Source organism: Mesorhizobium sp. 131-2-1, assembly GCF_016756535.1.
Taxonomy (GTDB): Bacteria; Pseudomonadota; Alphaproteobacteria; order Rhizobiales; family Rhizobiaceae; genus Mesorhizobium.
Window position 1 is genome coordinate 624,933 of record NZ_AP023247.1, and the last position, 110,074, is coordinate 735,006.

Sequence of the window (110,074 nt, forward strand, 5' to 3'; positions counted from 1 at the left end):
TTGACCGTCGCCCGCTGGCTGATCGCCCGCTACGAGCAGCTGAAGCGCAGCCGCGGCTTCCTCGACTTCAACGACCTGATCACCCGCACCGTCGCCCTTTTGTCGCGCCCCGATGCCGGTGCCTGGGTGCAGTTCAAGCTCGACCAGGGCATCGACCACATCCTGCTCGACGAGGCGCAGGACACCAGCCCCGACCAGTGGGAAGTGGTGAAGAAACTGACCGAGGAGTTCTTCGCCGGACTTGGCCAGCGCGAAACGGTGCGGCGCACGGTGTTCGCCGTCGGCGACGAGAAACAGTCGATCTATTCCTTTCAGGGTGCCGCGCCGGACTCCTTTGCCGAGAGCAGGCTTCTGTTTGCCGGGCGCGTGCGCGATGCCGAGGCCCCCTTCGCCGATCTCAAGCTGACCTGGTCGTTCCGTTCCAGCGACGACGTGCTTGCCGCTGTCGACCGCGTCTTTGCCGATCCGAGTATCAGGCGTGGCATCAGCCATGACCCCGACGCGCTCAGCCACAAGGCGATCCGCACCGACGCGCCGGGCTATGTCGAGGTGTGGCCGTCGATCGGCGCCGATGCCGTCGAGGAGCCCGACGACTGGACCTTGCCTGTCAACCACGCCAGCGCGCCGGCGGTGCGCGTCGCCGAGCATGTGGCTGCGACCATCCAGGCCTGGCTCCGCGATGGCGAGATCCTCGAAGGCAAGGGCCGCAAGCTGACGGCCGGCGACATCCTTGTGCTGGTGCGCAAGCGCGACCGTTTTGTCCATGCGCTGTCGCGTAGCCTCAAGAACCGGCAGATCCCGGTTGCCGGCGCCGACCGGCTAAGCCTGCCCGGCCATATCGCGGTGAAGGACCTGATCGCGCTCGGCCATTTCCTCATCCAGCCGGAGGACGACCTGTCGCTGGCAGCCGTGCTGCGCAGCCCTGTCTTCGACGTGTCCGAGGAACGGCTCTTTTCGCTGGCTAACGGACGGCCTTCCGGCCAGTCGCTGATCGGCTCGCTGCGGCAGCAGGCCGGAGAGGATCCGGCGCTGGCCCCGGTGGTGACGCGGCTCGATGCCTGGGCGGACGAGGCAGCCTTCAAGCCGGTGTTCGAATTCTATGCCGCCGCACTCGCCCGCGACGGACTGCGCAAGAAGATGATCGCCCGGCTCGGACCGGAAGCCGGCGATATCATCGACGAATTCCTGAGCTTCTGCCTGGCCGAGGAACGTACCGGCCTGCCGGGGCTGGAATCCTTCCTGGCGACGCTGGAAAGCAGCGGACCCGAAATCAAGCGCGAGATGGATCAGACCCGCAACGAAGTGCGCGTCATGACTGTGCACGCCGCCAAGGGCCTGGAGGCGCCGGTCGTCTTCCTGGTCGACGGCGGCTCGGCGCCGTTCAGCGACCAGCACCTGCCGAGGCTGATGCCGTTCCAGGGCTCGGGCCAGCATTTCGACGGCAAGGGTTATCTCTGGCGCTCGGCCAGCGATGTCGCCAACGGCTTTTCGAAGGCCGCCGCCGCGCATGCCCGCGAACTCGCCGACGACGAATACCGCCGGCTGCTCTATGTCGGCATGACGCGGGCCGAGGACCGGCTGGTCGTCTGCGGCTATCACGGCAAGCGAATGCCGAGCACCGGCACCTGGCATTCGATCGTCAGCCGGGCGCTGGCCGGCGCGCCGGAAAGCGCGGAGCGCCGGCATCCGGCGACGAACGACGTCGCGGTGCATCGCTTCCACATGACCAAGCTGCCGCCGGTGGCGTTGGCCGCGGCCGAGGCGCAAGACCCGATCGACCGTGTCGCTCCTCTGCCGGAAAGCCTGTTTAGCCCGTTGCCGCCCTATGAGGAGCTGCCACGGCCGCTGTCGCCCTCCGGCGCCTCGGTGCTGATCGACGAGGGGAAGGAGACGGTGACCGACACGCGCTCGCCGGTGCTGGATGCCGAGGCCGAGCCCGGCTTTGCCGTCCTGCGCGGGCTGGCGCTGCACAAATTGCTGCAAATGCTACCTGCGGTCGCCGAAGGCGAGCGTCAGGACGCCGCCTCGCGCTATCTGGCGCGCGCCGGCGCCGCATGGCCGCAAGCTGAGCGCGAGAAGGCACTGGCAGCCGTGACGGCGATCCTCGCCGATCCCCGCTTCGCCGCGCTGTTCTCGCCCGCATCCCGCGCCGAAGTCGCGGTCATGGGCAGCCTCGAGGTGAAGGGAAAGCTGCGCTCGATCTCCGGCAAGATCGACCGGCTGGCGGTGACGCCGCAGCGTGTCTCGATCGTCGATTACAAGACCAACCGGCCGGCGCCGGCGACCCTGGAGGAGGTGCCGCCCGCCTATCTCCTGCAACTTGCACTCTACCGCGCGCTGCTTCAGCCGCTCTATCCCGGCCGGGATGTCAAGGCCGCGCTGCTGTTCACCGAAGCGCCAAGGCTGATCGAGTTGCCGGCGAGCGCGATGGACGATGCCCTTGCCCGACTCACGGGAGCGTGACACAAGAACTGCTTGAATTAGGCCTTCGCCACCACCACATTTGGTGCAACCCGAGTTTTCGAAAGGATTTCCGCATGGCCACCGTGAAGGTCGACAAGAGCAATTTCCAGGCCGATGTGCTCAACGCCAAGGAGCCGGTCGTGGTGGATTTCTGGGCCGAGTGGTGCGGTCCCTGCAAGATGATCGCGCCGGCGCTGGAAGACATCGCCCAGGAGCTTGGCTCGAAGGTCAAGATCGCCAAGCTCAACATCGACGAGAATCCCGAGTTGGCCGCGCAGTTCGGCGTGCGCTCGATCCCGACGCTGATGATCTTCAAGGGTGGCGAAGTGGCCGACATGAAGGTGGGCGCCGCTCCGAAGACCGCGCTGTCGCACTGGATCAACGGCAGCCTCGCCTGAGCCAATCGAAAAGTTCGCAGGACAGGCCCGGCCATCGCGCCGGGCTTTTTCTTTGGCGCCATCCCTCAGCGCCCTCTGGCCCTCGCGCGCGTTGCCTCCATGTCTTCTGCTTGGGACGGACAGGAGAACATTATGACCGGAACAGCCAAGGCCACCGTCTTCATCGACAATGAGCGCGTCATCGTCACCGAGTACCGTTTCCAGCCGGGCGACAACACCGGCTGGCACCGTCATGGCCACGACTATGTCATCGTGCCGCTAATGGACGGCAAGGTGAAGCTTCTGACCAAGGACGGCGAAGCCTTCGCCGAGATGAAGAAGGGGGCGCCTTATTTCCGCAAGGAGGGCGTCGAGCACGACGTCATCAGCGCCAATGACGGCGAATACGCCTTCATCGAGATCGAGCTGAAATAGCCCATCGAAGGCGCACGGCGCTCACCAGTCGGCGATGCGGTCGCCGCCGGTGAATTGCGCGCTCTTTTCGGTGTATTCGAAGAGCTCGATCTTCACGCCGTTCGGGTCGCGGGTCCAGGCCTGGAAGGTGCCGTCGCAGGCGAGCTTCTTCGATGTCACCTCGACGCCTTTCGACTTGATATGGGCGATCGCCGCATCGATGTTTTCGACTTCCAGACAGAAGTGGTTGATCTGGTTCAGATCGCCGTAGATCGCTTCGCCCTTCTGGAACACCTCGACGTGGCTGCGGCCGCCGCAATCGAGGTAGAAACCGAAAACCTTGCCGTCGCGCAGGAAATTGAACCTGGTGTCCATCCCCAGGACATCCCGGTAGAAGCCGCGCGTCGCTTCCAGGTCATGCGCGAAGATGCAGACATGGGCGAGCTGCTTCACTTTGATCATGACGGGCTCCTTGCGGTGAACAGATTAGGGACGCCCCAGCCCCTTGCGCGAAATCCGGCCTCAGGTCGGCGGCGTGCCGTTTTCGGCCAGCACCGAGCCGGCCAGGTAGAGCGAACCGCCGATCAGGATGCGCGGCGGCGGGCCGTCCCATGTGTCGCGCAACAGCATCAGCGCGCTGGCGACTGAACTGACCGGCTCGGCCGACAGGCCGACCTCGGCGGCGCGCAGCGCCAACTCGTCATTGGGCACGCCGGCATCGCTGAGGCTCACCGGCACCGTGTAGACATGCCGGGCGAGCCCCTTGAAGGCGCGGAAATAGCCGCTCTGGTCTTTGGTGTTGATCATGCCGGAGATCAGGAACAGCGGCCGCGGGTGCTTCTCTTCCTGCTCGGCGAGCGCCTCGGCGATGACAATGCCGGCGCCGGGATTATGGCCGCCGTCCAACCAGATGTCGGCGCCCTTCGGCGCCAATTCGGCCAGCCTTCCTTGCGCCAGTTTCTGCATGCGGCCCGGCCAGGCGACGCTGCCCATCGCCTTTTCGGCGGCGCGGTGGCTGATCTCGAAGCCGGCGGCCTTGACCGCGGCGATCGCCGCGGCGGCGTTGGCGAACTGGTGGCGTCCCGGCAGGCGCGGCGGCGGCAGGTCCATCAACCCGTCCTCGTCCTGGTAGACCATGCGGCCGTTTTCCTCGAAGGCGAGGAAATCCTGGCCGTAGACGAAGGTCGGGCAGTCGAGCCGCTCGGCGGTGTCGATCAGCACCTGCAGCGCCGTCTCGCTTTCCTGCGCGCCGATGACAACCGGGCAACCGGGCTTGATGATGCCGGCCTTCTCGGCGGCGATCAGTTCGACCCGGTCGCCGAGATAGGCCTCGTGATCCATCGATACCGGCATGATCACCGACACCGCCGGCCTGGCGATGACATTGGTGGCGTCGAAGCGGCCGCCGAGGCCGACCTCGATGATGGCGGCTTCGGCCGGATGCTCCGCGAACAGCAGGAAGGTGACGGCCGTGAGGATTTCGAAGACGGTGATCTTCCGGCCTTCGTTGGCGGCCGCGACGCGGGCGATGGCGTCGGCGAAGACCTGATCGTCGACCAGCCTGCCGCCGCCCTCGGCCGCCAGACGATAGCGCTCGTGCCAGTTCACCAGATGCGGCGAGGTATGCACATGGACGAGATGGCCGGACGCTTCAAGCAACGCCCGCGAGAAGGCGGCGCAGGAGCCCTTGCCGTTGGTGCCGGCAATATGGATGGCCGGCGGGATCAGGTCCTGTGGATTGCCGAGCCGTTCGAGCAGCCGCGTGATGCGGTCGAGTGAAAGGTCGAAGCCCTTCGGGTGAAGCGCCATCAGGCTTTCGATTTCGCGGTCGGCGGCAAGCGTTGTCATGGACGAATCCTAGGCGCACCGGACGGTGCGCGCAATCGCGCCTCGCGGCGTTCAGTGTCGCCTCAGGCCTGCGAGCGGGCTTCCGGCTGGGCGAGCGCCGGCGGCAGGATTTCCGGCTCGAGCGGCTTCGCTTCCTGCGGCATCTTGAGCAGCATCTTCAGAAGCCGCGCGATGGTCTGGCGCATCTCCAGCCTGGACACGACCATGTCGACCATGCCGTGCTCCATCAGATATTCGGAGCGTTGGAAGCCGTCGGGCAGTTTTTCGCGGATGGTCTGCTCGATGACGCGCGGCCCGGCAAAGCCGATCAGCGCGCCGGGCTCGGCGATGTGGACGTCACCCAGCATGGCGTAGGAAGCCGTGACCCCGCCGGTGGTCGGATTGGTCAGTACGACGACATAGGGCAGGCCAGCCTCCTTCAGCCGGTCGACGCCGACCGTGGTGCGCGGCAATTGCATCAGCGAGAGGATGCCTTCCTGCATGCGGGCGCCGCCGGAGGCGGCGAACAGGATCAGCGGCCGCCTGCGCTGCAGGGCAACCTCGAAAGCATGGACGATGGCGTCACCAGCGGCCATGCCGAGCGAACCGCCCATGAAGGCGAAGTCCTGCACGGTCACCACCACCGGCAGGCCTTCGATGCTGCCCAGCGCATTGACGATGGCGTCCTCAAGCCCGGTCTTGGCCTTGGCGTCCTTCAGCCGGTCGGTGTAGCGCTTCTCATCGCGGAACTTCAGCGGGTCCTGCACGACCTTGGGGTTTTCCAGCGTCTCGTATTTGCCGTCGTCGAAGAAGTACTTCAGCCGCTCCTTAGCCGAGATCTTCATGTGATGGCCCGACGAGGGGATGACGTATTGGTTGGACTCCAGGTCCTTGTGGAAGACCATCTCGCCGGTCTCGGGATCCTTGATCCAGAGGTTCTCCGGCATGTCGGTACGGCGACCGAGCATCGAATTGATCTTCGGACGGACGTAATTGGTGATCCAGTTCATCGCTTCGGCTCCTGTCCTGACGAAGACGTAGGAAAACTATTCGGCGGCAGCAAGGCGGGCCGAGCGGACGCCCTGGGCAAGGCCGCTGACCAGGGTGGCCACCGCCTCGGCGGGATCGGCGGTCTTTTCACCCTTCGGTCCCAGCACATTGGCCACCGCATTGACGATCGCGGTGCCGACGACGACGCCGTCGGCCGAGGCGCCGATGGTGCGAGCCTGCTCGGCGGTCTTGACGCCGAAGCCGACGCAGACCGGCAGCTCGGTGTGACCCTTGATGCGCTTGACCGCCGCCGCCACCTTGGCTGTGTCGGCAAGCGCGGAGCCGGTGATGCCGGTCATCGACACGTAGTAGACGAAGCCGGAGGTGTTCTGCAGCACTTTGGGCAGGCGCTTGTCGTCGGTGGTCGGCGTCGCCAGGCGGATGAAGTTGATGCCGGCTTTCAGCGCCGGGATGCAGAGCTCCTCGTCCATTTCCGGCGGCAGGTCGACGACGATCAGCCCATCGATGCCGCTGGCCTTGGCGTCGGTCAGGAAGCGATCGACGCCGTAGATGTAGATGGGGTTGTAGTAGCCCATCAGCACGATCGGCGTCTCATTGTCGCTCGCGCGGAATTCCGAGGCCATCCTCAGGGTCTTGACCAGCGTCTGGCCGCCCTTCAGCGCCCGCAGGCCGGCCGCCTGGATGGCCGGGCCATCTGCCATCGGATCCGAAAAGGGCATGCCGAGCTCGATGACGTCGCTGCCGGCGCCGGGCAGCGCCTTCATGATGGCGAGCGAGGTGTCGTAGTCAGGGTCGCCGCCCATGAAATAGGTGACGAGCGCCGGACGTCCCTCGGCTTTCAGCTTGGCCATGCGGCGGTCGATGCGGGTCGTCATTCTCAGATCTCCATGCCCAGCATCGATGCCACCGTGTGCACGTCCTTGTCGCCGCGGCCCGACAGGTTGACGATGACGATCTGGTCCTTGTCCATGGCCGGCACGATCTTCATCGCATGCGCGATGGCGTGTGCCGATTCCAGCGCCGGGATAATGCCTTCGACGCGCGTCGTCAGCTGGAAGGCTTCCAGCGCCTCGTCGTCGAGGATCGGCACATATTCGACGCGGCCAGTATCGCGCAGCCAGGAATGCTCCGGCCCGACGCCCGGATAGTCGAGGCCGGCCGAGATCGAATGGCCGTCCATGATCTGGCCATCCGAATTTTGCAGAAGATAGGTGCGGTTGCCGTGCAGCACGCCGGGTGCGCCCGCGTTCATCGAGGCACAATGCTCGATACCATCGAGGCCGCGCCCGCCGGCTTCGATGCCGATGATGCGAACATCCTTGTCGTCGAGGAAAGGGTGGAACAGGCCGATGGCGTTCGAGCCGCCACCGACGGCGGCGATGATGGTGTCCGGCAGGCGGCCTTCCTGTTCGAGGATCTGCGCGCGGGCTTCCGAACCGATCACCGACTGGAAGTCGCGCACCAGTTCCGGGTAGGGATGCGGGCCGGCGGCGGTGCCGATCAGGTAATAGGTGTCCTCGACATTGGTCACCCAGTCACGCAGGGCCTCGTTCATGGCGTCCTTCAGCGTGCCGTGACCGGCGGTGACCGGCCGCACTTCGGCGCCGAGCAGCTTCATGCGGAAGACGTTGGGGCTCTGGCGGGCGACGTCGGTGGCGCCCATGTAGACGACGCACGGATAGCCGAAGCGGGCCGCAACCGTTGCGGAGGCAACGCCATGCTGGCCGGCACCGGTCTCGGCGATGATGCGCTTCTTGCCCATGCGCTTGGCCAGCAGGATCTGGCCGAGGCAATTGTTGATCTTGTGCGAGCCGGTGTGGTTCAGGTCCTCGCGCTTGAAATAGACCTTGGCGCCGCCGAGATGCTTCGTCAGGCCTTCGGCGAAATAGAGCTTCGACGGCCGCCCGGCATAGTGGGTCGAGAGGTTCTGCAGCTCCGCCTTGAAGTCCGGATCATTCTTGACCTCGTTCCAGTGCCGCTCGAGGTCGAGGATCAGCGGCATCAGCGTCTCGGCGACGAAGCGGCCGCCGAAGATGCCGAACATGCCCTGCTCGTCGGGTCCTGTGCGGAAGGAATTGGGCATAGCCGGCTTGTTCATCGCCGATCTCCTGGTTCAAGAATTGCTCAGGCGGCGCGGTCGCCGCGCGCGGCCCTGACGGCCCGGAAAAACTGCTCGATCAGCGCCGGATCCTTGACGCCCGGAGCACTTTCCACGCCCGACGAGATATCTATCCCGGGCGGATTGGCTGATCTCAGGGCATCGCCGATGTTGGCGGCGTTGAGCCCACCGGAAAGCATGTAATCGACGCCGGCGTCAAGGCCGGTCAGAATGCGCCAGTCGAAGGCGACGCCGTTGCCGCCTGGCAGTTGCGAGCCTTTCGGCGGCTTGGCGTCGAACAGGAAGCGGTCGGCGATGCCAAGGAACGGCTCGATCCGCCCGAGATCTGCGGCCTCGCTGATCGACAGCGCCTTCATGACCGGCAGGCCGTAGCGGGCCTTGACCTCGGCAACCCGCTCGGGCGTTTCCGAGCCGTGCAGCTGCAGCATGTCAGGCTGCATCCTGGCGACGATCTCATCAAGGAAAGCGTCGCTGGCGTCGACGGTGACAGCGACCGCCCTGGCCTTGCCGCGCGCCGCTTCGCGCAGACGCCCAGCTTCGGCTGGCTCTACGAAACGTGGGCTCTTGGCAAAGAAAATAAAACCGACATGGCTGGCGCCGCCGGCCAGCGCCGCGGCCATTGCCGCGTCAGTCTTCAACCCGCAGATCTTGATATCGAGCGCCATGGCGCGGGGATTGGCACGAAACGGCCAAAGAGTCGAGAAAAAGCATGCTGTTGCCGCTAGGGCGGAACGCGCTACCTTTCAAACAGGGACACAGTTTCTCTCAGGCAGGGCGGGAGCAGACAATCATGGCCGACCAGACAGTTGCCGAACTCAGGCAGAAGATCGCACAGGCGCGCGAGGTGATCACGCTTCTGATGGACAAGGCCGCCTTCAACGGCGCCGAAGCGCACCGGGCGCTGGACTATTTCGGCAGCGATGCCTTCGACCGGAATTTTTTGCCGTGGCCGCAGCATGGCGCCGAGGGGCTGCGACCGGAGGAGCTCAACGCGGCGAATGATGATTGAGCGTTAGTCGAACACGATCGCCTGCAGGGCGCCGCCGTTGCGCTTCAGCCAGTCCTTGCAGCGCTCGGTGTCGGGGCAGAGCTTTTCGCAGAGCTTCCAGAATTTCGGGCCGTGGTTCATCTCTTTCAGATGCGCCACCTCATGCGCGACGAGGTAGTTTATCACCGGCGTCGGCGCCATCATGATGCGCCAGGAGAAGGACAGGTTGCCTTCCGAGGTGCAGGAGCCCCAGCGGCTGGACGTGTCCTTGAAGCGGATCGCCTTGGCGCGCTTGCCGAGCGCCTCGGTGTGTTTGACCACCAGCTTCTCGATCTCGCGCTTGGCCTCGCGCTTCAGATAGTCGGCGATGCGGCGCGGCAGGTGCACGCGCTCGCCATGCACGATCAGCAGCGGGCCACGCTCGTCGCGCGAAATGGTGACGGTGCCGCGCTTGGAGGGGTCGTGGACGATGCGGTGAGCCACGCCGCGCACCGGGATCTTGATGCCTGGTCTTACTTGAGGACGAGTCGGGACCTTGGCCAGCCGCTGCTCCAGCCAGTCCTGGTGACGGTCGAGGAATTTTTCCACCTCACCGCGGCGCAGGCCTGGCGGCACGGTGATGCGCAGACCCTGGCCGCCGGAATCGATGCGCAGCGTCAGGCGTCGCGCCCTGTGGTTCTCGACGATCTTGAGCGGCAGCGTGCGGCCGGCGACGCTGTGCTCGCGCTCGACGACGGGGGCCGGCGGGGCCGACTTGGGCTTGGTCAGGTTGCGGAAGAAGCCGATGGTCATGGCTGGACGATACGCGATTCGAGGAAAACGGCCAGTGGAGCGAACTCAAAAAGAGAACAAAAAAGAAACGGCGCCGCTCGCGCGACGCCGTTTTGTCGTACCAAGACCTGTCGCGCGGCCTCAGTCGTCAAGCAGGTTCGAGCCCTTGCGCTTGGGGTTCGCCGGGGTTGCCGGCTTGCCGGTCGTCGTCGGGGCGGTCGACTTGTTGCGGTTGGCCATGAAACGATCGAACTCGTCCTGGTCCTTGGCGCGGCGCAGTTCGCGGGCGTAGTCGTCGAACTCGGTCAGCATCTCGTCGAGCTTGCGGCGTTCCTCGGCGAGGCGCTCGAGCTCCTTCTCGCGCCAGTCGTCGAAAGCGACGTTGCCGGTGCGGGCGGAGCCATGGCCCCAGCGCGCGGCCTTGTCGGAACCGCGGCGGCAGCCGGCGAAGATGCCGTCGGTGGCGCGGTTCACGTCACGCTTGAACCCGTCGAGCCGGTCGCCCCAGATGATGTAGGCGAGCATGGCGAAGCCGAGCGGCCAGAACACCATGAAGCCGATCACCATCAACGCGATGGTCGCCGGCGTCCAGGCCGGACGGATCAATGCAGTTGTGTTCATTTTCTCCCAGTCCTTCCGTTGGAGACAGCCAATTCCGGCTGCGTGGAATCGAAATGGGAAGGGCAAAACAGCGATTCAAGACGAGCGGGCCCAAAACCGGACAAGCGGCTGAAATGATTGTCTCATTTTGAGTTCTTCGAGGAAAAGAACGACCATGCCGGCGACCAGGCCCCAGAAGGCCGCGCCGACGCCGAACAGCGTCAGCCCCGATGCGGTGACGGCGAAGGTGACGATGGCGGCCATGCGGTGGCCTTCGTCCTTGAGCGCGATCGACAGCGCGTTGGTCAGCGGCGCCATCAGCGCGAGGCCCGCCACCAGCACGATCAGGCTTTGCGGCAGCACGGCGAAGATCGCTACCAGCGAGGCGCCGAAGATAGCGAAGACAAAATAGGCCAGTGCGTAGAAAGGTCCGGTCTTCCAACGCTCGGCCGGGTCGGGATGAACGTCCGGTCCGGTGCAGATCGCCGCCGAAATGGCCGCCAGGTTGGAGGTGGCGCCGCCGAATGGCGCCGACAGCAGTGAAAAGAAGCCGGTGACGCCGATCAGCGGGCCGGGCTCGGGATGATAGCCGGCAGCTCTCAGCACGGCGAGGCCGGAGAGGTTCTGCGAAGCCATGGTGACGAGGTAGAGCGGCAGCGCGAGCCCGATGATGGCGCTCGCCGTGAACTGCGGCGCGATCAGCGTCAGCGTCGACAGTTCCGGCACCGGCAGGCCGCCGACACGGCCGGTGAGGAAGGCGGCCAGCCCGCCGCCGATCAGCACCGCCAGCACCGACAGGGCCGGGTTGAACAGCCGGATGACGAAGAAGGCGGCGATCAGCGGCAGGATCAGCCAGGGGTCGCCGGGTATGGCCTTGAACGCATTGGTGGCGAAGCCGACGAGGATGCCGGCCAGCATGCCGGAAGCAACGGAGGGCGGAATCCTGGCGATCAGCTGGGTCAGCGGCTTGAACAGGCCGGTGGCGATCAAAAGGATGGCCGTGACGATGAAGGCGCCGACCGCCTCGCCCACGGAAAAGCCGCTCGATGCCGCGACCAGCGCCAGGCCGGGCGTCGACCAGGCGGTGATGATCGGCATCTTCGTGCGCCAGGACAGCCACAGGCACTCGATGGCCATCGCCAGGCAGATCGCGGTCACCCCGCTCGCGGTTTCGATCTGCGTGGCGCCAACCGCCTTGGCGGCGGCGATGACGACGGCCAGCGTGCCGCCGAAGCCGACAATCGCAGCGACGAAGGCGGATATCGGAATGGAGATGCGCATGCTCACAGGCCTCGCTGCACCATATCGCCTACCACCCGCACCAGCATGTCGAGATCCTGCGGCCGCGACAGGCGATGGTCGCCGTCGGGGATGAGCGAAAGCGTCACGTCGTCGGACGGCAGAAGCGCCGCGAGCTTCAGCGCATGGCTGGACGGCACATCCGGATCGGCGAGGCCCTGCAGGATGTGCACCGGGCAATGGGTGTCGATCGGCCCGCCCATCACCAGGTTCTGCCTGCCGTCCTCGATGAGAGCGCGGGTGTAGATATAGGGCTCGGCCGAATAGTCCGACGGTTCGGCGAAGAACCCTTTTTCGGACAGATCGCGTTTCTGCGCCTCGGTCAGCGCCGGCTCGATCAGCTCGGCGGTGAAATCCGGCGCCGGCGCCAGAAGCACCAGACCGGCGACGCTGGCGTCGCCCGCCTTGCGCAGCTCCCGCACCATGCGCAGCGCAATCCAGGCGCCCATCGAGGAGCCGACCAGAACCTGCTTGCCCTGCGTGAAGCGGCGGTAGACGGCGAGGCTCTGGGCCAGCCATGTCGAGATGGTGCCGTCGGCGAAGACGCCGCCGGATTCGCCATGGCCGGAATAGTCGTGGCGCAGGAAGGCCCGGCCCTCCTTTGCCGCCCATCCGGCCAGCGTCTCGGCCTTGGTGCCCAGCATGTCCGATTTGTAGCCGCCGAGCCAGACGATGCCGGGCGCAGCACCCTGCGCCTGCCTGACGGCGATGCTGGTTCCCTCGACATCCAGAAACACGGGAGCGTTGGCGGTCATGGCTGGCGGCTGGTCCTGTTCCTTACGCCGGTCTTTTGGCACGGCAGGGCGTTCGACGAAAAGTGCTCAGTAACTTTCTTTGCTTGGTGCAGGCGCGGGATCAGGTGATTTCTCGAGAAGCCTGTGCTATTGACTTGCGCCGCGCGCTCACCACATTGGCGCGTCCTGAATATCGAACTGAAAACCCTGAACGAAACGGCTCAAGGAGACCACGACCATTCGCAGACCTTTCAAAGCAGCGGCGCCCACCAAGGATGGGCCGCGCTCCAATCGCGACATCCGGGTGCCCCGGGTCCAGCTTATCGACGCCGAAGGCCAGAACCGTGGCGAAGTTTCCATCAACGACGCATTGCTGCTCGCCGAAGAGGCCGGGCTCGATCTCGTCGAGATATCGCCCAACGCACAGCCGCCCGTCGTAAAAATCCTCGATCTCGGCAAGCTGAAATACGCCAACCAGAAGAAGGCGGCCGAGGCGCGCAAGAACCAGAAGGTCATCGAGATCAAGGAGATCAAGATGCGCCCGAACATCGACAGCCATGACTACGAGACCAAGATGAAGGCGGTGCGCCGCTTCTTCGAGGAAGGCGACAAGGTCAAGCTGACGCTGCGCTTCCGCGGCCGCGAGATGGCGCATATGGAACTCGGCATGCAGCTTCTGAACAAGGTCCGCGAGGAAGTAGCGCCGATCGCCAAGGTCGAGGCGGAACCGAAGCTCGAAGGCCGCCAGATGATGATGGTGCTGGCGCCCCGCTGACCGGGGCGGGCACCTTCTGCCAGTCCGATCCGTGCCGCAAGACTGGCCAGGCCTTCGCTGCGATCACGGCTTCGAGAGACCAGAATTAACCAGCCTTCACCGCAGCGTGCTCTAAAATCCGCCTGAATTGCGGAGCAGGGCGTCCCGACGATCGGCGGGGCGCCAGTTTTCAATCCGATCGCCGGCAAATCTCGACGATCGGATGCATCATGGTCGATGACGTCAAATATCCTGACACCACCCATGCAAAATATGGGTTGGGCAACTACCAGCATATACGCAGAATGGTGATTGCGGTGCTGATCGCGGTGCTGTTCGCGGCGCTGCTGTTCGGCCAGTCGACCTTTCCGCCCGATACCTGGGTGCATGAGTCGATCGAGATGATCGGTGTGCTGCTGATCTTCCTCGGCGTCGTCGGCCGCCTGTGGTCGACGCTCTATATCGGCGGACGCAAATCCTCCGAAGTGGTCACCGGCGGTCCCTATTCGATCACCCGCAACCCGCTCTATGTGTTCTCGACGGTCGCCGCCGCCGGGGTCGGGGCGCAGATCGGCTCGTTCAGCGGGATTCTGCTCTTTGCGCTCCTGTGCGCAGGGGCTTTCCACATCGTCATCCTGCGCGAAGAGAAGTTCCTCAAGGAGGCGCTCGGCGCGCCCTACCAGGCCTATCTCGCGCGCGTTCCGCGCTTCTTTCCCAACCTCTCGCTCTACGATGAAGGCGATACCGGCAGCTTCAAGCCGCGCCTGCTGCTCACAACGCTGCTCGACGGGCTGGTGTTCCTGGTCGCCCTGCCGGCCTTCGAACTGATCGACGGCGCGCAGCAGTCGGGCGTGCTGCCGGTGCTTTTCCGCCTTCCCTGAAGGACAGAGCGTCGCACGGCCTGAGGTGTTGCGCCCGGGCCCGCTTTGATCTATAGGACCGCCGTTCCCAGAAAACCGCCCGGCAGGGCATGCCGTGGCGGTTTCATTTGCTTTTCGGGCTTTGGTCGGCCCGAAGCGAACAAGAAGCGCGATGGTGCGCCCACAATACGGAGTAGCAAAATGCCCAAGATGAAGACCAAATCGGCCGCCAAGAAGCGGTTCAAAATTACTGGTACGGGTAAAGTGCTGTCGGCTGCGGCCGGCAAGCGTCACGGCATGATCAAGCGGTCCAACAAGTTCATTCGCAATGCCCGCGGCACGATGGTTCTGGCTGAACCGGACGGCAAGAAGGTCATCAAGAATTTTCTGCCGAACGGCCTCTAAGGCATTCGGTCTGGACCCATTTGTTTTACGCAATTCCGAACGGAAAACCGCCAGGCACTTTTCCTGGAATTGCTTTTAAGGAGATCATGACATGGCACGCGTAAAGAGAGGCGTCACCGCTCACGCCAAGCACAAGAAGGTCCTAAAAGCCGCCAAGGGCTTTTACGGCCGCCGCAAGAACACCATTCGCATCGCCAAGCAGGCGGTGGAAAAGTCGCTGCAGTACGCCTATCGCGACCGCAAGAACCGCAAGCGCTCGTTCCGCGCGCTGTGGATCCAGCGCATCAACGCCGCAACCCACGAGCACGGCCTGACCTATGGCCGCTTCATCGACGGCCTCAACAAGGCCGGCATCGAGATCGACCGCAAGGTCCTGTCGGACATGGCTATCCACGAGCCGCAGGCTTTCGCCGCGCTTGTAGCCAAGGCCAAGGTCGCGCTCGAATACCTCAAGAACACCACGCCGAACGCTTTTGAAAGCGCTGTAGCCTAACCAGCGCCTTCCCAAGCTTATTCGACACTTGATTTGGGAAACCCGCGCTGGCAGGGCTGGCGCGGGTTTTTCTTTGGCTCAATCAGGTCTGGAACATGAGTGACATGGAAACTCTCGAAAATTCTCTGATGGCCGACATTGCGTCGGCCGCCGACGAGCAGGCGATCGAGGCGGTGCGTGTCTCGGCGCTGGGCAAGAAGGGCTCGGTCTCCGAAATGCTGAAGACGCTTGGCGCGATGAGCGCCGAGGAGCGGCAGGTGAAGGGCCCGGCGATCAACGGGCTGAAAAACCGCGTCACCGAGGCGCTGACGGCGCGCAAGGCGGAACTGAAGGACGTGGCGATCGCCGTCCGGCTCGCCGCCGAGACGGTCGACGTGACGCTGCCGGTGCGCCAGTCGCCGGCCGAGCGCGGCCGCATCCATCCGATCAGCCAGGTCATCGACGAGATCGCGGCGATCTTCGGCGATCTCGGCTTCGCCATCGCCGAAGGTCCCGACGTCGAGACCGACTATTACAATTTCACCGCGCTGAACTTCCCCGAAGGCCATCCGGCGCGCGAGATGCACGACACCTTCTTCTTCCAGCCGGACGAGAAGGGCGAGCGCAAGCTGTTGCGCACGCACACCTCGCCGGTGCAGATCCGCACCATGGAGCGGCAGAAGCCGCCGATCCGCATCGTCATTCCCGGCAAGACCTACCGGCAGGATTCGGACGCCACGCACTCGCCGATGTTCCATCAGGTCGAGGGACTGGTGATCGACAAGACCGCCAATGTCGCCAACATGAAGTGGGTGCTGGAGGAGTTCTGCAAGGCCTTCTTCGAGGTGCCGAGCGTGAAGATGCGTTTCCGGCCGTCCTTCTTCCCGTTCACCGAGCCGAGCCTCGAGGTCGACATCCAGTGCGACCGCTCGCGGCCGGGCGAGGTGCGCTTCGGCGAAGGCTCCGACTGGATGGAGATCCTCGGCTGCGGCATGGTGCATCCCAACGTGCTGCGCCATGGTGGGCTCGATCCGGACGAATACCAGGGCTTTGCCTGGGGCATGGGCATCGACCGCATCGCCATGCTGAAATACGGCATGCCGGACCTGCGCGCCTTCTTCGACGCGGATGTGCGCTGGCTGTCGCATTACGGCTTCCGGCCGCTCGACCTGCCGACGCTGTTCGGAGGCCTCTCCGCATGACGGCGCCGCACACCGGCAGTTGCCGCTGCGGCGCGGTGCGGTTCGAGGCGTCGGCCGAGCCGCACCACATCAGCTATTGCCATTGCGGCGATTGCCGGCGGGCGAGCGGCGCGCCGGTGTCGGCCTTCGTCGGTTTCATGACCGACCAGATCGCACTCGACGGCAAGGCGCTGAAGAAGTTCGAGAACGGCCCGGTGACGCGCTCCTTCTGCGGCATCTGCGGCTCGCCGATCGCCTATACCGACGGGCGGCTCACCGGCCACATCTACTTCACCCTCGGCTCGATGGACCTGCCGGCCTACTTCAAGCCGACGCACCACGGCCATGTGCGCGAACAGCTTCCCTTCCTGCATATGCCGGACGACTTGCCGCGCCATCTCAGGACCAGCGTGCCCAGACCAGACGGAACACAGTCATGAAATTCACCCTCTCCTGGCTCAAGGACCACCTCGAAACCGACGCCTCGCTCAGCGAGATCGTCGAGCGGCTGACCGCGATCGGCCTCGAGGTCGAGCATGTCGACGACAAGGCAGGCCTGAAGCCCTTCGTGATCGCAAAAGTGCTGACGGCGGTGCAGCATCCCGACGCCGACCGGCTGCGCGTGCTGACCGTCGACACCGGCGACGGCAAGCCGCCGGTGCAAGTGGTTTGCGGTGCGCCGAACGCCCGCGCCGGCCTGATCGGCGCCTTCGCCGCGCCCGGCACCTATGTTCCCGGCATCGACGTGACACTCTCGGTCGGCAAGATTCGCGGCGTCGAGAGCCACGGCATGATGTGCTCCGAGCGCGAGCTGGAGATTTCGGATGAGCACAACGGCATCATCGATTTGCCGCAGGATGCGCCGGTCGGCACCAGCTTCGCCGCCTATGCGCATCTCGACGACCCGGTGATCGAGATCAATCTGACGCCGAACCGGCCGGACGCGACCAGCGTCTACGGCATCGCCCGCGATCTCGCCGCGAGCGGACTCGGCCGCCTCGTCGGCGGCGCGATCATGCCGCATGCCGGCAACGGCATGTGCCCGGTCAAGGTCAAGATCGAGGCGCCGGAACTCTGCCCCGGCTTCGCGCTGACCCTGGTCAGAGGCGTGAAGAACGGCCCGTCGCCGAAATGGCTGCAGCAGAGGCTCCTCGCCATCGGGCTCAGGCCGATCAGCGCCCTGGTCGACATCACCAACTACGTCACTTTCGACCGTGGCCGGCCACTGCATGTGTTCGACGCCGCAAAGGTCGCCGGCAACCTCACCGTGCGCCGCGCCAAGGACGGCGAAAAGGTGCTGGCGCTCGACGGCCGCGAATACACGCTGACGCCGGAGATGTGCGTGATCGCCGACGAGGACGGCGTCGAATCCATCGCCGGCATCATGGGCGGCGAGCATTCCGGTTGCGACGAGAACACCACCGACGTGCTGATCGAGTCGGCGCTTTGGGACCCGATCACCACGGCGCGCACCGGCCGCACGCTCGGCATCATCACCGATGCGCGCTATCGCTTCGAGCGCGGCGTCGACCCCGAATTCATGGTGCCAGGCATCGAGCTGGCGACCAAGCTGGTGCTCGACTTCTGCGGCGGCACGCCGACGGAGATCGAGGTTGCCGGCTATGCCGGCCACAAGCCGAAGGTGGTTTCCTTCCCGCTGTCGGAGGTGAAGCGGCTGACCGGCATCGAGGTGCCAAGGGAGGAAGCGCTCGCTATCCTCACCCGCCTCGGCTTCGAGCCGCGCAGTTCGGGCGACGACGTCGAGGTGAAGGTGCCGTCCTGGCGACCGGATATCGACGGCAAGGCCGACCTGGTCGAGGAGGTGATGCGCATCCACGGCGTCGACAACATCGCGCCGCAGCCGCTGACCTCGCATGACGCGGTCAACGGCAGGATCCTGACGGTGCTGCAGATCCGCACCCGCGCGGCCAAGCGCGCGCTGGCCGTGCGCGGCATGATGGAGGCCGTGACCTGGTCGTTCATTCCGGCCAAGCACGCCGAACTGTTCGGCGGCGGGCAGACGGCGCTGAAGCTCGCCAACCCGATCGCCGCCGACATGTCGGACATGCGGCCCTCGCTGCTGCCGGGCCTGATCACGGCGGCGCAGCGCAATGCCGACCGGGGCATCGGCGATGTCGCGCTGTTCGAAGTTTCCGGCACCTATGAGGGCGACCTGCCAGACCAGCAGCGGCGCGTCGCCGCCGGCGTGCGGCGCGGCACGGCCAAGCTCGACGGCTCCGGCCGCAGCTGGGCCGGCAATGCCGGGCCGGTCGGCGTGTTCGACGCCAAGGCGGACGCGATCGCAGCACTTGAGGCCTGCGGTGCGCCGGTCGACCGGCTGCAGATCGAGCCCGGCGGCCCGGCCTGGTACCATCCCGGCCGCTCCGGCACGATCAAACTCGGGCCGAAGACGGTGCTCGGCACTTTCGGCGAGTTCCATCCGAGGACGCTGGAAGCGCTCGATGCCTCCGGGCCAATCTGCGGCTTCGAGGTCTATGTCGATGCCGTGCCGGAGCCGAAGGCCAAGCCGACGAAAACCAAGCCGAGGCTGGAGCTGTCCGCCTTCCAGGCGGTGAAGCGCGACTTCGCTTTCGTCGTCGACAGGACGGTCGAGGCCGGCACGCTGGTGCGCGCGGCCCTCGCCGCCGACAAGAAGCTGGTCACCGGCGTCTCGGTGTTCGACGTCTTCGAGGGCGCGTCGCTGGGCGCGGCCAAGAAGTCGATCGCCATCGAGGTGTCGATCCAGCCGGTCGAAAAGACGCTGACCGACGAGGATTTCGAAGCGCTGGCCAGGCGCATCGTCGAGAACGTCAACAAGCAGACGGGCGGCGTGCTGAGGACTTAGAGCGGCTCAACGCCGCTCTAAGTGTTTGTTTTTGCACAATTCCGAACGGAAGGCCGCTTACACGCTTTCCTGGAATCGCGTCTGAGGGATTGCCGGCAGGTGGCGAATCGCCGTCCAAAGGGCGATGGACCATCTGCGTTATTCCGGCCTCTCATTCGATCACCAGTGCGCGGCGTTTCTCGCCATCGTGTCGGCCGACCCGCTGCTTGGCGAAACGCTGGCGCGGGTGCGCGCGCTTGCGCTGCCTGACTGGCTGGTGGTTTCCGGCGCGCTCTACAACAGCGTCTGGAACCATCTGACCGGCAAGCCGCCCGGCTACGGCATCAAGGATGTCGACCTGTTCTATTTCGACGACGCCGACGTTTCCTACGACGCCGAGGATGCAGTGATCCGCAGGGCGGCGCGGCATTTCGAGGGGCTGGCGCTGCCGGTCGAAGTGCGCAACCAGGCGCGGGTGCATTTGTGGTACCCGGAGAAGTTCGGCCGGCCGTGCCCGCGCTACATGAGTTCGAGCGATTCCGTCAGCTATTTCGCCTCGAGGACGCACGCGGTCGGGGTGCGCTACGACACGGATGGTGAGCTTGATCTGGTGGCGCCGTTCGGGCTCGACGATATTTTCTCGTTCCGCATCACACCGAACCGGGCGCTGGACAATCAGCGGACGCATGAGGCGAAGGGGGCGCGGGCGAAGGCGTGCTGGCCGGAGATTACGGTGGTGCCTTGGTGAAAACTCGGCGGGACAGCGCCCCCCTCTGCCCTACCGGGCATCTCCCCCACAAGGGGGAGATTGGCTGTCGCGGCCGTTTTCGCCAATCACCACCGTTGCAGGAAAGAGCGAGGCGCCCAAACCGCTGATCTCCCCCCTTGTGGGGGAGATGTCCGGCAGGACAGAGGGGGGCGCCTCGCACCGGCACCTCAACAAAAGGGACGCCGAAGCGCCCCTTTCCACTCAACTTCTTTCATTGCTCACCCATTCACCAGCGCCAGCAATTCCTCGGTGTAGCGCTTGCCGACCACCTTGTCGGGCGACAGCGCATCGCCGATCGCGGCAACCTCAGCCGCGCTGAGCGAAATCCCGGCCGCCGCCGTGTTCTGCTCCAGATGGCGGATTTTTCGCGCGCCGGGGATCGGCACGATGAAATCGCCCTGGTGCAGCACCCAGGCCAACGCGAGCTGGGCCGATGTCACGCCCTTTTCCGCGGCCATCTTCTCCAGCGTGGCAACAACCTTGGCATTGGCGGCCATGGCGTCGGCCTGGAAACGCGGCAGGCCGCAGCGCCAATCGCCGTCGCTCAAAGCCTCGGGCTTGGCGATGGTGCCGGTGAGCAGGCCACGGCCGAGCGGGCTGTAGGGCACAAAGCCGATGCCGAGCTCGCGGCAGACGGCGAACACCTCATCCTCGGGATCACGGCTCCATAGCGAGTATTCGCTCTGCACCGCCGATATCGGGTGCACGGCATGCGCCCGGCGGATGGTCGCGGCACTCGCCTCCGAGAGGCCGAGCGCCCGCACCTTGCCCTCGCGCACCAGCTCAGCCATGGCGCCGACCGTGTCCTCGATCGGCACGTTGGGGTCGACACGGTGCTGGTAGTAGAGGTCGATCACATCGGTGTTCAAGCGCTTCAGCGAGGCTTCGGCCACTGCCTTGACATGTTCGGGGCGGCTGTCGACGCCGGCCATGCGATCGGTGCCCGTGCCCTCCTCCAGGATCTTGAAGCCGAATTTGGTGGCGATAGTCACCTTGTCACGCACCGGCTTCAGCGCCTTGCCGAGCAGGATCTCGTTCTCATAGGGGCCGTAGACTTCGGCGGTGTCGAAGAAAGTGACGCCGATCCCGACGGCGCGGCGCAGCGTGGCGATCGCTTCGGCTTCCGGCTGGCCGCCATAGCCGAAGCTCATGCCCATGCAGCCGAGGCCGACGGGGAAGACTTCGAGTTCAGTTCCAAGCTTGCGGGTTTGCATCACGCATCTCCTTGTTGTGATGGAGGAGGAATAGCGCCTTGCACGTCGTTCGATAATCATGTCTCTTTCGCACGGCTTGTTCCAAAAGATAGATCAATGAACCGAACGAACCTTTCCCAGCTCGCGGTGCTCGCCACGGTCGCCCAATGCGCCAGCTTCCGCGGCGCCGCGCGCGAGCTCGGCATCGCGCCGTCGGCGGTCAGCCACGCGGTGTCGAGTCTGGAGGCCCGACTCCGCGTGCGGCTCCTGGCCCGCAGCACGCGCAGCGTGGCGCCGACCGAGGAGGGCGCGCAGCTGCTCGAACGGCTGCGGCCGGCGCTCTCCGAGATCGACCTGGCGCTGGAAACGGCGGTCGAGGCGCGCGACCGGCCAGCCGGCAATCTCAGGCTGACCGTGCCGCGCACGGCGGCGCACCTGACGCTGACGCCGAGGCTCGGCGCCTTTGCCGCTGCCTATCCCGACATCGTGCTGGAGATCGTCATCGAGGACCGCTTCACCGATGTCGTCGAAGGCGGCTTCGACGCCGGCGTGCGGCTCGGCGAGAGCCTGCAGCGCGACATGATCGCGGTCCGCATCGGCGCGGATCTTCGCGGCGCCGTTGTCGGCGCGCCGTCCTATTTCGCGACGAGCCCCAGGCCGCGCCACCCGCGCGAGCTTGCCGACCACCGCTGCATCCGCTTCCGCTTCTCCAGCGGCATCCTCTACCGCTGGGAGTTCGAAAAGGGCGGCGAGGAGATCGAGATCACCGCGCAAGGGCCGCTGATCCTCGACGAGGACCATCTGATCGCCCAGGCGGCGATCGACGGCGCCGGTCTCGCCTTCGTCTTCGAGGACTATGTGCGGGCGCCGCTCGACGACGGCAGGTTGATCCGCGTGCTCGAGGACTGGTGCCCATCCTTCGACGGCTTCTTCGTCTATTATCCGAGCCGCCGGCAGATGCGGCCGGCACTGAGGGCTTTTGTGGATTTCTTCAGGGTTGCGAGTTAGCCACCCTCCCGCAAGGGGGAGAGTGGAAGAAAGCCGGAAGCGGGAGCGTTTGCGCACCATGCAGGCAGCAGTCACCAACTCCTCCACCCGCTATGGCTGGGCGATGATCATCCTCCACTGGCTGATCGGGGTGATCTTCATCGGCCAGTTCGTGCTCGGCTTCGTCATGGTGCGGATAGAGAGCCAGCGCACCGCCTTCGAGCTGATCCAGCTGCACAAGTCCTTCGGCTTCCTGCTGCTCGGCTTGATTATCCTGCGCATCGCCTGGCGGCTCGGCAACATCGTGCCGGCCTTGCCGCCATCGGTCGGGACCGTGGAGCGGCGCGCGGCGCCGCTCGCGCATTTCGCGCTTTATGCCTTCCAGATTGCGCTGCCCCTGTCCGGCTGGGCGCTGGTGTCGGTCTCGACTTTGGAAATCCCCAGCATGCCGTTCAACCTGTTTGTGATGCCCAACCTGCCGTTGACCGAATCCGACGCCGCGGAGAGTTTCTGGACGGCGGCGCACTGGTATCTCGCCTATGCCGGCATCGCGCTTGTCGCACTGCACATACTGGCGGCATTGCGCCATCATTTCCTGCTGCGCGACAACGTGCTTGCGCGCATGATCACGCCTTCGTCAGGTGAGGAATAGAACGGCATCGTCATTCGTTGGTGAGGCGAGAAGACAGCAATGCGCTGCCTCAGCAAAAGGACCATCTCCATGCATGCGCGCATCCTCGGATACGCGGCCGTTGCCGCTTGCCTTGCCATGCCTGTTTACGCGGCGGTTGCGCTCAGCGACGCCGCCGGCAGCTATACGATCAGCCCTGCCGCATCGAGCATCCGCTTCACCATTGGCAAGGCCGGCGGTGGCGGCTTCGACGGCGCCTTCGCCCGCTTCAAGGGCAGCATCCGCATCGACAACGCCAATGTCGAACGCTCGCAGGTCAACCTGACCATCTTTCCCGAGAGCGTCGGCACCGGCCAGAACCGCATCGATGCCTTCCTGCGCTCCGACGCGGTGTTCGACAGCGCCAACAGCCCGGAGATCCAGTTCCGCTCGACCAGCGTGAACCGCACCAGCGAGACAACCGCCATCGTCGCCGGCCGGCTGACGGCGCGCGGCAAGACATTTCCGGAAACGTTCACCGCCGAGCTCGGCAGCCTCAAGGCCGGCACGATCAAGTTCCATGTCACCGGCAAGGTGCTGCGGTCGCGCTACGGCATGGATGTCGGCACGCCGATCTATTCCAACGTCGTCAACTTCGACATGACACTGACGGGCAAGAGGGGCTAATTTCTAAGCCCCGCCTCCTCGGGTTCGTCATCCTAGGGCGAAGCAAGGAGCGAAGCGACGCGCGCAGACCCTAGGATCCATTCCGTGGCGCTAAGGCGTTGCAATGGTTACAGAATTTTGCACCGCTGCACTTTAAGTCATAGGTCACGGCATGGATCCTCGGGTCAAGCCCGAGGATGACGAAGGCGCTTTGTGACCCGCGTCTGCGATTGGCTTTTCCCCTGAATTGGGGCACACCTCCATGATGCAATTCGACATGGAGAAGCGTGATGTTCCGATGGGGTGTTTTGTCGACGGCCAAGATCGGCCGCGAGCAGCTTTTGCCGGCAATCGTCGAGGCGGACAACGGCATATTGTCGGCGATCGCCAGCCGCGATCTCGCAAAGGCCCGGGCGCTGGCCGACCGCTTCGGCGCGCCGCATGCCTTCGGCTCCTATGAGGAACTGCTCGCCTCCAGGGACATCGACGGCGTCTACATCCCGCTGCCGACCTCGCAGCATATCGAATGGACGGCGAAGGCGATCGAAGCGGGAAAACATGTGCTGGTCGAAAAACCTCTTGCGCTCGACGCCAAGGCCATCCCGCCGCTGATCAAGCTGCGCGACCAGAAGAAGGTGCTGGTGTGCGAGGCCTTCATGGTCATCTACCACCCGCAATGGATCAAGGTGCGCGACCTGATCGCCAGCGGCGCCATCGGCCGGCTGCGCCATGTGCAGGGCGCGTTCTCCTATTACAATGTCGACCCCAAGAATATGCGCAACCAGCTCGACCTCGGCGGCGGTGCGCTGCCCGATATCGGCGTCTACCCGACAGTGTCGACACGCTTTTCGACCGGCAAGGAGCCGCTCCGCGTGCAGGCCACGATCGAGCGCGACAAGACCTTCGGCACCGACATCTATTCCTCGATCCGCGCCGATTTCGGCGACTTCGAACTGTCCTTTTATCTCTCGACGCAGATGGCGGCGCGGCAGGTGATGGTGTTCCACGGCGAGAAGGGTTTCATCGAGGTGTTCTCGCCGTTCAATGCCGGGCTCTACGACCATCATCGCATCGAATTGCACAACCAGAACCACACCGAGGCGCAGGTGTTCCGCTTCCCCGGCACGCAGCAGTACCGGCTGGAGGTCGAGACTTTCGCGCGAGCAGCCCAGGGCGGCAAGGAACGCGTCTTCACGCTGGAGGAATCGGTGCTGAACCAAAAGGTCATCGACGCCATCTTCCGCGCCGGCGGCAAGGACGGCTGGGAGCCGGTCTGAGTCTTTGTATTGACGCAATTCCGGACGGAAAACCGCTTCACACTTTTCCTGGAATTGCTCTATCGGCCTGGGGGGAGCAACAATGGCTGACGACGCGGATGTGGTCATTGTCGGCGCGGGGCTGGCCGGCCTCGTTGCCGCGGCCGAACTGGCGGAGGCCGGCAAGAAGGTCATCATCGTCGACCAGGAACCGGAGCAGTCGCTGGGCGGCCAGGCCTTCTGGTCGTTCGGCGGGCTCTTCCTGGTCGATTCGCCGGAACAACGACGCATGCGCATTCGCGACTCCCACGACCTCGCGCTGGAAGACTGGATGGGCACCGCCGCCTTCGATCGGCCTGAGGATTTCTGGCCGCGCAAATGGGCCGAGGCTTATGTCGGCTTCGCCGCCGGCGAGAAACGCGCCTGGCTGGTGGAACGCGGCCTGAAGTTCTTCCCGGTCGTCGGCTGGGCCGAGCGCGGCGGCGGCAATGCAATCGGCCACGGCAATTCGGTGCCGCGCTTCCACGTCACCTGGGGCACCGGCCCCGGCGTGCTCGAACCCTTCGTCCTGCGCGTGCGCGAGGCGCAAAAGCGCGGGCTTATCCAGTTCAAATTCCGCCATCGGGTCAACGAGCTGACGCGAACGGGCACGACCGTCGATGGCGTGCGCGGCGACATCCTCGAGCCGAGCACCGTCGAGCGCGGCCGCAAGAGCTCGCGCGCTGTGGCCGGCGATTTCGAGCTTCATGCGCAAGCGGTGATCGTCGCTTCCGGCGGCATCGGCGCCAATCACGAGCTGGTGCGCAAGAACTGGCCGCAACGGCTGGGCAGCGCGCCCGCGCGGATGATCACCGGCGTGCCCGACCATGTCGACGGCCGCATGCTGGCGATCACCGAGGCTGCCGGCGGCAGGGTCATCAACCGCGACCGCATGTGGCACTATGTCGAGGGCATCAAGAACTGGGCGCCGATCTGGACCGACCACGCGATCCGCATCTTGCCCGGCCCGTCGTCGCTGTGGCTCGACGCGCGCGGCAAGCGCCTGCCGGTGCCGCTCTATCCGGGCTTCGATACGCTCGGCACGCTCAGCCACATCATGAGCACCGGCTTCGACTATTCCTGGTTCATCCTGACGAAAAAGATCATTCAGAAGGAGTTCGCGCTGTCGGGCTCCGAGCAGAATCCTGACCTAACCGGCAAGAGCTGGCGCCAGGTGCTGGGACGCGCGACGTCGGGCATTCCCGGCCCGGTGAAGGCTTTCATGGAGAAGGGCGAGGATTTCATCTTCGAGGCTGAGCTGCCGAAGCTGGTGGCGCGCATGAATGCGCTGGCCGGCGGCGAGCCGCTGCTCGAGGTTGCCAAGGTCGAGCGCGAGATCCGCGCCCGCGACCGGCAGCTCGACAATCCATTCTCGAAGGACATGCAGGTGACGGCGCTGCGCGGCGCCCGCGCCTATCTCGGCGACAAGCTGATCCGCACCGCCAGGCCGCACAAAATGCTCGATCCGGCCAACGGCCCGCTGATCGCGGTACGGCTGAACATCCTCACCCGCAAGACGCTGGGCGGCCTGCAGACCGATCTCGACAGCCGCGTGCTCGATGCCGGCGGCCAGCCGGTGCCGGGGCTCTACGCGGTCGGCGAAGCCGCCGGCTTCGGCGGCGGCGGCGTGCATGGCTACGCGGCGCTGGAAGGCACCTTCCTGGGGGGCTGTATTTTTTCCGGGCGAGGCGCGGGACGGGCGGCTGCGAACGCGGTTGTCTGAACGATCGGGCGGCGTTGCCGCAAACTCGTGAAGTCGGGACCACCCATCTGCGGCACAATTTCCAGCGACAGATATTTCGAAGTCGATACCCCAAAAAACATCACGATGCGCTGAGACTCACAACGAGTCGCGTCCGGCAAGTTTTGGATGATTTCCTAAGCAAGACCGTCTCGTGCGGCGGGTATCCACGCGCATTAACAGATGCTAATATTATCTGTTACTCGGAAACGTCGCAATGTTCAGGATTTGCTTGTTGTGCACCTGCCTGCTTTTTCTGGCCGGCTTGTCGATAGCGGCATCCTCCGAGGCTGAAATCGGCCAGCGCAGCCACAGATATGCACTTGTCATCGGCAACTCCGCCTACCGCTATGCGCCATCGCTCCCCAACGGGGTTAATGACGCGAATGCGATCGCTCGAATTTTGGAAGAGACGGGGTTTAAGGTCACCCTTGGCCTGGATGCTGACGCCTCAACGTTCAGGGAACTCATCGGAAAATTCAGGCGAAACTTGCAGCCGGGTGATGTCTCCCTTTTTTACTACGCCGGACACGGGCTCCAAGCGAACGGAGAAAACTACCTATTGCCTGTTGATGCCGTCCTTCAACGTCCGGCCGACTTGGCTCTGGAGGCTGAGCGCTTGCAAGACATTATCGCCGCCATGACGGCCGAGGAAAATACCGCCATCGTCCTCCTCGATGCCTGTCGGGACAATCCTTTCGTCAAGCAACTAAGTGGACAGAGTCAGAGTCGCGGCTTTGCGATAGAAAAGGGGCTGGGAGCCCTGGATGCCGGCAGAGGGGTCTTCATCGGCTTTGCAACACAGCCCGGCAACGTCGCTCTCGATGGAGCCGTCAATCATAGCCCGTTTGCTGACTCTCTTGTGAGGCGCATAAAGACTCCTTCGATCGACATTGAAATTCTCATGCGTCGCGTTCGCTTGGACGTCATGAACGCGACGTCTGGGAGGCAGGTTCCCTGGAGCAACTCGTCCTTGGTGGAGCCGGGGTTCTCTTTTAACCCAGATGCCGCGTCTGGTCAGTCTCCGTCAGAACTCCGTCAGCCAGACATCAATACGGCGACGGAACTCGAATTTTGGAAATCGATCAAAGATACATCCGATGCCTCGATGTATCGTGCTTACCTCGCGGCATTTCCGAATGGAGCATTCGTCGAAATTGCGAAGAGCCGAATTGCCAAGTTCGAAGCACCTGCACCACCACGCAAAAAAATCTTGCCCAAGAAAATCAGCCGTAAGCCGCAGGCCTCATTGCCTGTCGACAAGCCTTCCGCCAATCGCTCGGCGGAAACGACCGAACCTGCTAAACCGGAATCCGTTGGACGGTGCAGGGATGGCAACAAAGAGAAATGTCGCCAGAGATGCCGTGAAGGCGTAAGGCGTGCCTGTCGAAAGCTGCAACAGCTTGGGGGTTAAGCGACCCGCGGATTATCGCCTTGCGTAGCAAATTCGGGTGCGTCGCGGCGGGCGTGTTCGCTTGATCCCACAATCCAACATTGCGACGTGAGGCATGCCTCCAGATTACCGGCTGGCCAGCACCATGCGGTTGCCTTCGCTATCGCGGAATTCGGCGACAGTGCGGCCCGGCTGCCATGGCGCTTCCTGCGGCTCGGTGACGATCTCGACGCCCTTCGCCTTCAGCGATGCGACCGTGCCCTCGACGTTGTCGTCGACCAGCACGAGCACCGGGTCGGCGCTCGGGACCGCGTCGGCGCGCCTGATGAAATGCAGGTTGGTGACCGAGAAGGGAAACGCCAGCTCGATCCAGCGCCAGCCGCCCTCGCCCATCGGCTGGTCGGCTATCACCTGGCAGGCAAGGTGATCGGCATAGAACGCCTTGGCGCGGTCCTGGTCGAAAACCGGAAGTTCGGCAAACTGGATATGCATGATGTCTCTCCTCATCGCGGAGGCCGCGACGCGGCCTCGACGGATGAAAGACGACGCAGACGCGCAAAAAGATTCGGAACCCTGAGAATCTTTTCGATGCTGCGGAACGTCTTCCTCCTGTAAACCCAGAAAAGGAGATGACAATGGGCTACAATCTGATCCGCTACGGCGTGAAGGATGAAAGCCTCGCCGAAAACCGTACGCTGGTTGCACAGGTGTTCGAGGCGCTCGACGAAACGAAGCCGCAATCCGTTCGCTACCTCGTTCTGGAGCTGGAGAATGGCGAGTTCGTCCATCTTGTCAGCCAGGACGGCGACGGCCTTACCGGGCTCGCCGCCTTCAAGGCCTTCAGCGCCGACCACGCCGGGCGTCGCTCCGGACCGCTCGCCAGATCGGCGGCAAAAATCGTCGGCAACTATCGTATGCTGGACAATGCCAGTGAGGCCATGCCGGCCTGACCACAGGTGTCGGCACGGCCTTGGCGCCATGCAGCAGCCGTCTCGGGAATGAATGCAATGAGCTCATCGAAACTCGACCGGGCGGCGCTGGAGGCAATGCTGGCCGGCCTGCGTCCGAAGCTGCATCGCTACGCAGCCCGCATGGCCGGCTCGGTGATCGACGGCGAGGATATCGTGCAGGAGACGGTGCTGAAGGCGCTGCAGGCGCTCGACGGCGGCGCTGCGGTCGAACGTGCGGAGCAATGGCTGTTTCGCATCGCCCACAACGCGGCGCAGGATCATCTGCGCCGGCGCCAGCGGGAGCGGTTGCGCATGACCGAGGCCGACATGACCCAGATCGAAGACCCGTCCGGCAGCGCCGATGCCCGGCTCGCTGCCGCCACAAGCCTGCGCAGCTTCATGCGGCTTTCCGTGGCGCAGCGCAGCGCCGTCATCCTCGTCGACGTGCTCGGCCTCAGCCTCTCCGAGACCTGCGAGGCGACGGGCGCGACGCTGGCTGCGACCAAGGCGGCGCTGCATCGCGGCCGGGCCGAACTCAAGTTGCTTGCTTCGGCGCCGGATGAGGCGGCTCTGCCGAAATTCGATACCGAGGAAGAGCGTCGGCTGCGCCGCTACGTCGACCTGTTCAACGCCCGTGACTTCGATGCCGTCAGGGCACTGATCGCCGAGGATATCCAGCTCGAGGTCGTCAACCGCACGCGTCTCAGCGGCAAGAAGGAAGCCTCGACCTATTTCGGCAACTACGACCGCGCCGGCGACTGGGCATTGTCGCTTGGCTTTGTTGACGGCCAGCCGGCCATCTTGATCCGCAACCCGCAGGCTGACGATGCGGTGCGCGGCTTCGTGCTTGTCGAATGGCGCGGGGATGACGTCGTCCGCATCCGCGACTTCCGCTACGCACCTTACTGCCTGGCGGATGCGGATATCCGTCCGACCGACTGAGCGGAAGCGAGGCGCCATCACTGCCCGAGCAGATCGCGCCGCGTCGAGAGGGCAATAGCCCGGCAGCGCCGGTGCCGCCCGGCTATCCTTCCGCTGAAAACCGCCGCGCCAGGTTCTGCTCGCGGAACGCCGCAGTCACATGGTCGACGAAAGCGCGGGTCTTGGCGGGCAGCAATTTCTGGCTGGCGAAGTAAAGCGAAATCGCGCCGAGGTCTGCATGCCAATCCGGCAGCAAGCGTTGCAGCGCACCGCTTTCCAGGTGCCGCTCCACATAGGGCACGGCGATCATCGCCACGCCCAGGCCCATCAAGGCGGCACGGCATATCGCCTCGGGATCGTTGGCCACCATGCGCGCCTTATGTTCCAGCGTCGTTTCGGCGCCTTCGCGGTTGCGCATTCTCCAGACGCGGACGCGACCCGTATGGGCCGAACGCATGGAGATTCCGTCCAGCGTGGCCAGTTCGTGTGGTTGCCGCGGCGGCTGGCGATCCTGCAAATAGCCCGGCGAAGCCACCGCAATGACATGCAGCGGCGCCAATCGCCGGGCTATCACACCGGTCGCCAGTTCCATGCCGCCGCCGATGGCGGCATCGAAGCCTTCGCTGATCAGGTCGACCTGACGGTTCTCGAAGCTCCAGTCCAACTGAACATCGGGGTAGCGCGCCATGAAGGCCGGCAGCAACGGCAGCACATGGTCCAGCCCGAAGGTCAAGGCCATGCTCACCTTGAGCACGCCGGCGGGCTTGCCTGCGTGCGTGGTCACGCCGGCAATGGCCGACTGGATGGATTCGACGCCATCGGTGACCGATCCCAGAAAGCGCTCGCCATCCTCGGTCAGGGCGAGGCTTCGGCTGCTGCGCTGAAACAGGCGAATGCCCAGGTTGCGTTCCAGCATCGCGACGTTGCGGCTGATCGCGGCAGGCGTCACACCCAGCCGCCGCGCCGCCGCGGAAAAGCTGCCGCATTCGGCGCTTCGGATGAAAGATTCCAGGTTGGCCAGCGTTTCCATGCAGCGATCTTAAACGAACAATTGAAGCTGGTTCTAGCCATCAATGACTAATCGAAGCAGATCGCGCAATTATTTATTGGCCTCAAGATGCCCCCATACGAGGTCGTGGCAATGTCCATCCCGGCGGAAGCTTCCATCGATTACGAACGCCTCATGCAGGCGAACCTGGAGCGAGTGTTCGGCGAGCGTGACGCCGGGCGGCGCCTGGCGGCGATCCGCGAGATTTATGGCGCAGACGCCGTGCTCTACGAGCCGCATGCCTCGGCCGCTGGCCACGCCGCCATAAACGGGGCGGTGACGGCGCTCCTGTCGAGCCTGCCGCCAAGCTTCGCCTTCACCGCGATCGGCCCTGCCGTCGGCCACCACGGCGTCGGCCGGCTGCGCTGGCAGTCCGGGCCGTCGAACGGTCCCGCAGCGGTCACGGGAACCGATGTCGCGCATTTCCAGCGTGGCCTCATCCAGACCCTGCACGTCTTTCTCGATCCACCCGCCGCCTGAGCAACCCTCAGCTTTTTCCAAGGAGTTTTCCATGCCCAAGACCGGTCTCGGCGCCCTGCTTCGCCCTGAAGACAGCATCCTCGTGCTGATCGACCATCAGCCCTACCAGTTCACCAACCTCAACAGCCACGAGCCGACGATGATCGTCAACAACGTCATCGGCCTGGCCAAGACGGCGAAGGTGTTCAATGTGCCGACGATCCTCACCACGGTGATCGAGGAGCGTGGCGGCTACCTGATCAAGGGGCTTCAGGATGTCTTTCCGGAGCAGAAGCCGATCAACCGCACCTTTATCAACACCTGGGAAGACCCGAACGTCACCGACATCGTCAAGAAGAGCGGCCGCAAGCAGCTGGTGCTGGCCGCGCTGTGGACCGAGATATGCCTCGCCATGCCGGCCATCCAGGCGCTCGGCGAGGGCTACGATGTCTTTGTCGTCACCGATGCCTCCGGCGGCGTTTCGGCGGAATCCCATGACATGGCCGTACGACGCATGGCCGCCGCCGGCGCGGTGCCGATCACCTGGCTGGCCGTCATGGCTGAATGGCAGCGTGACTGGGCGCGGGAAAAGACCGCGACCGCGCTCGCCGGCGTGCTCGCCGAGCATGGCGGCGCCAGCGGCGTCGCCTTCGCCTGGGAAATGCAGCTTCTCGGCGGGCATGCCGGATCGGGCCACTAGGCCGCACCGGGAAGGCAACGCAGGCGGGGCGGCCCCTGGGCCGTCCCGTCGAACTGGCTGGCTCCGGCGCGGCGGCATCCACCTCGCGCCAGCATGCCGTCGGTCACTGATCGACGACAAGCCGCAACGCCCGGGATGCCGGCTGCAGCTGGACCTGCCTACCCCAATCGAAGGCAATGAAATCCTGCTCGATGCCGTCGGCGAAGATCACGCCGCCCTCGTTCATCCGCGACGTGACGAGAAGCGGGTTCCCGGTGATCTTGCCGGCGCGCAAAGTGGTGGCCGTGGCCACGCTCGGAAACGGCTCGCGCACCCAGAAGCCCACCGCATGCTCTTCACGGTCGAGGGAAAGCTCGAGATGCGTCGCTTCCATGATCGAGCGGGCCCAGCCCGTCGCGCCGGTGCCGGAGGCGACGATGAGGCCGCTCGAGGAATGGTTTTCCGCCTCGCCCCCGGCCTCGATCCGGTAACGCGCCGACTGGTGGCTGCGATGGCCGACAAAGATCTCGTTGAGCGCGAGCAGCGTTTCACCGCCGTCGAGCTCGGCCTCAACCATGGTTCGTGATTCCACCTTCGCCTCGCCGGCGGCGCTGGCGGCTAGCAGCTTGCCCAGCCGGCCGACGCCGATGCGAACCAGGACACCGTCATAGAGGTCCGGCGCCGGATTGACGCCGAGCACTGGCTGGCCGTTGAGGTACTTGGCGACATTGGCGACCAGCCCGTCCTGCCCGAGCGGCACGACAACGTCGTCCGCCGCGAACAGGAAGCGGTCGAGGTCGGCGCGCTTGACCAGGGTCTGCCGCCAATCCGCCGGCACCGAGGCCCGCGCGGTACCCAGCACGGCATGGAAATTGGCGTGTCGGGCCTCGATATTTTCTAGCCGCTGGTCCCGCGTCTGCAGGAAGAAGCGTGCCTGGTCGCGCGTCGCGTGGCGCGCGACCAGAAGCTCGTAGTCGGTCTCACGCGTCACGAAGACCGCGCGGGGTCGGTTCGCCGCCATGGTTCGCCCCCCTCAGCGGGCCTCGATCACCGCCGGGCTCTTGCGGAATTCGCCGAGCACGGTGGCGAGCAGGTCCGGCGTCACGTTGACATGCTCGATCTTCTCCAGCTTGCCGGCCAGCTGCTGGGCGGCGAGGCCGAGCAGGATCGCGGGCGGCAGGTCGCGGTAGATGGCGATGCGCTGCCGTTCGGCCTCGGCCCTGGCGCCCTCGACCGAGCGGATGCGCTCAGCCTCGGCCGCCGCCTCGACCTGCTGCGCCTCCGCCGCGCCGGTGGCGCGGTTGCGGGCGTTCTCGGCCTCCTCGGCAATCAATAGCTTCTCGCGCCGGGCCAGCTCCGTCCTGGTCGCCATTTCATTTTCGGCGATGGCGCGCTCCTTTTCGACGGCGAGTGCCCGGCGTTCGAAGGTCGCCTCGTCAGCCTTCTGCTGCAGCGCCTCGAAGGTCGGTGTCTGCAGTGCCCGCTCGAGCTCGCTCGTCGGGGTGAGGTTGGTGAGCCGCACGGTGACGGCGGCGACGCCGATGTCGATCAGCGCGGGGTCGGCGGCAACCACCGCCTGCAGCCGCTCGCGCAAGGGCGCGGGGCCGGCGTCGAGGAGCGCGCGCACCGGGCCTTGCCCCAGATATTGCTGCACCGCCTGATTGGCGATGCCGGCGATGCGCGCCTGTATCTTCTCGATCGGCTCGCCCTGCGGCTTGCCTGTCCTCAGATTGATGCTGAAGTCGACGCGCTCCGCCAGCCGCTCGGGATCGACGACATGCCAGCCGATCGTGCCCTGCACGGCCACGGTCTGGAAATCCTGGCTGCGGCCCTTGACGAACAGCGTCATCTCGCGGTCGTCCATCGGCACTTCGGCGATGCTGGCGGTTTCCGGCGCGAACCAGAACACCAGGCCGCGGCCGCTCTGCTTCACGCGACCATCGCGATAGCGGATGACGTGGCTGCTTGCCTCGCTGCGGAGCTGGGCGATGAACCCAAAGTTGCGGATGGTGGCCATGGTGGTGTCTCCCTCAATCGGTCACGGACGCTGGAAACGATACAGTTCTGCCGGTCGGTAGGCGGTGCCCGCCTCGTAGGCGCCGGTCGCCGCCAACCAGCCCTTGTCGAGCAGTCGCCGGCGAAAGGCCGGCTTGTTGAGCGATGCACCGAGAATTGCCTCGTGCACGTCCTGGAGCTGCCGCAGCGTGAACAGCTTGGGCAGCAGCGCGAAGGCAACGTCGGAATAGTCGAGCTTGCCGCGCAGCCTGAGCATCGCCATTGCCAGGATGTCGGCATGGTCGAAGGCGAGCGCGAGCTTTTCGTTGTCCGGCGACAGCACGCTGACCGGACCGCCAGCCTCACCGGCCCAGGGCACGTGGATGGCGGCGGGCATCAGAGTTGGCATCGCCCGCGCGGCCGCGTCGAAAGCTTTCTCGGTCAGCAGAGCGAGATAGGCGACGCTGATGATGCGCATGCGCGGATCGCGATCCACCGCACCGAATGTGTAGAGCTGTTCGAGGTGGGCTTCGGCCATTCCGGCCTTCTCGCGCAGCACGCGCGCGGCCGCGGCGTCGAGGGACTCGTCGATACCGACAAAGCCGCCCGGCAGCGCCCAGCGGCCTGCATGGGGATGCTGGTCGCGCCTGAGCAGCAGGACTGCCGGGCGGCCTTCGCGCAGCCCCAGCAAGACGAGGTCGACCGCCACCGACGGCCGCTGGAATGCGCTGGGATCGTAATCCTTGAGGAAATCGGTCTCGGTCATCGACGTGTCTCGCCTCTAATATACAAGATATATATATCTATTCTGCATATATGTCAACAGGCGACTGGTCCGTATCCGATTCCAACCTTCCGCTCGGCGGCACCTCTTGGAACGCCAGGCAAATCCGTGCGTTTGCACAGACGGAGCGCGCACAATGGCATCTATCCGATACATCGTGACGAGCGTAGACAGATCGGTCGAATTCTACCGCGACAAGCTCGAGTTCTCGGTGAACATGCACAATCCCGGCAAGTTCGCAGCGCTTGTTCGTGATGACCTGACGCTCTACTTGAGCGCGCCCGGAGCAGGCAGTGGAGGAACAGCCGGCGGCAACCCCGAACCCGGTGGATGGAACCGGTTCATGATTGTTACAAAGGACTTAGATGGTCTCATCAGCCGGTTGGATGCCGGTGGGGCCGAATTTAGAGGGGCAGTCAGCGAAGCGGGGGCCGGCCGAGCCAGGCTTTTGAAAGACCCATCCGGTAACCTGATAGAACTGTTTGAATTCAAATAGGGTGGCAATGTCGCCCGCGGCGGCATTAGGTCGTTAACAATTCATGTAATATGGCGCAGATATTGTCGGCGCGCAGCAGCCCAGGAAAGTGAGCCGTTACAGTGCGCCATACAGCCGCCAAGCCCTTGCAACTTGTCATTCACAATGATGACCAGACTCCGTGGCCGTTTGTCGTCGATCTCATCCGCTCGGTCTTTGGTCGATCGGAGGCGGAAGCAGAAGCGTTGACCGCGACAGTATCGCAGCAAGGAAGGGCCGCGTGCGGCAGCTATCCATCCGCGGTCGCGAAGGCCATGCTGGACACGGCGCAGCAGCGCATCAAGGCGGCCGGTCACCCGCTTCGCATCACGGCCGCTCCGTATAAGACAGAGGAATTGGCCGGCGCCGGCGATCCGCCACAGGCTTCGCGGGACAGGAAGTTCAAATATGCCTACGAGGCCATCGGCTGGCATTTCAGCGGACTGGCACATGACGAGATCATCGCAACGTCGCGCCAGTTTCCCGGCCATATGCGCGCCGACGTGCAGGTGGCGCTCGATAAACTGTTCTCGGCCTCGCCTCTCCGCTTCTTCGGCCTTTATGAACAGCATCGCTACGAGACGCTGACCTATGCAGCGCTGACAAAGGACGGGCAGTACGCAGTCACCATATCGGCGGCGCAGTACCAGGATGTCGATATCGGCGAAAGAGAGCCGATAAAATGCCTCAACAACGGTTTGTGGCTCAATCGCGATGGCGACCTGCATTACGCGGTGGTGTTGTCATTTCACCGCGAATACGGCCGCGAGGCCGGGACCTGCGTCGAGATCGCCGTGCCCGCGGGCGAGGCCGGCGTGGCCCTGGTGGACCGCTGCTTCTCAGAGCTAGAGGCCGCCATCAATGCCGCGCGCTCCTACCGCGGCAAGGTTCTCTCGCTCGAAACGGAAGGTGACTATAGCGGCCGTACGAAAGGCGTGATGGTCCATCGCTTGCCGCAGGTGCGGCGTGACGAGATCATCCTGCCGGAACGGACCTTGAAACTTCTCGACCGCAACGTGATCCGGTTCATCGAGAGCCGGGAGGCACTGAGGCGGCTCGGGCAATCGACGCGAAAGGGCATCTTGCTCTACGGCCCGCCGGGCACCGGCAAGACGCATACCATTCGCCATCTGGCCGCCAATCTTCCTGGCCATACGACACTCATCATAACGGCCGGCCAGATGGGCCTGTTGTCGCAATATATGACCCTGGCGCGCCTGCTGCAGCCGGCTACGGTGGTGATTGAGGACGTGGACCTCATTGCCCGCGACCGCGAGAACATGAGCGGTCCGTGCGAAGAGTCTCTGCTCAACACCCTGCTCAACGAGATGGACGGATTGAAGGACAATGCCGACATCCTGTTCGTGCTCACCACCAACCGCCCCGAACAGCTTGAAGGCGCGCTGACAGGACGGCCGGGACGCATCGACCAGGCCATCGAGGTGCCGCTGCCGGACGACGACTGCCGGCAGAAGCTGGTGCGCCTCTATGGCGGCGGACTGAAACTGTCGGACAAGATCGTGGCAGAGGCCGTGGCCCGCACCAAGGGCGTCAGCGCAGCGTTCATCAAGGAGCTTATGCGCCGTATCGCGCAAACGAGCATCATGCGGGGCGACGGAGAGGTTGTGACCCCCACGGACCTGGCCGAAGCCCTGGACGACATGCTGTTCACGGGCGGCCGGCTCAACATCAAGCTGCTTGGCGGAGCAGCAACCGAGGGGCCATAGAGTTGCTGAGCTCGTGTCCGAATACGGGCAGGTGACGGCGACCTGTTCGTTGCCGTGGCGCAACGACGGAGTTCAACTCATCGATGATGGAATGGCGCGCCCGAAGAGATTCGAACTCCTGACCCCCAGATTCGTAGTCTGGTGCTCTATCCAGCTGAGCTACGGGCGCGCAACAGGCCATGCTTTGCATAGCCCCGCGATCCGATCGTGACGACCGGCCGCGACGAGACGTGTTCCCTAACGACTGAATTTCCGAAAAGCAAGCCGATCCGGCAAAAGTTTTGTCGCAGGCGCTTTTGCCCGGTTTCGCCTAGGCCGGTCGGCGCAAACTTCCGCGCGCTTGGTCCAGCCGGACCGGCTGGTCGGGGATGGTGACGGCGAAGGTGGTGCGCCCGCCGATCGATTCGACCAGCTCGACGGTGCCGCCATGGGCGCGGATCAGCTCGTAGGCGATGGCCAGGCCGAGCCCAGTGCCGCCGCTGCGCGCCGAGCCGCGGAAGGCGGCGAACAGGTTCTCGCGCGCTTTCGGCGGCAGGCCGGGGCCGGTGTCGGTGACGACGATGCGACTGACGCTGCCCAGCCGCTCGGCCGAGACCGCCAGGCGGCGTACGACCGCGTCCTCGGTATCGGCGGCCATCGCCTGCACTGCGTTGCGGCAGAGATTGGTCAGCACCCGGAACAGCTGATCGGAATCGGCATCGACCTCGAAGGCGTGCTCGACCGCATTGACGAACTCTATGCCCTCCTCGATGTCGAGCAGGCCGTGCACGTCCTCGACCAGTTGGCGCAGCCGGACGCGGCGGCGCGAGGGCGGCGGCTCCTGCGTGCGGCCATAGGCGAGCACGCCTTCCGAATAGGAGACGGCGCGGTCTAGCGCGCGCAGCAGCTTCGGCGCAAAGGACTGCACGGTCGGGTCCTTCACTTGGCGCAAGCGATCCGACATCAGCTGCGCGGAGGCCAGGATGTTGCGCATGTCGTGGTTGATCTTCGACACAGCGAGTCCCAGATCGGCGAGGTGCTTCTGCTCGGAAAGCATCTTCTGCAGCCGTTCCTGCATCTGCGACAGCTCACGCTCGGCAACGCCGATCTCGTCGGCGCGGGCAGCGGGACGGATGATGCGGCCGGGATCGTCGGGCGCCTCGGAGAAGGTCAGCATCGAGCGCGTCATGGCGCGGATCGGGCCGATCATGATCAGGTCGATCGCGGCATAGACCAGCATCGCGGTGAACAGCGAGATCAGCAGCGAGACGAAGGCGACGTTGCGCGAATAGACCAGCATGGCGCTGCGCAAGGCGTAATCGGGCATGATCAGCTCGAATTCCTTGTCGCTCTCGCCGACCGGACCGAACACGCGCAGCATGCGCTTGCCGCCGAAGACCAGCGTGTCGAGCGCGCCGGTCATGCCCTCGATCATGCCGACTTTGGAAATGTCGATATGCTCGTCGACCTGCGGCGGCATTTCGGACACCACCAGCAGCCGCGAGACGCCGCCGTCGCGCACCGCGATCGCCTTGGCGCCGATCGCCATCAGCACGTCGTTCTGGGCCGTGCGCGAGAGCGAATTGGGCTCGCCTTGCACCAGCACGATCGACACCGCTGCCGCCGTGCCCAGCCGCTCCTTCAGCCAGCTCACCCGGTAGCTGGCGATCCAGGGCAGGAAAATCAGGATTTCGGCCAAAAGCACGAAGACGATGGTGAGCAGCAGAAGCTTGGTCGACAGGCCACGCGACAGGGGCACCGTGCGGGCGGCGGTGCTCGCCGCGCCTGCCCTTTCGTCCGTGGCTTGGGCTTCACTCATGCTTCAGGTCTTCACAAACACTTGATAGCGAAGATTAGGCGATTGCGGCTTTTTTGCCAATTTCATCGTTGGCCGGATAAAAAACATCCGCCGAGCAATCGCGACAAAGGGCCGGCAGGCGCCGGATTGACTTCCAAAACCCTTCTTTCTATAAGCCCGCTCACGCTCGGGCCATTCGTCCCGGCGCGGTTTCGATCGCGCCTAAACCGGCCCGGCAAAGCTCCTGTTACAGAGTGACAGAATCAAGAAGGGCCGCACCCCGCGGTATTAAAACAAATGAAGCGTACCTACCAACCGTCCAAACTCGTCCGCAAGCGCCGGCACGGTTTCCGTGCCCGCATGGCCACCAAGGGTGGTCGCGGCGTCGTCGCAGCCCGCCGCAACCGCGGCCGCAAGCGGCTCAGCGCCTGAACGGAAGACGAGATCGTTGCCCGCAACCGGCAAGCCAGTGGGACAAACTCCCAAGCGGCTTCTGAAGCGCGCGGATTTCCTGGCTGTCCGCAGCGGCGAAAAGCGCCGCGGGCGGCTTTTTCTCGTCGAGGTTCTCGACCGTGGCGACGGTCTGGCGCCGCGCGTCGGCTACACCGTCACCAAGAAGGTCGGCAATGCCGTCGTTCGCAACCGCGTCCGGCGGCGGCTGAGAGAAGCCGTGCGCACGCATGCGGCCGATGACATGGCGCCCGGCAATGACTATGTCATCGTCGGGCGCGAAGACGTGCTCGCCATCCCGTTCGGCCAGCTGAAGGCCGAGCTCTCCCGCCGACTGCGCGGAACACGATAGGCCAAGGGCTTCGATGGAAAACAACCGCAATTTCTTCATCACCATCGCGCTGTCGGTGCTGATCCTGACGCTGTGGCAGGTGTTCTACATGAACCCGCGCGTCGAGCAGCAGCGCGAGGCGGCCCGCATCGAGGAGCAGCGGCAGGCCGAGCAGAAGAAGGCGGCCGAAGCCGCCAATCCCGGTGCCGCCAGCACGCCGGCGCCGGCGCCGGCGCCGGGCACCATTCCCAACGCCCCCGGCGGCGAAGCCGTGACGGCGGCCGGCCGCGCGCAGGCGCTGGCCGCGACCAGCCGCGTCAAGATCGACACGCCGAGCCTCGAAGGCTCGATCAACCTGACCGGCGCGCGCCTCGACGACCTCAAGCTCAAGCACTACACCGAGACCGTCGACAAGAACTCGCCCGAGATCGAGCTGCTCAATCCGTCGGCGCTGCCCAACGGCTATTTCGCCGAGATCGGCTTCGTCGGCAACGACAAGACCGGCGCGGTGCCGGGCGCCGATACGGTGTGGACAGTCGACGGCAATGCGACGCTGACGCCGTCGACGCCGGTGACGCTGACCTATTCCAACGACAAAGGCCTGACCTTCAAGCGCACCGTCTCGGTCGACAACGACTATATGTTCACGGTTTCCGATACGGTGCAGAATTCGGGAACGGCGGCTATCTCGCTGTTCAACTATGGCCGCGTCACCCGCTTCGACAAGCCGGCTGTCGCCAGCACCTATGTGCTGCATGAGGGCCTGATCGGCTATACCGGGACGGAAGGCCTGCAGGAGCACAAATACGCGTCCATCGAGAAGGACAAGCAGGCCCAGCCCGGCAAGTCCACCGACGGCTGGCTCGGCATCACCGACAAATACTGGGCGGTGACGCTGGTGCCGACCGAAAAGCAGCCGTTCCAGCCGCGCTACGCCTTTTTCGAGGATGGCCGCCACCGCTACCAGTCCGACTTCCTGACCGACGCGATCAATGTCGATGCCGGCCAGTCGACGACGGTCGAGACCGAGGTGTTCGCCGGCGCCAAGGAAGTCGCCAAGATCAACGCCTATGCCGAGGACCGTCACATCAAGCGGTTCGACCTCCTGATCGACTGGGGCTGGTTCCACTTCATCACCAAGCCGATGTTCTGGCTGATCGACACGCTCTACAAATTCTTCGGCAATTTCGGCCTGGCGATCCTCGCCACCACCGTCATCGTCAAGGCGATCTTCTTCCCGCTCGCCAACAAGTCCTACGCGTCGATGGCGAACATGAAGAAGGTGCAGCCGAAGATGCTCGAGATCCGCGAGAAATACGCGGACGACAAGATGAAGCAGCAGCAGGCGATGATGGAGCTCTACAAGACCGAGAAGATCAATCCGCTCGCCGGCTGCTGGCCGGTGGCGCTGCAGATCCCGGTGTTCTTCTCGCTCTACAAGGTGCTCTACATCACCATCGAGATGCGCCACGCGCCGTTCTTCGGCTGGATCCAGGACCTGGCCGCGCCCGACCCGACCTCGATCTTCAACCTGTTCGGCCTGATCCCTCTGACGCTGCCGCATATGCTGATGATCGGCGTCTGGCCGCTGCTGATGGGCATCACCATGTTCCTGCAGATGCGCATGAACCCGGCGCCGCCGGACCCGACGCAGGCCGCGATCTTCACCTGGATGCCGATCATCTTCACCTTCATGATGGCGGGCTTCCCCGCTGGCCTCGTCATCTACTGGGCCTGGAACAATCTGCTGTCGATCCTGCAGCAGGGCGTGATCATGAAGCGCCAGGGCGCCAAGATCGAATTGTGGGACAATCTGGCGGCACTGTTCCGCAAGAAACCCTCGCCGGCGGAATAGCCGGCGTCCAACCCCTGGCAAGTTTACAAAGACCCCCGGCTCGTCCGGGGTTTTTTTGTTTCCGATCACATTTTGTGACCGGTGAAACTCCGGCCTGCCGCGCGCCGTAACTGTTCCGTTGCGACCCCAGCGCGCTCCGGCGCGCCATTTGCGGGAAGCGGCCAAGGGTTTTGCCGATCGTCACGTTTAGCGTCGCGGCAAGATACCACGCCACGGTGACGGCTTCCGGCGCAAAAGCGCCGGTGTTTGGGAGGCCGTCCCGGCGACCGGGGTCCTGCCGACCTTCGCGGGACCCCGGTTTATCCAGCTCCAAATCACGCTATCTTGGGCCTGCCGGAGATTTGACGGAGCCAGCCCATGATCGGACCCAACCCGAACATCAAGCACCCGATCCCGATGCATCCGCGCGTCGGCTTCCTGAAAGGGCTGGTCACCGCGCCCAACATCGAGATCGGCGACTTCACCTACTACGATGACCCGGACGGGCCGGACAAATTCGCCGAACGCTGCGTGCTGCACCACTATCCGTTCATCGGCGACAGGCTGATCATCGGCAAGTTCTGCGCCATCGCCGAGGGCGCGCGCTTCATCATGAACGGCGCCAACCATGCCATGTCGGGCTTCTCGACCTATCCGTTCAACATCTTCGGCCATGGCTGGGAGGAAGGCTTCGATCCGAAGGCATGGGCAAAGGAGGTGCGCGGCGACACGGTGATCGGCAATGACGTGTGGATCGGCATGGATGCGGTGATCATGCCTGGGGTGACAATCGGCCATGGCGCCATCGTCGCGGCGAAATCGGTTGTCACGCACGACGTGCCGGCCTATGCGATCGTTGCCGGCAACGCGGCCAAGGTGGTGAAGATGCGCTTCGACGACAAGACGGTCCGGCGATTGCTGATGGCATCCTGGTGGGATTGGCCGGTGGACAAGATCAGCCGCAACCTCAACGCCATCAGAGGCGCCGATATTTCCCGCCTGGAGGCGGCCATTTGATGGACAACACCGTAATCGCCACCGACCTGTTCACAAGAGGCTGGATCTTCATCCGCGGCGTGCCGGCGATGAAGTTCCTGCCGCCGGAAGGACCGCCGGAGATCGCCTTCGCCGGCCGTTCGAATGTCGGCAAATCGTCACTGATCAACGCCCTGGTCGGCCAGAAGGGGCTGGCGCGCACCTCGAACACGCCGGGACGGACGCAGGAGCTCAACTATTTCGTGCCGGACGGTTTTTCCGGCGAAGGCGCCGACCTGCCGCCGATGGCGCTGGTCGACATGCCGGGCTACGGCTATGCGAGCGCGCCGAAGGAAAAGGTCGACGACTGGACGAAACTGGTCTTCGACTATCTCAAGGGCCGCGTGACGCTGAAGCGCGTCTATGTGCTGATCGATGCCCGCCACGGCATCAAGGCCAAGGACGACGAGGTGCTGTCGCTGCTCGACAAGGCGGCGGTTTCGTACCAGATCGTGCTGACCAAGACCGACAAGATCAAGGCGGCCGGCGTGCCGCGGCTGATCGAGGAGACGCTGGCGAAGATCAAGAAGCGGCCGGCCGCCTTCCCGTTCGTCCTGGCAACGTCATCGGAAAAGAGTGACGGACTTGAGGAGTTGCGCGCGGCGATCGTGCTCGCCGCCAATGGCGGCTGACGCACCCGCCGCGAAAGCGCGTCAGATCAAACAAGACGGCCGGACCGGCATATCGCCCGGGCCTTAACTCCGATCGACGTCAATCCGTCTCGTCGCGTTCCGGCGCGTGGTCCCGCCGACCGGCAAGGATTTCACGCTTGCCGACATGGTTGGGAGTGCCGACCAGGCCTTCCTTCTCCATGCGTTCGACCAGCGATGCGGCGCGATTGTAGCCGATGCCGAGGCGGCGCTGGATGTAGGAGGTCGAGCATTTCTTGTCGCGCTTGACCACTTTGACGGCCTCCTCGTACAGCGCGTCGCCATCCTCGGGGTCGACCGAGCCCTTGTCGAAGACCGGACCCGCGTCGGCCGCCTCTTCTTCCGCCTCCTCGTCGGCGGTGACCGTTTCGAGATATTCCGGACGCCCCTGCGCCTTCAGATGCGCCACGACGTGCTCGACCTCCAGGTCGGATACGAAGGGGCCATGCACGCGGACAATGCGCCCGCCGCCAGCCATATGCAGCATGTCGCCCTGGCCGAGCAACTGTTCGGCGCCCTGCTCGCCCAGGATGGTGCGGCTGTCGATCTTCGATGTCACCTGGAAGGAGATGCGGGTCGGGAAGTTGGCCTTGATCGTGCCGGTGATGACGTCGACCGAGGGGCGCTGCGTAGCCATGATCAAGTGGATGCCGGCGGCGCGCGCCATCTGCGCCAGCCGCTGGATGGCGCCTTCGATCTCCTTGCCGGCCACCATCATCAGGTCGGCCATCTCGTCGACGATGATGACGATGTAGGGCATAGGCGCGAGGTCGATTTCCCGTTCCTCGAACAGCGGCTCGCCCGTGCCCTTCTCGAAGCCGACCTGCGCCTGCATGACCACGACCTCACCGTTGTCGCGGGCGGTGGCGGCGCGCTGGTTGTAGCCGTCGATGTTGCGCACGCCGAGGCGCGCCATCTTGCGGTAGCGATCCTCCATCTCGCGCACTGTCCATTTCAGCGCCGTGACGGCCTTCTTGGAATCGGTGACGACCGGCGTCAAAAGATGCGGGATGCCGTCATAGACGGACAGCTCCAGCATCTTTGGGTCGACCATGATGAGGCGGCATTCCTCTGGCTTCATCCGATAGAGCAGCGACAGGATCATGGTGTTGATGGCGACCGATTTGCCCGAGCCGGTGGTGCCCGCGACCAGCAGATGGGGCATCTTGGCCAGGTCGGCGATGACCGGCTCGCCGCCGATCGTCTTGCCGAGGCCGAGCGCCAGCTTGCAGGACGTGTTGCGGAAGCCGGCCGATTCGATCAACTCGCGGAAATAGACCGTCTCGCGCGTCTCGTTAGGCAGTTCGATGCCGATGACGTTGCGGCCGGGCACGACGGCGACGCGCGCCGAGATCGCCGACATGGAGCGGGCGATGTCGTCGGCCAGGCCGATGACACGGCTGGATTTCACGCCGGGCGCCGGCTCGAACTCGTAGAGAGTGACGACCGGACCAGGCCGGACATGGATGATCTCGCCCTTGACGCCGAAATCCTCAAGTACGCTTTCGAGCAGGTCGGCGTTCTGTTCCATCCGCTCTTGCGACATGTAGAAGCCCTGGCCCTCCGGCGGCATTTGCAGCAGGTCCTCGGAAGGAAGCTCGTAGCCGGACGGGGCGGTCAACGGCACCACCTTGCCGGCGACAGGCAAAGACGGCGCGCGCTTCGCGGTCCGGGCGCTTTTTGGAACGGAACTCCGCGCGGCGGGCTCCATTGCGGGCGCCCGGGGCTCGATGTCCAGTGGAGCGGGCCGGGCGGCGGGCGTGTCGGCCAGCGTTGTCGTTGGAGCAGGGCTTTCGGCCGGCCCGTTCGAACGCCATTCGATGATGCGGTAGAACGAAATTGCTTCGCCCTTGGAGGCGGGGCTGGACTGGGTCGGCGCCGGAGGATGCACCGGCGCGGAGGCCGGCGGTCGCGACGATTCGTTCAGGCGAGCCCGCGCCAGGCGCTCGGCGAGCAAGGGCATGCTGAACTCGAAAAACGCATCATCGGAAAGATAGGACCAGCGAAATTTCGGCGGCTGCGCCTTTTGCGCCGGAGTGGCGACCGCCCGTGGCGGCGCGGCAATGGCCTGCGTCGGCTTGACGATTGCCTGAGGCGATCTGGCCGAAGCCGTGGGGGCTAGGCCGGAAATTTCCCGGGCCGGAGTGGCCGGCTGGGGGGCCGACGGCGCGGGGCGGACGGAATCGCCGCGGGAAGGCATCGCCTTGGCCGGCGCTTCATCATCCGGCTGCGCTGCGGGCCGCTTGTCGGAATCCGGCGTGCGGGTAAAGCGCACATTGGGCGCGAGGAAGAAATATTGCTGCCAGGCCGGGCGGCCGAACTCGCCACCCTCAGAATCCAACGAGGCGGCGGCGTTCGATTCGCCTTCAACGGAGGCTGTCAGCGTGACGACCTGCCGCGGTTGCCGCTGCGGTGGCGCGGCCGCGCCATGGTGCCGGGCATCTTCCGGATGAGTGTCGTCGTTGTCGCCATAGGCGGAAGCGCCGGAAGGATTGGCACGGGAGAAACGCATGGATTTCACACTCGAGATTCGTCGAACAAACGTGTCCCGAGACATAGGAACCGATGGTTAACAAGCTCTTCCGGAGAGCTCCGCAAAAGTCGCGCTCGACGGTCGATAGGCGGGAGGAAGGACGTACCCGGCGAACATCGAGGCCGGTTACGACGCAGCCTGCGTCGCGTCGTCAAAGCACGTCGCGATCCTTCACGCTCCGCGCGCTTCAGGTCTCACGCCGACTGGGCCGCCTGCTCCTCGGCCGCGAGCCTTTCGGTGCCGTAGGCCTTCAGGAACATGCTGACGCCCGACCTGACGACGTGGTCGATCTCATCCTGGCTGGGGGCCTTGGTGCGGTAGGAGAATATGCACTGGCGGAAAAATCCGGCCAGGCAGAGTTCGGTGAACTGATAGGCGGCCAGGTCGACATCGTCGATCTGCAGCAGGCCGCGCTCGATGGCGGCATTGAGGAAGGCCGCGACCCTGTCATGGCCGCGTTTCGGGCCGCGTTCGTAAAACCGAGCGCCCATGTCGGGTATCCTGTCGGCCGCGCCGATCACCGTGCGCTGCGCCTGGATGACCTTGGCCGACGTGATCTTGAGCGACAGTACCTTGCCGAACTTGACCAGCGTCTCACGCAGGTCGTCGGCACGGTCGAGCATGTCGTACATGTTCTTGAAGATGGTGCCGCGCTCTTCCTCGATCAGCGCCTCGAACAGCTCTTCCTTGTTGGCGAAGTAGACATAGATGGTGCCCTTGGAGACGCCGGCCTCGCGGGTGATGTCGTTCATCGACGCGGCCTCGAAGCCCTTGTCGATGAAGACACGGCGCGCGCCCTCGATGATCTGGCTGCGCTTGACGGGGTCCTGCCCGGCCGCCGGACGGCCGCGACGCAGGCTGTCCAGCACGTCGCACTGGTCCTCGCCGCTGTCGGACACTGTTTCGACCATAAAAGTCACACCTCGCAAAATAATTCGAACCGACTGGTTCGATTGCCCCTTGATATGGGCCTGTTTCCGCGCTAAGTCAATCTCCGCATCGAACCGAACGGTTCAGTATAACAGAATTTCCTTATATAGACCCTGCTGAGAGATATCATGTCCTCTAACGCGCCCGCATCCGCCGAAGTCCGTCCGTTTCCCAATGCCAAGGTCGCTCCGTCGACCGAAGCGCCGGAAGCGCTTCCGCAGCCCGCCACTGTCGTCCCCGCCGAAGCGCCTGCCAAGAAGAAGCGTTCGGTGCGCTCGCTGCTTTTGCCCATCATCGGGCTTGGGCTGCTCGGCGCCGGCGCCTGGTATGGCTACGACTACTGGACCGACGGCCGCTTCATGATCTCAACCGACGACGCCTATGTCCAGGCCGACATGTCGTTCGTGTCGCCGAAGATCTCCGGCTATGTCGACAAGGTCCTGGTGAGCGAGAACCAAAAGGTGAAGGCCGGCGACCCGCTGCTGACCATCGATGATGGGGACTACAGAATAGCCGTTGCCCAGGCCGAGGCGCAGATCGCCACCCTGGCGAAGACGCTCGAGCGCATCGACGCGCAGACCAAGGCGGCCCAGGCTTCGCTGCAGCAGGCGCAGGCGCAGAAGGTGGCCGACCAGGCCGCGGCCGACAATGCGGCGCGCGCCCAAGACCGCGCGGCGCAGCTGCTCAAGACCCATGTCGGAACGCAGGCGCAGCTCGACGACGCACAGACCGCGCTCGACCAGGCCAAGGCGGCGTTGGTCGGCGCCGATGCGCAGATCGCCGCCGCGCAGGCCAATATCGGCGTGCTGGAAGCGCAACGCGCCGAATCGGCAAGCACGCTGGCCTCGCTGCAGCTCAGCCATGACAAGGCCGCGCGGGATCTGTCCTTTACGGTGCTCAAGGCGCCCTATGACGGCGTCGTCGGCAACCGCTCGGTCGAGCAGGGCGACCTGGTCAGCCCCGGCCAGAAGCTCGCCGTCGTCGTGCCGATGGACAAGCTCTATATCGTCGGCAACTTCAAGGAGACGCAGCTTGGCCGGCTGGTGCCCGGCGAGAAGGTCCGCATCACGGTCGACGCGATCGACGGCCAGAGCTTCGAAGGCACGGTCTCCTCGCTGGCGCCGGCTTCGGGTGCGGTGTTCTCGCTGCTGCCGCCGGAAAACGCCACCGGCAACTTCACCAAGGTGGTGCAGCGCGTTCCGGTCCGTATCGACGTGCCCGCCGACGTCTTGACGACCGGCAAGCTGCGCGCCGGCCTGAGCGTCATCGTCGCCGCCGACAGCCGCACCGCGCCCGCCGCGACGGCCAACTAAGCACTTGGGGGGGTGGCTCGGCGGCTTGTTGAGCGCCGAGCCACCCAGCCTTCCAAGTATCTGTTTTGACGCGATTCTGGACGGAAAGGCGCTGCGCGCGCTTCCCGGAATTGCCGTAGGGAGGCCATGACATGGCAACCGCAACCATTACCGCAGGATCGGCGCCGGCACGGCCGGTGGCCGCGGCCCCCGCCCTGCCGGCTGACCATATGCCGGTTCGCCGCGTCATCGCCTTCCTGGCGATGGTGTTCGGCATGTTCATGGCGATCCTGGACATCCAGATCGTCTCGGCCTCTCTGGCCGAGATCCAGGCCGGCCTCAGCGCCAGCTCGGACGAGATCCCGTGGGTGCAGACCGCCTATCTGATCGCCGAGGTGGTGATGATCCCGCTGTCCGGCTTCCTCAGCCGGATGCTGTCGACGCGGGTGCTGTTCACGATAGCTGCCGCCGGCTTCACCGCGGCCAGCGCGCTGGCCGCCACCGCGACCAACATCGACCAGATGATCGTCTACCGCGCCGTCCAAGGCTTCATCGGCGGCGGCATGATCCCCAGCGTCTTCGCGGCCGCCTTCACCATCTTCCCGCCGTCGCGCCGCGCCATCGTCTCGCCGATGATCGGCCTGGTGGCGACGCTGGCGCCGACGATTGGCCCGACGGTCGGCGGCTATATCAGCCACGCCATGTCCTGGCACTGGCTGTTCCTGATCAATGTCGTGCCCGGCATACTGGTGGCGACGGCTGCCTGGACGCTGATCGATTTCGACAAGCCCAATCTCAAGCTGTTCTCAAAGTTCGACTGGTGGGGTCTCGCCGGCATGGCAGCCTTCCTCGGCTGCATGGAATATGTGCTGGAAGAGGGCCCGAACAATGACTGGCTGCAGGACCAGGCGGTGCTCATCTGCGCCGTCGTCATGACCGTCGGCGCCGTGCTGTTCTTCTGGCGCGCCTTCACCGCCGAGGAGCCTATCGTCGATCTGAGGGCCTTCACCAACGTCAACTTCGCCTTCGGCTCGCTGTTCTCCTTCGTCGTCGGCATCGGCCTCTACGGGCTGACCTATCTCTATCCGGTGTTTCTGGGCCGTATCCGCGGTTACGATTCGATGATGATCGGCGAGGCGCTGTTCGTCAGCGGCCTGGCGATGTTCTTCACAGCGCCCGTTGCCGGCATCCTGTCGAACAAGATCGATCTCAGGCTCATGATGATGATCGGCTTCTTCGGCTTCGCCACTGGCACCTGGTGGATGACGCATCTGACTGCCGACTGGGATTTCTACGAACTGCTGATCCCGCAGATCCTGCGCGGCTGCTCGATGATGCTGTGCATGGTGCCGATCAACAACATCGCGCTCGGCACGCTGCCGCCGGAGCGGCTGAAGAATGCGTCGGGCCTGTTCAACCTGACCCGCAACCTCGGCGGCGCCGTCGGCCTCGCTGTCATCAACACGGTGCTGATCGACCGCAACGCCTTCCACTACGCCAGGCTCGCCGAGCATGTGCAGTGGGGCAGCGCCGAAGCGCAGCAGAAGCTGCAGAACATGACGCTGAACTTCGAGCAGACCGCGGGGCTCGACGCCGGCAAGGCGGCGATCTCCAAGCTGTCCGGCATGGTCCAGCAGCAGGCATCGCTGCTGTCCTTCATGGACGTGTTCTACATGCTGACGGTGTTGTTCGCGACGCTCGGACTGTTCGTCCTGTTCATCCGCAAGCCGGCCGACCAGGCCGGCGGCGGTGGCGGAGGCCATTGAGGCGCGCCGGAACCCCCCTGGCGCCCCTCGTGCATGACCCCGGAAATCGGCGACGATTTCCGGGGTCATGCTTTAAGTCAAACTTCAACTCGGATCGGAGCGGTCCGCGCCTCTCAGGCGGTGGCCGGCTTGAAGCTCAGCGCCACGCCATTGATGCAGTGGCGCAGGCCGGTCGGCGGCGGGCCGTCATCGAAGACATGGCCGAGATGGCCACCGCAGCGGCGGCAATGCACCTCGGTGCGGGTCATGCCGAGCGAGCGGTCCTCGGTCCTGCCGATGGCGTTGGCGATCTCCTGCCAGAAGCTCGGCCAGCCGGTGCCGGAATCGAACTTGGTCTCGGACGGGTAGACCGGCAGGTCGCAGCCGGCGCAGGCGAAGATGCCCTTGCGGTGCTCGTTGAGCAGCGGGCTGGTGCCGGGATATTCGGTGCCCTCCTTGCGCAGCACATTGTAGGCGGCGTCGGACAGGACGGCATGCCACTCGGCGTCGGTCTTGGTCACTTCGAAGGTTTCGGCGGCCAGAGCAGGCTTTGGGCCGCCCATGCGGAGCGCCGCTCCGGCTGCGATCATCAAGGTGCCGGCGGCGGCACTGCTCCAAAGGAAATCGCGACGGTTCATCACTATTTTCTCCCTGCTGTCTGTTTGCCAGATTCAACGACCCGGAGGAAATCAAAAGGCCGTTGACGCCCCCGAACGAGCGCTCCGCACCGGGCTCCTCGAGGAAGCCGCGGCACGGAGCGGACGCTTGCCGATCGCGGGACGCATGAACAAGACACGCGAGCGGTTGGAAGGACCTACTGCCTGTTCGCCGGCAGAAGGCCGTTCGTTACATCTTCGGCAGCAGCACCTTGTCGATGACGTGGATGACGCCGTTCGACTGCCGGACATCGGCGATCGTCACATTGGCGACATTGCCGTTCTCGTCGGTGACGGTGACCTTGCCCTTGTCGGCCTTGAGCGTCAGTTCGCAGCCGCCTGCGGTCTTGACCTTGTGCGCGCCGCCATCGGCCTTGGCCATCTTGGCGACATCGGCGGCCATCGCCTTGGCAGCAATGACGTGGCAGGTCAGGATCTTGGTGAGCTTGTCCTTGTTCTCGGGCTTGAGCAGCATTTCGACGGTGCCAGCGGGCAGCGCCGCGAAAGCCTCGTTGGTCGGCGCGAAGACGGTGAACGGACCGGCGCCTTGCAGCGTGTCGACCAGGCCGGCGGCCTTGACGGCGGCGACCAGCGTGGTGTGGTCCTTCGAGTTGACGGCATTCTCGATGATGTTCTTCTTGGCATACATCGGCGCGCCGCCGACCATCGGATTGGCGGCATAGGCAACCGCACCGAGCGCGGAAAGACCGATAGTGCCGGCGAGCAAAAGGGTGGCGAGTTTACGCATTGTTTCTATCTCCTCTGGATATCGTTGCCCATCTTTGGGAACGCCAGTAGATACGGAGCAGGTTTGTATGAGTTTCGTCCCGCTCTCAAATTTTTTTAACTGACGTCATGCACAGCTAACTTTCTACGGCGGAGCGGTCAGTCGACGAAAGGCTTTTCCACTCTTGCATCATGCAAGATAGATTGTGATTTTTCTGTAAGGCAAAGAACCAACGCTCGAAGCGGCTAGATGCCCTTCAGGTCGCCCGCGGCGACGACCGGCCCGGTCGGCTGGCCGGTCGGCGAACCGCCGGTGGGCTCGACGCTGACTGCGAGCACGGCGCCTTGCGCGAGCTTCTGCTCAACGGCCGGCGTCACGGCCATATGCGTCGTCTGGCCGGCGGGGATGACGCCCATCGAGACCGGCGCGTTCTTGCCCTCGATCATCCACAGCTCAAAGTCCTTGCCGGCGGCGCGCTCGCCCGAGACAAGGGAGAGGCCGACATCACGGCGCGCCGCGTCGTAGACGACGAGATATTTGACGTCGCTGCCATCGGCCGCCAGCGAGGCGACCAGGCGCTGCTGCGGCTCGACGACCGGCGGATTGACGTATGGCAAGGCAATGGTGATCGCCAGGGCCGCGACCGCGGCGGCGGCGAGGCCGCGCCAGAAGGCGAGGCTCGACCAGATGCCGGCGCGGGACTCCTGCGCGAACAGGCGGCGATCGATCGCCTCCTTGACCCGGATCGGCGGCTCGGTCTCCGGATAGGCGGCGGCCATCGGCGAAAGGTGGACCTCCCAGCGGTCGACAAGGCGCGCGAAGGCGGCGTCCGCTTCGATGCGGCGGGACGCGATCTGGCGTTCGTCCGCGGCCAGAACGCCAAGAACGTATTCGGCGGCGAACAGGTCGTCGCCTCCACGTTCCGGTCCGTTTTCCTCTGCCAGCGTCATCTTTCCAGGCATTCCCTGAGTTTCAACAGGCTGCGCCGCAGCCAGGTCCGCATCGTGTTCAGCGGCACGCCATGGCGCTCCGCCAGCTCGGCATAGCTTTCGCCGTTCAGATAGGCGCCCCGGACGGCCGCCGCCCGGTCTTTCTCCAATTCATCGAGGCAATGGTAGATGCGTACGGATTCACCGCCCGCCACTGCCATGGCCTCCGGTCCCGGCGCCGGATCGGCCACGTCGAGCGCGGCATCGATATAGGCAGCTGGCTGTCGCCGCGCCCTGATGCGATCGATCGCATGGTTGCGCGCGATGGCCACCAGCCAGGAAATCGGGCTTAGATCGGAGACCGCGAAACGATCGGCCTTCGTCCAGATCTTGACGAAGACTTCCTGGAGCGCTTCTTCCGCATCTCCCCTGTCCTTCAATACACGGAGGCAGACGCCGAAAAGTTTCGCGCTGGTCTGCCGGTAGAGCAGATCGAACGCGGCCCGGTCCTTCATTGAAGTCCGGACGATCAGCTGGCTGATGTCCTGCGGCGCCATGGCGGCAAATTAGAGGATTGCGATTGATTTGCAACGGCGCAGGCAATGCTGTCCCGCTGAAGCTTGCAGTGTTCCTTGCGCGCTCACGATGAGGTCGGGCGCGCCGTTGCCAAGCAAATCGGCTGCCGCTAGCCTTCGGCCCGGCGGAGGACAGCGGCGATGTCGGTCGAACGGGTGCTGTGGGAAGAGGATGCGACCGGCCTGGCCGGCCTGGTGCACAAGGGGGAGGTCTCGCCGCAGGAGCTTGTCGACGCGGCGATCGCGCGCGCCGAAGCGACGCGCCCCGACATCAACGCCATTGCCGAGCCGCTTTATGATGCGGCGCGGGCACGCGCCAAAACCGTCGACCGCACACTGCCGCTCGCCGGCGTTCCCTTCGCGCTGAAGGATCTCGGCATCGGGCTGAAGGGCGTGCCGATCCATGGCGGCAGCCGCATCCCGGCGTTCACCGCCGATTACAATTCCGTGATGGTCGAGCGTCATCTTGCAGCCGGCCTGATCCCGATCGCCACCAGCACCTCGCCCGAGCATGGGCTCAGGCTGATGACGGAATCGGCCGCCTTCGGCATCACCCGCAATCCCTGGAGTACGGGCCACACCACCGGCGGCTCGTCGGGGGGCGCCGCGGCGCTGGTGGCGGCCGGGGTGGTGCCCGCCGCGCATGCCTCCGACGGCGGCGGCTCGATCCGGGTGCCTTCGGCCTGCAGCGGGCTGGTGGGCTTGAAGACTTCGCGCGGCCGCGTGCCGCTGACGCCACTGGTGAGCGAAAGCTGGTACGGCATGGTCGTCGACCATGCGGTCGCCCGCTCGGTCAGGGATTCGGCGCTGCTGCTCGACCTGACGCATGGGCCGGACCCGCTGTCGCCCTATGGCGCGCCGGCGCCGAAAGGCACCTTTGCCGCCGCCGCGGCGCGCGATCCCGGCAAGCTCAGGCTCGCCGTCTACCGCAAGTCGCCGCTCGGCCTGCCGATTTCGGCCGAGACGCTTCAAGCGCTGGACACGGCGATCGCGCTGGCGCGCGAGGGTGGACATACGGTCGACGAGATCGACCTGCCCTCTATCGGGCGCGATTTCATGGCCGACTTCTGCAAGACGGTGACCTCGGCGGTGGCCGGTACGATGCGCGCGGAGGCCTTGCGCGTCGGCCGCTCCGTTGCCGGCGACATCGAGCGGGCCACGCGCGTGCTCGCCCGCTTCGGCGAGATCATCCCGGCCGGCGAACTCTATGAGATCCTGCAGCGGCTCAATGCCACGTCGCGCCGGCTGATCGCCGAAACGGCGCAGTACGACGCCGTGCTGATGCCGATCATCGCGCACCCTCCGCTGGCCTGCGGCGCCATGGACCCGAAGGGCGCCGACGAGTTCATCGAGAACATGCTCGACAAGCTGCACTTGACCAGGCTCCTCAGGATCAAGTCGTTTCTCGGGCAGCTGATGGACAAGAGCCTGTGGTTCACCCACTGGCCGGCGATCCAGAACGTCACCGGCCAGCCGTCGATCGCGCTACCGGTGCATGTCACCGAGGCCGGCCTGCCGCTCGGCATCCAGGCCGCCGGCCGCCCGGGCGACGAGGAGACGCTTTTGTCCTTCGCCGCGCAGATGGAGAAGATTTCGGGCTGGCTGAAGCGGCGGGCGCCGCTCAAGGTGCCGGCCTAAAGTGCGTCGCATTTGACCGTCTCGTGCGACGCGCTTTAGGCCTTTGTTCCATTCATGTCGTTATCCCAAAACCGCCGAGCACTTTTGGGCGACATGCATCTAATTTCATAATTGTGACAGCAAAGCCGTTTGCGGCCTGCGGCAATTCCCGCTAAGACGCCGCCGTCCTTTCCAGCAAGCCGGGAACATGCCGATGACGGATATCGCCGCCACCGCCGAAATGCAGGCCGCGCTGCTTTCGCGGGCGCTGCCCTATATGCAGCGCTACGAGAACAAGACGGTCGTGGTGAAATATGGCGGCCACGCCATGGGCGACACCGAGCTCGGCAAGGCGTTTGCCCGCGACATCGCGCTGCTCAAACAATCCGGCGTCAATCCGATCGTGGTGCATGGCGGAGGTCCACAGATCGGCGCCATGCTGACCAAGATGGGCATCGAATCCAAGTTCGAAGGCGGGCTGCGCGTCACCGACCAGAAGACGGTCGAGATCGTCGAGATGGTGCTGGCCGGCTCGATCAACAAGGAGATCGTGGCGCTGATCAACGCCGAGGGCGAATGGGCGATCGGGCTGTGCGGCAAGGACGGCAACATGGTGTTCGCCGAAAAGGCGCGCAAGACCATGGTCGACCCGGACTCCAACATCGAGCGGGTGATCGATCTCGGCTTCGTCGGCGAGCCGGTCGAGGTCGACCGCACGCTGCTCGACCTGCTTGCCCGCTCCGAGATGATCCCAGTGCTGGCGCCGGTGGCGCCCGGCCGTGACGGCCACACCTACAACATCAACGCCGACACCTTCGCCGGCGCCATTGCCGGCGCCTGCAAGGCTTCGCGGCTGTTGTTCCTCACCGACGTGCCCGGCGTGCTCGACAAGAATAAGAAGCTGATCGACGAATTGACGGTTGCCGAAGCCAGGGCGCTGATCAAGGACGGCACGGTGTCGGGCGGCATGATCCCGAAGGTAGAGACCTGCATCGAGGCGATCGAGCGCGGCGTCGAGGGCGTCGTCATCCTCAACGGAAAGACGCCGCATTCGGTGCTGCTGGAACTGTTCACCGAGCACGGCGCCGGCACGCTGATCGTGCCTTAACGAGGCAAGTTCACCGTTTCCAAGAAACGGCGAACTGCCATAATCAGCCGGCTAATCTTTTCTCTTCCGCCGCCAGGCGACTCTCGACGGCGGGGAGCGCGGGCTGTTGCGCCGGGCGCTGGAAAATCATCGATTCCTCCTCGGCGTCCTGCGGCGCACCCCAGAATTCGGCCAGCGTCGGCCCATCCGTCAGGCGGCGGTCGCGGACGAGAAAGCCCCAGACTTCGCGGAACCAGACGCGGCGGCCCATCTTCGTATACCAGCGCATCGAATGCCGCTGCTCGGGATCGCGGTGGAACAGGATGCGCGCCAGCGCCTTCGGCCGCGACTGCACGGCGAGCTCGATCAGCTTGACGCTGAAGAACAGCATCCACGGCCTCAGCCGCGTCATCTTCAGGACCTGGTGCTTGTAGTCCCACAGGCGGACATCGGTCTGGATGACCTTGCGATCACGAGCGATGCGGAAGAACGGGGTCCAGCGGTGCGGGGTGACATAGAGCGCCTGGATCTGGTCCGGATCGTAGGCGATCAACTGGCGGAAGCCGCGCCAGAGGTCGCGAAAGCCTTCGTCCTCGAAGCCGGCCACCCAAGTCGCCATCGACAATATGCCGTGCTGCCTGAGCAGCCGGATCGCCTCGCGGTCGGATTTCGTGCTGCCACCCTTGCGGATCAGTGACAGCGTCTCCTCATCGGTGTTCTCCATGCCGAGCAGCCAGCGGATGACACCGGCCTTGCGGTAGAGATGCAGGATATCGGCGTCGCGCACGATGTCGTCGGCGCGGGTCGAACCGACGATCAGCACCGGCACGTTCTCGGCGATCATGGCGTCGACAAAGGCGCGCCAGGCCTTCTTCGAGGAGGTCGGGTTCTCGTCGGCAAGGTTGATCAGCTCGACGCCATGCTCACGGTGCAGCCAGGCGATCTCGCGCGCGAATTTCACGGGATCGCGGTGGCGCCAGCGGGTCCAGAAGCCGCGCTGGCCGCAATAGTTGCACAGATGCGGACAGCCGCGCGAGAACTGCATGACCACGGCGCGCTTTCCACCCCAATAGCTATAGCGGCTGACATCGATCAGCTCCCAGCCGACGCGACAGGCATCGAGGTCGGCGATCGTGCTTGCCGGGCGGGTGGCGAAGGGATGGCCGAGATCGTCGCGATAGGCGATACCGGCCACATCGGCGAGCGGCCGGCGCCGGTCCAGCGCCTCGACCAGCGACACGATCGTCGCTTCGCCTTCGCCGCGCACGACGAAATCGAACACGTCGGTCGCGGCCAGAATGTCGTGCCAATGGTAGGTCGGGAATACGCCGCCATAGATCACCAGCGTCCGCGGCGAGCGGGCCTTGACCATCCCGGCGATCCGCAACGCGGTCGGGTGCGCCGAGGTCGAGCCGGAATGGCCGATGAGGATGCAGTCCGGATCGCCGCCGAGCGCGTCGTGAACCAGCACGGCAAGCGGCATCGGCCCGAATTCGGCATCGACGAGCCGGACCTCGTGGCCTGCGTCGAGCAGCGGGCCGCCGAGCGCCAGCAGGCCGAGCGGCGGCAGATGGTCGTCCGGCACACGGCTGCCGATGGCGGTGTGCGGCGGATTGATCAGCACGATCTTCATGGCGGACCCTCTGCAGGAAGTGGTCCGCCTGGCCTAGCCGGCGATCTGGATGGCGACTTGGCCCTTTTCAGCAGTTTCGGCGCAGCTTTTCCGCAAAAATGGCGCGCCGGCCGCTACCGCTTGAGATGGGCGAGCGGCACGTGGCCGGGCCCCTTGATGTTCTGCAGCACGAGCTGGGTGTGGACGTCGCGCACACCGGGCAGCCGCATCAGCCGGTGCATGACGAAGGCGTTGAGGTCATCCACCGACGGCACCATGACATGCAGCAGGAAATCGTGGTCGCCGGTCATAGTCCAGCACGACGACACCTCGTCCATGCGCTGCACGGCGGCGATGAAGCTTTCGGGCGAGCCGTCGCTGTGGCTGGTGAGCCGCACCTCGATGAACACCTCAACCATCAGGCCGACGGCACGGCGGCTGAGGACGGCGGCGAAGCCCTTGATGATGCCGGCGCTCTGGAGCGCCTCGAAACGCCTGGCGCACGGCGTGGTCGACAGGCCGATCTCCTGCGCGAGCTCCGATACGGGCTTGCGCCCGTCATGCTGCAGGATGTCGAGCATCTTGATCTCGAAATCGTCAAACTGAGGCATTTTCACTCTCCAACAGCTTTTCGATAGCGTCTTTTACCTCGAATTGCGCAAGCAGGCCATCATCAAAGCGGAATTGCCTCGCCGCCCCGAGCTAAGCTGCGGAAATGATTGGGCAGTCATGATTTCGCGAGGAGAACGGCCATGACGATCAGCGTTGCAGATTACGCCCGCGACTGCGCGGCGCAGGGGCTGCGCGGAGACTATTCGGTCTGCCGTGCCGATTTCACCGTGGCGCAAGGCTACGACTACAGCGCCGATGAGCAAGCGGTGTGGCGCACGCTGTGCGACCGCCAGACCAGGCTGACGCAAAAGCTCGCGCACCGCTCCTATCTCGACGGCGTCGCGGCACTCGGCCTGCTCGACCGGATCCCGGATTTCGGCGCGATCAGCGACAAGCTGCGCAAGCTGACCGGCTGGGAGATCGTCGCCGTGCCCGGGCTCATTCCCGCGGCCCCCTTCTTCGACCATCTCGCCAACCGCCGTTTCCCGGTTACCAACTGGCTCAGGACGAAGGAGGAACTCGACTACATCGTCGAGCCGGACATGTTCCACGACTTCTTCGGCCATGTGCCGATTCTGACCCAGCCGGTCTTCGCCGACTTCATGCAGATGTATGGCCAGAAGGCTGAGGACCTGATCGCGCTCGGCGGCGACGAGATGATCACCCGCCTTTACTGGTACACGGCCGAATATGGGCTGATCCGGGAAGCCGGCCAGCCGGTCAAGGCTTTCGGCGCCGGGCTGATGTCGTCCTTCACCGAATTGCAGTTCGCCATCGAGAGCAAGGACGCCCACCACGTTGCCTTCGACCTCGAGACGGTTATGCGCACCAGCTACGAGATCGACAAGTTCCAGCGCGCCTATTTCGTGCTGCCGTCCTTCGACGTCTTGCGTGACGCCTTCGGAACCGCCGATCTCGCCGGCATCGTCGCCCGCCACAAGGGCAAGCCGGCGCTCGACCCGGCGACGGTCTAGTCTACGCCCCTATCGCCCGTTTGGGGTGTCGGTCGCCTCGGCCTTCAGCCGCGCCAGCTGGGCGCGCTGGAGGTCGAGCGCGGCGTTGACGAAACGCGATATTGTGGCGAGCTCGGCATCGCTGAAGCTGGCGATGACCTTCTCGCCTTCCCGCGCGATGGCGCCGTAATAGCGCCCCGACAGGTCGCGCGTGGCCTCGGTCGCCTCGATCACCACTTTGCGCCTGTCCTCCAGGCTGCGCGTGCGCGTCAGCAGACCGCGCGCCTCCAGCCGGTCTATCAGCGCGGTGACGGCGGCCGGCGTCAGCCCGGTCGCCACGGCCACCGCGCCGGCCGATTGCGGGCCGCCATAAAGCAAGCCGATGCAATGACGTTCGGCCATGTTCAGCCCGAGCCTCACCCCGACCGCTTCGTCATAAGCCTGTGTGGCGTCCTGCCACTGCATGATGGCAAGGCCAATGGCCCTCGTCACGTCGTCGCGATTTCTGGTTGACGAATTTGTTTCGATCATCTAACTATCAATTTGTCTAACATTAAGACGATCGCATCAATATGCGGCTGCGCCTCGCACAAGGCAAGGGCCAGTCGCCGACAAGGAGCAGAAAATGAGCTTGATTCAACAGCGGACGCCCCTCTCGCACGAAGAGGAGTTCAAATACGCCAAGCTGGCGATGGAATGGTACGGCTGGGGTTCGCCGATCGGCCTCGGCATCCTGCTGGTGGCGCTGGCCGCCGCGGCCGTGCTGGTGCGCATCGCCGTCTACGGTCTTTAGAGGCTTGTTCCATCCCGATGGACTCGGGATGAGGCCCTGTGTCTCCCGAAAACCGGTTTCGGGATCATGCTCTAGGCCAGTTCAGAATCCACCCAAAGGCGCGCCAGGGCGGCGCCGGCAGCGATCCTTGCTGCCGGTGCCGCCGGCCTTTGGTGGTCAGACGGGTGATGATTTCGTCACGCAGGGGATGACTGCGTCACACAGTGATGACTGCGTCACACCGTGATGACTTTGCTGAGATGATCGCCCAGCCGGCAGGCCAGTGCGGTGATCGTCGTCGTCGGATTGCATTCGCCCGAGGTGCAGAACACGGAGGAGCCGCCGACATAGAGATTGTCCATGCCGTGCACCTTGCAGTTGGCGTCGACGACGCTCTTGCTCACATCCGTGCCCATGCGCGTGCCACCCATATGATGGTGGCCTGCCGTCTCCTCGTCCGTCGGATAGTCCTCGCCATTGCTCAGCCAGTCGGCAATGCGCACGCGACCGAGATTCTTCTCGGCCAGCGTCTTGCCGAACAGCCTGAGGCCTTCGAGAACCGTGCGGCGTTCCAGCGGCGACTTCTTCCAGTGCAGCTCGATGCGCGGCACGCCGGCGTGGTCGACATCGGTCTTCGACAGCTCGATCTGGTTCGAGGCCAGCGGCGCCTGTTCCCAGGCGACGTAGAGCTGAGCGGCGCAGCGCAGGCGCTGGCTGAGCTTGGATGACATCCATTCAGCCATGTCGGGCGCCGTGCAGGCGAGGTCGGCGATCAATCGCTTGACAGCGGGGTAGGGCGTCTCGATCAGCCTGATGCCGAAATTCATGATCTGCAGCCGCTCCATCGCGGCCAGCGTCGGCGAGAAGAAGGCCTCGTTGACGGCGTCGACCTCGAACTCGCCATAGTCGGCCAGGATGGCGTTGCCGCCCTCGAAGGTCGGATGCTCCATCCAATAGCGGCCGAGGGCTTCCGCATTCGGCACCACGCCGCCATTCGAGCGCTGGTTCGACCACAGGAGCAGCCGCGAATTCTCCAGACCGCCGGTGCAGACGATGAAGTAATCGGCGCTGAAGGTTCCGGCGTCCTGCCCGTTCGACCACAGCCGGGCGCCGCTCACCCGCTTGCCGTCGCCGGCAAGCTCGGTGGCGTAGGTGTTGAGCACCACGGCGATGTTCTGGCTCTTGTCCAGTTCGTCGGCGAATTTCTCGCCGAAGCGCACGGCGCCGCTCTTGATCAGCTGCACCCAGCGGATGTCGTCCGAGATTGGCACATCCGGCCGGAAGTCGGGCAGTTCGAGGATGTCGTGGACTTCCGCCAGATAGGGCTCGATATCGGCACGGCTGATCGGCCAGCCGGTGTCCGGCGCCCAGGCCTTGGCCTCGAAATCCTGGCTGTCGAGCACCCGGCACCAGCCGGCCCAGTGGTTTGAGGAGCCGCCCATGAAGCGCAGCCGCGTGATGTCGAGATCGAAATAGGGATCGCCCACCGTGGCGCCGCGGTAGAAATCCTGCGATTCGTCGCTGAATTCGCGCGATCCTGCCTCGAATACGACCACCGGAATGCCGGCGGCGCCCAGTTTTCTGGCGATCGTAGTGCCGGCCGGGCCGGAGCCGAGGATGCAGGCCTTGGCGTTGAAATTCGCCGCGCGGAAGGCTTCGTAGCTATCGAAGATCATGCGAGATCGCTCCGCTTCAGGATCCAGCCATTGATCTCGACGATCTCATCCGGGTCGACGACGGGCTGGTTGCGGAAGAGCGACAGCGCCGGCAGGGCGATCAGCGCCTGCACGATGGCGCGGCGCGACATTTTCCTGATGAAGAAGCTCATGGGACGTCTTTCGATGGGGGGCCTCGATCCACGCACGACGTTCCCTGAACGGCACACGCCCGCCAGGAAATGCCAGTTTCGTGCCAAGCCTAGCCGAAACCCGTCCACTACCGGGTAAACGCCGCGGTTGAATGCGAACATGGTTAGGATTTGGTTAGCCCGCCGATGAGGGCGCACTCTTCGCAGCTGGGTCTCAAGCGGCTTCCGAAACATCGCGATCGAGGATCGACAGGTTGCGGCCGCGATGCTTGGCCTCGTAGAGCCGCCGGTCGGCGGCGCGCATCAGCTCGGACACGTTGACGCCCTCGCCGCATGTGGTGCCGCCGATGGAGACGGTGAGCGGCACGGTGCGTTCGTCGACCGGGCGGAAACGGATCAGCTCGACCTCGCGGCGGATGCGCTCGGCGACGCGCTTGGCCTCCTGCGCGGTGGCGCCGACCAGGAAAGCGGCGAATTCCTCGCCACCGATACGGCCGAGCACATCGCCGCTGCGCACGCCGCGTTCGATGGCGCTGGCGATCAGGAGCAGCGCTTCGTCGCCGGTCAAATGGCCGTAGCTGTCATTGACCATCTTGAAGTGATCGGCATCGATGATGAGCAGCGCGCCGCGATCGGATTTGCGCCGCGAGCCGTCGAGGACGGCAAAGAAGCTTTCCCGGTTGAGCATGCCGGTCATGTCGTCGCGGCTCGCCTTTTCCGACAGGCGCCGGTGCGCGGTGGCAAGCTGGGCGTGCGCCCGGGCGAGCTCGCGATGCGCGCTCTTCAGCCTGTCGGTTTGCCAAAACGTGGTTGCGCTGGCGACCCAGGCGAGGATCAGCGGGAAGACGGTGCACGTCAGCCAGATGGCGCGGCTGAGCGGGACGCCCAGTGCCGGCATGATGATCAGCGTCAACAGAAGCGAGACGGCTACCGAGGCGCACGCGACCGCAGCCGACTTCAAAAATAGGCGATTCATCGCTGACTCCCACAGAACCGCCTCTGTGCCAGCAAGCGCTGAAGGTGACCTTTCGGCGATGGCTAAAATTTGAAACGACCCGCCATTTTCATCGCCAGCGACGCGCATAAGTTGTGGATAAATCCCCCTGCCAGAGATTTTGTTTCGTGCCATAAGGAGCGCATGACCACGCAGCCCGACCCCGCCCGTTTCGCCCATGTCACCGACTGGGTGTTCGATCTCGACAACACGCTCTATCCGCACCATTCGAACCTGTTCGCGCAGATCGACGTGAAAATGACCGCCTATGTCGGCGAGCTCCTGACGCTGTCGCGCGAGGAGGCGCGCAAGCTGCAGAAGGAACTTTACCAGGAGTATGGAACGACGCTGAACGGGCTGATGACGCGTCACGGCATCGACCCGGACGACTTCCTCGAAAAGGTGCATGACATCGACTATTCCTGGCTGGTGCCCGACCCGGTTCTCGGGGCCGCGATCCGCCAGTTGCCCGGCCGCAAGTTCATCTTCACCAATGGCGACCGCAGGCATGCCGAGCGCACCGCGCGACAGCTCGGCATCCTCGACCACTTCGATGACATTTTCGACATCGTCGCGGCGGGGCTCAACCCCAAGCCGGCGCGCCAGACCTATGAGCGGTTCGCCGAGCTGCATTCCGTCACCGGCCACAATGCGGTGATGTTCGAGGATCTGGCCCGCAATCTCTCGGTGCCGAAATCGCTGGGCATGACCACGGTGCTGGTGGTGCCGCGCAATTTCGAACCGACCTTCTCGGAGATCTGGGAACGCGACCCGACCAATGAGGACGATGTCGATTTCGTCACCGACGACCTTGCCGGCTTCCTGACGGCGATCGTCGAAGTCAGGGCCTGAGGCTGTCATCGGATCGACAGCGCATGCCGCCCTAGCGGCGCGGCAAGCGCCGGTCAGTCGAAATCGGGGATTGTGCCGGGCGGCAGCCCCAACCGGCCATTGAGATCCTTCAGGAAGCGGCACCAGGCTGGGGGATCTGCTCCGCCCTTCCCGTTGCCATTGCCGTTGGATGAAAATCCGTTGCCGAAGCCATTGCCACAATTGGCGTTGCCGTTGAAGCTGCCGCCGTTGCCGTTGCCATTGAAGCTGCCGGCGTTGCCGTTGCCATTGAAATTGCCGGCGTTCCCGTTGCCGTTGAAGCTGCCGGAATTGCCGTTGCCGTTGAAGTTGTCGCCGTTGCCGTTACCGCTCGAGGTATCGCTGTTGCCCAGGCCATCGGCAAATCCAACAGGGCCACGGCCAAAGGGAAAGTCGGCGATCCTGTCCGCCATCGAGGCGACAGCGACGGCGTTGGCAACGCACAGCATGACGAGCGCGAGGCCGCTTCCCGTGAACAGCCTCGCCACGACCCGACGGTTGCCGGCCTGGACGCAAGCCGATGGTCGCGCCGCGGCCATCAGCGGTTTCCCCGACCGTTGAAATTCCCGTTGAAGGCCCCGACGTTGCCGTTGCCGTTGTAGGAGCCGCCGTTGAAGTTGCCGTTCCCGGCGCCGATGTTGCCGTTGCCGTTGTACTCGCCGGTGTTGCCGTTGCCGTTGAAGGCGCCGACATTCTGATTTCCGCTCGTCGACGATGTGTTGGCGTTGCCGTTGAAGGCGCCGACATTGCCGGTGCCGCTGTTGAAGGCGCCGACGTTGCCGCTGCCGCTGTTCTTGTAACCGACATTGCCGCCCGAGAACCCGAGCGGATTCATGCTGCGGACATCCGAACCGATGGCCCGGCCATACTGGCCGACGCTTTGCTGGACACGCGACATGCTGAAGGCCTGGGTGCCTGTCGTGCCGTCGGCTTTCGCGGCGGTCGCGCTGAGCAGGCCAAGGCATAGTGCCGATACGACGCTCGGTTTCATTTGAGAACTCCTTCCGTACCCCAACTGCCTGAAAAGGACTGGGATCGCCGGCGATGTGTCGCGGCAGCCTCGCGCGGGGGGACGGGCGCGCGGCTCGGCGATCCCAGAAGCGCCAGCGTCTTTCGACGCTGGCGGTTTTGGTGCTAGTGGTTGGCATTACCGTTGTAGTTGCCGTTACCGGCGCCCCAGTTACCGTTACCGTTGGCGTTGCCGTTGCCGAGGCCGAAGTTGGCGTTGCCGTTCACGTTGCCGTTGCCGAGGCCGAAGTTGCCGTTGCCGTTTCCGTTGCCGTTGGCGATACCGGCATTGAGGTTACCGTTATAGTTGCCGTTGAAGGCTCCCATGTTGGCGTTGCCGTTGCCGTTGCCGTTGCCGATGCCGAAATTGCCGTTGCCGTTGAAGTTGCCGTTGAAGGCGCCGGTGTTGGCATTGCCGTTCCCGTTGCCGTTGCCGACCCCGACGTTGCCGTTGCCGTTGCCGTTGCCGCTGCCGATCGAAACAGCGGACGCCGTACCGGTCAGAGCCGACAGGACAGCGGCGGCCAAAATGATCTTCCTCATGACGTTCTCCTTGGTTTGCGTTGAACTTCCCGGCCGCAACAAAGATGGCCGAGACGACGCAAGAAGAATGCGCGCAGAAAAGGCGACCAGATATTCGGGCTGATCGGCATGGCCTGTCAGTTTTTCAGCTGATGTCCTTGTCGGGGAAAGCCGGCGGAATCGGGAAAAAACTGACAGGCATAAGCGCGTATGCCGGCGTATATTGCGCGGAGAGACGGAAATTCGGGGCCTTTTCTCACAGATCCGTGAACAGCAAGTCCGCTAGACCGCGGCAAGAGAACTGAAGGGGCGATGCGGGCTGATATCGACACACGCGAGAGTGACGTTTCGAAGCCCCGGCGCCTGAGGCTGGCGCGGCGCTTGATCGCCGTGCAGGAAGAACAGTGCCGGCGCCTGTCGCGCGAGCTTCACGACGATCTCGGCCAGATGCTGGCCAGTGTCGCGCTTGAACTGCACGGCATCCGCGCAGGGTCCACGGAACAGGGCGAGCGTCTCGCGCGGGCTGCCATGCTCGTCGATCAACTGAGCACCAGGGTTCACGCCGCCGCCTGGAACCTGCGGCCCGCCGACCTGGATCACCTGGGGCTTCGCGCCTCGGTCGAGGACCTCGCCGCCATGCTGTGCGCCCAGCTCGACATCCCTTGCGACATGGACCTCGAAGCCCTTTCGTGTCCACTCGCTCCCGAAGTTGCCCTGACCCTGTACCGTGTCGCGCAGGAGGCTCTCACCAACATCGGCAAGCACGCCCAGCCGCACCGCGCGGGGGTGACGGCCCATGTCGGAGACCGCCGGTTGCGCCTTACGATCGAGGACGACGGCCGCGGGTTCGATGCCAACACCACGCCCGGCTCCCGTGCCCTCGGGCTCGCGGGAATGAGAGAACGCCTCGCGCTGGTCGGAGGCGAGCTGTCGATTGAAACCGCCAGGGGCAAGGGGACCACCCTCTATGCCGATGTGCCCTTGACGGACTGAGGGCTTCTCCCGGGCCACGAGCCGGCACGATCGTCCACGGCAATGTGATCCACTCCAGACATTTGTCCTCCCGCGAACGGAAAACCACGCCGCGCCTCCAGGTTCGCGACGGGCTACGTGAAGCGCGACACATCCGAAACCATTAGCTGCGGCTTACAATCAGCGCGAGGGTTCGACGAGATGTACGACCCACTGCTCCCGCACAGGGTCTGCAGGGATAGACGCGCTCCTCCCGTCTGCGGGGACGAGCTGTCATTCGAACCATCAAGGGCAAGGGGACCTCTCCACGTGATGGACCTTTGACGGACTGATGGAGGTTAAAGGTGTCACGTAGACGGATATTTGTTGTCGATGACCACCCGATCGTCTTGTCGGGTATCGGGGCGATGATCGATGGTCAGAAGGATATGACAATCGTCGGACTTGCGGCGAATGCGGACGACGCCCTCGAAACCATCGGCAAGGCTGAGCCCGACGTTGCGGTCATCGATATCTCGCTCCCCGGCATCAACGGGGTCATGCTCATAGAGCGCCTCCTCGACCGGTTCCCCGACCTCAAGTGCATCGCACTGACGGCGCACGAGGATCCCGGCTGCCTGCGTCAGGTGCTCGCCGCGGGCGGCCGGGGGTTCGTGGTCAAGCGGTCAACGACCACGGACCTGCTGCAGGCCATCAGATGCGTGCTGGCCGGCGACAATTACGTCGACCCGGCGCTGGCCGCGCGAATGCTCAGCCCGCGCAACTGCGTGCAGGGCGATGCGGGAAATTTGAGCGAGCGGGAACGGTCCGTGATCCAGCTGGTAGCCCTCGGCTACAGCAACAAGGAGATATCCTCGCGGCTCAATCTGAGCATAAAGACCATCGAGACCTACAGAACCAGGGCAACCGACAAGCTCGAACTCCACTCCCGGGCGGCGATAGTGCGCTTCGCGCACTCGGCCGGATGGCTGGCCGAGCTGCAATAGGAACAGCGCCTCGCACGGCGAGAAGGCGGGCAGCGGAGATCGCCCCGCCAAGCAGACATTCCCTGCGAGGCCGACGAACGCACTGCTCGGGCCTTTTGCTTGTCGCGGAATCCTGCCGCAAGGCCGTGGGGCGCTTTCCCGGAACCTGCCTAGAGTTTGTAGAAGCGGCTGATGATATCCCAGGCCTCGTCGGCGGTGTCGACGAAATCGATGATGTCCTGGTCGCCGGGCGTGATGGTGCCTTGCTCGGCGAGGAAATCGAGATCGATCGCGCGTTGCCAGAATGCCTTGCCGAACAGGATCACCGGCACGCGCTCCATGCGGCCGGTCTGGATCAGCGTCAGCGTCTCGAAGAATTCGTCCATCGTGCCGAACCCGCCCGGGAACACCGCGACGGCCTTGGCGCGCATGACGAAATGCATCTTGCGGATGGCGAAATAGTGGAAGTTGAAGCAGAGCTCGGGCGTCACATAGGCGTTCGGCGCCTGCTCGTGCGGCAGCACGATGTTGAGGCCGATGGACGGCGCGCCGACGTCGTCGGCGCCGCGATTTCCCGCTTCCATGACGCCAGGCCCGCCACCGGTGACGACGACGAACTCGCGATAGTAGGAAGTCGCCGAATGCTGCGAGCAGAGACGGGCGAATTTGCGCGCCTCCTCATAGTAGCGGCTGTTCAGCTCGAGGTTCTTCTTCTGCGTCTCGTTCTTCGCCGCCCAGGCCTCGCCGCCGGGCTCCGGAATGCGGGCGCCGCCGAAAAGGATCACGGTCGACTGGATGCCGCGTTCGGCGAGGATCATTTCCGGCTTTAGAAGCTCGAGCTGCAGCCTGACCGCGCGCAATTCGCGTCGCGTCATGAAGTCGGGATCGTTCCAGGCCAGCCGATAGGTGTCGGCGCGTGTCTGCGGCGTGTCCGGCACGCTCTTTGCCCGCTCCAGATCCTCGTCCGAATGCGGCAGCGGCGTCCATCCCGCCTTTTCCATTGGAGTCATCAAATCCACCCGTCCATTTTCTCCACTTGCGCCGTCCCGTGACGCAGTCGCGATTGACCCCTATCCGACCTTCACATAAGCAGGTTCCGCAAAAGTGTCCCGCGGTTTTGCGACAAGAACCTGCGATATGCAAAGACCGAGGCAGGCAAGTTCGCCAAGCGAACGAAGCCTGCTTTAGGGTCTGCGCGACTTTGAAACAGGTTAAGGCGCTGCCCCTTAACAGCTTGGTAACGGAGCAAATTGATGTCAAAGCCCGATCTGGCGAGCCTCGAAAAGACCATCGAGAAGGCATTTGACGAGCGCGACACGATTTCGACCGCCACCCGCGGCGAGACGCGCGACGCCATCCAGGCCGCGCTCGACCTGCTCGACCGCGGCGTCGCCCGCGTCGCCGAGCGCCAGGCCGACGGCAAGTGGCACGTCAACCAGTGGCTGAAGAAGGCGGTGCTGCTTTCCTTCCGGCTGAACCCGATGGAGATCATCAAGGGCGGCCCCGGCCAGGCGGTGTGGTGGGACAAGGTGCCGTCGAAGTTCGACGGCTGGAGCGCCGTCGATTTCGAGAAGGCCGGCTTCCGCGCCGTGCCGTCGTCGATCGTGCGCCGCTCGGCCTATGTCGCGCCGGGCGCGGTGCTGATGCCGTCCTTCGTCAATGTCGGCGCCTATGTCGACTCTGGCACCATGGTCGACACCTGGGCCTCGGTCGGCTCCTGCGCCCAGATCGGCAAGAACGTGCACCTGTCGGGCGGCGTCGGCATCGGCGGCGTGCTGGAGCCTATGCAGGCCGGTCCGACCATCATCGAGGACAATTGCTTCATCGGCGCGCGCTCGGAAGTGGTCGAGGGCTGCATCGTGCGCGAGGGCTCGGTGTTGGGCATGGGCGTGTTCATCGGCCAGTCGACCAAGATCGTCGACCGCGCCACCGGCGAAGTCTTCTACGGCGAAGTGCCGGCCAATTCGGTTGTCGTCGCCGGCTCGATGCCGGGCAAGCCGCTGCCCAATGGCGAGCCAGGTCCGAGCCTCTACTGCGCGGTCATCGTCAAGCGCGTCGACGCCAGGACCCGCTCCAAGACCTCGATCAACGAACTGCTTCGCGATTGATCTTTTCCGGAAACGGACGCACCTTCCGCCGGCGCGACAATCCGTCGCGCTGGTTCAACACGGAGGGGCGTCATGGACTGGAAGTATCTTCTGACAAGCTTCGAGGGTCGCATCAACCGCGCTAAGTTTTGGGCGGCAATCGGCGTTTTCATCGTGATCGGCATCATCGGCCTGATCCTGGATTCGATCCTCGGCACGCGCATCACGCTTGCCAGCGGCGGGCAGATCGGCATCATCGGCATCATCATTTCCCTGGCGTCGATCTATTTCGCGTTCGCGGTTTATGCCAAGCGTTGGCATGACCGCGACAAGTCGGGCTGGTGGAGCCTGATCGTGCTGATACCGATCATCGGCGGCATCTGGATGCTGGTCGAACTCGGAATTCTCGAAGGCACCAGAGGTGCCAATCAATATGGACCGGATCCGCTTGCCTGAAAAATCCGACCTTACCTGGCTTTTCTTCAAAACCTCGGGCCGCGTCAGCCGCGCGGCCTATTTTCTCGGCGGGTTGCTGGTCGCCATCGTCCAGGCGTTTCCGCTTTACCGCTTCACGCTGGTGCCGGAAGGCTCGCCCGAGAGCAGCATGTGGTCGTTCATCTTCTTCGTCGCCTTCATCGGCTCGCTGTGGTCGAACATCGTGCTGGCGGTGAAGCGACTGCACGATCTCGACAAGCCGGGGATCGCGGCGCTGGTGCTGTTCGTGCCTGTCGTCTCGATCGTCGCCTTCCTGGTGCTTTGCCTGTTTCCTGGACAGCCCGGACCCAACCGCTATGGCAGGCGCACCAACGCGCCGGCCGATTCCTGAGCGACGATCCTCGCCATGCGTTACCGCACGCTTGACCCGAAACTGATCATCGAGACCGCCGAACGGCTGGAGGAGCGCGTCGCCGAGCGGTTTCCCGATGCCGGCCTGCGCGGTGTCGCCGCCGAACTGGTGTCCCTGTCGCGCGACCTGGCCAAAGGCGCCAAGGCGCTGGAGGCGCCGCTCTGGTGGCTGCGTGGCCTCATCGCCGCCGCCGTCATTGCCGGCGCGCTGGTGTTCGTCTTCGTCGGCACCATCCTGCCGCTCGACCGGCTTTCGCGGACCAGCGACGCCGTCCAGTCGGTGCAAGGCATCGAAGCCTCGCTCAACATGATCATCCTTGCCATCGTCGGCTTCCTGGCCCTCATCCGCACCGAGGAGCGCATCAAGCGCAAGCAGGTGTTCCGTCAGCTGCACGGCCTGCGCTCGCTGATCCACGTCATCGACATGCACCAGCTGACCAAGGATCCGGCGACGCTGTCGGCGAATTTCAAGCCGACCTCGCATTCGCCGGCCCGTATCACCAACGCCGCCGACCTCGCCCGCTACCTCGACTATTGCTCGGAAATGCTGTCGATCACCGGCAAGATCGCGGCGCTGTTCGCCCAGTCGGTCAATGACGACGTGGTCATAGACGGCGTCAACGACGTCGAGAACCTGGCCTCCAACCTGTCGCGCAAGATCTGGCAGAAGATCACCCTGATCGACGACCAGGTGTGACCGCTTCCGGCGCCAGCCCCGGCGAGCCGCGCTTTTGCCGTTCGGCCTCCCGCACCAGGGCCAGGACCCCTGCCGTCAACGGCGCGGGCACGCCCGCCTTTTCGGCGAGCGCGAGCACCGCGCCCTGCAATTCGCCGATCTCGGTCGGCCGGCCGCGCTGCAGATCGTCCCACATGGACGAGCGCGCCTCCGGGTCGATGGCCAGCATGCGGCGTGCCAGCCGGCGGAACATCCAGTCCGGCAGGCCGAGCACTTTGGGCAGCAGCGCCGGGCGCAGGCCGGCAATGCGCGCCGGCTGGATTCCGCAGGCCTTCATCGCCGCCAGCGCCTCGCCGATCTGGCCGGCCAGGATCAGCCGCCAGCGGCGGTCGGCCAGTTCCGTCGCCAGCGGCAGGCCGGACAGCGCCACCAACGCGTTGTTGAGGTTCATCAGGAGCTTGCCCCACAGCACCGCCTTCATGTCGGCATGGGTTTCGACCGCGAGCCCTTCGACATCAAGAAGGCCGGCAAGGCCGGCCACGCCGTCCTCGACCATCACCTTGCCCTCGCTGGCGCGATGCATGCGAAACGGGGCTTCGCCGTCCGGCGACTGCACGATGTTGAACGGCACCATGCCGGCAAGGACCCGCCGCCCGGCAAGACCGGCGCGCAATCTGTCGGCATTGCCGACGCCGTTCTGCAGGCTGACCACCACCGCTTCCGGACGGGCGTGGGCGGCAATGAGCGCGGTCATCTCTTCGGTCGCACCGCTCTTGACCGTCACCAGGACGATGTCGGCGCCGGCCAGGGCGGCGGCCGGATCGGCCGTAACGGAAAGCGCCTCGGGGGCCAGCCGGCGGTCGCGGCCGTCGAGGTCGCTGACCCGCAATCCGTCCTTGCGCAAGGTCGCTTCGACGCGCGGGCGCGCCAAAAGCACGACCTTGCGCCCGGCGAGCGCCAGGCAGCCACCAACATAGCAGCCGATACTGCCGGCGCCGGCAATGGCGATGGTCTTTGCTTCCCTGGCCATGCGATAGTCTCACATTGGCCTGCAACTATACGACATGAAAACCATAATGTCGGCGCCATGGCCGGCCATCACGTCTGGCCGTGACAGGCCTTCCGCTTTCGACTATCGCTTTGCCCATGAAATTGCCGACAGACCCCGCCGCAAACCTCGCCGCCCTGATCCGCTGCCCCTCGGTGACGCCCGCCGAGGGCGGCGCGCTCGCCGCGCTGGAGACGATGCTAAAGGCGCTCGGCTTCTCGACCGAGCGCCCGGTGTTCTCGGAAGACGGCACGCCCGACATCGAAAACCTCTACGCGCGACGCTCGGGCAACGGCCCGCATCTGATGTTTGCCGGCCATACCGACGTGGTGCCGGTTGGCGACGAGGCGGCCTGGACGCATCCGCCCTTTGCCGCCGAGATCGCCAATGGCGAAATGTATGGCCGCGGCGCCGTCGACATGAAGGGCGGCATCGCCTGCTTCATCGCGGCGGTGGCGCGCCACGTCGAGAAGGCGGGCGGTCCGAAGGGTTCCGTCTCGCTGCTGATCACCGGCGACGAGGAGGGGCCGGCGATCAACGGTACGGTGAAGCTGCTCGAATGGGCGGCGGCCAAGGGTGAGAAATGGGATGCCGCTATCGTCGGCGAGCCGACCAACCCGGACGCGCTCGGCGACATGATCAAGATCGGCCGACGCGGCTCGATCTCCGGCAGCGTCACGGTCAACGGCCGCCAGGGCCACGCCGCCTATCCGCAGCTTGCCGACAATCCGGTGCGCGGGCTGGTGAGCCTTGTCGACGCCTTGCTCCACCCGGTGTTCGACAAGGGAACGAAGGATTTCCAGCCGACCAATCTGGAGGTGACCTCAATCGACGTCGGCAATCCGGCCACCAACGTCATTCCGGCCAAGGCGACAGCCACCTTCAACATCCGCTTCAACGACACGTGGACGGCCGAGACCATCCAGGCCGAGATCCACAACCGTCTCGACCAGGCGGCCGGCCGCAAGAAATACCGGCCGGGCAAGAAGACCCCGGTTGACTACGAGCTTGTCTGGCGCGACCGGCCGAGCCACGTCTTCCTCACCCGCGACGAGCGCCTGATCGAGACGCTGAGCAGTTCGGTCAAGTCGACGATCGGCAGGAAGCCGGCGCTCTCCACCTCGGGCGGCACGTCGGACGCACGCTTCATCAAGGACTATTGCCCGGTGGTCGAGTTCGGACTGGTCGGTCAGACCATGCATATGGTCGATGAACGCGTCGCGCTTGCCGACCTCGAGACGCTGACCGGGATCTATCAGCGCTTCATCGAAGACTGGTTCGGGCAGGACCATGCTCTCGGCTGACGAAACCTTCGCATCGTTGGCCGGCGCCTGGCGGCTGATGCTCGGCAAGGTCGACGGGCTGCGCCTGCTCGACCTGTCGGCGGACGGCTTCTGGAATTCCTTCTTCGCCATTGTCGTGGCAGCACCGGCACTGATCGTCGGCTGGGTCGGTATCGCCAACGAGATCGGCGACCCGAACGCCTTCGCCGGGCGCTTCAGCATGCTTCTGCGGCTGGCGACCGTCGATATCGGCTCCTGGGTGCTGCCGCTGGTCGGCCTGGCGCTGGTTGCGCCGCGCGTCGGCATCGGCGGCCGTTTCGTCCACTATGTCGTCGCCAGCAACTGGGCGTCGGCGATCATCGCCTGGCTGATGCTGCCGTCGGCGCTGATCCGGCTTTTCCTGCCGTCGACCGACGAGGTCCCCGGGCTGGTGTCGCTGCTCCTGTTCGCGGTTTCGATGATACTGACCTGGCGCATGACCAATGCCGTGATCGGCAGGGGCGCCGCCGTCGGCAGCGCGGTCTTCGCCGGCATGTTCGTGGCGTCTCTGGCCGTGCTGTTCGGCCTGCAGGCGCTGCTCGGCATCTCCATACCGACCGGCGTCGAGAGCTAGAAGCCTTCCGGATAATCGACGCCGATGAGGAAAAGCCCGTCGGGCGGAGCCACCTGGCCGCAGGCGGCGCGGTCCTGCGCGTCGAGCGCCGCCTTGAGATCGGCGGCGGTCCATGAGCCGTCGCCGACGCGTCTCAGCGAGCCGACCATCGAGCGCACCTGGTTGTGCAGGAACGAGCGCGCCGAGGTGTGCACCTCGATCAGGTCGCCCGAGCGGCTGACGTCCAGCCGGTCGAGCGTGCGGACCGGGCTTTCGGCCTGGCACTGGGTCGAGCGGAAAGTGGTGAAATCATGCCGGCCGAGCAGCACCTTCGCCGCCTCGTGCATGGCGGCGGCATCGAGCCGTTTTGGCACCCACCAGACCTTGCCCTTCTCCAGCGCCGCCGGCGCGCGGCGGTTGAGGATGCGGTAGAGGTAGTGGCGGCCGGTGGCGGAGAAGCGGGCGTCGAAATCGTCGGCGACGATCGCCGCCGCGAGGATGGCGATGCGGGCGCCCGCCGCCTGCAGATGGGCGTTGACCGCATCGCGCACCTTGTCGCCCGGCCAGGCCCTGGCCAGATCGACATGCGCCACCTGGGCGGTCGCATGCACGCCGGCGTCGGTGCGGCCTGCGGCGCGGAGCCTGAGCGCCTCGCCGCAGAATTTCTCGATCGCCTGCTCGATCGCCTGCTGCACCGAAGGCTGATCCGCCTGGTGCTGCCAGCCGGCGAACTGGCTGCCGTCATATTCGATGTCGAGGCGAAAACGCGGCATGCTCGATGTCGTTCGCGCTCGCCTAGGCGGCGAGCGCGGTGAAGGCCGAAGCGTAGACCAGCTTGCCTGCCTCGGGCGCATCGCCCCAGGCCAGCGCCTGCAGCGCCTCGCCCTGATATTCGCTTTCGAATTTTTCGGCGCGCGCATGGCTATAGCCGAAACGGCCGTAATAGGCCGGGTCGCCGAGCACCACGGCCAGCGTCTCGCCGGCGTCCCTGAGACGGAGATGCGCCTCACGGATCAGCGCGCCGCCAATGCCGGTGCCATGGAAGGACGGCTCGACCGCCAGCGGCGCGAGCGCCACGGCTGCAAAGCTCTTTGCGCCCTTCTGGACGAAAAGCCTGGAGAACAGGATATGGCCGACCACCTGGCCGTCCTCTTCCGCCACCAGCTCGACGACGGCATCGCCGCCGGTGACCAGCGCGTCGACCAGCCCGGCCTCCGCCTGCTGGCCGAAAGCGTGCTCCTCGACAAGACGGATCGCCTCGCGATCCCGCGGCGTCGCCGCGCGTATCGACATCATGCTCATGAGAGTTTCGTTCCTTTTTCGATCTTGGCCCCGCGCAGGAACTCCTGCGCGGCGGCGGGCCTTCCGCCCGCCCGTTGAACTTCGACCAGCCTGATCGCGCCCGCCCCACAGGCGACCGTCAGCCGATCATCGAGAATTCCTCCCGACTCGCCGACGCCATCAGAAAGCGTCGAGCGAAGCAGTTTCAGCCGCTCCATGCGGCCGCCAATTTCGACCTCGCACCACGCGCCCGGAAAGGGCGAAAGGCCGCGAATGTGATTGTGGACTTCGCCGGCAGGCCGCGTCCAGTCTACGCGTGTCTCCGATTTATCGATCTTTCGGGCGTAGGTCACCCCCACCGTCGCCTGTTGGGCAAATGTCAGACAATTTATCCCCAACTGCGCGAGCGCTTGCACCATCAGCGAAGCGCCTATCGCCATCAGGCGGTCATGCAGTTCGCCGGCGGTCATATCGGGTTCGATGGCGCATTTTTCAAGCAATGCCACCGGGCCGGTGTCCAAACCTTCTTCCATGCGCATCACCATCATGCCGGTTTCGGCGTCGCCGGCCATGATGGCGCGCTGGATGGGAGCGGCACCGCGCCAGCGCGGCAAAAGCGAGGCATGGCCGTTGAGGCAGCCGAGGCGGGTTGCTTCCAATATGGCCTTCGGCAGCAGCAGTCCGTAAGCCACGACCACCGCCACATCGGCCCGCAAATCGGCGAAGGCCCGCTGCTCGGCCTCGCTCTTCAGCGACGTCGGAGACCGCACCTCGACGCCCAGCCGCTCCGCCTCGCGCTGCACCGGCGATGGCGTCAGTTCCAGCCCGCGCCGGCCGGCGGCGCGCGGCGGCTGCGTGTAGACGGCGACGATTTCGTGACCCGCCTCGGCAATCGCGCGCAGGGTCGGCACGGAGAACTCCGGCGTGCCCATGAAGATGATGCGCAGGGGCATGACCCCTAGCCCACCAGCTTGCCCGGCGCCTTGTCCTTGGCGAGCTTCTTGAACTTCTTGACCACCATGTCGCGCTTCAGCTTCGAGATGTGGTCGATGAACAGCACGCCGTTGAGATGATCGATCTCGTGCTGCAGGCAGGTCGCCATCAACCCCTCGGCCTGCATCTCCTGCAGCTTGCCGTCGCGGTCGAGATATTTCACGCGCACCGCCGCGGGTCGCTCGACCTCGGCGTAATAATCCGGGATCGACAGGCAACCTTCCTCATAGACGGAGCGATGATCGGAGCTTTCGAGGATTTCCGGGTTGATGAAGACATGCGGCGCCGGCGTCTCGTCTTCCTTGGCGAGGTCGATGACCAGCATGCGCAGCGGCTCGCCGATCTGGATCGCCGCGAGGCCGATGCCTGGCGCGTCATACATGGTGTCCAGCATGTCGCCGGCCAGCTTGCGCAAGGGCGCGTCGACGCGCTCGACCGGTTTGGACACCTGGCGCAGGACGGGATCGGGCAGAATGATGAGCGGCTTGATCGACATGGCGTCTCACCTAAGACGTCACAGGAAAAGCGTCAACCGGGGCGATCGAGGGCCGTTCACGTTTTGATCTGTGCCGGCAGGCCGAATCATCTATGCTGCCGGCATGAACGACCTGAGCACCATCCTTTCGGAACCTGTCGCCCGGCTCGGCGCCAGCACGATCACGCTTGGCCATGTGCTGGCCTTCGGCGCCATTCTGTTCCTCGGCCTGTTCCTGGCGCTGGTCATGGCACTGTGGCGGTCGGCCAGGGCGCGCACCATCGCCGCCGCCGAGGCCGCCGACCACGCCCGCGACGCCGAGGCGCGGATGGCCGGCATCCTGCAAAGCCAGGCCGAGATGCAGGGCCGCATGGGCGCCATCGCCGAGGTGTTCGGGGCAAGGCAGGCGGAACTGACGCAATCGATCGGCCAGCGTCTCGACGCCATGACCGGCCGAATCGGCCAGACCATGACCGAGCAGACCAAATCGACGCATGAGAGCCTGGCCAAGCTGCAGGAGCGGCTGGCAGTCATCGACACGGCGCAAGGCAACATCCAGTCGCTGGCCGGCCAGGTGGTGCAGTTGCAGGCGATCCTGTCCAACAAGCAGACGCGCGGCGCCTTCGGCCAGTCGCGCATGGAGGCGATCGTCGCCGACGGACTGCCGCACGGCGCCTATGAATTCCAGGCGACCTTGTCGAATGGCAGCCGGCCGGACTGCCTGGTAAGGATGCCGAACGGTTCGCCATCGCTGGCCATCGACGCCAAGTTCCCGCTGGAGGCCTGGAACGCCATCCGCGCCGCCGACGGCGCCGACCTTCAGAAGGTCGCCGCGCAAGCCTTCCGCCGCGACATCGAAATCCATGTTCGCGATATCGCCGACAAATACCTGATCCAGGGCGAGACGCAGGACACCGCCTTCATGTTCGTGCCGTCGGAATCGGTGTTCGCCGAGATCCACGAGAATTTCGAGGCGGTGGTGCAGAAGGCGCACCGTGCCCGTGTCATCATCGTCTCGCCGTCACTGCTGATGCTGTCGATCCAGGTCATCCAGGCAATCCTCAAGGATGCCCGCATGCGCGAGCAGGCGCATCTGATCCAGGGCGAGGTGATCCGGCTGATGGAGGATGTCGCGCGCGTCGACGAGCGGGTGCGCCGGCTGCAGACGCATTTTACCCAGTCGGCCAAGGACATCGATGACATCCTGGTATCGACAACGAAAGTGACCAAGCGCGGCCAGAAGATCGAGGCGCTGGAGTTCGGCGAAGCGGAAGCCGAGGCGCGCGGCAACGCCATCAAGGTCGAGGCGGGCGCGAGGGTCGCGGACTCGAAGACGGGGCAGCTCAGGTTGCGCGTGGTCGAGGACGGCGACTGAGGCGGGCCCTACTGCTCCTCGATGGTCGTCTTGCCCTCGAATTCCGGCAACCAGTGCAATGCGGAGCGGTGCCAAACCTGCTTTCTCGGAACCAGTTGCTCGCGCTGGCGCGACGTGCCGACCCTGATGCCGTAGACCTTCGGCTCGTCGCCCACCGATGTGGCATAGAGATGGGAGCCGCAATCTCCCCAAAAGCCCTGGGCGCGCTTGGCGCCAGAGGATCCGGTCTTGATATAGACCTTCGGTGTGCCGCTGATGATCTTGTAGTTGCTTTCCGGTGCCGGAACCGTCACGCGGAAGGCCGTGCCGGTGAGTCGCTGGCAGTCCGTGCAATGGCAGATCGCGGTCTTTTCCGGATCGACTTCCGCCTCATAGGTGATGGCGCCGCAATGGCACCCGCCGTCGATCTTCATCAGCCTTCCTCCTCAAGAATTCATCCTTGCCAAACCTAGTTCCCTTCCGACGCCTCGGCCATGGCCTTGCGGCGCCGCTCCCATGTGCCAGTGGCCTGCGGCTTGACGAACAGCCGCGCGATTTCCGGCATCTCCTGCTTCAGCCGCGCCTCCAGCCGCTCGACGCAGGCCTCGATCTCGGGCGCCGTCAGATGGTCCTCGAATTCGATGCTCAAGCCGGCGACGATCTCCTCGGGGCCGATGTGGACGCTCAAAATGCCGTTCGCCCGCTGCACCGCCGGATCCTCCTGGGCGATCGCCAGCACCTTCTTCTGCACTTCGGGCGCTGCCGGCTCACCGAGCAACAGGCCCTTGCTTTCGCGCGCCAGGAAGACCGCGGTCGAGCCGAGGATCAGCGCGATGCCGATCGAGGCGGCGCCGTCGAGCTCCGGCATGGCGAAAATCTCCGCCGCCAATATGCCGGCAAAGGCGACGATCAGGCCGAGCAGCGCCGCGCTGTCCTCGAACAGCACCGTATAGACGCTCGGATCCTTGCTGAGCCGTACCGCCTCGAACCAGCCCAGCCGGCCCTTCTCGCGGCGGAATTCCTTGAGCGCGACGTGCCAGGAACTGCCTTCGAAGAGGAAGGAAAGGCCGAGCACGACATAGTTCACCATGGCATTGGGCACCGGCTCCGGCGCCATGATGTGCACCACGCCCTCATAGAACGACACGCCGGCGCCAAGCGCGAAGACCAGCAGGGCGACGATGAAGCTCCAGAAATAGAGCTCGCGGCCATGGCCGAGCGGATGGCTGCGGTCGGCGGGACGGGCAGCGCGATGCATGCCGTAGAGCAGCAGGCCGCCATTGCCGGTGTCGACCAGCGAATGCACGCCTTCCGACAGCATCGCCGAACTGCCGGTGAAGGCCGCGGCGGCGAATTTGGTCAGCGCGATCGCCAGATTGCCGGCGAGCGCCGCGTAGATGACCTTCTTCGATCCGCCATGCCCAGCCATGCCCCGCCGTCCCGGTTGGATGCCCCGAGCTTAATGCATGTCGCCCAAAAGAGCGCGCATCAAGACAAAGACTTAAAGCGCGTCGCCTGATTCCGTTTCGTCGCGACACGCTTTAATTTCCGGGCGGCCAAGCTCCACAGGCGATTCACCGGTGAAAAGCGGTTGACAGGGCCCGAACGCAGCGAGCGCCCGCTAATGCCCTCTTGCAGTCGGGCCTTTCTCTTGTTTCACTTCGGTGCCCACAATCGGAGGAGCGAATCATGGCTAAAGGTGCGATGAAGGCGGGCAAGGAAGCCCGCAAGCCGAAGAAGGACGCGAAGAAGCCCGCCGCGGCCCCGGCCCTCAAGGCGCCGCCGGTCAAGGCGATGAGGCTCAAGGAAAAGTAGGCCTCGGCTGATCCGTCTCGGCGCGGATTTTTCAACCGGCGGCATGACCCATGCTGCCGGTGTTTTGTTGATTGGGGCCCAGGACTGCCTATATCGGCATGGCGAGGACGACCTCGCTTCTCCCAAAACCCAGCCGGGACGACCCGTGCTTCCAGTGCTGCTCCGTGCGCCGGTTTTGCAAGACCGCTGCGCGCCTTGGGCGGCATGCAGCAAATGGAGCGTTCCCGATGTCGTGGATCTATCTGTTTTTCGCCGGCCTGTTCGAAATCGGCTGGGCGATCGGCCTCAAATACACCGACGGCTTCTCGAAACTGGTGCCGACGGTCCTGACCATCGCCTCGATGATCGTCAGCCTTGGCCTGCTCGGCCTGGCCCTGAAGACGCTTCCGGTCGGCACCGCCTATGCGGTGTGGACCGGCATCGGCACGGTCGGCACCGCGCTGCTCGGCATCTGGCTGCTGGGCGAGCCGGCGACTGCTGTCCGGCTCGGCTGCATCGCGCTGATCGTCTGCGGCATCGTCGGGTTGAAGCTGGTGGCCTGACGTTGCGCCGCGAGACAAACGCGTTCGGGGCCGCCGCTGGCGACCCTGAACCTTTTTTTCGAACGAAACCGCTGCTAGCGGGCCGAGAAGCCCGGAGGCGTCCTGCCGACACGCGCCTTGCGCGCGGCATAGCGCGCATCGCGCTTGGCCTTGCGTTCGGCCTCGTCGGCAAGCAAACGAGAAATGCGCTCGTTCTCTTCGGCGTCCCGGATCTTGGCCTCAGCCGCGGCCGCCTCTTCGGCGGCAATGCGGGCGGCTTCGGCAGCCGCTTCGCGTTCGGCCTTCTCAGCCGCCTCGCGCGCCAGCTTTTCCTGCTTCAGCTTGGCCTTTTCGGCCTCGCGGATCGCACGCGCCTCGAGGATCGCCTTGCGTTCGGCCTGTCGTGCCAGCACTGCAGGATCATCCGCCGCCGGCTTTGACTTGAAGCGCTCCAGAAGCGCCCTCTTTGCCTCGTTCGCGGCATTGCGCCGCTCGAAAATGTCTTTTTCCCTGTAGATAGCCAAGTCCACTTCCCTGAAGTCAATTCGCGACGCTTACATACGCGTGAAAACCGATAGTTCAAGCGCCAAAACGGTATGCCAGCCATGAAATTCTGAGCTGTTGCAACTGGGAGACGTCACAATCCCGCGCGAAAACCGACATGCAGTGTTCACAGTCCGGGCCTCTGGTGGCACGGCGGGCGGGTCGCTATCTCCAGCGCGACAACAAACATCGAAACAAGACACCAGGATGGCATGGCATGGAACTCGGTCTCTACACTTTCGCGGACGTCAGCCCGGAACCGGGGCCAGGCGCGATCGGCCCGCATGAGCGGCTGCGCAACCTGATCGAGGAGATCGAGCTGGCCGACCAGGTCGGCCTGGACGTGTTCGGACTGGGCGAGCACCACCGCCCCGATTACGCCGCCTCGGCGCCGGTGGTGGCGCTGGCAGCGGCGGCCGAGCGCACCAGGCGCATCAAGCTGACCAGCGCGGTGACCGTGCTCTCCTCCGATGACCCGGTGCGCGTTTTCCAGCAGTTCGCGACGCTCGACCTCCTGTCCGGCGGCCGCGCCGAAATCATGGCCGGACGCGGGTCCTTCATCGAATCCTTCCCGCTGTTCGGCTACAACCTCGAAGACTATGACGAGCTGTTCGCCGAGAAGCTCGACCTGCTGCTCGCCATCCGCGACGACATCAAGGTGACATGGTCGGGCAAGCTGCGCGCGCCGATCAATGGCCGCGGCGTCTATCCGCGCCCGTACCAGGAGAAGCTGCCGGTCTGGATCGCCATTGGTGGCACGCCGCAGTCCGCCGCCCGCGCGGGCGCGCTCGGCCTGCCGCTGGCGCTCGCCATCATCGGCGGCGAGCCGGCGCGCTTCGCGCCGCTGTTCGAGATCTACCGCGAGGCCGCGAGACGGGCCGGCAACGATCCGGCGAGCCTCGCCACCAGCCTCAACGTGCACGGCTTCATCGCCGAGACGACCGAGCAGGCGGCGGACGACTTCTACGCGCCGCAAGCCGAGGTGATGAACCGCATCGGCCGCGAGCGCGGCTGGGGTCCGACCTCGCGGGCGCATTTCGACCAGTCGCGCGGGCCGAACGGGGCGTTGTTCGTCGGCAGCCCGGAGCAGGTGGCGGAGAAGATCGTCGCCCAGCACCGGATCTTCAACAATGACCGCTTCCTGCTGCAGATGGCGATCGGCACCATGCCACACGCCAAGATCATGAAGGCGATCGAGCTCTACGGCACCAGGGTGGCGCCGATCGTCCGCAAGGAGACCGCGAAGGCCGCGCCCGCCGAACCTGTTGCCTGATCGGGGCGGCCCGCGTGACCTGATCCCATCCGGGCCAAGGGTCATTGCCGGCTAACGGAACCTTGCAGCCACGAGGACGTTTTCGCGGGGAAGCCGCGTGTCGCGGTGTGCCCGAGGGAAGCGATGAAGGCCGAACCGACCGCTTCGGGTGGCGCCGGTGCCGCAGGGAGCCCGGACCCGCGCGAGGCCGCGCGCGCGGATACGCATCTGATGCGATCCCTGCTCATCGGCATCTTCATCCTGATGACCGTCTACGCGCTCTATTTCGGCCGCGCCTTCTTCATGCCGGTGATCCTCGCCTTCCTGCTGGCGCTGACGCTAACGCCGATCGTGCGCTTCCTGCGCCAGCGTGGCGTGCCCGATGCGCTGTCGGCAACGCTGCTGGTGCTCATGTCGGTGATTTTCGTCGCCGGCGCCGGCTACCTGCTCAGCGGCCCGGTCATCGACCTCATCAACAACGCCCCCTCGATCGGCCTGCAGCTGACCGAGCGCATGGCACAGCTCAGGCAGCCGTTCGAGAAGATCATGCAGATCTCGCACCAGCTGGAAGGGCTGACCGAGACCTCGCAGGAGCCCGACGTGCAGAAGGTCGTGCTGGCGCAGTCCGGCATCTTGTCTTCCGCCGCCGGCAACGTCTTGTCGGCAGGCACCGGCATCACCATCGTCTTCGTACTGTCGCTGTTCCTGCTCGCCTCGGGCACGATGTTCTACGAGAAGATCATCCAGTCCTTCACCAGCCTCAGCGAGAAGAAGCGGGCCTTGCGCGTCGTCTACGACGTCGAGCGCGAGATCTCGCACTATCTGCTCACCGTCGCCGTCATCAATGCCGGCCTCGGCACCGTGATCGGCCTTGGCCTGTGGGGGCTCGGCATGCCCAATCCGCTGGTCTGGGGGGCGGCCGCGGCCCTGCTCAACTTCCTGCCCTATGTAGGGGCGCTGATGACGATCCTGCTGGTCACGGTGATCGCGCTGATCAGCTTCGACTCGTTCTCCTTTGCGCTGCTGGCGCCCGCCTTCGTGCTGCTGTGCGACATCGTCGAAGGCCAGTTCGTGACGCCGATGGTGGTCGGCCGGCGGCTGGAGATCAACGCGGTGGCGATCTTCATCGCCATCGCCTTCTGGTCGTGGCTGTGGGGCTTCGTCGGCGCGTTGATGGCGGTGCCGCTGCTGGTCGTCATCAAAGTGTTCTGCGACCATTTCGACGGGCTGAGCCATGTCGGCAATTTCCTGGCTGCACAGCACAGCGTCGTGGTCGAGGAGGATACGGCCGGCGAGAACGGCAAGGCCGGCGCATAGAGCGGTTCGCCGTTTCATGGAAACGGCAAGACCGCTCTATCTTTTTGCTTTGCCGCAATTCCGGTACGGAAAACCGTACACACTTTTCCTGGAATTGCTGTCCGCGACAATTGTTTGCCGCTTCCCTTTGTCGGTCCGGACGGAGTGCCTATATCGAACCGGTCAAGCCGGACCTCCTTTCATGACCGACGCCTCCTTCGACCTCGACGCCTATTTCGCCCGTATCGGCTATCGCGGTCCGACCGAGGTGTCGCTGGCGACGCTGCAGGCGCTGCACCGGCAGCATCCGCAAGCGATCCCGTTCGAGAACCTCGATCCGTTCCTCGGCCATCCGGTCAAGCTCGATCCCGCTTCGCTGCAGGACAAGGTGTTCGCGCGCGGCCGCGGCGGCTATTGCTACGAGCACAATCTGATCTTCATGCATGCGCTGACGGCGCTCGGCTTCGCGGTGAGCGGCCTTGCCGCGCGCGTCCTGTGGGGCCAGCCCGACGACGCCATCACCGCGCGCAGCCACATGCTGCTGCGCGTCGAGCTCGACGGCCGCACCCATCTGGCCGATGTCGGCTTCGGCGGGCTGACGCTGACGGCGCCGCTGCTGCTCGAAGCCGGGCTGGAGCAGCAAACCCCGCATGAAACCTTCCGCCTCGTCGAGACGGACGATCATTTTCGCCTGCAGGCGGAGATCGGTGGCGCCTGGCGCAGTGTCTACCGCTTCGACATGCAGCGGGCCTACGAGGTCGACTATGCGGTCAGCAGCCACTTCCTGTCGACGCATCCGAGCTCGCATTTCCTGTCCTCGGTGATCGCGGCACGCGCTCTGCCCGACCGGCGCTACGCGCTGCGCAACAACCGGCTGTCGACACATCATCTCGGCGGCCGCACCGAGCAGCGGGAGATCGTAACGGCAGCGGAACTCGCCGACGTGCTGGAAAAGCAGATCGACATCGTCATCCCGGACCGGCCGGCCTTCGAGGCCAGGCTGCGGGACAAGAACATCGTGGAGAGCTGAGGCATGAGCACCCTTTCCGTCCTCGACCTGTCGCCAATCGCCGAAGGCAGCGATGCCTCGCGCTCGCTGGCGAATTCGCTCGACCTCGCCCGCCATGCCGAGCGCCTCGGCTATCGGCGCTACTGGCTGGCCGAGCACCACAACATGCCGGGCATCGCAAGTGCCGCGACGTCGGTGGTCATCGCCCATGTCGCCGGCGGCACCAAAACGATCCGCGTCGGCGCCGGCGGCATCATGCTGCCCAACCATGCGCCGCTGGTCATCGCCGAGCAGTTCGGCACGCTGGCGGCGCTGTTTCCTGGCCGCATCGACCTCGGGCTCGGGCGCGCGCCGGGCACCGACATGATGACCGCCAGGGCGCTGCGCCGCAATCTCGAAGCCAGCGATAACTTCCCGCAGGACGTCGTCGAGCTGATGGGCTATTTCCAGCCGGCCGAGGAGGGCCAGCGCATCCGCGCCGTGCCCGGCGAAGGCCAGAAGGTGCCGGTCTGGATCCTCGGCTCCAGCCTCTACGGCGCGCAGCTCGCCGCATTGCTTGGCCTTCCCTACGCCTTCGCCTCGCATTTCGCGCCGGCAGAGCTCGACCATGCGCTGGAGGTCTACCGCTCGCGCTTCCAGCCATCGGCCGAGCTCGACAGACCCTATGTGATGCTTGGCCTCAACGTCTTCGCCGCTCCGACCGACGCCGAGGCGCGGCTTTTGTTCACCTCGCTGCAGCAGGCCTTCGTCAATCTGCGCACCGGCCGGCCCGGCCGGTTGCCGCCACCGGTCGAGGGCTACGAACAGACGCTGGACCCGATGGCGAAGACCATGCTGGGCCAGGCGCTGTCCTGCGCCGTCGTCGGGTCACCGGAGACGGTGAGGCTCGGCATCGATGCCTTCGTGCGCCGCACCGGCGCCGACGAGCTGATGGTGACGGCGCAGATCTTTGACCATGCGGCCAGGGTGCGCTCGTTCGAGGTCCTCGCCGACGTCCACAAGTCGCTGTCGCAGGCGGCCTGAGGCGGCTCGGCACTTTGCCGCTTTTGCAAGGCGCCGGCCTTTGCTAAGGGCGGATACCCTTTCCGACCGCGAGCCCCGCCTGTGACAAATGACCTCGACGCGCGAACGCGCTTTGCCATGGACCTAGCGAGGCGCGCCGGCGAGCTCGGCCTAAGATATTTCCGCGACCTCGAAAACTTGACCATCGAGAGCAAGGGCCATCAGGACCTGGTCTCGGACGGCGACCGCGAGGTCGAGCTGTTCATCCGCGCGGCCATTGCCGACGCCTATCCGCGCGACGGCATCGTCGGCGAGGAACATGCGCCGGTTGCCGGAACGACAGGCCATGTCTGGGTGATCGACCCGATCGACGGCACCGCCAATTTCGTGCGCGGCATTCCGGCCTGGTGCGTCGTGGTCGCCTGCGCCCGCGATGGCGAGACGGTGGTCGGCGTGATCCACGAGCCCTCGACCGGCGAGACCTTCCACGGCCATCGCGGCGGCGGCGCCTTCGTCAATGGCCGGCCGATCAAGGCGAGCGATGCTGCGAGCCTCACGGAAGGATCGGTGGGAACCGGGCTGTCCAACCGGGCCAATACCGAGCATGTCGCCGTGCTCGTCCGGCAGATCATGGCGGAGGGTGGTGTCTTCTACCGCAACGCGTCCGGCGCGCTGATGCTCGCCTATGCCGCGTCCGGCCGGCTGCTCGGCTATATCGAGGAGCACATGAACGCCTGGGATTGTCTGGCCGGCATGCTGCTTGTCGAGGAAGCCGGAGGCACGGTGCTGAAGCCGGATCCGAAAACCGTCATCAGCCAAGGAACGCTGGTGATCGCCGGCGGAAAGGCGATCTTCCCGAAGCTGCGAGCGCTCTCCCAGGAGGCGTTCGGGCGCTGATTAAGGCGGCTGCGACGTTTTTGCCAGCGGCGGATTGTGCAAATCAGGCAATGCCGGGCGGCAAATCGGCTGCGATATGCGTGATTTAGGCATTTTCCCGGTAGCGAGACGGGATCGTGGACGCCTTAAGCAGAATGCTTGCGCCCCGTGCAGCCTGTTCTTATATACGCGCCAAGCCGTTCGGTGCCGGAAAGCCGGTTGCCGGAACGGGATTTCTTGTGAACAGGGGCTTTCGTTGGAACGCCTGATCAGGGTCCTGAGAGCCTGCTTAGCGGAGAGAATAGAACAATGGCAAAAGTAATCGGTATCGACCTCGGAACCACCAACTCCTGTATCGCCATCATGGATGGCAAGGAGCCCAAGGTTATCGAGAATGCGGAGGGCGCGCGCACGACCCCTTCGATCGTCGCCATCTCGAGCGACGGCGAACGCCTCGTCGGCCAGCCGGCCAAGCGCCAGGCGGTCACCAATCCTGAAAACACCATCTTCGCGGTCAAGCGCCTGATCGGCCGCCGCTATGACGATCCGGTGACGGAGAAGGACAAGAAGCTTGTCCCCTACAAGATCGTCAAGGGCGACAATGGCGATGCCTGGGTCGAGGCCGGCGGCAAGAAGCAGTCGCCCAGCCAGATCTCGGCCATGATCCTGCAGAAGATGAAGGAAACGGCGGAAGCCTATCTCGGCGAGAAAGTCGAGAAGGCGGTCATTACCGTTCCGGCCTATTTCAACGACGCCCAGCGCCAGGCGACCAAGGATGCCGGCAAGATCGCCGGCCTCGAAGTGCTGCGCATCATCAACGAGCCGACGGCCGCTGCCCTTGCCTACGGCCTCGACAAGAAGGACGGCAAGACCATCGCCGTCTATGACCTTGGCGGCGGCACCTTCGACATTTCCGTGCTCGAGATCGGCGACGGCGTCTTCGAGGTGAAGTCGACCAATGGCGACACCTTCCTCGGCGGCGAGGATTTCGACATGCGCCTGGTCGAGTACCTGGCGGCCGAGTTCAAGAAGGAGCAGGGCATCGACCTGAAGGCCGACAAGCTCGCCCTGCAGCGCCTGAAGGAAGCGGCCGAGAAGGCCAAGATCGAGCTGTCGTCGACGACGCAGACCGAGATCAACCTGCCCTTCATCACCGCCGATGCCACCGGGCCGAAGCACCTGACGCTGAAGCTGACCCGGGCGAAGTTCGAAAGCCTGGTCGAGGATCTCGTCCAGCGCACGATCGACCCCTGCAAGGCGGCGCTCAAGGACGCCGGCCTGAAGGCGGGTGAGATCGACGAGGTGGTGCTGGTCGGCGGCATGACCCGCATGCCTAAGATCCAGGAGATCGTGAAGCAGTTCTTCGGCAAGGACCCGCACAAGGGCGTCAACCCGGATGAAGTCGTGGCGCTCGGCGCCGCCATCCAGGCCGGCGTGCTGCAGGGCGACGTCAAGGACGTGCTGCTGCTCGACGTGACGCCGCTGTCGCTCGGCATCGAGACGCTGGGTGGCGTGTTCACCCGGCTGATCGAACGCAACACGACGATCCCGACCAAGAAGAGCCAGGTGTTCTCGACCGCAGAAGACAGCCAGTCGGCGGTGACCATCCGCGTCTTCCAGGGCGAGCGCGAAATGGCGGCCGACAACAAGATACTCGGCCAGTTCGACCTGGTCGGCATTCCGCCGGCACCGCGCGGCGTGCCGCAGATCGAGGTCACCTTCGACATCGACGCCAACGGCATCGTCAACGTCTCGGCCAAGGACAAGGGCACCGGCAAGGAGCACCAGATCCGCATCCAGGCTTCCGGCGGCCTTTCGGACGCCGACATCGAGAAGATGGTCAAGGACGCCGAGTCCAATGCCGAGGCCGACAAGAAGCGTCGCGCCGTGGTCGAGGCCCGCAACCAGGCCGAAGCCCTGGTGCATTCCTCGGAGAAGTCGCTGAAGGAGTATGGTGACAAGGTCTCCGAGGCCGACCGCACCGCGATTGCCGATGCGATCGCGGCGCTGAAGACCGCCGCCGAGGGCGACGACGCGGCCGAGATCGAGGCCAAGACGCAGGCGCTCGCCGAAGCTTCGATGAAGCTCGGCCAGGCCATGTACGAAGCCTCGCAGAAGGAAGCGGCCGAGGCCGACGCCAAGGCGGACGCCGCCAAGGATTCGGACGTGGTCGATGCCGACTTCGAGGAAATCGACGAGGACGACGACAAGAAGAAGTCGGCCTGAGCCGTCTGACGGCAGATAAAGCGAAAAGCCCGGCGCAAAGCCGGGCTTTTTTGCAACCCTCAATGAAAAAGTGCGGGTAATGCGGCGCCGGCACTGGCATCCGGCCGCCATCGCACCTAAATCGGAGCGACGTGCCGGCAAACGACGCAAACAGTGCATCAAGACGTTGAGCATCCGGACTGCGGGAAAAAATGAAAGCTGATTTCTACGAGACGCTGGGCGTGCAAAAGGGCGCCGACGAGAAGGAGCTCAAGAGCGCTTTCCGCAAGCTCGCCATGCAGTTCCATCCCGACCGCAACCCCGGCGATCATGCCTGCGAGCACAAGTTCAAGGAAATCAACGAAGCTTACGAGACGCTGAAGGACCCGCAGAAGCGCGCGGCCTATGACCGTTTCGGCCACGCCGCCTTCGAGCATGGCGGCATGAATGGCGGCGCGCAGGGCTTCGGCGCCGGCGGCTTCGCCGACATCTTCGAGGATATTTTCGGCGACATGATGGGCGGGCGCCAGCGCCGCTCGTCGGGCGGCCGCGAGCGTGGCGCGGACCTGCGCTACAATATGGAGATTTCGCTGGAAGAGGCGTTTTCCGGCAAGACCGCGCAGATCCGCGTGCCGGCCTCGATCTCCTGCTCCGAATGTTCGGGCAGCGGCGCCAAGCCCGGCACCCAGCCGGCCACCTGCTCGATGTGCAACGGCCACGGCAAGGTGCGCGCCACGCAAGGCTTCTTCTCGATCGAGCGCACCTGCCCGCAGTGCCAGGGCCGCGGCCAGACGATCAAGGACCCCTGCCCGAAATGCGCCGGCCAGGGCCGCGTCACCGAGGAGCGTTCGCTGTCGGTCAACATCCCGGCCGGCATAGAGGACGGCACCCGCATCCGGCTGGCCAATGAGGGCGAGGCCGGGCTGCGCGGCGGCCCGTCGGGCGACCTCTACATTTTCCTTGCGGTCAAGCCGCATGAATTCTTCCAGCGCGACGGCGCCGATCTCTACTGCAAGGTGCCGATCTCGATGACGACAGCCGCCCTCGGCGGCTCGTTCGAGGTGACGACGCTGGACGGCACGCAGACCAAGGTGAAGGTGCCGGAAGGCACGCAGAACGGGCGGCAGTTCCGGTTGAAGGGCAAGGGCATGCCGGTGCTGCGCCAGCCCAATGTCGGCGACCTCTATATCCAGACCGCGGTCGAGACGCCGCAGAACCTGTCGCGCCGCCAGCGCGAACTGCTGGAAGAGTTCGAGCAGTTGTCCTCGCAGGACAATTCGCCTCAATCGAGCGGCTTCTTCGCCCGCATGAAGGACTTTTTCGAATCCTTCGGCGATCGCTAGGCAACGAGTTGCGAAACGCTTCCCGAGCGTCATCAACACCTTATGCCAGATTGATGCCTTGCCTTGTCCCACCTAGCTGCTAAGTAGCGGGTCGGGGAGCGTTGAGGAGAGCTCGAATGGCACGTGGTCCCGGATTGCGCAAGTCGCTGGCCGAGAAGTTCGACGACGAGCTGAAGTTCTTCAAGGGCTGGATCGACAAGCCGAAGACGGTTGGCTCGATCGTGCCGACCAGCTCCATCACCGCCCGCAAGATGGCCTCGATCGTCAACCCGAAATCTGGCCTGCCGGTGCTCGAGGTCGGCCCCGGTACCGGCGTCATCACCCGCGCCATCCTGGCGCTTGGCGTGAAGCCGGAAAATCTCTACGCGGTCGAATATTCAACGGACTTCGTGCGCCACCTGCGCCAGCTCTATCCGGGCGTCAACGTCATCGAGGGCGACGCCTTCAACCTCAACGCCACGCTCGGCGACAAGCGTGACATGGTGTTCGATTCGGTCGTCTCCGGCGTGCCGCTGCTCAACTTCCCGGTCGCCCAGCGCATCGCCTATATCGAAAGCCTGCTCGACCGCATCCCGGCCGGCCGGCCGATCGTGCAGCTGACCTATGGTCCGCTGTCGCCGATTCCGCCCGGCCGCGGCGACTATACGGTCAAGCATTTCGACTTCATCATCCGCAACATTCCGCCGACGCAGCTGTGGATCTACCGAAGGGAGGGATAAGGGAGTAGGCAGTAGGGAATAGTCCGGAACCGCTCATCTCCTACTGCCTATTCCCTACTGCCTACTCCCTTTGCGAAGCAATGTCCTTGATCCCGAAAATCCTCGTCTTCGCCGGCTCGATCCGGTCGGGCGCCTTCAGCGGCAGGACCGCGGACGTGGCACAGAAGGAGCTTGCCATGCAGGGCGCCGAGGTGACCCGCATCTCGCTCGGCGACTATCCGCTGCCGATCATGGACGAGGACCTGGAGAAGGAAAAAGGCATTCCCGAGAATGCCATGCGGCTCGGGCGGCTGATCGCCAGCCATGACGGGTTGTTGATCGCGACGCCGGAATATAACGGCTCGCTACCACCTCTGCTCAAGAACAGCATCGACTGGGTGAGCCGGATACGCCGCGACGGCGGCCGCTCGTTCAGGCCGTTTCCCGGCAAGCCCGCCGGCCTCTGCTCCTCCTCAGACGGCAAGTTCGCCGGCATCCGCTGCATCAATCATCTGCGCGCCGTACTGGTGCGCTGCCAGGTCGAGGTGGTCACGCCGGAGTGCTCGGTCTCGGGCGCCAGCGACGCCTTCGACGTGAATGGACATTTCCGCGACGAACGACTACGCCAATCGATGGAGCGCCTATGCCGCACACTGATCGAAACCTCGCGCATGCTGTCCGGCCGGATCGAAGCATGATCCCGGAGCATGCCGACACGATGCGCGACAGGCTGATCGTCGGCCTCGACGTGCCGACGCTGAAAGAGGCCGAGAAGGCGGTGCGCGAGCTCGACGGCACCGTGTCCTTCTACAAGATCGGCTATCAGCTGGCCTTCGCCGGCGGCCTCGACTTCGCCCGCGAGCTTGCCAGCGGCGGCACCAGGATCTTCCTCGACATGAAGCTGCTCGACATCGACAACACGGTGGCCAAGGGCGTCGAGAACATCGTCAGGATGGGCATGTCGATGCTGACAATCCACTCCTACCCCAAGGCGATGCGGGCCGCTGTCGAGGCGGCCCGGGGCAGCGATCTCTGCCTGCTCGCGGTCAGCGTGCTGACCTCCATGGACGAGCAGGACATGATCGACGCCGGTTACGAATATGACCCGCATACGCTGGTGCTGAGGCGCTCCGAACAGGCGCTGCATGCCGGGATGGGCGGTGTCGTCTGCTCCGCCGAGGAGGCGGAAGCCGTGCGCCGGATCGTCGGACCGAACATGGCCGTGGTCACGCCGGGAATACGCCCCAAGGGCAGCGACCATGGCGACCAGAAGCGGGTGGTGACGCCGGCACAGGCGATCCGCAACGGCTCCAGCCATCTGGTCGTTGGCCGCCCGATCGTCGGCGCCGCCGACAGGCGCGCTGCCGCCGAGGCCATCCTGGCCGAAATGCGGTCCGCATAAGTCCCAAACTCGGAGAAACAATATGGCAAAGGGATACTGGGTCGCCCGCGTCGATGTGCGCGACGCCGAGGGCTACAAAGACTATGTCGCCGCCGCGAAGCCGGCCTTCGAGCGGTTCGGCGCGAAATTCCTGGCGCGTGGCGGCGAGCACGAGAAGGCCGAGGGGCCGGGCCGCGCGCGCAACGTCATCATCGAGTTCCCGTCACTTGCCGCGGCGCATGATTGCTACCATTCGCCGGAATATCAGCGTGCGGTGGCCATCCGCCAGAAGGTGGCCGACGGCGAGATCGTGCTGGTCGAGGGCGTTTAGACCCCCCGATTCCCGCTCTTCGGGATCATGGCTGAAGCCGGTTCGCCGCCGTCTCGGCCATCGCATCGGCGAGGCCGAGGCCCCATTGCGCGCGGCAATAGGCGCGGAAGTCAAAGCAGGGCAGGCCGGGGCAGACCTCGAACTCGATGAGATGGACGGTGTCGTCGGCCTCGACCCTGAGATCGACGGAGAAGACGTCGCGCAAGCCGAGCCCGGCCATCAGCCGCCCGGCGATCCGGCGGATCGTCGCATCGGCGGCCGGCTGGCTCGCGGCGACGGGCTCGAGCACCGGCTCGGCATAGGTTCCGGCGGCCTTCGCGGCCCCGCCGGTATCGCCATAGAGCGCCAGGCTGTCGGCCATGGTCTGGAAATCGCCGCCTGAGTCGACAAAGGCGATGCCGAGCGCCTCGACGCCGGTGTCCGGCCTCAGGCCGAGGAAGCTGGCGCGCACGTTGCGGCCGCCGACATAGGGCTGGACGACGACGTCGTCACGATAGTGGGCGAAGACGCGCCGGCTAAGCTCCAGCGCATGGCCGAGATCAGCCACGCGCGAATCCGGCCAGATGCCGATCTTGGCGCCGAGGCGGTTCGGCTTGACGAACCAGCCGGCGCGCGAGGCCGGCGGCTCGACCAGCCATTCCCCGTTCCGCGCCAGACCGGCCTGCGGCGCCGGCAGACCGAGCGCGCCGAGCACGGCGCCGGAGCGGAACTTGTCCTGGCAGAGCGCGAACAAGGAATCGTCGGCGCCGATCGTTTTCAGCCCATTGAGCCGTGCCAGGGCGGGCGCCGCACCGCCACGAAAATAGGCGATGCCGTCGGTCAGGGTCCAGACCAGCGTTGTGGCTGGATCCGCGCCGGCCAGGGTGCTCGCGGCATCATCCAGCTCGACAGGCGCGAAGGCGAGGCCGCGCGCTTCGCAGGCGGCGGCCAGCACGCCGAATTCCGCCGCAAGGTCGGTCGACTGCGCCAGGTAGGACGATATTTCGGTGGCGCGCTCGGCCGGGTAGCCGTCAGAAACCAGCCGGTCGAAACAGGCTTTTTCCGGTTCGTGGACGAGGATCAGCGTCGGCTGGTTGCGCGGCATCGATTGGAAAGGCTCCCGGCGGTCAGGCCGCTACCATCGCATGACTGACGCAATCGGCTTTCGCGAAACCGACCGAGGCAGGCGGTTGCGTGACAGAACTGGATCGAGCCCGAAAGCGAACCGGTGACCCGGCCGTCTCAGGCAATCAGCACACGCGGCTCGAAACGGCCGCTGACCGGAATATCGAGCAGGAAGGTCATGCCGGCCTGCGGGTCGAGCTTGCGCTGCTTGTCGTCCTTGCCCTTCCACGCCGAGGTCACCGCCAGCCTGTCAGCCTTCGCGCCGACAAAGGCGGGGCAGGAGGGCTGCGTCACCGGCATCGGGATTTCGCGCAGCAGCGTACCGTCGGGAGCATAGGCCTTGACCGCGCTGCCGCCCCAGACGGCGTTCCACAGCACGCCGTCGCGGTCGACGACGGAGCCGTCGACATAGCCCTTGGACGAACGGTGATCGACGAACACTTTTTGTTCGCCGGTCGGCAGGCCGGTTAACGGATCGCAGGCGACGCGCATCAGCAGGCCGGTCGAAGTGTCGGTGTAGTAGGCGATCTTTCCGTCCTCGGAAAAGCAGATCGAGTTCGACACGGTGATGTCCGAGAACAGCCGGCGCAATTCACCCTTGTAGAACCAGTAGATCGAGCCGGCGCCCTTCCCCTCGTCCTTGCCCATCGTGCCGACCCAGAAGGCGCCGCAGGGGTGGACGCGCGAATCGTTGGAGCGCGTCAGCGGGTTGTCGGCCTCGATCGCGGTGTGCAGCGTCAGCTTGCCGCTCGCGACGTCGCGGACGTGAAGGCCGGTCTCGGTGGCGATCAGCTGGCGGGCGTCATCGATGACGGCGAGCGCGCTGGCCATCAGGCCGAGATCATGGACCTTCAGCGTGCCGGGGCCAACGCCCTGCTCCAAAAGCAGGCCGTTGACGATGTCGAACCAGAACAGGGCATCGCTGCCGGGGTCGTAGCTCGGCCCTTCGCCAAGTTGGCAGATACGGTCCGAGAAAACCGAAACGCCGTTATCCATCATGCCTCTCCCCCGAATGCAGCATCCCAGGCTATCGCCGCGGCGCGGGCGCGGGCCGCGACCTCCTCGACGCTCATGCCCGGCTTGAACAGGCTGGAGCCGAGGCCGAAGACACTGACGCCGGCCGATTTGTAGCCGGCAAAATCTTTCTCGGACACACCGCCGACAGCGCCGATGAGGACATCGGCGGGCAGCACCGCGCGCACGGCCGCAATGCCGCCGGCACCAAGCACGCTTGCAGGGAAGAATTTCAACGCCGAGGCGCCGAGCCTTATCGCCAGGAACGCCTCTGTCGGTGTGAACACGCCAGGCATCGTCACCATGTTGTGGGTCATGGCGCGGTCCATGACCGCGGCATCGATGTTGGGGCTGACCAGCAGCCGGCCGCCGGCCTCGTGCAGGGCATCGACATCGGCCGCCGTCAGCACGGTGCCGGCGCCGACGAGCGCCTTCGGCAATGCCTCGACAAGGCTGGCGATGGAGACGAAGGGGTCGGGCGAATTGAGCGGCACCTCGATCGCCTCGATGCCGGCGTCGAAGACAGCCTGGCCGATCGCCACCGCCTCGCCGGGTTTCAGCCCGCGCAGGATGGCGACGAGGCCGCGCTTGAGTTTCGGAAACGGTGCGGTCTGGGTCACGCGGCGGCTCCAATCATGCCGTTCTCGCGTGCCGCCTCGACGAGGCCGGCACGCACTGCTTCATCGGCGTCAACGGTTCTGAAGGCAAGGCCGGCAACACCCAGCGCGGCGGCATAGAGCGCGGCCAACGCGCCGGAGGCGACCAGCGCGACGGGTGCCGCGCTGGCGCCATAGCGGCGTTGCGCCGAGGCGATCTCGCCGCCGATCAGCAGTCCGGACAGGCAGGCCGCCGCATCGTTCGACTGCAGGTCCTGCAGCAGGCCGGCGGCACGGATGGCAAACAGTTTCGAGGTGACGTCGCCACCCTCGCCAAGCGCCCGTTCGCACCATTGGCGGAAGAAGGGGTTGTCCGCCGCCACCGCTGCCGGATGCTCGCCCAGCGAATGGCGCAGGATCGAATGCGCGGCCATGACCGAAAACAGCTCTCCCGTCGGCCATGTGCCGAAACCGGCAACGGCGCCATCCTCGACCGCCACCCATTTCGAATGCGTGCCGGGCATGCAGACGAGATGGCGCCCCTTGGCCGGCAAGCCGGCGCCGGCAAGCTGAGTCTCCTCGCCGCGCATCACGTCAGGCGCATCGGCCAGGCGCTGCGCAAGGCCCGGCACGATGCGGATGTCGCGGCTTTGGCCGGGAACCCGGGCGGCGCCGGCGAGGATGGCGCCGATCGGCGACGGCACGGTGACATAGGGTGCCTCCAGCCAACCCTGGCGGGAACCTGCCATGCCGCAGATGATGACCGGCAGCGTCTCAGGCGCGCCGAGGGCGGCGAGATGGCCTTCGAGGATGGTGGAAAAGCCCTTCTGCTGCGCGGTGATCAGCCCGTCGTCGCCGCGCCGCTCGGAAAGGACCTTGCCCGTCCGGTCGATGAGCCAAACCCGCATGCGGGTCGTGCCCCAGTCGACCGCCGCGACCGCCGGGACCGCGCTCACAGGAAGCCCCCGTCGACGATCAGCATCTGCGCGGTCAGCATGCGCGAGGCATCCGAGGCCAGGAACAGCACCGTGCCGACGATATCCTCGGGCTGCATGACGTCCTTGATGCACTGCTTGGCGACATGGGCGGCGAGCCCCTGTTCGGTGACCCAGAGCTCCTTCTGGCGTTCGGTGATGACCCAGCCCGGCGCAATCGCGTTGACGCGGATGCGGTCGGCGCCGAGCTTGCCGGCGAGACCCTTGGTGAGGCCGAGAATGCCGGCCTTGGCGGCGGTGTAGGCCGGCATGTCGGGGTGGTTGATGAGATAGGAGGTCGAGGTGAAATTGATGATCGAGCCGCCACCGGCCCGCTTCATGCCCGGCGCCACGGCCTGCGCGGTGAAGAAATGCGGACGCAGGTTGACGGCGAGGTTGTTGTCCCAGAACTCGACCGTGACGTCCTCGACGGCGTGGCGGTCGTCCAGCGCGGCATTGTTGACCAGCACGGTGACGTCGCCATGCGCTTCGGCGGCCCGGGCGGCGGAAGCGCGTAGCGCCTCGATGTCGCGCAGGTCCGTCTTCAGGTAGAGCGGGCGCCGGCCAAGCTCCGTCTCGATGCGATCAGCAAGGGCCAGGCTCGGACGGTCGGCGATGTCGATGAAGGCGACCTTCGCCCCTTGCCGCATAAAGCCCTCGGTCAGCGCCGCGCCGATGCCGGAACCGCCGCCGGTGATCAGCACCGAAGCGCCTTCAAGATCGGCAAACCGCGCCGATGGCATCATGTTGTTTCTCCCTGACCGAGCCGGCGCGCATCCTAGCCATGGAGGTCCGAGGGGCAAGGGCGAAAAGCAGATTTTCGGCGCTTATGTCTGACAAAAACGAGGGTCTTGCCCTGACTGGGCCAGGGCGAACTCCATTGCGGCGGGGAAATAGCGGTCAGATCGCCTTGGCGTGGAGGGCGCCGCGATAGGAATCGCGCAGATAGCCGAGCGTGGCGTCGGCATCGACCGGCTTGCCGAACAGATAGCCCTGGCCGCCGGCGCAGCCGAACTGGACCAGGCGGTCGGCCTGCGCCTCCTCCTCGATGCCTTCGGCCACGACATCCATGCCGAGCCCCTCGCACATGGCGAGGATGGCGCGGATGATGTGCTCGGACGGGCGGTCGTCGAGGATCGAGGAGACGAAGGCACGGTCGATTTTGAGCTTGTCGAAATGGAATTCGCGCAGGCGCCCGAGCGAGGACTGGCCGGTGCCGAAATCGTCGAGCGAGACGCGGATGCCGACGCGGCGCAGATCCGCGACGATCTTCTCGGCCGAAGCCGGATCGTTCATCAGGCCGGTCTCGGTGATCTCGATCTCCAGCCGGCGCGGATCGAAGCCGGTGCGGTCGAGGATCGCCAGTATGTGCAGGCCGGTGTTCTGGTCGACGAGCTGCGACGGCGACAGGTTGAAGGACAGGAACAAGTCCTTCGGCCAGCTGCGCGCTGCCTCGGCGGCCTTGCGCAGCACCAGCTGCGACAGCGGACCGATGATGCCGCGTTCCTCGGCGATCGGGATGAACACATTTGGCGGCACGGAACCGAGGTCGCGGTCGGTCCAGCGCGCCAGTGTCTCGAAGCCGATGGTGCGGCGGGTGTTCAAGTCGACGATAGGCTGGAAGTGCGGCTCCACCTCGCCGGCCGAGACGGCGCGGCGCAGCGCCTGCTCGATGCGGGTGACGCGCTTGGCCGCCTCTTCCATCTCGCGCGTGTAGACGACGACGCGGCCGCGGCCGGAACGCTTGGCGTGGTAGAGCGCGGTCTCGGCCTTGTTGAGCAGGATGTCGGTGGTCTCGTCGCCGGAGTAGAACAGCGAGCAGCCGACCGAGGCCGACAGCCTGGCGGTGCGTTCGCCGACGTCATAGGGCGCCGACAAGATCTCGATTAGCATGCGCGCCTTTTCGGAGGCTGCTTCCTCGCTGAACACCATCGGATAGAGGAAGGCAAACTCGTCGGCGCCGATGCGGCAAACGGTGGAATAGCCGTCCATCGAGGCGCGCAGCCGCATCGCCACCTGGATCAGGATGTCGTCGCCGGCCTTGTGGCCGAACAGGTCGTTGATCGGCTTGAAGCCGTCGAGGTCGAGGATGCCGACGGTGAAGGGCGCCGGGTCCTCGGAACGGTCGCTGATCAGGCGGTCGACCTTGTCGAAGAAGCGGCGGTGATTGCCAAGCCCGGTCAGCGGATCGGTGAAGGCCAGATCCGTGTTTTCCCTGCCTGCCTGCCCGGTGGCAAACGTCGTTTGCATCGGTGTCCCTGTTGCGCGTCGGTATTTGCGGGGAGACTGGCAGGAAACCCTTTAGGAAACGTATCGAGAAATCGATTTTCTGTATGCCGGAAGTGGCCTGCTCAGCCGCCCTGGCGGACGCGGTAGATTTCGATCGGAGCGCCGCGGGTTTCCGCCACCGGCTCCAGCCATTCCGGCACGCCGCCGTCCATCAGGCCGGCAAGAAGGCCCTTCGGCGCCGTTTCGGCGAGAAGCTGGCTTTCGCTGCTGCCGCGGCAGACGGCCACCAGGCCGACGTGGTGGCTTTCGACGATCTTTCGCGCAGCCTCGGGCGACCCCAGGAAAGCATCGAGCGCCAGCAGGTTCCCGGCGATGTTGCGATGGTAAGGCCCGGCGAACGCACGGTGCCCGGAATAGGCCAGTATCGGCGAGCCCAGATTGGAGATCGCCAGCACCGTGGTGCCGGGCAGCCGGGCGAGCGATGCAAAGGAAGCCTTGCTCTCGCAATTCGTGTCGGCGACATCGTCGATGGCCTTGCCGGTCCCGAAGGCCGACGACATCGCTGTGGCGGTGCCGGCCCAGAGCGCATTCACCGACAGCAGCCAGGCCGCGGCCATGCGAAGCGAGGTGCTTCGCGAAGGACTGACCTCAACCCGCTCGCGCCATCTGGCGATCCAGGCCGAAAGCGGGATCACGGCAAGGGCAACCGAGAATGTCGAGCCTCGCACCTGCCAGGCGCTGACGATGAAGGCCACGACGAGCAGCACGCCGACAAGGCTGTCCTGCCGGCGCCAGCCGCCTTGGCGCCAGCGGAGGGCCAGGAGCACGATAGCCATCAGCGGTGTTGCATAGCGAGCGGCCACCCGGGCGGGGTCGTAGGCGAGAAGCACGAAGAGCGACTGAGCTTCGTCGACGTGGTCGAGCCACAATTGCTTGAGGCGTGGATCGAGATTGGCGTAGGGGCCTGCCAGGCACTGCGGAAACACCACCAGGATGACCGCGGCGAGTGCCGCGGCGAGCAGGCCGACCGATACGATACGCCGAAGACGCGTGCGGCCGGCGGCGTCCACCGAGGCGATCACCGCAAGACCGGCCCCGGCAAGCGCGGCGACCGCGAATTGCACGATCGAGAAGGCGTCGCATTGCGCCTGGCCCCAGGCTGATGCCGGAATGGTGGTGATGAAGACGAGAGCCGAAACACCGGCAAAGCCAAGGCCGAAATCCCTGGCGATCCGGCTTTCGCCGCTTCTGTCGACGACAAACAGCAGCGCGACGACGGCGCCGATGGTCGCGACATAGGGGGCGGTTTCCATGCCGACCGCAAGCGTCAGGGCGGCGCACAGGCCGGAGAACAATGCCGCCGACCGGCGCATCGGTGCCTCGAGCAGCAGGCTGAGGCTTGCCACGGTCAGCGTGAGCTGGACATTGTGATGATCGATGGCGCCCGGTGAAAAAATGCCGATGAAATAAAGCGCCGCCGCGCCAACGACCACCGCGGGCAATACCGCCCGCTCGCCGCCGAAGCTGCGCGCGGCCCGGGTGAGATAGAATACGGCGGCGCCGAAGAGCAGCATCGGCCACGCCACCAGCGCGACATTCTCGGCAGCGGCCATGCTGCCCGTCAGCGCGGAGGCCGCGAGGATGATGGCGGCGAGCGGCGCGTCGACCAGCCGCGACCAATGCATGACGAAGCCGCCTTCCAGCCCCATCCTGTACTGATGCAGGTCGAACCAGCCCTGGCCGGCGAGCAGGTCACGGACCTCGACCAGGCGCAGCATGCTGTCATTGTCGCCGCCATTGTTGGTCAATTCCGGGAACCCGGCATGGGCGTTGACCAGGAGCGCCACCAGCGTGGCGAGCAGCGCCGCCAGAAGGTCCATTCGCCAGGAGGCTCGGGCGGGTTTCCCGGACGGAATCGCGGCATGGGCGGCGGTCATGGATCGGCTTTCGGGCGGTTGGTCGGCGCCGCAGGCTAGCGCCGCTCGCTTCACAAAGCGTAAAGCCCGATGCAAATGCGCTAGCCGCGTGCCGGAAACACCCAGGCCGACGAGACGATATAGCTCAGCGCGCTTGCCGCGGCCGTGGTCAGCGCCGACATGGCGACGGGCGACAGGCCGAAACGCGTCACCGCGACATGCGAGACAAGGCCGGAAAAGGCAGCGCATCCGAGCTGCAGCGTGAGGTAGCGCGGCAGCGCTGTGGCGTGGTCGTGCTCCGCACCGAAGGTCCAGCCGCGTTGCGCGGAGTAGGCGACGACGAAGGCGATCGCATAGGCAACGGCACTGCCGACGAAGGGCGAGAGGCCGAGCGAAACCAGCAGCCACGAAAGCACGAACAGCAGCAGGGCGGCGCCGACACCAACCACCAGGAAGCGGAACAGGCGCGTCTGGATAAGGCCCGGCAACGCGTCGATCATCGGTTTTCGTCCGCCGGCAGATCACTGGACTGGCCAGCTCTCAGCCGCTTGACCGGAATTTCCAGGACGCCGAGCAGGAATGCCGAGAAGAAGGCCTGGAACGAAATCACGATCAGGCTGAGGCCGAGAACGACGATGCGCGGAATTTCGGAATCGTCCAGCGGGCCGAAGCCGAGATTGGCCCAGCGCAGCACGGCATAGGCGCAAAACGAGAAGCCGCCGGCAAAGCAGATGCCCGCATTGGCGGCGAGGCGGTCGGTGCTGATGGTCCTCGTCAGCCAGTCGGACCCGCGGCTGCGCGGCAGGATGCCGGTGACCTCGGCGTAGTAGCGCGAAATGACGCCGAAGGTGATGAGCTGCACACCGGTGACGATCATGAAGCAGGCGGCGACGAAGGTGTTCAGGTCGAGCGACAGATTGTTGATCACCCTGAGCGGCCCGAACACCAAAAGGGCCGCAAACAGCGTGCCGAGGCCGCCGAGCACCATGCCGGGGATGAAGAACATCCAGCGCGGATTGTAGACCAGCAGGAATTTGAGATGCCGCCAGCCGTCGCGCCAGGTCCTGAGATGCGGCGGCCGGCTGCGGCCGTCCGGCTTGAGCGTGGTCGGCACTTCCTCGATGCGCAGGCCGGCAAGCGCGCCGCGCACAACCATCTCGCTGGCGAACTCCATTCCGGTGGTCTGCAGATCGAGCTTCCTGATGCTCTCGGCGTTGAAGCCGCGCAGGCCGCAATGGAAGTCGCCGGTCCCGATGCGGAAGAACAGGCGGCCGATGAAGCTCAGCACCGGATTGCCAAGGTAGCGGTGCAGCGGCGGCATGGCGCCGGTTTCGATGCCGCCCCGGAAGCGATTGCCCATGACCAGGTCGGCGCCGTCGCGCAGGCGGGCCACGAACGCGTCCAGCGCGCTGAAATCATAGCTGTCGTCGGCGTCGCCCATGATGATGAAGCGGCCCCTGGCGGCGGCAATGCCGCCGAGAAGGGCGGCGCCATAGCCTTTCTGCGGCACCGCCACGACGCGGGCGCCGATGGCCGTCGCAATGTCCTGGGAACCGTCGGTACTGCCATTGTCGGCGATCAGCACCTCGCCAGCGATCCCGGCCTTGTCCAGGAAAGCTTTTGCCTTGCCGATGCAGACAGCCAGTGTCTCGGCCTCATTGAGGCATGGCATCAGGATGGTGAGCTCGAGCTGCTTGGTCTGGGTGGCTCGGATGGCGGTGACGGCGTTCATGGTCGTTTTCCATCGAGGCCCGTCCGGCGCGTGGCGAGACGGGCATCATTCAAGCCCACCCTTGCACGGCAAGGCTTAAGAAAACGATGACGCGGGTTCTCACCTTGTCTGCAATCGCGCGGCCGGGTTGGCGCCTTGCTGATGCGATCTTCAAAATGTCGCGATTGGCAGAGCCCGCCGATTTCCCTATATCGGCGACAGAACCCGCCGGAGACATCCCATGCCCCTCAAGATCGCCGTCCAGATGGACCATGTCTCCACCGTGTCGATCGCCGGCGACACCTCGTTCGCGCTGTCGCTGGAGGCGCAGCGGCGCGGCCACAAGCTCTACCACTACACGCCCGACCGGCTGTCGCTGCGCGACGGCAAGGTGTTCGCGCGCGTCGAGGAGATGCAGGTACGTGACGAGAAGGGCAGTCACTACACGCTGGGCGAGAAGGTGCGCACCGACCTGTCGGAGATGGACGTCATCCTGCTGCGGCAGGACCCGCCCTTCGACATGAACTACATCACCACCACGCATATCCTCGAGCGCATCCACCCCAAGACGCTGGTGGTCAACGACCCGGCCTGGGTGCGCAACAGCCCGGAAAAGATCTTCGTCACCGAATTCCCCGACCTGATGCCGGAAACGCTGATCACCAAGGATCCGCAGGAGGTGGCGGCGTTCCGCAAGGAGTTCGGCGACATCATCGTCAAGCCGCTCTACGGCAATGGCGGCGCCGGCATCTTCCATCTACACGAGGCCGACCGCAACCTCGCCTCGCTGCTCGAAATGTTCGGCCAGATGTTCCGCGAGCCCTATATCGTGCAGCGCTACCTGAAGGACGTGCGCAAGGGCGACAAGCGCATCATCCTGATCGACGGTGAGCCGGTGGGCGCCATCAACCGCGTGCCGGCGGAGCACGATTCCCGCTCCAACATGCATGTCGGCGGCCGCGCCGAAAAGACCGAGTTGACGACACGCGAGCGCGATATCTGCGCCCGCATCGGGCCGTCGCTAAAGGAGCGCGGCTTCATCCTCGTCGGCATCGACGTCATCGGCGACTACATGACCGAAATCAACGTCACCTCGCCGACCGGCGTGCGCGAGGTTCAGCGCTTCGGCGGCGCCGACATCGCCAGCCTGTTCTGGGACTGCGTCGAGGACAAGAGGCGGTAGCACGCTGCATGTGGACGCAACCGCGCCTGGGTTCCGTGGAACTGCGCCCCGCCGATCCCTAGTCTAGACCACGAAGAAGTCGTCCGCAGTGAGCCAGGTGCCCGGGTCGACGGCGGCGAACTGGACGGCCGCCGCCCCGCCCGCCCCGTCCGCATCGAACAGCAGGGCGCCGGTCGTGTTGTCATAAATGATGTGGTCGCTGTCATCGATGGCCTTGCTGCCGAGCGTGAAGACAGCAGCGAAAAGCGGGCCGGCCGACAGCCCGACGAATACGGAGCTGTCCAGCCGGAACACATCATCAAGCGCACTGAAGCCGACGATACGGTCGTAGTTGGCCGGTCCAACTGCGTCGAACACGAAGGCATCCCGGCCCGCGTCGCCGGCCAGCAGGTCGCGGCCGGCGCCGCCATTGAGGATGTCGTCGCCAGTGCCGCCGCGTAGGTCGTCGGAGCCGGCGCCACCGTCGAGAAAATCGTCGCCCGTATCGCCGCGAATGCCGTCGGTGCCCGCACCGCCGCTTATCTCGTCATCGCCGGCGTCGCCCTTCAGCCAGTCTGTGCCCGCGCCGCCGATGATGGTGTCGGCGCCAGCGCCTCCGAACAGCTGGTCGTGGCCGGCGCCGCCGTCGAGCGTATCGTTGAACGGGGTGCCGCTGATGCGGTCGCCACCGCCCAGCGCGGCGACGAGCACGGCATGATCGTGGCTTCCATAGCTCACTACGTTCGTGGCGTCGCTCAGCGCGACGGATTCGGCCGGTGGCGTGACCGTGATCGTGATCGTCGCCACATTGCTGTTGCCCTGGCCGTCCGTGGCGTAGACCGCAAAGCTGTCGGTGCCGACGAAGCCGGCCTCGGGCGTGTAGTCAAACAGATTGTCGCTCAGAAAGTCGGCATGATAGTGCAGGCTGGAGCCGTAGTGACCTTGGTGAAACGGGTAGTAGTTGCCGTCGAAACTCGTGCTCTGCTCGAGGGTGCCGTGGTCCGGCCCGTCCACGATAACAAAGCTCAAGAGATCGTAGTCGGCATCCGCGGCGCTGAACATGATGTCGTCGAGAAATTGCCCTTGCGAAACCGACAAATCCAGATCGGCGGCGGTGGGCGTATGATTGACGAAGCTGTCGGGCTGAAGCGCGCCGCCTTCCAGGATGATCTGATGCTGGCCGTACTGGGTGTTTTCGCCGCCGAAATATTCGTTGGCGCCAATCCATGTCACCGTGATGGTGTCGGGGCTGTCGGCGTTGACCGAGACAAGCTGGGCCGACATGAAGGCGGCCTGGTCGGACAAGGTGCGGATAAGATTGCCTTCGTTGTCGAAGACCTGTGTCTCCACCGACGTCCAGGTCTCGGTCCTGCCCTCGTGGGTGAAGCTGGTGATGGTGAAGAAGCCGTCGAAGACATCGACCGAAGCCAGGTCTATCCCACCGAACGGGAAATCCGGCTTTGCCCCTATCGGTCCGATCACGTGGCCGTCGGTTTCGGCAATGCTGAAAAGGACCGCGTCAGGGCTCGGATTGGGATTGTCGGCTTCTTCCCATACGGTGAGCTCACTGCCATTGCTTAGGGTCGGCATCCTGTCTTCCTCGCCTTCGCGCCTGGACGTGCTCCGGATGTCCCCCGATCACAACGATAGCATCGTAGGCGCGTCGGATCGGTGACAAACCCAAGCGCGCTTCGCCTTTTTCCAATGTGGTTAATTATGTGTTTCGAGCGGGAGTTCGTTGCTCAGTCGGCTTTCAACGTTCGATGACATCCCTCAGAGGCGATCGCTTTGGTGGCGATCTGTTCCCGTAATGTTCTTGCCTAAGTCTGAAATCTGTGGTTGTCTTGCGTTGACGTCGCGCGGCGCCCGATCATAAGGGCCGAGCGAGCCGGCATCCGGGGGCTTGAGAAAAGATGGTGGCGCGGGTTCGCACGGTCGCTTTCCAGGGCATCGAGGCCGTGCCGGTCGATGTCCAGGTGATGATCGCGCCGGGCAAGGTCGGCATGCAGATCGTCGGTCTGCCTGACAAGGCGGTGGCGGAAAGCCGCGAGCGGGTGCAGGCGGCCCTGCATGCCTCCGGCCTGTCGATGCCGTCGAAGAAGGTCACGGTCAATCTGGCGCCGGCTGACCTGCCCAAGGAAGGCAGCCACTACGACCTGCCGATCGCGCTCGGCCTGATGGCCGCGCTCGGCGCCATTCCGGGCGACATGCTGGCCGGCTATGTCGTGCTCGGCGAATTGTCGCTCGACGGCATGATCGCGGCGGTGGCCGGCGCGCTGCCGGCGGCGATCGGCGCCAATGCCGAGAACAAGGGCTTGATCTGCCCGTTCGGCTGCGGGCCGGAAGCGGCCTGGGCCGGCAAGGACTTCGACATCCTGGCGCCGCGCAGCCTGATCGCGATCGCCAACCACTTCCGCGGCACCCAGGTGCTGTCGCGGCCCGAGGCCGGCATCCAGCTCGCGGCGCGCGACCTGCCCGACCTTGCCGACATCAAGGGCCAGGAAACCGCCAAGCGGGCGCTGGAGGTGGCGGCCGCCGGCGGCCACAATTTGCTGATGGTCGGGCCTCCAGGTTCTGGAAAGTCGATGCTGGCGCAGCGGCTGCCGTCGATCCTGCCGCCGCTGGCGCCGAAGGAACTGCTCGAAGTCTCGATGATCGCCTCGGTGGCAGGCGAGCTCGGCGAAGGCAAGCTCACCGACAGGCGCCCGTTCCGCGCCCCGCATCATTCGGCCTCGATGGCGGCGATGGTAGGCGGCGGCTTGCGGGCGCGGCCGGGCGAAGTCTCGCTTGCCCATCATGGCGTGCTCTTCCTCGACGAATTGCCGGAATTCACGCCGCAGACGCTCGATGCGCTGCGCCAGCCGCTGGAGACCGGCGACTGTATGATCGCGCGCGCCAACCACCGTGTCACCTATCCGGCACGCATCCAGCTGGTGGCGGCGATGAATCCGTGCCGGTGCGGCATGTCGGGCGAGCCCGGCTATCGCTGCCTGCGCGGCGAGCGTTGCCGCACCGACTACCAGGCCCGCATATCCGGCCCGCTGCTCGACCGCATCGACCTCAGGATCGAGGTGCCGGCGGTCTCGGCCAGCGACCTGATCAGGCCCGACAAGGCCGAGTCCAGTGTCGCAGTGGCGCAGCGCGTGGCGCGCGCCCGCACGATCCAGCGCGAGCGGCTCGAACGCCTGGGCGCCGCCAGCGCCACCACCAACGCGCATTGCTCGCCTTCGATCATCGAGGAAATCGCGAGACCCGACAGCGCAGGGCTGACACTGCTCAAGGACGCCAGCGAGAAGCTAGGCTTCTCGGCGCGCGCCTATCACCGGGTGCTCAAGGTGGCGCGCACGCTCGCCGACCTCGACGCCAGCGAGACGGTCGGGCGGATCCATCTGGCCGAGGCGATTTCCTACCGTATGAGCGCGGAGCGGATGGCGCAGGCGGCTTAGGACGTCCCCTAAAGGTGATGGGACGCTGGCGCGCGCCCTGGCTCTCGCCCTCATATCGGCGCCAATGCCCCGGGGGAAAGGGCTGATCTGCCCGTTCGGCTACTGGCCGGAGGCGGCCCGGGCAGGCAAAGATTTCGACATACTGGCGCGCTGCGCAGCCTGATTGCCATCGCCAATCATTTTCGCGGCACGCAGGTACCGTCGCAACCCGAGCCCGGCATCCATGTTTCGGCGCGCGACCTGCCCGACCTCTGCGAAATCAAGGGCCAAGAAAGCGCCAAACGGGCGCTAGTGGCCGCGGCCGGCGGCCACAATTTGCTCATGCTGTGTACGAAAGACCCCCGCTTGCTTGCGTGGTTCAAGCGTCAGTAGCGCTGAAAAGACCGATGAACCGTTGTCGCAGGGCCTAAGAATCAATAAAAAACACCCATGGGACATTATTCTGTTGACAGATAACGCCCCATGGGCTTACTTCCAGGCATCCCTGGGGCCCGCGATGTCTGTGGTAGGCCCGCGAACCCCGGGGCTAACCCTGAAAGGTAATACAATGTATCCTAAAGCTGGCGATTTGCCGACCCCCCTCACCATGGACACGCTCGACGCCCTTGTTGACGCGGGCGACGTCAACGAAACACCATTCAACGTCTTCATCGGCCATAATCTGGGCCACCGCGTCTTCACGATGTCGGTCCCCTTCCGGAAGTTCTATGACATCTCCGATGTCGCCAACGATCGCGAGGCCGGACCCGTTGCCCAGCGCCCGCTGGACGCCAACCATGCTAAGAAACTGGCAGTTTACATGGTCAAAGGCCTTGTCTCTGCTGCCAAGATGAGACGCTTGGTTCTCGGCAAGGAAGTTCCCGACGACTTCGATGCAATCTTGCGGCAGTTGGGCGATCAGCCCTACTTCTCCTTGCAGCCTCTGGTTTGCAACGTGCGAAACGTCCCGCCCGGCGCAAATGGACCTAATGGGATTAGGGGGATGCGGCTGGAAACGGTGGCCGGTGAGACCGCTGCGTTCAAGGTCTTTCTGTCGGAGCGTCACATCCTGTGGGTCGTCGATGGGCAGCACCGCCGTCATGCTGCTGATATGGGGCTGTCCTTCCTTGAGACGGTTCGCCAGACTGGGCGCTATCCTGGCAAAGGTGCTGTTCTCTTCATCGACAAGGGCCGGCAGGTAACCGAGGGAGAAATGGTCGTTTGGAATGAAGCCTGGGAAGCCGCACGTTCCTACGCGACCTTGACCGTCGAGGTTCATCTTGGGCTGACGGTCGAGCAAGAGCGACAGTTGTTCCACGACCTCAATCGGCTGGGGAAGAAAGTCGATGCCTCCCTGGCCCTGCAGTTCGATAGCTCAAATCCGATCACCCACTTCATCAAGAGATCGTTGGTGGGCGACCTGGGTATTCATGTCTCCGACATTGAGGCAAAGGACTGGTCCGAGGACACGGGAGCCTTGGTGCTGAAGGATGTCGTGGCAATCAACGCCATCGCGTTCCTGAACAAGGGGAACATTGCTGGGGCCACCCCGGCGGTGGTTGAACCGCGCGAACCGACGATCCTCGATCTCTGGAGCCGGATCGTCGAAATCCCCGAGTTCGGCGCTGAGCGGGCGAAGGAGAAGACCACTGCGGCGCAGCCCGTTGTCCTCAAAGCGCTCGCGAAGATCGCCTACGACCTGAACTTCAGCAATCGGAAGCCGATAGACGCCGACGTCCTCTGGACCCGCTTCCTTGAAGCGCTGCCCGAGATGGACTTCTCGCACGACAACGCGATGTGGCGGTACTTCGCCATGACCGACACGGAAAGGGAGGAGGCCGGGCTGGCTACCCTGGCTGATTTTCTGCCTGATGATAGGGGCATCATTGCCAATCGCGACATTGGTGGCTTCCAGGGCGGTCTGATGCGCTTCGGAGCCAAACACAACGACATCTTCCCGATCCTGTCGGACATGATCCGTTGGAAGGTGGGCTTGCCGTCCCGTCGCGATGGGCAGCAGGCCAGCGACCCCTTGGCTGGCTTCGAGCTGGAGATTCCCGAAACTATGGCACAGTTCAAGAACTGACTGTCTCTCTGAGAGACGTTCGGAACGCGAGGGGGGCGTCCCCTTCGCGCTTCATTAAATCAAGTCGACAGGAAGGTGCTCAGGGCGCTCCCCTCAAGGGGGAGGGGAACGCTCAACCCTTCGCCTTCAGCTCCAGCCGCCGCTGATGCAGCACCGGCTCGGTGTAGCCGTTGGGCTGGTTTGTCCCCTTGAACACCAGGTCGCAGGCGGCCTGGAAGGCGATCGAATTGTCGAAGTCGGCGGCCATCGGCCGGTAGAGCGGGTCGCCGACATTCTGCAGGTCGACGATCGCCGCCATGCGCTGCAGCGAATCCCTGACCTGGATTTCCGAGCACACCTTGTGGCGCAGCCAGTTGGCGATGTGCTGCGAGGAGATGCGCAGCGTGGCGCGGTCCTCCATCAGGCCGACATCGTTGATATCCGGCACTTTCGAGCAGCCGACGCCCTGGTCGATCCATCGCACAACGTAGCCGAGGATGCCTTGCGAATTGTTGTCGAGTTCGCGCTGGATCTCGTCGGGCGTCCAGTTCGGCCGCACCGCCACCGGTACCGAGAGGATGTCGTCGAGCCTGGCCTTCGGCCGGCTCTTCAGCGCCGCCTGCACGGCATGCACGTCGACCTTGTGGTAATGCGTGGCGTGCAGCGTCGCCGCCGTCGGCGACGGCACCCAGGCGGTGTTGGCGCCGGCTTTCGGGTGGGCGATCTTCTGTTCCAGCATCGCCGCCATCAGGTCCGGCATCGCCCACATGCCCTTGCCGATCTGGGCATGGCCGGCGAGACCGCAATCGAGCCCGGTGTCGACATTCCAGGCCTCGTAGGCGGAGATCCAGGCGGCCTGTTTCATGTCGCCCTTGCGGATCATCGGGCCGGCTTCCATCGAGGTGTGGATCTCGTCGCCAGTGCGGTCGAGGAAGCCGGTGTTGATGAACACGACGCGCTCGCGTGCCGAACGGATCGCCTCCTTGAGGTTGACGGTGGTGCGCCGCTCCTCGTCCATGATGCCCATCTTGATGGTGTTTTTCGCCATGCCGAGCAGGGCTTCGACGCGATCGAAGATCTCGACGGCGAAGGCGACCTCTTCCGGCCCGTGCATCTTTGGCTTCACCACATACATCGAGCCGGCGCGGGAGTTGGCGCGGCGACCGTTCGGGCCGACATCGTGCAGCGCGACCAGCGCCGTCAGCGCGGCATCCATGATGCCTTCCGGCACCTCGTTGCCGTCGCGGTCGAGGATGGCCGGATTGGTCATCAGGTGGCCGACATTGCGCACCAGCATCAGCGAGCGGCCGGGAAGCGTCGCGGCACCGCCGCCGGGCGCGGTGTAGGCGCGATCCGGGTTGAGCTTGCGGACAAAACTCTTGCCGCCCTTGCTGATCTCCTCGGCGAGGTCGCCCTTCATCAGGCCGAGCCAGTTGCGGTAGACGACGACCTTGTCTTCGGCGTCGACTGCGGCGACCGAATCCTCGCAGTCCTGGATGGTGGTCAGCGCCGATTCCAGGATGACGTCGGCGATCCCCGCCGGATCGGTGCGGCCGATCTGGTTGGCGCGGTCGATTGATATCTCGATATGCAGGCCGTTCCTGACCAGCAGCACGGCTTGCGGGTTGGCGGCATCGCCCCGATAGCCGACGAATTGTTTGGGATCGGCTAACGTCGTGACACCGGCGCCCTCGCCCAGCCGCAGCATGCCGTTGACAAACGACAGCCCGTTGACCCCTGCCCATTTGCCTGACGTCAGCGGCACCGACTGGTCGAGGAAATCCTTGGCCCAGGCGATAACCTTGGCGCCGCGCGCCGGATTAAAACCCTTGCCCTTTTCGGCGCCGCCCGTCTCGGGGATGGCGTCGGTGCCGTAGAGCGCGTCGTAGAGCGAGCCCCAGCGCGCGTTGGCGGCGTTGAGCGCATAGCGCGCATTCATCACCGGCACGACCAGCTGCGGGCCGGCGACGACGGCGATTTCAGGATCGACATTGTCGGTCGAGACGCTGAAGGCGGGCCCTTCCGGCACCAGATAGCCGATCTCCTTCAGGAAGGTCTTGTAGCCTTCCATGTCGATCGGCGCACCGTTGGCGCGGTACCAGGCATCGAGCTTTTCCTGCATGGCATCGCGCTTGGCGAGCAGCGCGCGGTTCTTCGGCGCGAGGTCATGGACGATGGCCGAAAAGCCGTTCCAGAATTTTGCCGGATCGATGCCGGTGCCCGGCGAAGCCTCGTTCGCCACGAAATCATGGAGCTGCCGGGCAATGCGCAACCCGGCGATCTCGATGCGGTCGGTCATCAGCACGTCTCCAGATGGATGGCCGGGGAGGTCGGCCGTGTTTGCTGGCTCGGGGCCTTTGGCATGTTGAGGTTGCAGGGTCAATTCGGCTTAGGGTGAAGGTGGAGCATTTTGGCCTCCTTCGAAGACCCATCCGTACCGGGTGTTCTTCATTCGTCTGTTTGCGCAGGCCAATTCTGAACCGTTGCACTCTACGTCCAATGTCACGGCATGGATCCTAGGGTCTCCGCGACGTCGCTTCGCTCCTGCTCCGCCCTAGGATGACGAAGGCGCAAGATTCAGGTCAGGCCGAGCCGAAAATGGTGGCGTCCGAGAACCGGAGCGGAGCGTACTTAAAGTACGTGAGCACCGGAAGCGCAGGACGCCGCCATTTGCAGGCCGGCCTCACCTGAATCTACACCGCAATCCGCGGCCTTCCCGACGCCACCGCCACCACATGCGCCTCGATGAACATGCGCTGGCTTTCGACCGTCGAGACCTTGAGCTCGGTGGCGACGTCGATCTCGGCATTGTCGGTGCCGGCATCCTTCGCGCGCTCGGCGACGATCGCCCGCACATCGGCCTCGGCCGCGGCGAGCGCCGCCGCC

114 protein-coding genes, 1 tRNA gene and 1 pseudogene (2 of these 116 only partly in view) are annotated in these 110,074 nt (G+C 64.9%); 62 read left to right on the plus strand and 54 right to left on the minus strand.

Features of this window, described 5'->3' with window-relative positions; all coding sequences use genetic code 11:
* From addA to JG743_RS02910, 3 genes are all read left to right on the plus strand, one after another.
* Positions 1-2,463, plus strand: partial view of a double-strand break repair helicase AddA gene (gene addA, locus JG743_RS02900; protein ID WP_202298097.1) — the 3' portion only. Its footprint begins 1,050 nt before the window's first position; only the last 2,463 of its 3,513 coding nucleotides appear in the window; its start codon lies beyond the left edge, outside the window; it ends in the stop codon at positions 2,461-2,463.
* Positions 2,464-2,537: 74 nt separating this feature from the next.
* Positions 2,538-2,861, plus strand: a complete 324-nt coding sequence (trxA, locus tag JG743_RS02905) for a thioredoxin (RefSeq protein ID WP_202298106.1) — start codon at positions 2,538-2,540, stop codon at positions 2,859-2,861.
* 132 nt (positions 2,862-2,993) lie between these two features.
* The gene (locus JG743_RS02910) at positions 2,994-3,275 is read left to right on the plus strand and encodes a cupin domain-containing protein (protein WP_202298108.1); all 282 of its coding nucleotides are present in this window, start codon (positions 2,994-2,996) and stop codon (positions 3,273-3,275) included.
* Between the two features lie 21 nt (positions 3,276-3,296).
* Here the strand turns inward: JG743_RS02910 and JG743_RS02915 are convergent, their stop codons facing one another.
* The 6 genes from JG743_RS02915 to JG743_RS02940 all read right to left on the minus strand — a co-directional run bounded on the left by JG743_RS02915 (position 3,297) and on the right by JG743_RS02940 (position 8,876).
* Positions 3,297-3,716: a VOC family protein gene (locus JG743_RS02915; RefSeq protein ID WP_202298110.1), complete on the minus strand. Its 420-nt coding sequence runs from the start codon at positions 3,714-3,716 to the stop codon at positions 3,297-3,299.
* A 60-nt stretch (positions 3,717-3,776) separates the two neighbouring features.
* Complete coding sequence (locus tag JG743_RS02920) at positions 3,777-5,102, minus strand: bifunctional folylpolyglutamate synthase/dihydrofolate synthase (protein WP_202298112.1); 1,326 nt, start codon at positions 5,100-5,102, stop codon at positions 3,777-3,779.
* 62 nt (positions 5,103-5,164) lie between these two features.
* Positions 5,165-6,091, minus strand: coding sequence for an acetyl-CoA carboxylase, carboxyltransferase subunit beta (gene accD, locus JG743_RS02925; protein ID WP_202298114.1), 927 nt, complete (start codon positions 6,089-6,091; stop codon positions 5,165-5,167).
* A 36-nt stretch (positions 6,092-6,127) separates the two neighbouring features.
* Positions 6,128-6,967 (minus strand): tryptophan synthase subunit alpha, encoded by an 840-nt coding sequence (gene trpA / locus JG743_RS02930; protein WP_202298116.1) that lies wholly within the window; start codon positions 6,965-6,967, stop codon positions 6,128-6,130.
* 2 nt (positions 6,968-6,969) lie between these two features.
* Entirely contained in the window at positions 6,970-8,190 is a 1,221-nt protein-coding gene (gene trpB, locus JG743_RS02935; protein ID WP_202298118.1) for a tryptophan synthase subunit beta, read from the minus strand.
* A gap of 26 nt (positions 8,191-8,216) precedes the next feature.
* Positions 8,217-8,876, minus strand: a complete 660-nt coding sequence (locus JG743_RS02940) for a phosphoribosylanthranilate isomerase (protein WP_202298120.1) — start codon at positions 8,874-8,876, stop codon at positions 8,217-8,219.
* 125 nt (positions 8,877-9,001) lie between these two features.
* Here JG743_RS02940 and JG743_RS02945 point away from each other — a divergent pair, with 125 nt between their 5' ends.
* The gene (locus tag JG743_RS02945; protein WP_202298122.1) at positions 9,002-9,220 is read left to right on the plus strand and encodes a hypothetical protein; all 219 of its coding nucleotides are present in this window, start codon (positions 9,002-9,004) and stop codon (positions 9,218-9,220) included.
* 3 nt (positions 9,221-9,223) lie between these two features.
* On the opposite strand, the gene JG743_RS02950 is transcribed toward JG743_RS02945, so the two are convergent.
* The 4 genes from JG743_RS02950 to JG743_RS02965 all read right to left on the minus strand — a co-directional run bounded on the left by JG743_RS02950 (position 9,224) and on the right by JG743_RS02965 (position 12,624).
* Positions 9,224-9,991: a M48 family metallopeptidase gene (locus JG743_RS02950; RefSeq protein ID WP_202298124.1), complete on the minus strand. Its 768-nt coding sequence runs from the start codon at positions 9,989-9,991 to the stop codon at positions 9,224-9,226.
* Positions 9,992-10,111: 120 nt separating this feature from the next.
* Positions 10,112-10,591 (minus strand): DUF2852 domain-containing protein, encoded by a 480-nt coding sequence (locus tag JG743_RS02955; RefSeq protein WP_202298126.1) that lies wholly within the window; start codon positions 10,589-10,591, stop codon positions 10,112-10,114.
* Between the two features lie 75 nt (positions 10,592-10,666).
* Positions 10,667-11,851 (minus strand): benzoate/H(+) symporter BenE family transporter, encoded by a 1,185-nt coding sequence (locus JG743_RS02960; RefSeq protein ID WP_202298128.1) that lies wholly within the window; start codon positions 11,849-11,851, stop codon positions 10,667-10,669.
* A gap of 2 nt (positions 11,852-11,853) precedes the next feature.
* Entirely contained in the window at positions 11,854-12,624 is a 771-nt protein-coding gene (locus JG743_RS02965) for an alpha/beta hydrolase (protein WP_202298130.1), read from the minus strand.
* A 217-nt stretch (positions 12,625-12,841) separates the two neighbouring features.
* Between JG743_RS02965 and infC the strand changes: the two genes are divergently transcribed.
* The 8 genes from infC to JG743_RS03005 all read left to right on the plus strand — a co-directional run bounded on the left by infC (position 12,842) and on the right by JG743_RS03005 (position 19,847).
* Entirely contained in the window at positions 12,842-13,378 is a 537-nt protein-coding gene (gene infC, locus JG743_RS02970) for a translation initiation factor IF-3 (protein WP_126057137.1), read from the plus strand.
* A 209-nt stretch (positions 13,379-13,587) separates the two neighbouring features.
* On the plus strand, positions 13,588-14,238 hold the full coding sequence (locus JG743_RS02975) for a methyltransferase family protein (RefSeq protein WP_202298132.1): 651 nt from the start codon (positions 13,588-13,590) through the stop codon (positions 14,236-14,238).
* 180 nt (positions 14,239-14,418) lie between these two features.
* Entirely contained in the window at positions 14,419-14,622 is a 204-nt protein-coding gene (gene rpmI, locus JG743_RS02980) for a 50S ribosomal protein L35 (RefSeq protein ID WP_006201248.1), read from the plus strand.
* A gap of 91 nt (positions 14,623-14,713) precedes the next feature.
* Complete coding sequence (rplT, locus tag JG743_RS02985; protein ID WP_042637600.1) at positions 14,714-15,115, plus strand: 50S ribosomal protein L20; 402 nt, start codon at positions 14,714-14,716, stop codon at positions 15,113-15,115.
* 95 nt (positions 15,116-15,210) lie between these two features.
* Positions 15,211-16,296 carry a phenylalanine--tRNA ligase subunit alpha gene (gene pheS / locus JG743_RS02990; protein WP_202298134.1) on the plus strand — a complete coding sequence of 362 codons (1,086 nt, stop codon included), beginning with the start codon at positions 15,211-15,213 and terminating at the stop codon, positions 16,294-16,296.
* Positions 16,293-16,715 (plus strand): GFA family protein, encoded by a 423-nt coding sequence (locus tag JG743_RS02995; RefSeq protein ID WP_202298136.1) that lies wholly within the window; start codon positions 16,293-16,295, stop codon positions 16,713-16,715. Before pheS ends, JG743_RS02995 begins: the two co-directional genes overlap by 4 nt.
* Positions 16,712-19,120 carry a phenylalanine--tRNA ligase subunit beta gene (gene pheT, locus JG743_RS03000; protein ID WP_202298138.1) on the plus strand — a complete coding sequence of 803 codons (2,409 nt, stop codon included), beginning with the start codon at positions 16,712-16,714 and terminating at the stop codon, positions 19,118-19,120. The genes JG743_RS02995 and pheT overlap by 4 nt, the downstream gene beginning before the upstream one ends.
* 124 nt (positions 19,121-19,244) lie before the next feature.
* On the plus strand, positions 19,245-19,847 hold the full coding sequence (locus JG743_RS03005) for a nucleotidyltransferase family protein (protein WP_202298140.1): 603 nt from the start codon (positions 19,245-19,247) through the stop codon (positions 19,845-19,847).
* A 239-nt stretch (positions 19,848-20,086) separates the two neighbouring features.
* Here JG743_RS03005 and JG743_RS03010 read toward each other — a convergent pair whose 3' ends face one another.
* Positions 20,087-21,082 carry an aldo/keto reductase gene (locus tag JG743_RS03010; protein ID WP_202298142.1) on the minus strand — a complete coding sequence of 332 codons (996 nt, stop codon included), beginning with the start codon at positions 21,080-21,082 and terminating at the stop codon, positions 20,087-20,089.
* Between the two features lie 96 nt (positions 21,083-21,178).
* Between JG743_RS03010 and JG743_RS03015 the strand changes: the two genes are divergently transcribed.
* The 6 genes from JG743_RS03015 (at position 21,179) to JG743_RS03040 (ending at position 27,774) form a co-directional block, all read left to right on the plus strand.
* Complete coding sequence (locus tag JG743_RS03015; protein WP_202298144.1) at positions 21,179-22,069, plus strand: LysR family transcriptional regulator; 891 nt, start codon at positions 21,179-21,181, stop codon at positions 22,067-22,069.
* 58 nt (positions 22,070-22,127) lie between these two features.
* Positions 22,128-22,700 carry a cytochrome b gene (locus JG743_RS03020; protein WP_202298146.1) on the plus strand — a complete coding sequence of 191 codons (573 nt, stop codon included), beginning with the start codon at positions 22,128-22,130 and terminating at the stop codon, positions 22,698-22,700.
* 69 nt (positions 22,701-22,769) lie between these two features.
* Entirely contained in the window at positions 22,770-23,345 is a 576-nt protein-coding gene (locus tag JG743_RS03025; protein ID WP_202298148.1) for a YceI family protein, read from the plus strand.
* A 269-nt stretch (positions 23,346-23,614) separates the two neighbouring features.
* A complete protein-coding gene (locus JG743_RS03030) occupies positions 23,615-24,601 on the plus strand; it encodes a Gfo/Idh/MocA family protein (RefSeq protein ID WP_202298150.1) in 987 nt (328 codons plus the stop codon).
* Positions 24,602-24,683: 82 nt separating this feature from the next.
* Positions 24,684-26,342: an FAD-binding dehydrogenase gene (locus JG743_RS03035; RefSeq protein WP_202298152.1), complete on the plus strand. Its 1,659-nt coding sequence runs from the start codon at positions 24,684-24,686 to the stop codon at positions 26,340-26,342.
* A gap of 235 nt (positions 26,343-26,577) precedes the next feature.
* Entirely contained in the window at positions 26,578-27,774 is a 1,197-nt protein-coding gene (locus JG743_RS03040; RefSeq protein WP_202298154.1) for a caspase family protein, read from the plus strand.
* Positions 27,775-27,879: 105 nt separating this feature from the next.
* Here JG743_RS03040 and JG743_RS03045 read toward each other — a convergent pair whose 3' ends face one another.
* Entirely contained in the window at positions 27,880-28,245 is a 366-nt protein-coding gene (locus JG743_RS03045) for a VOC family protein (RefSeq protein WP_202298165.1), read from the minus strand.
* A gap of 143 nt (positions 28,246-28,388) precedes the next feature.
* On the opposite strand from JG743_RS03045, the gene JG743_RS03050 reads away from it, so the two are divergent.
* Both JG743_RS03050 and JG743_RS03055 read left to right on the plus strand, forming a co-directional pair.
* Positions 28,389-28,703, plus strand: a complete 315-nt coding sequence (locus JG743_RS03050; RefSeq protein ID WP_244673051.1) for a hypothetical protein — start codon at positions 28,389-28,391, stop codon at positions 28,701-28,703.
* A gap of 57 nt (positions 28,704-28,760) precedes the next feature.
* Positions 28,761-29,645 carry a sigma-70 family RNA polymerase sigma factor gene (locus JG743_RS03055; protein ID WP_202298167.1) on the plus strand — a complete coding sequence of 295 codons (885 nt, stop codon included), beginning with the start codon at positions 28,761-28,763 and terminating at the stop codon, positions 29,643-29,645.
* An 82-nt stretch (positions 29,646-29,727) separates the two neighbouring features.
* Here JG743_RS03055 and JG743_RS03060 read toward each other — a convergent pair whose 3' ends face one another.
* Entirely contained in the window at positions 29,728-30,654 is a 927-nt protein-coding gene (locus JG743_RS03060; protein WP_202298169.1) for a LysR family transcriptional regulator, read from the minus strand.
* Between the two features lie 111 nt (positions 30,655-30,765).
* Between JG743_RS03060 and JG743_RS03065 the strand changes: the two genes are divergently transcribed.
* The gene (locus JG743_RS03065) at positions 30,766-31,152 is read left to right on the plus strand and encodes a nuclear transport factor 2 family protein (protein WP_202298171.1); all 387 of its coding nucleotides are present in this window, start codon (positions 30,766-30,768) and stop codon (positions 31,150-31,152) included.
* Between the two features lie 31 nt (positions 31,153-31,183).
* Entirely contained in the window at positions 31,184-31,831 is a 648-nt protein-coding gene (locus tag JG743_RS03070; RefSeq protein ID WP_202298173.1) for a hydrolase, read from the plus strand.
* A 103-nt stretch (positions 31,832-31,934) separates the two neighbouring features.
* Here JG743_RS03070 and JG743_RS03075 read toward each other — a convergent pair whose 3' ends face one another.
* Genes JG743_RS03075 through JG743_RS03085 form a run of 3 tightly spaced genes read right to left on the minus strand, consistent with a single transcriptional unit; the run spans position 31,935 to position 34,571 of the window.
* Positions 31,935-32,831, minus strand: coding sequence for an NAD(+)/NADH kinase (locus tag JG743_RS03075; RefSeq protein ID WP_202298175.1), 897 nt, complete (start codon positions 32,829-32,831; stop codon positions 31,935-31,937).
* A gap of 12 nt (positions 32,832-32,843) precedes the next feature.
* Positions 32,844-33,827 (minus strand): SPFH domain-containing protein, encoded by a 984-nt coding sequence (locus JG743_RS03080; RefSeq protein ID WP_202298177.1) that lies wholly within the window; start codon positions 33,825-33,827, stop codon positions 32,844-32,846.
* A gap of 21 nt (positions 33,828-33,848) precedes the next feature.
* The gene (locus tag JG743_RS03085; RefSeq protein ID WP_202298179.1) at positions 33,849-34,571 is read right to left on the minus strand and encodes an NUDIX hydrolase; all 723 of its coding nucleotides are present in this window, start codon (positions 34,569-34,571) and stop codon (positions 33,849-33,851) included.
* 154 nt (positions 34,572-34,725) lie between these two features.
* On the opposite strand from JG743_RS03085, the gene JG743_RS03090 reads away from it, so the two are divergent.
* Positions 34,726-35,085 carry a VOC family protein gene (locus JG743_RS03090; RefSeq protein WP_202298181.1) on the plus strand — a complete coding sequence of 120 codons (360 nt, stop codon included), beginning with the start codon at positions 34,726-34,728 and terminating at the stop codon, positions 35,083-35,085.
* A 101-nt stretch (positions 35,086-35,186) separates the two neighbouring features.
* Positions 35,187-36,830: an ATP-dependent Clp protease adaptor ClpS gene (locus tag JG743_RS03095; RefSeq protein ID WP_202298190.1), complete on the plus strand. Its 1,644-nt coding sequence runs from the start codon at positions 35,187-35,189 to the stop codon at positions 36,828-36,830.
* Between the two features lie 92 nt (positions 36,831-36,922).
* Here JG743_RS03095 and JG743_RS03100 read toward each other — a convergent pair.
* A tRNA-Arg gene (locus JG743_RS03100) sits at positions 36,923-36,999 on the minus strand.
* 141 nt (positions 37,000-37,140) lie between these two features.
* Positions 37,141-38,628, minus strand: coding sequence for a sensor histidine kinase (locus JG743_RS03105; RefSeq protein ID WP_202298192.1), 1,488 nt, complete (start codon positions 38,626-38,628; stop codon positions 37,141-37,143).
* 276 nt (positions 38,629-38,904) lie between these two features.
* On the opposite strand from JG743_RS03105, the gene rpmH reads away from it, so the two are divergent.
* From rpmH to yihA, 5 genes are all read left to right on the plus strand, one after another.
* On the plus strand, positions 38,905-39,039 hold the full coding sequence (gene rpmH, locus JG743_RS03110) for a 50S ribosomal protein L34 (protein ID WP_008833937.1): 135 nt from the start codon (positions 38,905-38,907) through the stop codon (positions 39,037-39,039).
* Between the two features lie 16 nt (positions 39,040-39,055).
* Positions 39,056-39,409, plus strand: a complete 354-nt coding sequence (rnpA, locus tag JG743_RS03115) for a ribonuclease P protein component (RefSeq protein WP_202298194.1) — start codon at positions 39,056-39,058, stop codon at positions 39,407-39,409.
* Positions 39,410-39,422: 13 nt separating this feature from the next.
* Positions 39,423-41,243 carry a membrane protein insertase YidC gene (gene yidC / locus JG743_RS03120; protein WP_202298196.1) on the plus strand — a complete coding sequence of 607 codons (1,821 nt, stop codon included), beginning with the start codon at positions 39,423-39,425 and terminating at the stop codon, positions 41,241-41,243.
* Between the two features lie 357 nt (positions 41,244-41,600).
* Entirely contained in the window at positions 41,601-42,239 is a 639-nt protein-coding gene (locus JG743_RS03125) for a CatB-related O-acetyltransferase (RefSeq protein ID WP_202298198.1), read from the plus strand.
* A complete protein-coding gene (gene yihA / locus JG743_RS03130) occupies positions 42,239-42,889 on the plus strand; it encodes a ribosome biogenesis GTP-binding protein YihA/YsxC (protein WP_202298200.1) in 651 nt (216 codons plus the stop codon). The genes JG743_RS03125 and yihA overlap by 1 nt, the downstream gene beginning before the upstream one ends.
* Positions 42,890-42,968: 79 nt before the next feature.
* On the opposite strand, the gene JG743_RS03135 is transcribed toward yihA, so the two are convergent.
* Positions 42,969-45,419 (minus strand): DNA translocase FtsK, encoded by a 2,451-nt coding sequence (locus tag JG743_RS03135; protein ID WP_202298202.1) that lies wholly within the window; start codon positions 45,417-45,419, stop codon positions 42,969-42,971.
* 215 nt (positions 45,420-45,634) lie between these two features.
* Positions 45,635-46,351: a TetR/AcrR family transcriptional regulator gene (locus tag JG743_RS03140; RefSeq protein WP_202298204.1), complete on the minus strand. Its 717-nt coding sequence runs from the start codon at positions 46,349-46,351 to the stop codon at positions 45,635-45,637.
* A gap of 147 nt (positions 46,352-46,498) precedes the next feature.
* On the opposite strand from JG743_RS03140, the gene JG743_RS03145 reads away from it, so the two are divergent.
* Positions 46,499-47,683: an HlyD family secretion protein gene (locus JG743_RS03145; protein WP_202298206.1), complete on the plus strand. Its 1,185-nt coding sequence runs from the start codon at positions 46,499-46,501 to the stop codon at positions 47,681-47,683.
* Positions 47,684-47,814: 131 nt separating this feature from the next.
* Positions 47,815-49,428: a DHA2 family efflux MFS transporter permease subunit gene (locus tag JG743_RS03150; RefSeq protein WP_202298216.1), complete on the plus strand. Its 1,614-nt coding sequence runs from the start codon at positions 47,815-47,817 to the stop codon at positions 49,426-49,428.
* Between the two features lie 113 nt (positions 49,429-49,541).
* Here JG743_RS03150 and msrB read toward each other — a convergent pair whose 3' ends face one another.
* From msrB to JG743_RS03170, 4 genes are all read right to left on the minus strand, one after another.
* On the minus strand, positions 49,542-50,045 hold the full coding sequence (msrB, locus tag JG743_RS03155) for a peptide-methionine (R)-S-oxide reductase MsrB (RefSeq protein WP_202298218.1): 504 nt from the start codon (positions 50,043-50,045) through the stop codon (positions 49,542-49,544).
* 208 nt (positions 50,046-50,253) lie between these two features.
* On the minus strand, positions 50,254-50,811 hold the full coding sequence (locus JG743_RS03160; RefSeq protein ID WP_202298220.1) for a fasciclin domain-containing protein: 558 nt from the start codon (positions 50,809-50,811) through the stop codon (positions 50,254-50,256).
* A gap of 224 nt (positions 50,812-51,035) precedes the next feature.
* Positions 51,036-51,740, minus strand: a complete 705-nt coding sequence (locus JG743_RS03165; RefSeq protein WP_202298222.1) for an anti-sigma factor — start codon at positions 51,738-51,740, stop codon at positions 51,036-51,038.
* Positions 51,737-52,276, minus strand: a complete 540-nt coding sequence (locus JG743_RS03170) for a sigma-70 family RNA polymerase sigma factor (protein WP_202298224.1) — start codon at positions 52,274-52,276, stop codon at positions 51,737-51,739. The genes JG743_RS03165 and JG743_RS03170 overlap by 4 nt, the downstream gene beginning before the upstream one ends.
* Before the next feature lie 159 nt (positions 52,277-52,435).
* On the opposite strand from JG743_RS03170, the gene JG743_RS03175 reads away from it, so the two are divergent.
* Positions 52,436-53,932 (plus strand): amidase, encoded by a 1,497-nt coding sequence (locus JG743_RS03175; protein WP_202298226.1) that lies wholly within the window; start codon positions 52,436-52,438, stop codon positions 53,930-53,932.
* Between the two features lie 193 nt (positions 53,933-54,125).
* A complete protein-coding gene (gene argB / locus JG743_RS03180) occupies positions 54,126-55,019 on the plus strand; it encodes an acetylglutamate kinase (protein WP_202298228.1) in 894 nt (297 codons plus the stop codon).
* Between the two features lie 43 nt (positions 55,020-55,062).
* Here argB and bchE read toward each other — a convergent pair whose 3' ends face one another.
* Positions 55,063-56,631, minus strand: coding sequence for a magnesium-protoporphyrin IX monomethyl ester anaerobic oxidative cyclase (gene bchE / locus JG743_RS03185; RefSeq protein ID WP_202298230.1), 1,569 nt, complete (start codon positions 56,629-56,631; stop codon positions 55,063-55,065).
* A gap of 113 nt (positions 56,632-56,744) precedes the next feature.
* A complete protein-coding gene (locus JG743_RS03190) occupies positions 56,745-57,221 on the minus strand; it encodes an Lrp/AsnC family transcriptional regulator (RefSeq protein WP_202298232.1) in 477 nt (158 codons plus the stop codon).
* Positions 57,222-57,362: 141 nt separating this feature from the next.
* Here JG743_RS03190 and phhA point away from each other — a divergent pair, with 141 nt between their 5' ends.
* Positions 57,363-58,196: a phenylalanine 4-monooxygenase gene (phhA, locus tag JG743_RS03195; protein WP_202298234.1), complete on the plus strand. Its 834-nt coding sequence runs from the start codon at positions 57,363-57,365 to the stop codon at positions 58,194-58,196.
* 9 nt (positions 58,197-58,205) lie between these two features.
* On the opposite strand, the gene JG743_RS03200 is transcribed toward phhA, so the two are convergent.
* Complete coding sequence (locus JG743_RS03200) at positions 58,206-58,706, minus strand: MarR family winged helix-turn-helix transcriptional regulator (RefSeq protein WP_202298244.1); 501 nt, start codon at positions 58,704-58,706, stop codon at positions 58,206-58,208.
* A 94-nt stretch (positions 58,707-58,800) separates the two neighbouring features.
* On the opposite strand from JG743_RS03200, the gene JG743_RS03205 reads away from it, so the two are divergent.
* Positions 58,801-58,968 carry a hypothetical protein gene (locus JG743_RS03205; RefSeq protein ID WP_187331341.1) on the plus strand — a complete coding sequence of 56 codons (168 nt, stop codon included), beginning with the start codon at positions 58,801-58,803 and terminating at the stop codon, positions 58,966-58,968.
* Between the two features lie 215 nt (positions 58,969-59,183).
* Here the strand turns inward: JG743_RS03205 and JG743_RS03210 are convergent, their stop codons facing one another.
* From JG743_RS03210 to JG743_RS03220, 3 genes are all read right to left on the minus strand, one after another.
* Entirely contained in the window at positions 59,184-60,623 is a 1,440-nt protein-coding gene (locus JG743_RS03210; RefSeq protein ID WP_202298246.1) for a GMC oxidoreductase, read from the minus strand.
* Positions 60,620-60,775 (minus strand): hypothetical protein, encoded by a 156-nt coding sequence (locus tag JG743_RS03215; RefSeq protein ID WP_202298255.1) that lies wholly within the window; start codon positions 60,773-60,775, stop codon positions 60,620-60,622. Before JG743_RS03215 ends, JG743_RS03210 begins: the two co-directional genes overlap by 4 nt.
* A gap of 193 nt (positions 60,776-60,968) precedes the next feature.
* Entirely contained in the window at positions 60,969-61,730 is a 762-nt protein-coding gene (locus JG743_RS03220) for a GGDEF domain-containing protein (protein ID WP_202298257.1), read from the minus strand.
* Between the two features lie 162 nt (positions 61,731-61,892).
* Between JG743_RS03220 and JG743_RS03225 the strand changes: the two genes are divergently transcribed.
* Entirely contained in the window at positions 61,893-62,600 is a 708-nt protein-coding gene (locus tag JG743_RS03225; protein WP_202298259.1) for a pyrimidine 5'-nucleotidase, read from the plus strand.
* A gap of 53 nt (positions 62,601-62,653) precedes the next feature.
* Here JG743_RS03225 and JG743_RS03230 read toward each other — a convergent pair whose 3' ends face one another.
* The 3 genes from JG743_RS03230 to JG743_RS03240 form a co-directional block, all read right to left on the minus strand.
* Positions 62,654-63,157 (minus strand): hypothetical protein, encoded by a 504-nt coding sequence (locus JG743_RS03230; RefSeq protein ID WP_202298261.1) that lies wholly within the window; start codon positions 63,155-63,157, stop codon positions 62,654-62,656.
* The gene (locus JG743_RS03235) at positions 63,157-63,609 is read right to left on the minus strand and encodes a hypothetical protein (RefSeq protein WP_202298263.1); all 453 of its coding nucleotides are present in this window, start codon (positions 63,607-63,609) and stop codon (positions 63,157-63,159) included. The genes JG743_RS03230 and JG743_RS03235 overlap by 1 nt, the downstream gene beginning before the upstream one ends.
* A gap of 143 nt (positions 63,610-63,752) precedes the next feature.
* Positions 63,753-64,169, minus strand: a complete 417-nt coding sequence (locus JG743_RS03240) for a hypothetical protein (protein ID WP_202298265.1) — start codon at positions 64,167-64,169, stop codon at positions 63,753-63,755.
* Positions 64,170-64,538: 369 nt separating this feature from the next.
* Between JG743_RS03240 and JG743_RS03245 the strand changes: the two genes are divergently transcribed.
* Positions 64,539-65,141, plus strand: a complete 603-nt coding sequence (locus JG743_RS03245) for a sensor histidine kinase (RefSeq protein ID WP_244673167.1) — start codon at positions 64,539-64,541, stop codon at positions 65,139-65,141.
* 323 nt (positions 65,142-65,464) lie between these two features.
* Positions 65,465-66,106 (plus strand): response regulator, encoded by a 642-nt coding sequence (locus JG743_RS03250; RefSeq protein WP_244673052.1) that lies wholly within the window; start codon positions 65,465-65,467, stop codon positions 66,104-66,106.
* 149 nt (positions 66,107-66,255) lie between these two features.
* On the opposite strand, the gene JG743_RS03255 is transcribed toward JG743_RS03250, so the two are convergent.
* Positions 66,256-67,095, minus strand: a complete 840-nt coding sequence (locus JG743_RS03255; protein WP_202298269.1) for an LOG family protein — start codon at positions 67,093-67,095, stop codon at positions 66,256-66,258.
* A 243-nt stretch (positions 67,096-67,338) separates the two neighbouring features.
* On the opposite strand from JG743_RS03255, the gene dapD reads away from it, so the two are divergent.
* The 4 genes from dapD to JG743_RS03275 all read left to right on the plus strand — a co-directional run bounded on the left by dapD (position 67,339) and on the right by JG743_RS03275 (position 69,715).
* On the plus strand, positions 67,339-68,193 hold the full coding sequence (gene dapD, locus JG743_RS03260) for a 2,3,4,5-tetrahydropyridine-2,6-dicarboxylate N-succinyltransferase (protein ID WP_202298271.1): 855 nt from the start codon (positions 67,339-67,341) through the stop codon (positions 68,191-68,193).
* A gap of 72 nt (positions 68,194-68,265) precedes the next feature.
* The gene (locus tag JG743_RS03265; protein WP_202298273.1) at positions 68,266-68,628 is read left to right on the plus strand and encodes a DUF805 domain-containing protein; all 363 of its coding nucleotides are present in this window, start codon (positions 68,266-68,268) and stop codon (positions 68,626-68,628) included.
* A complete protein-coding gene (locus JG743_RS03270) occupies positions 68,621-68,998 on the plus strand; it encodes a DUF805 domain-containing protein (protein ID WP_244673053.1) in 378 nt (125 codons plus the stop codon). Before JG743_RS03265 ends, JG743_RS03270 begins: the two co-directional genes overlap by 8 nt.
* A gap of 15 nt (positions 68,999-69,013) precedes the next feature.
* Positions 69,014-69,715: a hypothetical protein gene (locus tag JG743_RS03275; protein ID WP_202298277.1), complete on the plus strand. Its 702-nt coding sequence runs from the start codon at positions 69,014-69,016 to the stop codon at positions 69,713-69,715.
* Here JG743_RS03275 and JG743_RS03280 read toward each other — a convergent pair.
* On the minus strand, positions 69,690-70,724 hold the full coding sequence (locus JG743_RS03280; protein WP_202298279.1) for a 2-dehydropantoate 2-reductase: 1,035 nt from the start codon (positions 70,722-70,724) through the stop codon (positions 69,690-69,692). The two genes, JG743_RS03275 and JG743_RS03280, sit on opposite strands and share 26 nt — an antisense overlap.
* 116 nt (positions 70,725-70,840) lie before the next feature.
* On the opposite strand from JG743_RS03280, the gene dapE reads away from it, so the two are divergent.
* Positions 70,841-72,046 (plus strand): succinyl-diaminopimelate desuccinylase, encoded by a 1,206-nt coding sequence (dapE, locus tag JG743_RS03285; RefSeq protein ID WP_202298288.1) that lies wholly within the window; start codon positions 70,841-70,843, stop codon positions 72,044-72,046.
* Complete coding sequence (locus tag JG743_RS03290) at positions 72,033-72,638, plus strand: transporter (RefSeq protein ID WP_202298290.1); 606 nt, start codon at positions 72,033-72,035, stop codon at positions 72,636-72,638. Before dapE ends, JG743_RS03290 begins: the two co-directional genes overlap by 14 nt.
* Here the strand turns inward: JG743_RS03290 and truA are convergent.
* Genes truA through def form a run of 4 tightly spaced genes read right to left on the minus strand, consistent with a single transcriptional unit; the run spans position 72,635 to position 75,387 of the window.
* Positions 72,635-73,390 (minus strand): tRNA pseudouridine(38-40) synthase TruA, encoded by a 756-nt coding sequence (gene truA / locus JG743_RS03295; RefSeq protein WP_202298292.1) that lies wholly within the window; start codon positions 73,388-73,390, stop codon positions 72,635-72,637. The genes JG743_RS03290 and truA overlap by 4 nt on opposite strands.
* 22 nt (positions 73,391-73,412) lie before the next feature.
* Positions 73,413-73,919 carry a GNAT family N-acetyltransferase gene (locus JG743_RS03300; RefSeq protein ID WP_202298294.1) on the minus strand — a complete coding sequence of 169 codons (507 nt, stop codon included), beginning with the start codon at positions 73,917-73,919 and terminating at the stop codon, positions 73,413-73,415.
* Positions 73,916-74,851 (minus strand): methionyl-tRNA formyltransferase, encoded by a 936-nt coding sequence (gene fmt / locus JG743_RS03305; RefSeq protein WP_202298296.1) that lies wholly within the window; start codon positions 74,849-74,851, stop codon positions 73,916-73,918. The genes JG743_RS03300 and fmt overlap by 4 nt, the downstream gene beginning before the upstream one ends.
* 5 nt (positions 74,852-74,856) lie before the next feature.
* Positions 74,857-75,387: a peptide deformylase gene (def, locus tag JG743_RS03310; protein WP_202298298.1), complete on the minus strand. Its 531-nt coding sequence runs from the start codon at positions 75,385-75,387 to the stop codon at positions 74,857-74,859.
* Between the two features lie 103 nt (positions 75,388-75,490).
* On the opposite strand from def, the gene JG743_RS03315 reads away from it, so the two are divergent.
* Positions 75,491-76,741, plus strand: a complete 1,251-nt coding sequence (locus JG743_RS03315; RefSeq protein WP_202298300.1) for a DNA recombination protein RmuC — start codon at positions 75,491-75,493, stop codon at positions 76,739-76,741.
* 8 nt (positions 76,742-76,749) lie between these two features.
* Here JG743_RS03315 and JG743_RS03320 read toward each other — a convergent pair whose 3' ends face one another.
* The gene (locus JG743_RS03320) at positions 76,750-77,154 is read right to left on the minus strand and encodes a GFA family protein (protein WP_202298308.1); all 405 of its coding nucleotides are present in this window, start codon (positions 77,152-77,154) and stop codon (positions 76,750-76,752) included.
* A 35-nt stretch (positions 77,155-77,189) separates the two neighbouring features.
* Positions 77,190-78,149 (minus strand): cation diffusion facilitator family transporter, encoded by a 960-nt coding sequence (locus JG743_RS03325; protein WP_202298310.1) that lies wholly within the window; start codon positions 78,147-78,149, stop codon positions 77,190-77,192.
* 260 nt (positions 78,150-78,409) lie between these two features.
* Between JG743_RS03325 and JG743_RS34540 the strand changes: the two genes are divergently transcribed.
* Positions 78,410-78,535: a hypothetical protein gene (locus JG743_RS34540; protein WP_006200611.1), complete on the plus strand. Its 126-nt coding sequence runs from the start codon at positions 78,410-78,412 to the stop codon at positions 78,533-78,535.
* A 227-nt stretch (positions 78,536-78,762) separates the two neighbouring features.
* On the plus strand, positions 78,763-79,077 hold the full coding sequence (gene sugE / locus JG743_RS03330; protein ID WP_202298312.1) for a quaternary ammonium compound efflux SMR transporter SugE: 315 nt from the start codon (positions 78,763-78,765) through the stop codon (positions 79,075-79,077).
* A gap of 74 nt (positions 79,078-79,151) precedes the next feature.
* Here the strand turns inward: sugE and JG743_RS03335 are convergent, their stop codons facing one another.
* Complete coding sequence (locus JG743_RS03335; RefSeq protein WP_202298314.1) at positions 79,152-79,580, minus strand: DUF6481 family protein; 429 nt, start codon at positions 79,578-79,580, stop codon at positions 79,152-79,154.
* A 236-nt stretch (positions 79,581-79,816) separates the two neighbouring features.
* Here JG743_RS03335 and JG743_RS03340 point away from each other — a divergent pair, with 236 nt between their 5' ends.
* The 11 genes from JG743_RS03340 (at position 79,817) to JG743_RS03390 (ending at position 90,992) form a co-directional block, all read left to right on the plus strand.
* Positions 79,817-80,872: an LLM class flavin-dependent oxidoreductase gene (locus tag JG743_RS03340; protein ID WP_202298316.1), complete on the plus strand. Its 1,056-nt coding sequence runs from the start codon at positions 79,817-79,819 to the stop codon at positions 80,870-80,872.
* A gap of 123 nt (positions 80,873-80,995) precedes the next feature.
* Positions 80,996-82,168, plus strand: a complete 1,173-nt coding sequence (locus JG743_RS03345; RefSeq protein WP_202298318.1) for an AI-2E family transporter — start codon at positions 80,996-80,998, stop codon at positions 82,166-82,168.
* Positions 82,169-82,349: 181 nt separating this feature from the next.
* Positions 82,350-83,177: an arylamine N-acetyltransferase family protein gene (locus tag JG743_RS03350; RefSeq protein ID WP_202298320.1), complete on the plus strand. Its 828-nt coding sequence runs from the start codon at positions 82,350-82,352 to the stop codon at positions 83,175-83,177.
* Positions 83,178-83,180: 3 nt separating this feature from the next.
* The gene (locus JG743_RS03355) at positions 83,181-84,179 is read left to right on the plus strand and encodes an LLM class flavin-dependent oxidoreductase (RefSeq protein ID WP_202298322.1); all 999 of its coding nucleotides are present in this window, start codon (positions 83,181-83,183) and stop codon (positions 84,177-84,179) included.
* An 81-nt stretch (positions 84,180-84,260) separates the two neighbouring features.
* Positions 84,261-85,055 carry an inositol monophosphatase family protein gene (locus JG743_RS03360; protein WP_202298324.1) on the plus strand — a complete coding sequence of 265 codons (795 nt, stop codon included), beginning with the start codon at positions 84,261-84,263 and terminating at the stop codon, positions 85,053-85,055.
* A gap of 288 nt (positions 85,056-85,343) precedes the next feature.
* Positions 85,344-87,260 (plus strand): molecular chaperone DnaK, encoded by a 1,917-nt coding sequence (dnaK, locus tag JG743_RS03365; protein WP_202298335.1) that lies wholly within the window; start codon positions 85,344-85,346, stop codon positions 87,258-87,260.
* 191 nt (positions 87,261-87,451) lie between these two features.
* Positions 87,452-88,582 (plus strand): molecular chaperone DnaJ, encoded by a 1,131-nt coding sequence (dnaJ, locus tag JG743_RS03370; RefSeq protein ID WP_127285099.1) that lies wholly within the window; start codon positions 87,452-87,454, stop codon positions 88,580-88,582.
* A gap of 116 nt (positions 88,583-88,698) precedes the next feature.
* Positions 88,699-89,301, plus strand: coding sequence for a phospholipid N-methyltransferase PmtA (gene pmtA, locus JG743_RS03375; protein ID WP_202298337.1), 603 nt, complete (start codon positions 88,699-88,701; stop codon positions 89,299-89,301).
* 80 nt (positions 89,302-89,381) lie between these two features.
* Positions 89,382-89,978, plus strand: coding sequence for an NADPH-dependent FMN reductase (locus tag JG743_RS03380; RefSeq protein WP_202298339.1), 597 nt, complete (start codon positions 89,382-89,384; stop codon positions 89,976-89,978).
* Positions 89,975-90,682 (plus strand): orotidine-5'-phosphate decarboxylase, encoded by a 708-nt coding sequence (gene pyrF / locus JG743_RS03385; RefSeq protein WP_202298341.1) that lies wholly within the window; start codon positions 89,975-89,977, stop codon positions 90,680-90,682. Before JG743_RS03380 ends, pyrF begins: the two co-directional genes overlap by 4 nt.
* Before the next feature lie 22 nt (positions 90,683-90,704).
* Positions 90,705-90,992: a DUF1330 domain-containing protein gene (locus tag JG743_RS03390; protein ID WP_202298343.1), complete on the plus strand. Its 288-nt coding sequence runs from the start codon at positions 90,705-90,707 to the stop codon at positions 90,990-90,992.
* Between the two features lie 25 nt (positions 90,993-91,017).
* Here the strand turns inward: JG743_RS03390 and JG743_RS03395 are convergent, their stop codons facing one another.
* The 9 genes from JG743_RS03395 to JG743_RS03435 all read right to left on the minus strand — a co-directional run bounded on the left by JG743_RS03395 (position 91,018) and on the right by JG743_RS03435 (position 100,557).
* The gene (locus tag JG743_RS03395) at positions 91,018-92,076 is read right to left on the minus strand and encodes a D-alanine:D-lactate ligase-like protein (protein ID WP_202298345.1); all 1,059 of its coding nucleotides are present in this window, start codon (positions 92,074-92,076) and stop codon (positions 91,018-91,020) included.
* A 137-nt stretch (positions 92,077-92,213) separates the two neighbouring features.
* A complete protein-coding gene (locus JG743_RS03400; RefSeq protein WP_202298347.1) occupies positions 92,214-93,095 on the minus strand; it encodes an SMP-30/gluconolactonase/LRE family protein in 882 nt (293 codons plus the stop codon).
* Positions 93,092-93,730: a 2-dehydro-3-deoxy-6-phosphogalactonate aldolase gene (locus tag JG743_RS03405; RefSeq protein WP_202298349.1), complete on the minus strand. Its 639-nt coding sequence runs from the start codon at positions 93,728-93,730 to the stop codon at positions 93,092-93,094. Before JG743_RS03405 ends, JG743_RS03400 begins: the two co-directional genes overlap by 4 nt.
* Complete coding sequence (locus JG743_RS03410; protein ID WP_202298351.1) at positions 93,727-94,662, minus strand: 2-dehydro-3-deoxygalactonokinase; 936 nt, start codon at positions 94,660-94,662, stop codon at positions 93,727-93,729. The genes JG743_RS03405 and JG743_RS03410 overlap by 4 nt, the downstream gene beginning before the upstream one ends.
* On the minus strand, positions 94,659-95,426 hold the full coding sequence (locus JG743_RS03415) for an SDR family NAD(P)-dependent oxidoreductase (RefSeq protein WP_202298353.1): 768 nt from the start codon (positions 95,424-95,426) through the stop codon (positions 94,659-94,661). Before JG743_RS03415 ends, JG743_RS03410 begins: the two co-directional genes overlap by 4 nt.
* Positions 95,427-95,580: 154 nt before the next feature.
* Positions 95,581-96,930, minus strand: coding sequence for a putative bifunctional diguanylate cyclase/phosphodiesterase (locus tag JG743_RS03420; RefSeq protein WP_202298355.1), 1,350 nt, complete (start codon positions 96,928-96,930; stop codon positions 95,581-95,583).
* Positions 96,931-97,031: 101 nt separating this feature from the next.
* A complete protein-coding gene (locus tag JG743_RS03425) occupies positions 97,032-98,789 on the minus strand; it encodes a GtrA family protein (protein WP_244673054.1) in 1,758 nt (585 codons plus the stop codon).
* 137 nt (positions 98,790-98,926) lie between these two features.
* Complete coding sequence (locus JG743_RS03430) at positions 98,927-99,325, minus strand: GtrA family protein (protein ID WP_202298365.1); 399 nt, start codon at positions 99,323-99,325, stop codon at positions 98,927-98,929.
* Positions 99,322-100,557, minus strand: a complete 1,236-nt coding sequence (locus JG743_RS03435) for a glycosyltransferase family 2 protein (protein ID WP_202298367.1) — start codon at positions 100,555-100,557, stop codon at positions 99,322-99,324. Before JG743_RS03435 ends, JG743_RS03430 begins: the two co-directional genes overlap by 4 nt.
* Positions 100,558-100,777: 220 nt before the next feature.
* Here JG743_RS03435 and gshB point away from each other — a divergent pair, with 220 nt between their 5' ends.
* A complete protein-coding gene (gene gshB / locus JG743_RS03440; protein WP_202298369.1) occupies positions 100,778-101,719 on the plus strand; it encodes a glutathione synthase in 942 nt (313 codons plus the stop codon).
* A gap of 63 nt (positions 101,720-101,782) precedes the next feature.
* Here gshB and JG743_RS03445 read toward each other — a convergent pair whose 3' ends face one another.
* Positions 101,783-103,288, minus strand: coding sequence for an Ig-like domain-containing protein (locus JG743_RS03445; protein WP_202298371.1), 1,506 nt, complete (start codon positions 103,286-103,288; stop codon positions 101,783-101,785).
* 323 nt (positions 103,289-103,611) lie between these two features.
* Here JG743_RS03445 and JG743_RS03450 point away from each other — a divergent pair, with 323 nt between their 5' ends.
* The 3 genes and pseudogenes from JG743_RS03450 to JG743_RS03460 all read left to right on the plus strand — a co-directional run bounded on the left by JG743_RS03450 (position 103,612) and on the right by JG743_RS03460 (position 107,209).
* Positions 103,612-105,144, plus strand: a complete 1,533-nt coding sequence (locus JG743_RS03450; RefSeq protein ID WP_202298373.1) for a YifB family Mg chelatase-like AAA ATPase — start codon at positions 103,612-103,614, stop codon at positions 105,142-105,144.
* A gap of 16 nt (positions 105,145-105,160) precedes the next feature.
* Positions 105,161-105,471 (plus strand): annotated as a pseudogene (locus tag JG743_RS03455) (ATP-binding protein); the annotation flags it as partial.
* Positions 105,472-105,730: 259 nt separating this feature from the next.
* Positions 105,731-107,209: a DNA sulfur modification protein DndB gene (locus JG743_RS03460; protein WP_202298375.1), complete on the plus strand. Its 1,479-nt coding sequence runs from the start codon at positions 105,731-105,733 to the stop codon at positions 107,207-107,209.
* A 112-nt stretch (positions 107,210-107,321) separates the two neighbouring features.
* Here JG743_RS03460 and JG743_RS03465 read toward each other — a convergent pair whose 3' ends face one another.
* Positions 107,322-109,487 (minus strand): malate synthase G, encoded by a 2,166-nt coding sequence (locus JG743_RS03465; RefSeq protein WP_202298377.1) that lies wholly within the window; start codon positions 109,485-109,487, stop codon positions 107,322-107,324.
* A 394-nt stretch (positions 109,488-109,881) separates the two neighbouring features.
* Positions 109,882-110,074 carry the 3' portion of a hydantoinase/oxoprolinase family protein gene (locus JG743_RS03470; protein WP_202298379.1) on the minus strand. The gene runs 1,829 nt beyond the window's last position, so the window shows 193 of its 2,022 coding nt (coding positions 1,830-2,022); its start codon lies off the right edge, out of view; it ends in the stop codon at positions 109,882-109,884.

What these genes read in the sequence shown, in the direction of transcription:
- JG743_RS34540 (WP_006200611.1), top strand. Translation starts at nt 78,410, where the DNA reads ATGGCTAAAGGTGCGATGAAGGCGGGCAAGGAAGCCCGCAAGCCGAAG.
- JG743_RS03425 (WP_244673054.1), bottom strand. Translation starts at nt 98,789, where the DNA reads ATGGACCTTCTGGCGGCGCTGCTCGCCACGCTGGTGGCGCTCCTGGTC.
- JG743_RS03430 (WP_202298365.1), bottom strand. Translation starts at nt 99,325, where the DNA reads ATGATCGACGCGTTGCCGGGCCTTATCCAGACGCGCCTGTTCCGCTTC.
- JG743_RS03420 (WP_202298355.1), bottom strand. Translation starts at nt 96,930, where the DNA reads ATGCAAACGACGTTTGCCACCGGGCAGGCAGGCAGGGAAAACACGGAT.
- JG743_RS03140 (WP_202298204.1), bottom strand. Translation starts at nt 46,351, where the DNA reads ATGGTCGAAACAGTGTCCGACAGCGGCGAGGACCAGTGCGACGTGCTG.
- JG743_RS03020 (WP_202298146.1), top strand. Translation starts at nt 22,128, where the DNA reads ATGCAGGCAGCAGTCACCAACTCCTCCACCCGCTATGGCTGGGCGATG.
- JG743_RS03080 (WP_202298177.1), bottom strand. Translation starts at nt 33,827, where the DNA reads ATGGCCACCATCCGCAACTTTGGGTTCATCGCCCAGCTCCGCAGCGAG.
- JG743_RS03170 (WP_202298224.1), bottom strand. Translation starts at nt 52,276, where the DNA reads ATGGCGCCGCAGGACATCAGCCAGCTGATCGTCCGGACTTCAATGAAG.
- JG743_RS03070 (WP_202298173.1), top strand. Translation starts at nt 31,184, where the DNA reads ATGCCCAAGACCGGTCTCGGCGCCCTGCTTCGCCCTGAAGACAGCATC.
- JG743_RS03060 (WP_202298169.1), bottom strand. Translation starts at nt 30,654, where the DNA reads ATGGAAACGCTGGCCAACCTGGAATCTTTCATCCGAAGCGCCGAATGC.
- JG743_RS03240 (WP_202298265.1), bottom strand. Translation starts at nt 64,169, where the DNA reads ATGAGGAAGATCATTTTGGCCGCCGCTGTCCTGTCGGCTCTGACCGGT.
- pheS (WP_202298134.1), top strand. Translation starts at nt 15,211, where the DNA reads ATGAGTGACATGGAAACTCTCGAAAATTCTCTGATGGCCGACATTGCG.
- fmt (WP_202298296.1), bottom strand. Translation starts at nt 74,851, where the DNA reads ATGCCCCTGCGCATCATCTTCATGGGCACGCCGGAGTTCTCCGTGCCG.
- JG743_RS02960 (WP_202298128.1), bottom strand. Translation starts at nt 11,851, where the DNA reads ATGCGCATCTCCATTCCGATATCCGCCTTCGTCGCTGCGATTGTCGGC.
- phhA (WP_202298234.1), top strand. Translation starts at nt 57,363, where the DNA reads ATGACGATCAGCGTTGCAGATTACGCCCGCGACTGCGCGGCGCAGGGG.
- JG743_RS03225 (WP_202298259.1), top strand. Translation starts at nt 61,893, where the DNA reads ATGACCACGCAGCCCGACCCCGCCCGTTTCGCCCATGTCACCGACTGG.
- JG743_RS02995 (WP_202298136.1), top strand. Translation starts at nt 16,293, where the DNA reads ATGACGGCGCCGCACACCGGCAGTTGCCGCTGCGGCGCGGTGCGGTTC.
- JG743_RS03030 (WP_202298150.1), top strand. Translation starts at nt 23,615, where the DNA reads ATGTTCCGATGGGGTGTTTTGTCGACGGCCAAGATCGGCCGCGAGCAG.
- JG743_RS03085 (WP_202298179.1), bottom strand. Translation starts at nt 34,571, where the DNA reads ATGACCGAGACCGATTTCCTCAAGGATTACGATCCCAGCGCATTCCAG.
- yidC (WP_202298196.1), top strand. Translation starts at nt 39,423, where the DNA reads ATGGAAAACAACCGCAATTTCTTCATCACCATCGCGCTGTCGGTGCTG.
- argB (WP_202298228.1), top strand. Translation starts at nt 54,126, where the DNA reads ATGACGGATATCGCCGCCACCGCCGAAATGCAGGCCGCGCTGCTTTCG.
- trpB (WP_202298118.1), bottom strand. Translation starts at nt 8,190, where the DNA reads ATGAACAAGCCGGCTATGCCCAATTCCTTCCGCACAGGACCCGACGAG.
- JG743_RS02950 (WP_202298124.1), bottom strand. Translation starts at nt 9,991, where the DNA reads ATGACCATCGGCTTCTTCCGCAACCTGACCAAGCCCAAGTCGGCCCCG.
- JG743_RS03445 (WP_202298371.1), bottom strand. Translation starts at nt 103,288, where the DNA reads ATGCCGACCCTAAGCAATGGCAGTGAGCTCACCGTATGGGAAGAAGCC.
- JG743_RS03300 (WP_202298294.1), bottom strand. Translation starts at nt 73,919, where the DNA reads ATGAGCATGATGTCGATACGCGCGGCGACGCCGCGGGATCGCGAGGCG.
- JG743_RS03050 (WP_244673051.1), top strand. Translation starts at nt 28,389, where the DNA reads ATGGGCTACAATCTGATCCGCTACGGCGTGAAGGATGAAAGCCTCGCC.
- dnaJ (WP_127285099.1), top strand. Translation starts at nt 87,452, where the DNA reads ATGAAAGCTGATTTCTACGAGACGCTGGGCGTGCAAAAGGGCGCCGAC.
- JG743_RS03415 (WP_202298353.1), bottom strand. Translation starts at nt 95,426, where the DNA reads ATGATGCCATCGGCGCGGTTTGCCGATCTTGAAGGCGCTTCGGTGCTG.
- JG743_RS03340 (WP_202298316.1), top strand. Translation starts at nt 79,817, where the DNA reads ATGGAACTCGGTCTCTACACTTTCGCGGACGTCAGCCCGGAACCGGGG.
- JG743_RS03380 (WP_202298339.1), top strand. Translation starts at nt 89,382, where the DNA reads ATGTCCTTGATCCCGAAAATCCTCGTCTTCGCCGGCTCGATCCGGTCG.
- JG743_RS03350 (WP_202298320.1), top strand. Translation starts at nt 82,350, where the DNA reads ATGACCGACGCCTCCTTCGACCTCGACGCCTATTTCGCCCGTATCGGC.
- JG743_RS03075 (WP_202298175.1), bottom strand. Translation starts at nt 32,831, where the DNA reads ATGGCGGCGAACCGACCCCGCGCGGTCTTCGTGACGCGTGAGACCGAC.
- pyrF (WP_202298341.1), top strand. Translation starts at nt 89,975, where the DNA reads ATGATCCCGGAGCATGCCGACACGATGCGCGACAGGCTGATCGTCGGC.
- JG743_RS03435 (WP_202298367.1), bottom strand. Translation starts at nt 100,557, where the DNA reads ATGAACGCCGTCACCGCCATCCGAGCCACCCAGACCAAGCAGCTCGAG.
- JG743_RS03150 (WP_202298216.1), top strand. Translation starts at nt 47,815, where the DNA reads ATGGCAACCGCAACCATTACCGCAGGATCGGCGCCGGCACGGCCGGTG.
- JG743_RS02920 (WP_202298112.1), bottom strand. Translation starts at nt 5,102, where the DNA reads ATGACAACGCTTGCCGCCGACCGCGAAATCGAAAGCCTGATGGCGCTT.
- JG743_RS03235 (WP_202298263.1), bottom strand. Translation starts at nt 63,609, where the DNA reads ATGAAACCGAGCGTCGTATCGGCACTATGCCTTGGCCTGCTCAGCGCG.
- rplT (WP_042637600.1), top strand. Translation starts at nt 14,714, where the DNA reads ATGGCACGCGTAAAGAGAGGCGTCACCGCTCACGCCAAGCACAAGAAG.
- JG743_RS03090 (WP_202298181.1), top strand. Translation starts at nt 34,726, where the DNA reads ATGGCATCTATCCGATACATCGTGACGAGCGTAGACAGATCGGTCGAA.
- pmtA (WP_202298337.1), top strand. Translation starts at nt 88,699, where the DNA reads ATGGCACGTGGTCCCGGATTGCGCAAGTCGCTGGCCGAGAAGTTCGAC.
- dnaK (WP_202298335.1), top strand. Translation starts at nt 85,344, where the DNA reads ATGGCAAAAGTAATCGGTATCGACCTCGGAACCACCAACTCCTGTATC.
- JG743_RS03255 (WP_202298269.1), bottom strand. Translation starts at nt 67,095, where the DNA reads ATGACTCCAATGGAAAAGGCGGGATGGACGCCGCTGCCGCATTCGGAC.
- JG743_RS03265 (WP_202298273.1), top strand. Translation starts at nt 68,266, where the DNA reads ATGGACTGGAAGTATCTTCTGACAAGCTTCGAGGGTCGCATCAACCGC.
- JG743_RS03015 (WP_202298144.1), top strand. Translation starts at nt 21,179, where the DNA reads ATGAACCGAACGAACCTTTCCCAGCTCGCGGTGCTCGCCACGGTCGCC.
- JG743_RS03135 (WP_202298202.1), bottom strand. Translation starts at nt 45,419, where the DNA reads ATGCGTTTCTCCCGTGCCAATCCTTCCGGCGCTTCCGCCTATGGCGAC.
- yihA (WP_202298200.1), top strand. Translation starts at nt 42,239, where the DNA reads ATGGACAACACCGTAATCGCCACCGACCTGTTCACAAGAGGCTGGATC.
- JG743_RS03065 (WP_202298171.1), top strand. Translation starts at nt 30,766, where the DNA reads ATGTCCATCCCGGCGGAAGCTTCCATCGATTACGAACGCCTCATGCAG.
- JG743_RS03395 (WP_202298345.1), bottom strand. Translation starts at nt 92,076, where the DNA reads ATGCCGCGCAACCAGCCGACGCTGATCCTCGTCCACGAACCGGAAAAA.
- JG743_RS03035 (WP_202298152.1), top strand. Translation starts at nt 24,684, where the DNA reads ATGGCTGACGACGCGGATGTGGTCATTGTCGGCGCGGGGCTGGCCGGC.
- JG743_RS02915 (WP_202298110.1), bottom strand. Translation starts at nt 3,716, where the DNA reads ATGATCAAAGTGAAGCAGCTCGCCCATGTCTGCATCTTCGCGCATGAC.
- JG743_RS03315 (WP_202298300.1), top strand. Translation starts at nt 75,491, where the DNA reads ATGAACGACCTGAGCACCATCCTTTCGGAACCTGTCGCCCGGCTCGGC.
- JG743_RS03045 (WP_202298165.1), bottom strand. Translation starts at nt 28,245, where the DNA reads ATGCATATCCAGTTTGCCGAACTTCCGGTTTTCGACCAGGACCGCGCC.
- JG743_RS03230 (WP_202298261.1), bottom strand. Translation starts at nt 63,157, where the DNA reads ATGGCCGCGGCGCGACCATCGGCTTGCGTCCAGGCCGGCAACCGTCGG.
- JG743_RS02910 (WP_202298108.1), top strand. Translation starts at nt 2,994, where the DNA reads ATGACCGGAACAGCCAAGGCCACCGTCTTCATCGACAATGAGCGCGTC.
- JG743_RS03275 (WP_202298277.1), top strand. Translation starts at nt 69,014, where the DNA reads ATGCGTTACCGCACGCTTGACCCGAAACTGATCATCGAGACCGCCGAA.
- gshB (WP_202298369.1), top strand. Translation starts at nt 100,778, where the DNA reads ATGCCCCTCAAGATCGCCGTCCAGATGGACCATGTCTCCACCGTGTCG.
- msrB (WP_202298218.1), bottom strand. Translation starts at nt 50,045, where the DNA reads ATGAACCGTCGCGATTTCCTTTGGAGCAGTGCCGCCGCCGGCACCTTG.
- dapD (WP_202298271.1), top strand. Translation starts at nt 67,339, where the DNA reads ATGTCAAAGCCCGATCTGGCGAGCCTCGAAAAGACCATCGAGAAGGCA.
- JG743_RS03215 (WP_202298255.1), bottom strand. Translation starts at nt 60,775, where the DNA reads ATGAGCTTCTTCATCAGGAAAATGTCGCGCCGCGCCATCGTGCAGGCG.
- JG743_RS03005 (WP_202298140.1), top strand. Translation starts at nt 19,245, where the DNA reads ATGGACCATCTGCGTTATTCCGGCCTCTCATTCGATCACCAGTGCGCG.
- JG743_RS02975 (WP_202298132.1), top strand. Translation starts at nt 13,588, where the DNA reads ATGGTCGATGACGTCAAATATCCTGACACCACCCATGCAAAATATGGG.
- JG743_RS03325 (WP_202298310.1), bottom strand. Translation starts at nt 78,149, where the DNA reads ATGGCTGGGCATGGCGGATCGAAGAAGGTCATCTACGCGGCGCTCGCC.
- truA (WP_202298292.1), bottom strand. Translation starts at nt 73,390, where the DNA reads ATGCCGCGTTTTCGCCTCGACATCGAATATGACGGCAGCCAGTTCGCC.
- JG743_RS03200 (WP_202298244.1), bottom strand. Translation starts at nt 58,706, where the DNA reads ATGATCGAAACAAATTCGTCAACCAGAAATCGCGACGACGTGACGAGG.
- trxA (WP_202298106.1), top strand. Translation starts at nt 2,538, where the DNA reads ATGGCCACCGTGAAGGTCGACAAGAGCAATTTCCAGGCCGATGTGCTC.
- JG743_RS03055 (WP_202298167.1), top strand. Translation starts at nt 28,761, where the DNA reads ATGAGCTCATCGAAACTCGACCGGGCGGCGCTGGAGGCAATGCTGGCC.
- JG743_RS03105 (WP_202298192.1), bottom strand. Translation starts at nt 38,628, where the DNA reads ATGAGTGAAGCCCAAGCCACGGACGAAAGGGCAGGCGCGGCGAGCACC.
- pheT (WP_202298138.1), top strand. Translation starts at nt 16,712, where the DNA reads ATGAAATTCACCCTCTCCTGGCTCAAGGACCACCTCGAAACCGACGCC.
- JG743_RS02945 (WP_202298122.1), top strand. Translation starts at nt 9,002, where the DNA reads ATGGCCGACCAGACAGTTGCCGAACTCAGGCAGAAGATCGCACAGGCG.
- JG743_RS02940 (WP_202298120.1), bottom strand. Translation starts at nt 8,876, where the DNA reads ATGGCGCTCGATATCAAGATCTGCGGGTTGAAGACTGACGCGGCAATG.
- JG743_RS03460 (WP_202298375.1), top strand. Translation starts at nt 105,731, where the DNA reads ATGGACACGCTCGACGCCCTTGTTGACGCGGGCGACGTCAACGAAACA.
- JG743_RS03145 (WP_202298206.1), top strand. Translation starts at nt 46,499, where the DNA reads ATGTCCTCTAACGCGCCCGCATCCGCCGAAGTCCGTCCGTTTCCCAAT.
- JG743_RS03320 (WP_202298308.1), bottom strand. Translation starts at nt 77,154, where the DNA reads ATGAAGATCGACGGCGGGTGCCATTGCGGCGCCATCACCTATGAGGCG.
- JG743_RS03465 (WP_202298377.1), bottom strand. Translation starts at nt 109,487, where the DNA reads ATGACCGACCGCATCGAGATCGCCGGGTTGCGCATTGCCCGGCAGCTC.
- JG743_RS03355 (WP_202298322.1), top strand. Translation starts at nt 83,181, where the DNA reads ATGAGCACCCTTTCCGTCCTCGACCTGTCGCCAATCGCCGAAGGCAGC.
- JG743_RS03450 (WP_202298373.1), top strand. Translation starts at nt 103,612, where the DNA reads ATGGTGGCGCGGGTTCGCACGGTCGCTTTCCAGGGCATCGAGGCCGTG.
- JG743_RS03220 (WP_202298257.1), bottom strand. Translation starts at nt 61,730, where the DNA reads ATGAATCGCCTATTTTTGAAGTCGGCTGCGGTCGCGTGCGCCTCGGTA.
- JG743_RS03345 (WP_202298318.1), top strand. Translation starts at nt 80,996, where the DNA reads ATGAAGGCCGAACCGACCGCTTCGGGTGGCGCCGGTGCCGCAGGGAGC.
- JG743_RS03125 (WP_202298198.1), top strand. Translation starts at nt 41,601, where the DNA reads ATGATCGGACCCAACCCGAACATCAAGCACCCGATCCCGATGCATCCG.
- dapE (WP_202298288.1), top strand. Translation starts at nt 70,841, where the DNA reads ATGAAATTGCCGACAGACCCCGCCGCAAACCTCGCCGCCCTGATCCGC.
- JG743_RS03210 (WP_202298246.1), bottom strand. Translation starts at nt 60,623, where the DNA reads ATGATCTTCGATAGCTACGAAGCCTTCCGCGCGGCGAATTTCAACGCC.
- JG743_RS03175 (WP_202298226.1), top strand. Translation starts at nt 52,436, where the DNA reads ATGTCGGTCGAACGGGTGCTGTGGGAAGAGGATGCGACCGGCCTGGCC.
- rpmH (WP_008833937.1), top strand. Translation starts at nt 38,905, where the DNA reads ATGAAGCGTACCTACCAACCGTCCAAACTCGTCCGCAAGCGCCGGCAC.
- JG743_RS03040 (WP_202298154.1), top strand. Translation starts at nt 26,578, where the DNA reads ATGTTCAGGATTTGCTTGTTGTGCACCTGCCTGCTTTTTCTGGCCGGC.
- JG743_RS03190 (WP_202298232.1), bottom strand. Translation starts at nt 57,221, where the DNA reads ATGCCTCAGTTTGACGATTTCGAGATCAAGATGCTCGACATCCTGCAG.
- accD (WP_202298114.1), bottom strand. Translation starts at nt 6,091, where the DNA reads ATGAACTGGATCACCAATTACGTCCGTCCGAAGATCAATTCGATGCTC.
- JG743_RS03290 (WP_202298290.1), top strand. Translation starts at nt 72,033, where the DNA reads ATGCTCTCGGCTGACGAAACCTTCGCATCGTTGGCCGGCGCCTGGCGG.
- JG743_RS03160 (WP_202298220.1), bottom strand. Translation starts at nt 50,811, where the DNA reads ATGCGTAAACTCGCCACCCTTTTGCTCGCCGGCACTATCGGTCTTTCC.
- JG743_RS03390 (WP_202298343.1), top strand. Translation starts at nt 90,705, where the DNA reads ATGGCAAAGGGATACTGGGTCGCCCGCGTCGATGTGCGCGACGCCGAG.
- JG743_RS03025 (WP_202298148.1), top strand. Translation starts at nt 22,770, where the DNA reads ATGCATGCGCGCATCCTCGGATACGCGGCCGTTGCCGCTTGCCTTGCC.
- rpmI (WP_006201248.1), top strand. Translation starts at nt 14,419, where the DNA reads ATGCCCAAGATGAAGACCAAATCGGCCGCCAAGAAGCGGTTCAAAATT.
- JG743_RS03400 (WP_202298347.1), bottom strand. Translation starts at nt 93,095, where the DNA reads ATGATGGATAACGGCGTTTCGGTTTTCTCGGACCGTATCTGCCAACTT.
- JG743_RS02955 (WP_202298126.1), bottom strand. Translation starts at nt 10,591, where the DNA reads ATGAACACAACTGCATTGATCCGTCCGGCCTGGACGCCGGCGACCATC.
- JG743_RS03165 (WP_202298222.1), bottom strand. Translation starts at nt 51,740, where the DNA reads ATGACGCTGGCAGAGGAAAACGGACCGGAACGTGGAGGCGACGACCTG.
- JG743_RS03205 (WP_187331341.1), top strand. Translation starts at nt 58,801, where the DNA reads ATGAGCTTGATTCAACAGCGGACGCCCCTCTCGCACGAAGAGGAGTTC.
- trpA (WP_202298116.1), bottom strand. Translation starts at nt 6,967, where the DNA reads ATGACGACCCGCATCGACCGCCGCATGGCCAAGCTGAAAGCCGAGGGA.
- sugE (WP_202298312.1), top strand. Translation starts at nt 78,763, where the DNA reads ATGTCGTGGATCTATCTGTTTTTCGCCGGCCTGTTCGAAATCGGCTGG.
- JG743_RS03280 (WP_202298279.1), bottom strand. Translation starts at nt 70,724, where the DNA reads ATGGCCAGGGAAGCAAAGACCATCGCCATTGCCGGCGCCGGCAGTATC.
- def (WP_202298298.1), bottom strand. Translation starts at nt 75,387, where the DNA reads ATGTCGATCAAGCCGCTCATCATTCTGCCCGATCCCGTCCTGCGCCAG.
- JG743_RS02965 (WP_202298130.1), bottom strand. Translation starts at nt 12,624, where the DNA reads ATGACCGCCAACGCTCCCGTGTTTCTGGATGTCGAGGGAACCAGCATC.
- bchE (WP_202298230.1), bottom strand. Translation starts at nt 56,631, where the DNA reads ATGAAGATCGTGCTGATCAATCCGCCGCACACCGCCATCGGCAGCCGT.
- JG743_RS03010 (WP_202298142.1), bottom strand. Translation starts at nt 21,082, where the DNA reads ATGCAAACCCGCAAGCTTGGAACTGAACTCGAAGTCTTCCCCGTCGGC.